We start from the raw sequence: 114750 nt of genomic DNA on the forward strand, positions 1-114750 counted from the left end.
GACGGCGCCGGTGGGCTGGACGTCGTGGTGCGCGTACAGCAGCACGGTGGGCCGCCCATCGGCGGCCGGGGTGCGGCCGATCACGGCGGGGCTGCCGCCCTGCACCGACTCGATCTCCACCTCTGCCATCCCGGCGCCGCGCAGGAGCTCGGCGACCGCCTCGGCGCTGCGGCGCACCGGCTCCTGGTCATAGCCCTCGAAGGCGACCGACGGGATGCGCACGAGGTCCTTGAGGTCCTCGACGGCCTGCGGGAGCAGCGGCTCGAGCCGCGCTCTCAGCACCTCGACCTCTGCGGCATCACCGGAGGGAACGGCTCGGGGGGACTGTTCAGGAGTGCTCATGGCCATCACGCTACCGGTGCGACGACCTCGCTGCGACGTCGGGGGCGTCCGCTCCGCCCGGGCCCGCGCCGAACGCTCGGCGAGGTCACAGTCGACGTCGCCTAGACTGCTGCGGTGATCTTCCGCAAGTCCGAGCCCCCGCAGGGCCCCGTCCCCGAGCCGCTGTCATCGCGCCCCGGGTCGAAGGGCCGTCCCACCCGTTCCCGCAAGGAGGCCGAGGCCGCCCGCCGTCGGCCCCTGGTGGTCGATGACCGCAAGGAGGCACGGCGTCGCGACCGCGAGACGGCGAACCGCGCGCGCGCCGAGGCCCAGCAGGCCCTGATGACCGGGGACGAGAAGCGGATGCCGCTCCAGCATCGCGGCGCCGAGCGGAGCTACGTGCGCGACGTCGTCGACTCCCGCTGGAACATCGCGGAGCTCTTCTTCCCCATCGCGCTGGTCTTCATGATCATCTCGCTCTTCCTCCCCCTGGTCCGCCCGGATCTCACCACGACGCTGAGCACCGGCATGATCCTCGTGCTCTGGGGCGGCATCGCCGTCTGCGTGGTCGACAGCCTCTTCCTGCGCCGTCGCCTGCGCCGACTGCTCACCGAGCGCTTCGGCGAGGTCCAGCGCGGCCTGGTGGGCTACGGCATCATGCGCGCGATCCAGATCCGGCGCTTCCGCCTCCCGCGCGCCCAGATCAAGCACGGCGAGGAGCCGCGCTGACAGCGCTGACGCACTGCATGAGAACGGCCGACGCGATCGCTCGCGTCGGCCGTTCGTCGTCCTGAGGGGTCTCCGCCCCGGCGCGGTCAGCCCTTGGGCGCCTCGGCGGAGCCGCCGTCGGCGGCAGCCGGCTTCTCGCCGCGCGGGGCCGGCTTGGTGTCCACGCCGGCCTCCTTGCGCTGCTGGGGGGTGATCGGGGCGGGCGCCGCGGTCAGCGGGTCGTAGCCGTTGCCGGTCTTGGGGAAAGCGATGACCTCGCGGATCGAGTCCTCCTTGGCCAGCAGGGCCACGATGCGGTCCCAGCCGAAGGCGATGCCGCCGTGCGGCGGGGCACCGAACTGGAAGGCGTCCAGGAGGAAACCGAACTTCTCCTGCGCGTCCTCGGCCCCGATGCCCATGACCTGGAAGACGCGCTGCTGCACGGCCTGGTCGTGGATGCGGATGGAGCCGCCGCCGATCTCGTTGCCGTTGCAGACGATGTCGTAGGCGTAGGCGAGCGCCGCACCGGGATCGGTGTCGAAGCTGTCCATGAACTCGGGCTTGGGCGAGGTGAAGGCGTGATGGACCGCGGTCCAAGCCCCCTCGCCGACGGCGACGTCACCCGAGGCGACCGCGTCGGCGGCCGGCTCGAACATGGGCGCGTCGACGACCCACACGAAGGCGAACGCGTCGTGGTCGATGAGGCCCAGGCGCTCGGCGATCTCGTTGCGGGCGGCGCCGAGGAGGGCGCGGGAGGCCTTCGCCTCGCCCGCCGCGAAGAAGATGCAGTCCCCGGTGGAGGCGCCGGTGGCCTCGAGCAGGCCCGCCTTCTCCGCCTCGGAGATGTTCTTGGAGACCGGACCGGTCAGGGTGCCGTCCTCCTGGACCAGCACATAGGCGAGGCCCTTGGCACCGCGCTGCTTCGCCCACTCCTGCCAGGCGTCGAGCTGACGACGGGGCTGGGACGCCCCGCCCGCCATGACGACCGCGCCCACGTACGGCGACTGGAAGACGCGGAAGGGCGTCTCGGCGAAGTACTCGGTCATCTCGACCAGCTCGAGGTCGAAGCGCAGGTCGGGCTTGTCCGAGCCGTAGCGGCGCATCGACTCCGCGTAGGTGATCCGCGGGAACGGACCGGCGATCTTATGGCCGCCCTTCGCCCACACCGCCGCGAGGATCTCCTCGGCCAGCGCGATCACGTCCTCCTGGTCCACGAAGCTCATCTCGACGTCGAGCTGGGTGAACTCGGGCTGACGGTCCGCACGGAAGTCCTCGTCGCGGTAGCAGCGGGCGAGCTGGAAGTACTTCTCGACACCGCCCACCATCAGCAGCTGCTTGAACAGCTGGGGGGACTGGGGCAGCGCGTACCAGGAGCCCGGGGCCAGGCGGGCCGGGACCAGGAAGTCGCGGGCCCCCTCCGGGGTGGAACGGGTCAGCGTCGGCGTCTCGACCTCGACGAAGCCCTGGTCCAGCAGGGTGTCGCGGGCGGCCCGGTTGACCTCGGAGCGCAGGCGCATCGCGGCGGCCGGTCCCTGGCGACGCAGGTCCAGGTAGCGGTAGCGCAGGCGCGCCTCCTCGCCCACCTCGGTGTGCGAGTCCAGCTGGAAGGGCAGGGGCGCCGAGGCGCTGAGCACCTCGACCTCGGAGGCGGTCACCTCGATGTCGCCGGTGGGCAGCTGCGGGTTCTCGTTGCCCTCGGGGCGCCGGCCCACGGTGCCGACGACCTTCAGCACATACTCGTTGCGCAGGTGCATCGCCTCGTCCTCGCGCACCACCACCTGGGTGACGCCGGCGGCGTCGCGCAGATCGAGGAACGTCACGCCGCCGTGGTCACGGCGACGGCCGATCCAGCCGGTGAGGGTGACGGTCTGTCCGATGTGCTCCTGGCGGAGCTCACCGGCGGTGTGGGTGCGCAGCACGAGGTGTCCTTCTGATGGGGGTCGACAGGTCATGGCCGGCCGGGGCGTCGGAGCGCTCGATGGCCGTCACGCGCGAGGGCGTGGAACGTCCACCTTACCGCCCAGAGTGAGCGATCTCGCCACCACGGCCCTGTTGCGAGGACCATCCCGCCCGTAGACTCGACCACGGTCCGACCTGCGAGATCGCAGATCTGTTTTCGCCCGAGTCCGCCGAGCTGCGCCATGCCACCGCATGGCCCCCATCGCGCGGAATGCATGGGCGCCCACGCCCCGTAGTACGGGCACTCACGCCCTTGCGACATGTTGGGGCCTGTTTCACACCCCTGACTGTCGAAGGACACCATGACTGACGTCTCCCCTGCCCCCGAGCCCTCCACCACGGACTCCGCACCGACCGAGCAGACCGTCGCCCCCGAGGCGCCGACCGACTCCGCGGCCGCGGCACCGGAGGCCCCGGCCGGTCCGAGCTTCGACGACATCGCCCTGCCGGCGCCCCTGCGCCGCGCTGTCGACGAGCTCGGCTTCACCACCCCCTCGGCCATCCAGGCCCAGGCCATCCCGCCGCTGCTCGAGGGCCGCGACGTGATCGGCGTCGCCCAGACCGGCACCGGCAAGACCGCCGCCTTCGGCCTCCCGCTGCTGGCCGCGATCGATCCCTCGCTGCGCGAGGTGCAGGCCCTGGTGCTCGCCCCGACCCGTGAGCTCGCGATGCAGGTGGCCGACGCCATCTCCTCGTTCGCGACCTCCATCGGCGGGCTCGACGTGGTCGCCCTCTACGGCGGCTCCCCCTACGGCCCGCAGGAGCGCGCCCTCGCCCGCGGCGCCCAGGTGGTCGTCGGCACCCCCGGCCGCGTCATGGATCACATGCGCCGCACGAACCTGCGCCTGGACACCATCCGCGTCGCCGTCCTCGACGAGGCCGACGAGATGCTGCGCATGGGCTTCGCGGAGGACGTCGAGGAGATCCTCTCCCACTCCCCCGCCGAGCGTCAGGTGGCGCTGTTCTCGGCCACGATGCCCTCCGCCATCCAGCGCGTCGCCCAGACCCATATGAAGGACCCGGTGCGCGTCAGCGTCAGCCCGCAGTCCTCCACCGTCAAGAGCGTGCGCCAGACCTACGCCGTGGTGCCCTTCCGCCACCGCACCGGCGCCCTCGCCCGCGTGCTCGCGACCTCCGACGCGGAGGCGGCGATCGTCTTCGTGCGCACCCGTGCCGCGGCCGAGGAGGTCGGCTCCTCGCTGATCGCCCGCGGCCTGATCGCCGCGTCCATCAGCGGTGACGTGCCGCAGAAGGACCGCGAGAAGATCGTCGAGCGGCTGCGCGACGGCTCCCTGCAGGTGCTGGTCGCGACCGACGTCGCCGCCCGCGGCCTGGACGTGGAGCGCATCGGCCTGGTCGTCAACTTCGATGTGCCCAAGGAGGCGGAGTCCTATGTGCACCGCATCGGGCGCACCGGCCGCGCCGGGCGCTCGGGCGAGGCCCTGACCTTCATCGGCCCCCATGAGCGCCGCCAGCTGAAGAACATCGAGCGCGCCACCAAGCAGACCCTCGCCGAGGCGGTCATCCCCTCCCCGCGCGACGTGTCCAAGCACCGCCTGGCCGCGCAGCTGACCCAGGTCCCCGAGCGCATCGAGCGCGGCCGCCTGGACCTGTACCGCGAGCTGATCGGCGAGTTCGTCGCCGAGAACGGCCTGGACCCGCTGGAGCTCGCCGCCGCACTGGGCGCGATGTCCGTCGGCGACGAGGGCCCCGGCGCCCCCTCCGAGGAGGAGGAGTTCACCAGCGCGAAGCTGGCCGGCGAGGACCGCCATGAGCGCGGGGACCGCGGTCACCGCGGCGACGCGCCCACCACCGAGCGCGGCTACACCTCCTACAAGGTCGGCGTGGGCCACACCCACGGTGCGCGGCCGCCGGGCATCGTCGGCGCGATCACCGGCGAGGGCGGCCTGCACGGCAAGGACATCGGCAAGATCCAGATCTTCCCGAACTTCGCGCTGGTGCAGATCCGCGGCTCGCTGTCCCCGGAGCAGATGGAGCGCATCTCGCGCGCCAAGGTGGGCGGCCGTGAGCTGCGCATCGGTCCGGACCAGGGTCCTCGCGGCGGCAAGGGGCCGCGCCGCGACGGCGATCGTCCGTTCCGTCGTGACGACCGCTCCTCGGATCGCGGGGGTCGCTACGACAGCAAGCGTCGTCCGTTCCGTCGCAACGAGGGCTGAGCCCGCTCGTCCACCGGACGCACACAGCGCCCCCGTCACCGGTCTTCCGGTGGCGGGGGCGCTGTTCGTGGTGCAGGGCGGACCGAGCGGCTGCGCCGAGGTCCGGGCCGGGATCAGTCCTGTGCGGCCTGGGCCTCGGCGTAGGCCTTCTTGACCTCGTCCATGTCCAGGTTCTTGACCTGGCCGATGAGGTCCTCGAGCGCGGACTGCGGGAGGGCGCCGGCCTGCGAGAACACCGGGATGCCCTCGCGGTAGGCGACCAGGGTCGGGATCGAGGTGACGCCGTAGCGCATCGCCAGGTCCTGCTGGTCCTCGGTGTCGACCTTCGCGAAGGTGACGTCCTCGTGGGACTCGGAGGACTCCTCGAAGATGGGGGCGAAGCGCTGGCACGGCACGCACCAGCCCGCCCAGAAGTCGATCAGGACGATGCCGTCCTCGACGGTCGTGTCGTGGTTCTCGGAGGTCAGAGTGAGCGTAGCCATGACCGGTGGAACGCCGCGGCGGCGGAGAACATTCCCGCACCGCCGCGGTGTGATCCACCTCATCCCGCCTGCGTCAGGCCGGGTCGGCGGGCCCCTCCGGCGCGGTCGCCCGGATCTGCACCGTCCGGTCCTCGACCGGCGGCTCCCAGATCTCGACGTCGGCGTCGGCCTGATCGCCGCTGCGGATGTCCTTGACCTGGTCCGCCGCTCCGTCCACGCCGGGGAACCAGAGGAAGGGGATCCCCCGGCGGTCGGCGTAGCGGATCTGCTTGCCGAACTTCGCGGCGGTGGGGGCCACCTCGCAGGAGATGCCGCGGCCGCGCAGCGCCCGGGCGGCCGCGTCGCTGAGGTGGCGGTGCTGCTCGTCCGCCACGGAGACCAGCACGCAGGTGGGCACCGGCCGGGAGGCGGTGGCCAGGCCGGCGGTCAGCAGGCGGGAGACCAGCCGGGACAGACCGATCGACAGTCCCACGCCGGGGTAGGTGTGGCGGTTGTCCGAGGCCAGGGCGTCGTAGCGGCCGCCCGAGCAGACCGATCCGAGGGACTCGTGACCGGTCACGAAGGTCTCGAACACGGTGCCGGTGTAGTAGTCCAGACCGCGCGCGATGGACAGATCGGCCATGATCACTCCGGGCACCGCGGCCTCGACGCGCTCGAGGACCGCGGTGAGCTCGGCGATGCCCTGCTCGACCATCTCCCCGCTGCCGCCGAGGTCCCGCACCTGCTGGGCGAAGGAGGCGTCGCGCGTGCGGATCGACGCGAAGTCCAGGCAGGCCTGCGCCTGCTCCGGGGTTGCACCGGCCTCGCCCAGCAGGAGCTCCCGCACCGCGTCCGGGCCGATCTTCGGCAGCTTGTCCAGGCTGCGCAGGACGGCGGACTGGTCCTCGAGCCCGAGGGAGCGGAAGAACCCCTCGGACAGCCGACGGGTGTTGGCGTGGATCGTGAACTCGGGGATCGGCAGACGGTCGAGGATCTCGGCCATCACCGTGGCGACCTCTGCCTCGATGTGCCCGGGCAGGGTGTCCTGTCCGATCACGTCGAGATCCGCCTGGTAGAACTCCCGGAAGCGCCCGTCCTGGGGGCGCTCGCCGCGCCACACCTTCTGGATCTGGAAACGACGCAGCGGGAAGACCAGGTCGTTCTGGTGCTCCAGCACGTAGCGGGCCAGCGGCACCGTCAGGTCGAAGTGGAGGCCCAGGGTGCGCGAACGATCCTCGCGCGCGGCGTCCGCGTCCTCCTCCTCGGCGTGGAGGCGTCGCAGGACGTACACCTCCTTGTCGATCTCGCCCTTGCGCAGCAGCTGATCGAGCGGCTCGACGGCGCGCGTCTCGATGCCCGAGAAGCCATGGAGCTCGGCCACCTCGCGGAACACGTCGATCACGTGCTGTTCGACGAGACGCTCCGCAGGGAGCCACTCCGGGAATCCTGACAGGGCGGCGATCTTCGCCATCTGGTGCACATCCTTCTCGATCATGGGCTGAGTGCCGGGGGCCATTATCCCCGATGGCGACGGCCGGGGTCCGCCGACGGGACGGGTCCTCCCCCGCGCGCGTGTCGCTGTAGAGTTCCGTGAGGTGGCTCGCCCCGACGACGGGACGACCGCCCGCCAGCCCGACCGCCGATCCCGGCGGCAGTGTCCCGCCCTGCAGCGGATCCCTTCGAAGGAGCTCAACCGTGAGCGAGTCCGAGACCCCTCTCCCCGCCTCCACCCCTGACGACCAGGCCCCGGAGTCGAGCACCGCTCCGGTGCCCGACCAGGACCCGTCGGTCGAGCCGAGCGACGCGGCGACCTCTGAGCCCTCCGCCCCGGCGGACCCGACGGAGGCGGCACAGCCGGACGCCGACCAGCCGCTCGAGCCGACCCCGTCGGACGAGCCCGCCGCCGCTGGAACGGCCGAGGAGCCGGGCGCCGACGCCTCCGCCTCCGAGATGGAGAGCTCCGCGGACGAGACGCCGGAGGCGGAGCCCGTCGAGCAGCAGACGCCCGCACCGGCCGCTCCCCGCCCCGCGGCGCCGCGTCCGGGAGCTCCCCGACCCACCGCCTCCGGGCCGCGTCCGGGCGTTCCCTCCCCGGCCGCCCTGGCCGCGAAGAAGCCGAGCGCCGCGCTCCTCCCCGTCGCCCCTCCGGTGACGGAGTACGACCCCGAGCAGGTCGCCGCCGCCGCGGCCTTCGGAACGGTCGCCGAGGACGGCACCGTCACGGTCCAGGACGGAACCCAGGTGCGCACCATCGGCAGCACCACCGAGACGGATCACCAGACCGCGCTGGAGCCCTTCGCGCGGGGCTATCTCGACCTGGTCGCCTTCCTCGATCTGACCCAGACCACGCTGAACGCTCCCGAGCACACGCAGAACGAGCTGAACCGGCTGCTCGAGAACCTGCGCAAGAACATGAAGGAGCCCCAGGTCGTCGGCGACATCCCGGCGCTCCGCACCCGTGCGAACGAGCTCCGCGAGCTGGCCAAGGAGAAGATCCGCGCCCTCGAGGCCAAGCGTGCCGAGGGTCGCGAGGAGTCGGTGCGGCGACGCACGGAGTTCGTGGAGTCCATCGAGGCCCTGGTCGCGACCGATCCCGAGCAGATCTCCTGGAAGAACGCCGGGGAGACCATGCGCCAGATGGTCCCGTCCTGGAAGCAGATGCAGTCCGAGGACGTCTCGCTGGATCGCCCCACTGAGGAGGCGCTGTGGAAGCGGCTCTCCGCGGCCCGCGCCACCTTCGACCGGATGCGCAAGCAGTTCTTCTCGCAGCTGGATGCGAAGCATTCCGAGGCCGCGCAGGTCAAGGAGGAGCTCATCGCCCGCGCGGAGTCGATGCAGGAATCCACCGACTGGGGCCCCACCGTCCGCGCCTACAAGGACCTGATGGACGAGTGGCGTCAGGCGCCGCGCGGCAGCCGCAAGAAGGACGACGCGCAGTGGAAGCGCTTCAAGGCCGCGCAGGACACCTTCTTCCAGGCCCGCAACGCCGACCTCCACGAGACCGAGGCCGAGCAGCGTGAGAACCTCGCCGTCAAGGAATCCCTCCTGGTCGAGGCCGAGGCGATCGATCCGTCCGAGGATCTGGAGGGGGCGAAGAAGGCGCTGCGCACCGTCCAGGACCGCTGGGAGGAGGCCGGCAAGGTCCCCCGCGGTGACATGCGACGGATCGACGACCGGCTGCGCACGGTGGAGCGGGCGGTGAAGAATGCCGAGCAGGACGAGTGGCGGCGCACCGACCCCCGCACCAAGGCGCGCGTGGAGGGAGCCTCCTCGCAGCTGCACTCCGCGATCGCCTCCTACCAGGACGCGCTGGACAAGGCCGTCGCCGGCGGCGACCCCCAGAAGATCGCCGAGGCCGAGGCCGCGCTCGAGGCGCGCAAGGAGTGGCTCGCGGTCATCGAGCGCTCGGCGCGCGATCTGGGCTGACCGCCCGAGCACCAGGAGCGGGCACGACGCTCCGTTCCTCCACCGCCCCCGTCTGTCCACAGCGACAGGCGGGGGCGTTGCTCTGGGACCGCCGCTGGGCCAGAGTCGGTCCATGACGCAGCTCCTCCCGCCGGCCCCGCCCGGTCCCCGCGCTTCCGACGCGCGGTGCGACCCGACCCACGATCCGCCGCAGGACCTCACCCGGGCCAGCCCCTGCGTGGCGTGGTCCCGGCACGCGGCGGAGCTCGCGATCCCGATCGGCGCCTCGCTCCAGCACTGGGAGGAGACGCCGAGCACCCAGGTGCTCGTCGCCGAGGGGTACCTCGCTCGGCTGCTGCCCGGCCTGTTCCTCCCGCCCGATCTGCTGGGGACGGCCGTGCAGCGGGCCCTCGCGCTCGGCTGCGCCCTAGGTGCCCGTCTGCAGGCGCACCATGTCATCGCCGGCCCCTCAGCGGCCTGGGTGCTGCTGGGTGGGGCCCCGCCCGCGCCGGCCGAGCTCCACTCGCCCGCGCACCGTGGCGAGCTGGCCGGAGTGGTGCTGCGCACGGCGCGACTGCGGCCCGACGAGGTCGAGACGATCGGCGGCACCCCGGTCACCGTCCCGGTGCGGACGGCGATCGATCTGCTGAGGTTCACCCCGGCCCCGGTCGCGGCGCCGATGCTGCGCGGGCTGGTCGCGAGCGGGCATGTCGACGTCGACGCGATGCGCCGAGCTCTGCGGCAGATGCATCGCCATCCGCAGGTGCGCGCCGCCGGGGAGCGCCTCGAGAGCGTTCTGGGCGCTCAGGAGGAGGACAGAGGCGCCGCGGCGCCGACCGGCTTGCCGTCGGCGGTGACGCGGTAGACGTCGTACACGCCCTCGATCCGCCGGACGTGCGCGAGCACGGACTGCAGATGCGATGGGTCCGCCAGCTCGAAGGAGAAGAAGCTGGTGGCCAGCCGATCGCTGTTGGACTGCGCCGAGGCGGAGTGCAGGTTCACCTGCTGCTCGGAGATCACCAGGGCGATGTCCGTGAGCAGCTTCGGGCGATCCAGCGCCTCGATCTTGATGTGGACGAGATAGGCCGTGCCATGGCGCCCCGACCAGGCGACGTCGACCATCCGATCCGGCTGCTGCTCCTGCAGCTGGATGGCGTTCGTGCACGTCTCGTGGTGCACGGAGATGCCGGATCCACGGGTGATGAAGCCGACGATCGGATCACCGGGGACCGGGGCGCAGCACTTCGCGAGCTTGACCCAGAGATCGGCATGGCCGTCCACGATGACGCCCTGATCGGTCTCCGAGGTGTGCTGTTCCGCCCGTCCCGCGCGCGAGCGCACCTTGGACGGCATGGTGATCTCCGCGAGATCCTCCTCGGCACCGATCGAGCCGCCGAAGGAGGCCCTCAGCTTGTCCACGACGTGCTGTGCGCCGGTGTGGCCCTCACCGATCGAAGTGTAGAGGGCGTCCACGCTGGGGAGGTTCAGATCATCCGCGGCGGTGGCGAGGGTGTCGTGGGTCAGCAGGCGGCGCATGGGCAGGTCCTGGCGGCGCAGCGCCTTGGCGAGCTCCTCCTTGCCCTTCTCGAGGGCCTCCTCCCGCCGCTCCTTGGAGAACCAGTGACGGATCTTGCTGCGGGCGCGCGGCGACTGCACGAAGCCGAGCCAGTCGCGGCTGGGCCCGGCCTCCGGGGACTTCGAGGTGAACACCTCCACCACATCCCCGGTGGACAGGCTCGACTCGAGCGAGACCAGGCGGCCGTTGACGCGGGCGCCGATGGTGCGATGGCCCACCTCGGTGTGCACGGAGTAGGCGAAGTCGACGGGGGTCGCCCCCTGGGGCAGGGCGAGCACGTCCCCCTTCGGGGTGAAGACGTACACCTCCTGCGTGTTGATCTCGAAGCGGAGCGAGTCCAGGAACTCGCCCGAGTCCGTGGTCTCCTTCTGCCAGTCCATGAGCTGGCGCAGCCAGGCCGCGTCGTTCCCGCCGGGTGCCACCTCGCCGCCCGTGCTGCCGGCCATCGCCTTGTACTTCCAGTGCGCGGCCACGCCGTACTCGGCCCTGCGATGCATCTCGCGGGTGCGGATCTGGATCTCGACCGGTTTGCCGGTGGGTCCGATGACGGTGGTGTGCAGGGACTGGTAGAGGTTGAACTTCGGCAGGGCGATGTAGTCCTTGAACCGGCCCTGCACCGGGGACCAGCGGGCGTGCAGGGTGCCCAGCACCCCGTAGCAGTCGCGCACGGTGTCCACCAGCACGCGCACGCCGACCAGGTCGTAGATGTCGGAGAAGTCCCGGCCGCGCACGATCATCTTCTGGTAGATCGAGTAGTAGTGCTTGGGCCGGCCGGTGACCTCGGCCTTGATCCGGGCCTTGCGGAGGTCCTCGTTGATCTGCGAGGAGACGGTGGTGAGGTACTGCTCCCGCGCCGGTGCGTGCTGGGCGACCAGGGAGACGATCTCCTCGTACACCTTCGGGTACAGCACCTGGAAGGAGCGGTCCTCGAGCTCCCACTTCATGGTGTTCAGACCCAGACGATGCGCGAGCGGCGCGTAGATCTCGAGGGTCTCCTTCGCCTTCCGCTCCGCCGAGGCCGCCGGAACGTACTTCCAGGTCCGGGCGTTGTGCAGACGGTCGGCGAGCTTGATCAGGAGCACCCGCACGTCGCGGCTCATCGCCACGATCATCTTGCGGACGGTCTCCGCCTGCGCCGCCTCTCCGTAGGTGACCTTGTCCAGCTTCGTGACGCCGTCCACGAGCACGGCGATCACCTCGCCGAAGTCCCCGCGCAGCCGATCCAGCGAGTAGTCCGTGTCCTCGACCGTGTCATGCAGGAGGGCCGCCGCCACCACCTCGGCCGGGGAGCCCAGCTCCGCGAGGATCATCGCGACGGACACCGGGTGGGTGATGTACGGATCGCCGCTCTTGCGGGTCTGGCCGCGATGCGCCTGCTCGGCGACCGTGTAGGCCCGCACGACGAGGTCGGTGCTCTCCTTCGGGCTGACCGCAGCCATGGTCTCCAGCAGCGGAGCCAGCAGCGGGTCGACCGCGGATCCCGCGCGCGAGGAGAAGAAGGACAGCCGCGAGCGGGTCCTGCGCGGCGTCGAGGACGAGCCGCGGGGGGACGGCGAGGAGGGCACGGCGGACGGCGAGGACGGGCTGCGTCCAGCGCCCGACGGGGCCGAGGCCCTCGAGGGCTGGGATGCGGGCTCCTGCGGCATGCACACCTCCTGGCTGAGGCATCCAGTCTACGCGCGAGTCACCCAGGGTGCCGACGCGGCCGTCAGGTGGCGCGAGGGCGTGACCAGGAGGTCAGTCCTCGATCCGCCAGACGGTCGAGACCTCGACGCCGGGCAGCAGGTCGCGCCCGCCGAGAGCGGCGAGCTCGATGAGGAAGGAGGCGCCGAGCACCTCGACGTCGAAGCGGCGGGCCAGCTCGAGCGTGGCCGCCGCGGTGCCGCCGGTCGCCAGGAGATCGTCGACGAGCAGGACCCGGGACCCGGCGGGCAGCGAGCCCTCGGGGATCTCGATCCGCGCCGTGCCGTACTCCAGGTCATAGGTCAGCCCGGCAGGGCTGCCGGGCAGCTTCCCGGCCTTGCGCACCGGCACGAAGCCGGCCCCGATCTCGTAGGCCAGCGGAGCACCCACGACGAAGCCGCGCGCCTCGGTGCCGATCACATAGTCGACGCCCTCGGGCAGGAGGGTCCTCCAGTGCGCGATGACGGCGCGCAGCGCCGCGGCGTCCCGCAGGAGCGGCGTGATGTCCCGGAAGAGGACCCCGGGGATCGGGAAGTCCGGGAACTCCGCGATGTGGGTTCGGAAGAGCGCGTCGATCTGCTCCGAGGCGGAGGACGTCCCAGGACGGACGGCGTCGGTCATCGTGCTCCTCCCCCGGTTCCACGATCACGGCGGGTGGTGCGGCGCGGCTGCCGACCTCGACCGACGGAGTCCGGGGCCGTCGAGCCTCCCGGGTGCCCGTTCCGGGTCCCGGGCTCATCGGTGTCGAGGACATCCGCCGCGGCCTCGTCGCCGACCGTGCCGACGTCCGTGCGGGCGTCGGCGTCCTCGGAGGCGGACTCGGTGATGGCTGTGCGCGCCCCACGACGATCCTGTGCCGCACCGTCCTCGGCGACCGACGACTCCTCTCCACGACGGGTTCGCAGCACGCTCGCGGTGTGTGCGGCGATCGCGGGCTCGCGCCGACGCAGGTCCACGAGGAAGCCCGGCGCGAGGAAGACCGAGGAGTAGGTGCCGGCGATGATGCCGATGAACAGCGCCAGCGAGATGTCCTTGAGCGTTCCGGCCCCGAGCAGGAAGGCGCCGATGAACAGGATCGCGCCCACCGGCAGCAGCGCGACGACCGAGGTGTTGATCGAGCGCACCAGGGTCTGGTTCGCGGCGCGCTGCACCTGGTCGGCGAAGATGCTCGAGCGCTGCTCGACGAGATCGGCGGTGTTCTCGCGCACCTTGTCGAACACCACGATGGTGTCGTAGAGCGAGTAGCCCATGACCGTGAGGAAGCCGATCACCGTGCCGGGGGTGATCTCGAAGCCCACCACCAGATACACGCCCGCCGTGACGAGCATGTCGTGCACGAGTGCCGCCATGGCCGCCAGCGAGGACTTCAGGTTGCGGAAGTACAGCGCCATCATCGTCGCGACCAGCGCGAGGAAGACGACCACGCCGCGCATCATCTTCTGGGTGACGTCGCCGCTCCACACAGGGCCGATGTAGGAGGTCGAGACCGATTCGGCGGGGACGCCGTAGGCCTCGGCGAGATCCGATGCGACGGCGGCGGTCTGGGCCGAGTCCAGCTGCTCGGTCTGCACCCTCACGGCGCTCCCGCCCAGCACGGAGATCTTGGGCTCGTTGCCCGGGACGTGGTCGCGGATCACGTCACGGGCGGAGGTCTGCTCGGTGTCGGCGACGCCCGCGACCTGGAACTCCGATCCCCCGGTGAACTCGATGCCCAGGTTCGGGCCGCGCAGCACGGAGAAGATCACCAGCAGCACGACCAGCACCAGGCTGAAGAGGTACCAGGTGCGGCGCCGGGTGACGATCGGGACGGTGCGCCGACCGTCGTGCAGGTCGTTGCCGAAACGGGCGAAGGTCGCGGTCATCGACTCTGCTCCTCGGTGTCGTCGCCGGCGCCGTCGGTCGAGGTGCCGTCCTGTGCCGTGGTCCCGCCGTCGCCGTCACCGTCGGTGCCGGCTTCCGCGCGCTCCGCGGCCTCGCGCTCCAGGCGCGCGCGGCGCACGGCGAGGGGCTCGCGCACCTCGTCCTCGTCGTCGCCGCTCCGGCGTCCGCCGCGCTCCCCGACGGAGCGGACCCGGCCGCGGCCGGCGTAGGCGGGCACCTCGCGGCCCAGCCGTGCCGGATCCAGACCGCTCATCGGGTGCCCCTTGCCGAAGAAGCGGGTGCGCACCAGCACCTGCAGCAGGGGATGGGTGAAGAGGAAGACGATCACCAGGTCCAGGAGCGTGGTGAGCCCCAGCACGAAGGCGAAGCCGCGGACACCGCCGGTGGACAGCACGTACAGCACCACCGCGGCGATGATGTTGACCGCGTCGGAGGCGAGGATGGTGCGCTTGGCACGATCCCAGCCGTGGTCGACCGCGGCGGCGATGCCGCGTCCGTCGCGGATCTCGTCACGGACCCTCTCGAAGTACACGATGAACGAGTCGGCGGTGAAGGCGATCGCGACGATCAGGCCCACCACCCCGGCCAGCGAGAGCCGGTAGCCGATGTCCGGGATGTTCGAGAGCACCGTGAGCGTCGCGTAGGTGAGCGCGCCCATGATGAGCAGGCTCGAGGTGGTCACGAGCGCGAGCAGGCGGTACTGCGCGAAGGCGTAGAGCACCACCAGGGCGAGGCCGATCAGACCGGCGATGAGGCCGAGCTCGAGCTGGTCGGCTCCCAGGGTCGAGGAGACCTGCTGCTCGGAGGCCACCTCGAACTCGAGGGGGAGCGCTCCGAAGCGCAGCTGATCGGCGAGCTGACCCGCGTCGTCCTGCGAGAAGTTGCCCGAGATCTGGGCCTCGCCGCCGGTGGACGGCGCCTGGACCTGCGGCGCGGAGATGACCAGGCCGTCCAGCACGATGGCGAAGGCGTCGCTCGCGCCCTGGCCGCCGTACAGCGCGGTGGTCATGTCCCCGAAGGACTTCGAGCCCTGGTCGGAGAAGCTCATGTTCACGACGTAGTAGCCGGTGGCCTGGCCGGTCGGGGTGACGTCCGAGCCCACGGAGGCGTTCTTGATCGCCGATCCGGCCACGACCTCGGGGCCGAGCAGGTACTTGGCGCTGCCGTCCGGCGCGCACGAGACCACCGGCTCGTCGGCGGGTGCCTCGGAGACCTTCTCCTGCTGGGCGCGCGGATCCACGCAGTCGGCGCTCATGAGCTCCGACTGGACCTCCGGCGTCATCCACTCCATCGACCAGGCCGGGTAGGGCAGCTCGCCCTCGGCCGGCGGCGTGGGCGGCGCCATCGAGGGATCCGAGCCCGGGAGCCCGTCGAAGCGATGCTGCGACGGATCCGCGGCCGGAGCCTCCGAGGTCTCTCCGCCGCTGTCCGAGGCACCCCCGCTGTCAGACGCCGCACCGCCGCCGTCCGAGGCGCCGCCGCCGTCCGAGGCGGCGCCCTCCCCCGTCCCCTCCGGCGCGACGGCGCCGAGGACCGGACGGAAGGACATCGCCGCGGTCTGACGGATCGCGTCGGAGGTCTCCTGGTCGAGCTGACCGGGCACGTCGATGACGATGTTGGTGCCGCCCTGGACGGTGATCTCCGTCTCCGCGACGCCCATGGCGTTCACGCGCTGGCTCATGATCTGCCGCGCCTGCTCCATGGCGTCGGCGTCGATGGTCGAACCATCACGGGACTGGGCCTGCAGGATGATCTGCGTGCCGCCCTCGAGATCGAGTGCGAGCTTGGGGGCCGGCTGCCAGCCGCCCTTCCAGACCCCGGCACCGATCCCGCTGCCCAGCAGCAGGATCAGCACCGCGAGGGTCGCCAGTGCTATGCGACGTGCGGGCATGTTGCGTAGTTCCTCAGGACGGCGGATGGTGCGGAGAGGTGCGACTGCGGACGGCCGCTGCGGGGCACCGGGCCCCGGTGATCAGTCGCGATCGCGCCGGGCGGCCTCGTCGGCGGTAGCGGTCTCGGTGACCGTCACGCCGGGCACCTCGTCCTCGGAGGAGGGCTCCTGCTCGGTCTGCTCGCCCTCCTCCTCGGCGGCGTCCTCGGCGACGGCCTGCTGGGCGATCGCCTGACGGGCCCACTTGGACTGCGAGCCGTCCTCGCTCTCGAGGACCACGACATCGTCATAGGCCTCGACGATCAGGCCGAAGAACCCCGAGTGCGTGCGGACCTCGTCGCCGACGCCCAGCTGGCGCACCAGTTCGAGCTGCTTCTGCTGGGCCTTCTTCTGCCGGTTCGACATGAACAGCAGGGGCAGCATCATGACGGCGAAGATGAGCAGGAGAGGGAGGAGCGATTCCACGGAGTTCCTTTCGGCGGACAGCCCCTCGCGGTGCGTATGCACGGCTCAGGTCCTGCCGCGGACGAGTGACCGCCCTACTGTACCCGCCGAGTCCTGACGGGCCTCTCAGGGTGATGCGACGATCACGCTCCTCGCCCGAGCACGGGTCAGAGCCCAGGTCAGAAGCGGCCGAGCATGGGCGCGACCCCCTCGGGGCCCTCCGGCGGAGCCAGCCCCAGGTGCGTCCAAGCCGCCGGCGCTGCCGCCCGTCCCCGCGGGGTGCGGAGCAGGAAGCCCTCTCGCACCAGGTAGGGCTCGACCATCGTCTCGACCGTCTCGATCTCCTCCCCCACGGCGACGGCCAGGGTGGACAGGCCCACCGGTCCCCCGGAGAAGCGCCCGCACAGAGCGGAGAGCACGGCCCGATCCAGCCGGTCCAGTCCGCGATCGTCGACCTCGTAGACGCGCAGGGCCTCCTTCGCCGCGGCCAGATCGAGCGCCCCGCTGCCGCGCACCTGCGCCCAGTCCCGGACCCGTCGCAGCAGGCGGTTGGCGATGCGCGGCGTGCCGCGCGAGCGCGTGGAGATCTCGACCGCCGCGGACTCGTCCAGGTCGACGTCGAGCCGCTGCGCGGAGCGCTGGACGACCTCCCTCAGCTCGGCGGCGTCGTAGAAGTCGAGGTGGCCGATGAAGCCGAAGCGGTCCCGGAGCGGAGCGGGGAGCAGGCCCGCCCGGGTGGTCGCGCCGACGACGGTGAAGGGCGGCAGGTCCAGCGGGATGGACGTCGCCCCCACGCCCTTGCCGACCACCACATCGACGCGGAAGTCCTCCATCGCGATGTAGAGCATCTCCTCGGCGGGTCGCGCCAGGCGATGGATCTCGTCGATGAACAGGACCTCCCCCTCGTCGAGCGAGGAGAGGATCGCGGCCAGATCGCCCGCGTGCTGGATCGCCGGCCCGGAGGTGATGCGCAGCGGAGCGTTCAGCTCGGCGGCGATGATCATGGCGAGGGTGGTCTTGCCGAGGCCGGGCGGACCCGAGAGGAGCACGTGCTCCGGGGTGCGGCCGCGTGCGGAAGCGGCATCCAGCACCAGCGAGAGCTGGTCGCGCACGACCTGCTGGCCCACGAACTCGTCCAGCCGACGCGGGCGCAGCGCCGCCTCGGCCGTCCGCTCCGGCGGCACGGCCTCGGGACTGGTCAGCGATTCGGGCTCGGTCATCGATGGCCGCCGAGGTCTCGCAGGGCACGGCGCAGCAGCTCGGCGGCACCGAGATCCGCACCGTCACCGGTGCGGGCGGACTCCACGGCGCCGACCGCCGCCTTCTCCGCCCAGCCGAGGCCCACGAGGGCGTCGACCACGTCGGCATCGGGACCCGCGGGCCCGGCCGTCGAGGGCGAGGACTCCGTGCCGAGCGACCCCGAGGGGGCGGGCAGCTTGCCTCCGAGCTCGAGGAGCATGCGGCTGGCGACCTTCGGACCGATGCCGGGAGTGCGCGTGATCGCCTTGGCGTCCTGCTCGGCGACCGCGCGGCGGAGCTCCTCGGGGTCGAGCACCGCGAGCACCGCGAGGGCGGTGCGGGGGCCGATGCCGGAGACGGACTGGACGATGCGGAAGGTCTCCGCCTCCTCGGCGTGCGGGAAGCCGTAGAGGGTCAGGGAGTCCTCGCGCACCACCAGCTCGGTGTGCAGCGTCAGCTCGGACCCGTGGCGGGTGGCGGAGAGCGCCTGGGGCGTGGTGCGGACGAGGTAGCCGATGCCACCGACCTCGAGCACGAGGGAGTCCAGGTCGATGCGGGCTACCCGCCCGGTCAGGGATGCGATCACGCTCCCAGCCTAGAACACCTGTTCGATCAGTGTCGGGAGGTGGAGCGTTCCCGGGCGCGTCGGGCCTCGCGCTCCGCACGGGCCCAGACCGCCTGGGCGCTGGTGCGCGCGCCGCCGCTGGCATCGAGCGCCACGGGTCCCGGGCCGCGCCACAGCTGGGTCAGGGCGATCGCGACCGCATCGGAGGCGTCCGCGGGCTGCGGGGCGGCATCCAGGCCCAGCAGCCGGATCAGCATCGCCTGGATCTGCTTCTTGTCGGCCCGGCCGCTCCCGGTCACGGCGGCCTTGACCTCCGAGGGGGTGTGCAGCGCGGTGGGGATGCCCCGCTCCGCCGCCTCGAGCAGTGCGATGCCGGAGACCTGCGCGGTGCCCATCACCGTGGAGATGTTGTTCTGGCTGAACACCCGCTCGACGGCGACGGTGTCGGGAGCGAACTCCTCGAGGGCTGCGCGCAGCCCCCGGGCGATGGTGAGCAGGCGCTGGTCCAGGGGCTGATCGCCGTCGGAGACCAGCACACCGGCGTGGATCAGCCGGGCTCGCCGGCCGCCCAGCGCATCGACCACGCCGATGCCGCATCGGGTGAGGCCCGGGTCGACCCCGAGCACGCGCAGCGTGCTCATCGCCCGCACCTCAGGACGGACGGCGCGGAGCCGGCCGTGACCGCCGCGCCGTCCAGGGGGATCACTCCGCGTCCGCCAGCTGTGCCGCGACGTCCTCGGGGATGTCGAGGTTGGAGTAGACGTTCTGCACGTCGTCGCTGTCCTCGAGGGTCTCGATGAGGTTCAGGGCCTTGCGGGCTCCGTCCAGATCGACAGGGGTGCGCATGGTCGGCACGAACTGCGCCTCGGCGCTGTCGTAGTCGATGCCGGCCTCCTGCAGGGCGGTGCGCACGGCGACCACGTCGGTGGCCCCGGAGAGGATCTCGAAGGTCTCGCCCTCGTCGTTGATCTCCTCGGCACCGGCGTCGAGCACGACCTCGAGCAGGTCGTCCTCGGTGTGGTCGCCCTTGGGGACCACCACGATGCCCTTGCGCTCGAACAGGTAGGACACCGATCCGGAGTCGGCCATGTTGCCGCCGCCGCGGTTGAAGGCCAGACGCACCTCGGAGACCGCACGGTTCTTGTTGTCGGTCAGGCACTCGACGAGCACGGCGACGCCGCCGGGGGCATAGCCCTCGTACATGAGCGTCTCGTAGTCCACGCCGCCGCCGTCGAGCCCGCCGCCGCGCTTGACGGCGCGATCGATGTTGTCGTTGGGGACCGAGGTCTTCTTCGCCTTCTGGATGGCGTCGTAGAGGGTGGGGTTGCCGGCCGGATCGGGGCCGCCCATGCGGGCCGCGACCTCGATGTTCTTGACCAGCTTGGCGAACAGCTTGCCCCGCTTGGCATCGATGACGGCCTTCTTGTGCTTCGTGGTCGCCCACTTAGAGTGCCCGGACATCTTGCTCCTCCCTACTCTGCCGCCGTCTCGGCGGATTGCCGACCCATTCTAGAGGCAGGCGGAGGGTCGATCCGGACGACCGACGCATCGCGGGCAGGAGGACGGGGCCGCCAGAAGTCGCGCAGTCCCGCTCAGCCGCGGACGACGGGCTCGGTGAGCGCGCCGATCAGCCTCCGGTCCGAGGTGAGCTGCTCCAGCAGCTCGCGCTCGCGGGCCCGGGTCTTCGTCGTCGGCCGCGCGAACAGCACGCTGTGCCGCTCCATGCCGAGCGCGACCGCGGTGCGGATCAGATTCCGCATCCCCATCCTGGCCACGGCACCGTGCCGCGCCGCCCAGGCCTCGGTGCGACCGCGCCGGCGCATCGAGACCAGCAGCTCCACCTCGTCCGGGGAGAACCAGCCGGCGCGGCCGTACTCGGAGAGCTGACGGCGCAGGATCCGCTTCTCGCGCAGCCGCAGGAAGAGCACGATGCCCACCAGGAGCAGGAAGATCGGGACCTGCACGCTGGCGTAGTAGCGCAGGAAGCCGCCCAGCGGGGCCTCGGGATCCACGGGGAGGAAGAAGGTCGAGCCGTTCCACAGCGCGTGCAGCACCATGCCCAGCGAGAGGCCGCCGATGCCGAGCCCGAAGCTCAGCATCAGGCTGCGCCGCTCGGCGGCGATGCCCAGGCCCAGTCCGCACAGCGCGGTGAAGGAGACGTGGGCGAAGGGCGAGAGAACGCCGCGCAGGAAGAAGGTCTGCCAGAAGACGGCGACCTCTCCCCCGGCCTGGGCTTCGTGGAACGAGCGGGCGAAGTACAGGATGTTCTCGGTGAAGGCGAAGCCGCCGGCGATCAGCGCCGCATAGACCACGCCGTCGAGCGGACCGGCGATGTATCGGCGTCCCCAGATGAGCAGACCGATCAGCCCCGCGGACTTCATCGACTCCTCGATCACCGGTGCCTGCACCGCTGCGCCGAGGAAGGTGTCCACGACCTCCGTCTCCTTCGCCGGGGAGATCCAGGTGTCGAAGAACCCTCCGAAGAAGAAGGTCAGCAGCACGGAGCCGATGGCGCCCCAGGCGAAGGCGTAGACCAGCGTCATCCGGGGCTGCGGGGTGTAGCGGTCCAGCCACCAGACCGCCGTGAAGATCATCGCGACCGGGACCAGCGCGGTGGTGAAGGCGACCAGCGAGGTCCCGAAGCCGAGCGGGAGGATGATGAAGAAGTAGAGCGCGACCGCGGAGGCGGCCAGCATCAGGAAGGACAGGGCGAACAGCACCCAGCGCACCCAGGGCCTGCGCCGCCGGCGCGGAGCGCTGCTCCCGCCGATCCGACCCGGGGCCGAGGGGTCGACCCGCTCGACGTCGTAGCCGTACGGGTCCCCCGCGGGCCCGCGGGACCCGGCGGTGCGCCCTGCGGAGGCGGAGGAGCGGGACGGCGGCTGCTGTGCGGGGCGCGGCGGACTCCCGGTCGTGCTCGTCACGGACAGTCCTGCCTCTCCCCCGGTCGGTACGGCCCCCGTCGGCCCCCGCACCACCTGCGGGACCCGCCTCGGTCGGCCTCGGTCATGCTAGCTCAGGGCCACGCGTCGGCATACAGCGCCCGCGTATCGGCCAGGAGCATCGGGATGGCCTTGGTGCGGCCGACGACCGGCAGGAAGTTCGCGTCCCCCGGCCAGCGGGGCACCACGTGCTGGTGCAGATGCGCGGCGATCCCCGCACCGGCCACCTCGCCCTGGTTCATCCCGAGGTTGAAACCCGCCGGTCGGGAGACCTCCCGGACCACACGCATCGCGGTCCGGGTGAGCTCGGCGACCTCCAGGACCTCCACCTCGTCCAGCTCGGTGTAGTCCGAGACGTGACGGAAGGGGCACACCAGGAGATGGCCGGAGTTGTACGGGTACAGGTTCAGGATCACGTAGGCGGCGGTCCCGCGATGCACGATCAGCGCGTCCTCGTCGGAGCGCCGCGGTGCGGCGCAGAAGGGGCACTGCTCGTCGTCGTGCGGATCCTCCGGCTTGTTCTCCCCGCCGATGTACGCCATCCGGTGCGGGGTCCACAGGCGCTGGGTGTCGTCGGGGACGCCCGCGAGACCGCGGGCGTCCTCGACGACGGGCTCGGGATCCGAGCTCACACCTGCGCCTTGTCGCGGATCGCGGTGACGATCCGATCGACCGCCGCGTCGACGTCGATGCCGTTGTCCTGGCTGCCGTCGCGCATGCGGAAGGACACCGCGCCCTTCTCCTGGTCCTCGCCGCCGGCGATGAGCAGGAAGGGCACCTTCTCCTTGGTGTGGGTGCGGATCTTCTTCTGCATCCGGTCGTCGGAGGCGTCGACCTCGACCCGCACGCCGTGGGAACGCAGCTTCGCAGCGACCTCCTCGAGGTACGGCACGTACTCGGCGGCGACGGGGATGCCCACCACCTGCACGGGCGACAGCCACACCGGGAACGCTCCCGCATAGTGCTCGAGCAGCACGCCGAAGAACCGCTCGATCGAGCCGAACAGCGCACGGTGGATCATCACCGGGCGCTGGCGCGAGCCGTCGGAGGCGGTGTACTCCAGCTCGAACAGCTCCGGCTCGAAGAAGTCGAGCTGAATGGTGGAGAGCTGCCAGGTGCGGCCGATCGCGTCCTTCGCCTGGACGGAGATCTTCGGGCCGTAGAAGGCGGCACCGCCCGGATCCGGGACCAGCTCGAGACCGGAGGCGGTGGCGACCTCCTCGAGGGTGCGGGTCGCCTCCTCCCAGGTGGAGTCGTCCCCGACGGACTTCTCCGGGTCGCGGGTGGAGAGCTCGAGGTAGAAGTCCTCCAGGCCGTAGTCGCGCAGCAGGTCGAGCACGAAGCCGAGGAGGCCGGCGAGCTCCTCCTTCATCTGCTCACGGGTGGTGTAGATGTGCGCATCGTCCTGGGTGAACCCGCGGGCGCGGGTCAGGCCGTGCACCACGCCGGACTTCTCGTAGCGGTAGACGTGCCCGAACTCGAACAGCCGCAGCGGCAGCTCGCGGTACGACCGGCCGCGGGAGCTGTAGACGAGGTTGTGCATCGGGCAGTTCATGGGCTTGAGGTAGTAGTCCTGACCCTGCTTGGTGACGTTGCCGTCCGCGTCCACCTCCTCGTCCACGTGCATCGGGGGGTACATGCCCTCCGCGTACCACTCCAGGTGCTTGGAGGTCTCGAAGAGGTTCTTCTTGGTGATGTGGGGGGTGGAGACGAAGGAGTAGCCCGACTCGATGTGCCGACGGCGCGAGTACTCCTCCATCTCCATCTTGATCATGGCGCCCTTGGGATGGAACACCGGCAGGCCGGAGCCGATCTCGTCGGGGAAGGAGAACAGGTCCAGCTCGCTGCCCAGGCGTCGGTGATCGCGGCGCTCCGCCTCGGCGATGCGCTCCTGGTGGGCGCGCAGCTCCTCCTTGGAGGGCCAGGCGGTGCCGTAGACCCTCTGCAGCATCGGGTTCTTCTCGCTGCCGCGCCAGTAGGCCGCTGCCGAGCGGGTCAGCGCGAAGCCGTTGCCGATCAGCTTGGTGCTGGGCAGGTGCGGGCCGCGGCAGAGATCCGTCCAGACGGTCTCGCCCTTCTTGTCCACGTTGTCGTACATGGACAGGCCGCCCTCGCCGACCTCGACGCTCGCGCCCTCGGCAGCATCGCCCGCGGTGGACTTCAGACCGATGAGCTCGAGCTTGTACGGCTCCGCCGACTCCTCGGCGCGCGCGGCGTCATCGGTGATCTCCCGGCGCACGAAGCGCTGACCGGACTTGATGATCCGGTTCATCTCCTTCTCGAGGCCCTTGAGGGACTCGGGGGTGAACGGCTCGGCGACGTCGAAGTCGTAGTAGAAGCCGTCGGTGATCGGCGGGCCGATCCCGAGCTTCGCGTCCGGGTTCGTCTTCTGGACGGCCTGGGCGAGCACGTGGGCCGCGCTGTGGCGGAGGATCGAGAGCCCGTCGGGGCTCGAGATGTCGACGCCCTCGACGACCTGGTCGGCCGCGAGCACGGTGTCCAGGTCCCGCAGCTCGCCGTCGATGCGCAGGGCGATGGTCGAGGCGGTGCCGGCGAAGAGCTCGGTGCCCGTGGTCCCCTCGTCGATGTGCTGGGGTGATCCGTCGAGGGTGATGGCGATCTGTGCCACGGGGGTGCTCCTTGTGTTCGGGTCGAGCCGGCCGACGATGCCGGCTCCACGACAGATGGTATCCGCCGCCCGACGACGGGGCCGACCCGCGCCGTCGAGTTCCGTGCGTCACGATCCGGCGGTGAGTCCGTGCACATCGACGCCCGGGGCGGCTGGTCGGAGCACCGTCGCCGGACCTCCGGATTGTCGGATCGCTATCCTGATGCCGCACGACATCCCCTCCCCAGGAAGGAGTGCGCCCTCCTCCGTCCCGCAGCGGGCGGTCCCGGGCGTCTTCATGAGTCAGAACACACAGACGACCAAGGACCTCCTCGAGGACCTCCGCAGCGCGGAGCCTCGACGGCGCAAGCGTGACAAGCCGGGACTCGACATGGTGGTCTTCGGGACCGCCGGGATCCTCGCCATCGCCTTCGTGGTGTGGGGCCTGATCTCCCCGAACGGCCTCGGCGCCGTCGCGACCGGGGCCCTGAACGGCGTGATGGACAACTTCGGCTGGCTGTACGTGATCGCGGCGACGGTGTTCACCGTCTTCGTCATCGTCGTGGCCTTCTCCCGCTTCGGCCGCATCCCTCTGGGACGCGACGGCGAGGAGCCCCAGTTCAAGACCGCCTCGTGGATCTCGATGATGTTCGCGACCGGCATGGGCATCGGCCTCGTCTTCTACGGCGTGGGCGAGCCGCTCTTCTTCTACATGTCTCCCCCGCCGGGCACCGTCGAGGGCCAGACGCCCGAGGCGATGACCACCGCGATGGGCACCACCCTGTTCCACTGGACCCTGTACCCGTGGGCGATGTACGCGATCGTCGGCCTGGGCATGGCCTACGGCACCTTCCGCCTGGGCCGTTCGCAGCTGTTCTCCTCGATGTTCGCCTCCCTCTTCGGGGAGCGGGTCAACCAGAGCATAGGCGGCCGCGTCATCAACATCCTCGCGATCCTCGCGACCCTCTTCGGCTCGGCCTGCTCGCTGGGCCTGGGCGCCCTGCAGATCGGCGGCGGCATCGAGTCCGTCGGCATCATGGCCGATGTGACCTCCCCCGTGCTGGTCATCATCATCGCGATCCTCACCGCCTGCTTCGTCGCCTCGGCGGTCTCCGGCGTCGAGCGCGGCATCCAGTACCTCTCGAACATCAACATGGTGCTCGCGGTGGTCCTGGCCCTGATCGTCTTCATCGGCGGGCCGACGCTCTTCATCCTCAACGTGATCCCGAACGCCGTGGGCGGCTTCATCGGGGACCTGCCCGAGATGGCCTCGCGCACCGCCGCCGGCGGCGACGAGTCGCTGTCCGAGTGGATGAGCACCTGGACCATCTTCTACTGGGCCTGGTGGGTCTCGTGGTGCCCCTTCGTGGGCCTGTTCATCGGCCGCATCTCCCGCGGCCGCACCATCCGGCAGTTCGTCGTCGGCGTGCTGCTGGTGCCCTCCGTGGTCTCGCTGCTGTGGTTCGCCGTGTTCGGCGGCGGCGCGATCGGTCTGCAGGAGCGCGCCGAGCGCGCGGAGGACAGCTCGAAGATGCTCTCCCAGATCGTCGACGGCGCCCCCGACATCAACTTCGACCTGATCCTGTTCGACGCCCTGCGCGCCCTGCCCCTCCCGGGCTTCGTGCTCGCGGCGCTCATGGTCCTCACCGTGGTGCTCATCGCCATCTTCTTCGTGACCGGTGCCGACTCGGCATCGATCGTCATGGGCGGTCTGAGCGAGAAGGGCGCCGAGGAGCCGACCCGCAAGGTCGTCATCTTCTGGGGCGTGGCCACCGGCGCGGTCGCGGCGATCATGCTGCTGGCCGGCGGCAGCGACCCTGCCGCGGCGCTCAACGGCCTGAAGAACATCACGATCGTGGCCTCGCTGCCCTTCGTGATCGTCATGCTCCTGCTGTGCGTGGCGATCTGGAAGGATCTCTCCCGCGATCCGCTGATGATCCGCAACCGCCTCGCGCGGCACATCCTCGAGGACTCCGTGGAGACGGCGATCGACCGTCACGACGGCGAGCCCTTCGAGCTCCGCACGGTGGAGACGGTCGTCGAGGTCACCCCGGCCGATGCGAAGAAGCTGGATGACGAGAACGAGGCGCGCCAGCGCTCGCGCTCCGGCTCCGCCGCTTCGACGTCGACCGAGGACGTCCCGCCCGCGGGCGACGACACGCCTCGCAGCTGACACGCACCGCTGAGCCGGCACCGCCGGCTTCCACAGCGCTCGAGGGCCCCTGCCGCACGGCAGGGGCCCTCGTCGTTCTCCTCCATGGCCGCATCACGGCTCGAACAGCTCCCAGGTGCCCTCGGAGACGACCTCGACCTGGTGGTCGACGATCCGCAGTGCGGTGTCGTCGTCGATCGCAGAGGTCGGCACGGGGATCCCTGCCGCCCAGCGCCTGATCTCCTCGAGGGCGGCGTCGGGCATCGAGGGATGGCCCAGATGCGGGTACGGCGTGACGTCGACGAGGCCCAGGGCGCGGTCGGCGTCACGACCCCTGTCGTCCCCCTCGGGCACGAACTCCCGGTCGAACTCGGCATCGCAGTTGTACGGGGTCACAGCGATGCTGCCCGCACTGACCCCGAGGTACACCGTGCCGGTCAGCTCCGGCAGGAGGTCTGCGAGACCCGACTCCCTCATCCAGTGGCACAGGTGGAGGACGTCCCCTCCCCACACGATGAGCACGTCGGCCTCGCGGAGCGCAGGCACCCAGCTCTCCCGCCGGATGCTCGGCAGGGCCGTGAGCTCGAGGACCCCGACGGACTTCCATCCCAGGCCCGCCGCCCGGTCGCCGCCCGCTCCGGCGATCGCGTCCCAGGCGCTCCCGGCACCCCCGGGGAAGGGGTGGAGACCGGTCGGGACGAAGAGCGCGGCGGCCTCGGAGATCGGCTTGCCGAGCAGGTCCACGAGCGTGCTCTCGATTCTCGGGTTGGTGACCCCGGAGGAGGTGAGGAGGAATTTCATGACGACCTCGAGCGCGTCTGCGGGGTGCCGCACGGCGCCGTGCGGACCTGATCGCAGGCTCGACGTCGAGCCTGCCCATGATGATGGTGGCCGACATCGTACCGATCGGCGGCGGACCACCCCATGCAGAAGGGCCCCGATCGTGATGATCGGGGCCCTTCTACTGCTGGTGGGCGATACTGGGATCGAACCAGTGACCTCTTCCGTGTCAGGGAAGCGCGCTACCGCTGCGCCAATCGCCCGGGCGGCGCCCGTCAGGGGCCGTCGGAGGTGGGTACGGGATTCGAACCCGTGTACACGGCTTTGCAGGCCGTTGCCTCGCCTCTCGGCCAACCCACCACAGATGCCGGAGCATCTATGGGAAACGGCGCTCCCGACGAGTCGTCGAGCGCGCCGCTCCTCGGAGCGGACGACCGGATTCGAACCGGCGACCCTCACCTTGGCAAGGTGATGCTCTACCAACTGAGCTACGTCCGCAGGACAGGGATCCGAGGATCCTGCCGTGGGCGATACTGGGATCGAACCAGTGACCTCTTCCGTGTGAAGGAAGCGCGCTACCCCTGCGCCAATCGCCCGAAGATGAAGGACATCTCCGCCATCCGCCCTTCCGAGCGGACTCGAAGAAGCTTACACGCTGCCGAGGGGTGCTCGCGACGCGCCAGGTGTGACCTGCATCCCGTCACGCGAGAACAGAACCCGGCAGTGACCTCCCGCTGCACCTCTCGCACCCGCTCCCCCGGCACGCCCTCGACAGGCATGCGCCGGCCCCGCCGAACCGTCGGGCGGCCGGGCCGGCGAGATCGCCGGACGGCCGGATCCCGGCGAGCGCCGTCGATGTCTCGACCCCCGATGACCCTCGGCGGAGGACCTCTCGTCCGGGAGCCCTCCCCAGGGCCCGCTGCCCGGTCGGAGGGCCCGGCGGTGACCTCGGCCACTGCGGGCTCTCTGCATTTGCGCCGCAGGCCGGAGCCGCATATCGTATTCCTTCGTCGGCTCAGCCGATGTGCGGACGTAGCTCAGTTGGTAGAGCATCACCTTGCCAAGGTGAGGGTCGCCGGTTCGAATCCGGTCGTCCGCTCCAACACTCCCCGCGTCCTCGGACGCACCGGGCGATTGGCGCAGCGGTAGCGCGCTTCCCTGACACGGAAGAGGTCACTGGTTCGATCCCAGTATCGCCCACCACAGAAGGCCCCCTCGCAGCAGCGAGGGGGCCTTCGTCATGCCGGTGACGCGCCCCCGGCGTCCGATGCCTCGCCGTCCCCTGCGACGTCTACTCTGAGCACATGCAGATCTGGACCGGACAGTCCTACCCCCTGGGTGCCACCTTCGACGGCTCGGGCACCAACTTCGCCCTGTTCTCGGAGGTGGCCGAGCGCGTCGAGCTGTGCCTCATCGATGAGCAGGGCGCCGAGCGGCGGGTCGAGATCACCGAGGTGGACGCCTTCGTGTGGCACGTCTACCTGCCGGCGATCCAGCCCGGGCAGCGCTACGGGTACCGGGTGCACGGCCCGTACGACCCCGCCGCCGGTCACCGGTGCGACCCCTCCAAGCTGCTCCTGGACCCGTACGCGAAGGCGATCGCGGGCATGGCGAGCAACCATCCCTCGCTCTACAGCTACGACTTCGAGGACCCCGCGGAGCGCAACACCGACGACTCCGCCGAGCACACCATGCACTCCGTCGTGGTCTCCCCCTTCTTCGACTGGGGCAACGACCATCCGCCGGCGCACGAGTATCACGACACCGTGATCTACGAGGCCCATGTGAAGGGCCTGACGATGCTGCACCCGGACATCGACGAGAACATCCGCGGCACCTACGTCGCGATGGGGCACCCGGCGATCATCGAGCACCTCACCGAGCTGGGCATCACCGCGATCGAGCTGATGCCGGTGCACCAGTTCGTCCAGGACGGCCATCTGGTCGAGAAGGGGATGCGCAACTACTGGGGCTACAACACCATCGGCTTCTTCGCCCCGCACAACGAGTACTCCTACGCCGGGCAGCTGGGTCAGCAGGTCCAGGAGTTCAAGCAGATGGTGAAGAACCTCCACGAGGCCGGCATCGAGGTGATCCTCGACGTGGTCTACAACCACACCGCCGAGGGCAACCAGATGGGGCCCACCCTCTGCTTCCGCGGCATCGACAACGCGGCGTACTACCGCCTGGTGGAGGACGACCGGGCGCACTACTACGACACCACGGGCACCGGGAACTCCCTGCTGATGCGCACCCCGCACGTGCTGCAGCTGATCATGGACTCGCTGCGGTACTGGGTCACCGACATGCACGTGGACGGCTTCCGCTTCGACCTGGCCTCCACGCTCGCGCGGGAGCTGCACGAGGTGGATCGGCTCAGCGCCTTCTTCGACATCATCCAGCAGGATCCGGTGATCTCCCAGGTCAAGCTCATCGCCGAGCCCTGGGATCTCGGTGAGGGCGGCTATCAGGTGGGCGGTTTCCCGCCGCTGTGGTCGGAGTGGAACGGCAAGTACCGCGACACCGTGCGGGACTTCCACCGCTCCGAGCCCGGCAAGATCGGCGACTTCACCTCCCGCCTCGCCGGCAGCTCGGACCTGTACCAGCACACCGGCCGCACCCCGATCGCCTCGATCAACTTCGTCACCGCCCACGACGGGTTCACCCTGAAGGACCTGGTCTCCTACAACGATCGCCACAACGAGGCCAACGGCGAGGGCGGCACGGACGGCGAGAGCCACAACCGCTCCTGGAACTCCGGCGTCGAGGGCCCCACCGAGGACACCGCCGTGCGGGACCTGCGCCTGCGTCGGGCGAAGAACCTCATGGCCACGCTGCTGCTGAGCCAGGGCGTGCCGATGATCCTGCACGGCGACGAGATGGGCCGCACCCAGAACGGCAACAACAACACCTACTGCCAGGACGACGAGATCTCCTGGATGGATTGGGAGCTGGACGCCTACGAGATGGACATGCTCTGGTTCACCCAGAGCGTCATCTCCCTGCGTCGCGACCACCCGATCTTCCGGCGGCGACGCTTCCTGCAGGGTGCGGCGCAGGACACCGCGGACTCCTCCCTCCCGGACGTCGAGTGGCTCGGCACCGACGGCGCACCGATGACGGACGAGGACTGGAACGACGCCCAGAACAAGTGCCTGACCATGTTCCTCAACGGCTCCGCCATCCCCGAGCCCAACCTCCGCGGCGAGCGCATCGTGGACGACTCGGCGCTGGTCATGTTCAACGCGTCGGGCAACCCGGTCGACTTCGCGCTGCCCCCGGCCGATCACGGCCGCGAGTGGCGGGTCGAGCTCGGCACCGGGGACACCATCGACATCGGTCAGTCGCTCGAGGCCGGGACCACGCTGGAGCGCCCCGGCCATTCCCTGCTGATCCTGACCCGGCCGCCCATGACGGAGGGCGATGAACAGGCCACCGAGCAGGACGGGTCCCGGACCACCCGGGCCTGAGGCCCGCCTGGGAAGCTCCCCTCCAGGACCACCCGAGACAGCAAGAGACCGACTGAGACCGAGCGGCCCGCCCCGGACCACGATCGAGGCCCGTGGGTGCGACGAAGGAGAGCATCGCCCTGTGAGCACCGATACCGGCCACCGTCCCGTCCCGCGTCGCGAGAGCGCGACCACCACCGGCACCCTCCCCGTCCTGCGAGCGGTCCCGACCTCCACCTATCGCCTCCAGCTGCACGCCGGATTCACCGCCGACGACGCGGCGGGGATCGTCCCCTACCTCGCTCGTCTCGGGGTGGGCCACCTCTTCTGCTCCCCCGTGCTCCAGGCCGCACCGGGCTCCACCCACGGGTACGACGTCGTGGACCACACGCGCATCGGCGAGGAGATCGGCGGCGAGGAGGCACTGCGGCGACTGGCCGATGCCGCCCACGGGCACGGCATGGGCCTGATCGTCGACGTGGTCCCCAACCACATGGCGATCCCCACCCCGATCTGGCACAACCGCGCCCTGTGGTCGGTGCTGCGGGACGGGCCGGCCTCGGAGTACGCGGACTGGTTCGACGTGGAGCTCACCGGCGAGCTCTCCCTCCTCGTGCCGGTGCTCGGCCGCTCCGTCGGCGCGGTCCTCGCCGACGGCGAGATCACCGTGGGCCAGGAGCCGATCCCCCAGGCCGACGGCACCGTCCGCACCGAGACCGTGGTGCGCTACTACGACCACGTGCTCCCGGTCGCGGCCGGCACCGAGCACCTGGGCCTGGCCGACCTGCTGGACCGGCAGTGGTACCGCCTCGCCTCCTGGAAGGTCGCCGATGACGAGCTGAACTACCGACGCTTCTTCGACGTCGACACCCTCGCCGCGATCCGGGTGGAGCTGCCGGAGGTCTTCGAGGCGACCCATGCGACGCTGCTGCGCCTGCAGGGCGAAGGGATCATCGACGGCTACCGCATCGACCACCCGGACGGTCTGGCCGATCCGCGCGGCTACCTGCGGGACCTCGAGCGCGCGACCGGCGGGGCCTGGACCGTCGTGGAGAAGATCCTGCACGGCGACGAGCAGCTGCCGGGGGACTTCCCCTGCGCGGGGACCACCGGCTACGACGCGCTGTGGCGGGTGGGCGGACTGTTCCACGACCCGCACGGGGCGCTCGGCCTGACCCATCTGTGGCAGCGTCGCACCGGCGACCTCCGCCCCTTCGAGGAGGTCGCCGAGGAGTCCACGGACCTCGTCGTGCAGACCAGCCTCTGGGCCGAGATCGAACGCCTGACCACGCTGCTCCACCGCATCTGCCAGGCCGACATCCGCCTGCGCGACACCACGCGACGGAACATCCAGAAGGTGGTCGTCGCCCTGCTGGGCTCCATGGACCGCTATCGCGCGTACATCGTGCCGGGCGAGGCGGCACCCGGCTCCGAGCGGGCGGTCATCGAGCAGGCGGCCGATCGGGCCCGGTCGAGGCTCGGCGAGGACGAGGACGTCGCGGCGGCCCTCGGCACCGTGGTCGCCCTGGTCTGCGGCGACGAGGTGGGCAGCGCGGGCCGCACCCGCAGCGCCGATCGGGACGAGGTGGTGGTGCGCTTCGCCCAGACCTGCGGCCCCGTGCACGCCAAGGGCCTCGAGGACACCGCCTTCTACCGCTACGCGCGCTTCCTCGCCGTGAACGAGGTGGGCGCGGATCCGGACCGCATCGGCGTGGACCCTGACGAGCTGCACGATCACGCGCTGTCGATGGTCCGCACCCGGCCCGATGCGATGACCACCCTGTCCACCCACGACACCAAGCGCAGCGAGGACGTGCGCGCCCGGCTCGCCGTGCTCACCGAGCAGCCGCTCGAGTGGGCCGTGGTCGTCCAGGACCTCGAGCGGGCGACCGCCGACCACCGCGGAGACCAGGTGGACGGCGCCGTCGACCTGCTGCTGTGGCAGATCCTGGCCGCCTGCTGGACCCTGCCGGGCGCCCCGGTGGCGCCGCTGACCGCGGAGCGGCTGGACGGGTACCTGCTCAAGGCGATGCGGGAGGCGAAGAGCCGCACCACCTGGACCGAGCAGGACTCCGACTACGAGCAGCAGGTCCTGGACCTGGGCCGGGCCGCCCTCTGCTCCGCAGAGGTCGACGAGATCCTCTCCGACTGGACGCGCCGCACCCTCGCCGCCCAGCGCAGCGCGATCCTCGGCCAGAAGCTGGTGCAGCTGACCATGCCGGGGGTCCCGGACGTGTACCAGGGCAACGAGTCGGTGGACCTCTCCCTCGTGGACCCGGACAACCGCCGCGAGGTCGACCACGCCGCCCATGAGGAGCGGCTGACCCGGATGATCGAGGGCGCGGGCCCGGAGGGCATCGCCGACGAGAAGCTGTGGCTGACCCATCGTGCCCTGGTGCTCCGTCGCAACCGCCCCGAGCTCTTCCAGGGCCGGGACGCCGCCTACCATCCGCTGCCCACCACGACCGGCCACGCCCTCGCGTTCGGCCGTGCGGAGGGCGAGGGTCCGATCGAGGTGATCACGGTGGTCACCCGGCTCGCCCACGGCCTCGCCCAGCGGGGAGGCTGGGGCGACGCCTGGATCGCCCTGCCGCCGGGGCGCTGGCGGGACAGCCTCAGCGGCGCCGAGACCGAGGGCGGTCGCGCCTCCCTCCAGGACCTCCTCGGCGACGGGCCGGTCGCCCTGCTGGTGCGCATCCGGGACGAGGAGGACGCGCGATGAGCTCCCGCCCGGTCGACGCGCACGACGAGCGCGGCTACGAGCTCTGGGCTCCTGCGGCACAGCAGGTCACCCTGCGGATCGACGGGACCGAGCACGAGATGCGGGTGGTCGGGGACGGCTGGTTCATGCTGCCGGAGGTCCCCGCCGAGCCCGGCGCACGCTACGCCTTCCGCCTCGACGGCGGGGACCTCTGGCTGCCCGATCCCCGGTCGCTGTCGCAGCCCGACGGAGTCCATGCGGACAGCGAGGTCGTCGACCCCTCGCTGCTGCGGCCGACCGCGCCCTGGGACGGTCGCGACCTCCGGGGACGGGTCCTGTACGAGCTGCACGTGGGCACCTTCACGCCCGGGCCCGACGGCCGCGGCGGCACCTTCGACTCGGCGATCGAGCGGCTCGACGAGCTGGTCGACCTCGGGGTCGACGCCGTGGAGCTGATGCCGGTGGCCCCTTTCCCCGGGGATCGCGGGTGGGGATATGACGGCGTCGGCCTGTACGCGGTCCACGCCGCCTATGGCGGGCCGCAGGCGCTGGCCCGCTTCGTGGACGCCTCCCACCGGCACGGGATCGCCGTGGTGCTCGACGTGGTGCACAACCACCTCGGGCCCTCCGGCAACTACCTGGGCATGTTCGGTCCGTACTTCACCGAGCGGCATCAGACCCCCTGGGGGTCGGCGATCAACCTCGACCAGCCCGGCTCCCGCCAGGTGCGCGACTTCCTGCTGGGCAGCGCCCGCCACTGGCTGGTGGACATGGGGGTGGACGGGCTGCGCCTGGACGCGGTCCACGAGCTGCGCGACGACTCCGAGCGCCCCTTCCTCGCCGAGCTGGCCGATGCGGTGTCGAGCTGGGAGACGGAGACGGGCAGGCCGCTCGCGCTCATCGCGGAGTCCGATCGCAACCAGCCCGCCACGGTCACCCCCACCTCCCGCGGCGGGCTCGGCATGGACATGCAGTGGGCCGACGACGTCCACCACGGCGTCCATGCCTGGATCACCGGCGAGCGCGACGGGTACTACGGCGACTTCGGCAGCGCCGAGGCTCTCGCCGTCGTGCTCGAGCGGGTCTTCCTCCACGCCGGCACCTGGTCGAGCTTCCGGGGACGGGCCTGGGGAGCACCGGTGGATCCCGACTCCGCGGAGTACGACGCCCACTCCTTCGTCACCTTCCTCCAGGACCACGACCAGGTGGGCAACCGGGCCGCCGGCGACCGGATCCATCACGGGATCGATCCCGGCCGCCACGCCGCCGCGATCGCGCTGATCCTGCTGGGGCCCGGCACGCCGATGCTCTTCCAGGGCGAGGAATGGGCGGCGTCGACGCCGTACACGTACTTCACCGCGCACGACGAGGAGCTCGGAGCGCTGGTGAGCGCGGGCCGGGTGGAGGAGTTCGCGGCGATGGGCTGGGGCGATCAGGTCCCCGATCCGCAGCTGCGCTCCACCTTCGAGTCCTCGATCCTGCGCTGGGAGGAACGGGAGCAGGCGGGACATGCCTCGATGCTGCGCTGGTACCGGGAGCTGATCGCGCTGCGCCATGCCGAGGAGGACCTCCACGACCCCTCGCTGCGGCGCACCCGGGTGGAGGTGCTGGCCGAGGAGACGGTCCTGCTCCGGCGCGGCGCGCTCGCCGTGCTCGCACATCGCGGTCCCGGCCCGCTCGCGGCAGGGCCCCGCGCGGAGCAGGTGCTCGCCGCCTTCGGCGAGATGACGCTGGGGGCCGACGGGACGATCCACCTCGCCGGACCCGGCGCCGTGGTGCTCCGGCCGTCCCCGGGGACCGGCGGCTGAGACATCGGCAGGGAGCGGCCTGTCAGAGGGCGGCGCGTGAGGATGCGGCGTGTCAGGAGGCGGCGTGTCAGGAGGCGGCGTCGGCCGCTCCGGAGCTCAGCAGCGCTCCCCCGTCGCGGGCGAGCGAGGCGAGGCGGGAGAGGGCGCGGAAGTACTTCTTGCGGTACCCGCTGCGCAGCAGCTCCGCGGAGAACAGATCCTCGAGCGTCCCGGGGTCGGTTCCGCCCGCCAGGGAGATCAGCATCGGCACCTCCCGGTCGTAGAGACGGTCCACGAGCACCACGAAGCGCAGCGCGTCGTGGTGGTGGGTGAGCCCGTGCATCCCGGTGACGTGCGCGGCGGAGACCTCGTCGATCATGGCGCCGTAGCGGGAGGGATGGACCTTCGTGAGATGGGTCAGCAGCGCGTCGTACTCGTCGAGGGTCGCGCCCGGCATCGTCTCGGCGCTGCTGCGCACCTCATCCTCGGGGAGGGTCGCGATCTCGGTGACTCCGTTCCGGCGGCGGTAGTCCTCGCCGTCGATCCGCAGCACCTCGAAGCGCTCGGCCATCGCCTGGATCTCGCGCAGGAAGTCCTGGGCGGCGAACCGGCCTTCGCCGAGGGCGTCCGGCAGAGTGTTCGAGGTCGCCACGATCGCGACCCCTCGATCCGAGAGCTCGCGGATCAGCCGGGTCATCAGCAGGGTGTCGCCCGGGTCGTCGAGCTCGAACTCGTCGATGCACACCAGGACGGACTCGCCGAGCAGATCCACGGCGCGCTGGAAGCCGAGCGCTCCTACCAGATCGGTGTACTCGACGAAGGTGCCGTAGACGCGGTCGCCCTCGACGGCATGGAAGAGCGAGGTGAGGAGGTGGGTCTTGCCCACCCCGAACCCGCCGTCGAGATATATGCCGCGGGCGGCGGCGGGCTTCTTCTTCCGCAGCCGGGAGAGGAAGCCGGCACGCGGCGCGCCGAGTGCCGCGGCGAACTCGCCGACACGCTGCTTCGCCTGCTCCTGCGAGGGGAAGTCGGGGTCCGGGACGTAGTTGTCCAGCCGGGCCCGGGCGAATCGCGGCGGGGGCACCAGGTCCGCGAGCAGTCGCTCCAGGGACGGTTCCGGCCGGCGGTCGCAGAGTGCTTCGGTCACGGGGATCAGTCTAGGGGCCGTGCGCCGGGGCTCCGGACGACGCCGGAGCGCGTGCTCAGAGTCGCAGCCCGATCGAGCCCTCGAGCGCGGGGGCGGCAGGGTCCCGCACCGGCACCGCGATCTCGTCGGCCCGGATCTCCAGACCGAGCTCGCGGATCAGGTACTCGGCGAGCCGGCGCTCGTAGCGCGCCGGATCGGTGTTCCACTCGCGGGTGTGCGAGGCGCCGGCGACCGGGACGAACTCGATCAGGTCCGGGCGCAGCGCGGCCAGCTGCCGGCTGGGCTCGGGCGGGACGGTCTCGTCGTCCAGCGCGTGGAACAGCAGGGTCGGGTGGGTGAGGTGCTCCGCGTAGTACGCCGGGGTCATCTCCGCCAGGGCCAGCGGTTCGCGCAGGCGCACCATCCGGGCCCCGAAGCGGGAGGTCATCATCCACAGGGCGAGCTCGCGCATCCGCGCCGGCGCCTTGAGCGCGGTGGCGTGGTAGATGAGGATGTCCTGCCAATCCACCGCCGGCGAGTCGAGGACCAGCGCGGCGATCCGCTCGCGGTGGGCGGAGCGGACCGAGGCCCGCAGCGCGATCCCACCGCCCATGGACCAGCCCACCAGGACGATGCGTCGGGCGCCGTGGGCGATGGCGTAGTCGATCGCGGCCTCGGTGTCCTCCCACTCCGCGGAGCCGAGATGGTGCATGCGGTCCGCGGAGGCGGGCGCCCCGGCATCGTTGCGGTAGGTGATGGTGAGGCTGGTCAGCCCCAGGCGGTGCAGCAGCGGGATGATCCGCAGCGCCTCGCCCCGGGCCGAGCCGTGCCCGTGCACGAGGATCGCCCAGGTGTCCTCGTTCCCCGGCGCGGAGCCGGAGTCGGTGTCGGGCCGCACGAGCCAGGCCGGCATGTTGCCGACCGGCGACTCGACGGTGACCTCCTCCGTGGGCAGGCCGTGCGCGGTCTGCGGGGTCCCCGCCCAGTAGAAGCCGTTGCTCCGGGCCCGGTCCACCTGGAGCGGCTCGTCGGTGTCGACGGCGAGCACGGGCCGGGAGACCGTGGTCGGGGTGGGCCGTCCGTCGACCGGGCCCAGCCGCACGTGGACGGTGCCGCCGCCCTGGCGCAGCGCGAGCAGGCCGCCGCGCCCGGTGGTGCGGGTCTCGTCGAGGTGGACGCGGTCGGGGTGGACCGCCCGCACCGTCATGTCGGGCAGACCCCGCAGGGACTCCCGCGGCACCAGCGGCAGGCGGGCGATGATCCGGGCGCCGGCGGTGAGCACTCCTGCGCTGAGCGTGAACATCCCGGCCGCACCGATGGCGCCGTAGGCCGCCACCTCCACCCATCTTGCCTGGTCAGGCCAGTGCTGACGCAGCAGGGCGGGCCGTGCTGGACGGCGCTCGGAGGTGGTCCTGGCTGGGGTCCGGGATGGGTCGCGCGTCATACCGCGCATCCTATCGGCGGGCTAGGATCGAGGCTGTGAACGCGTTGTTCACCCCCACATCCACGTCGTGGTCCCCCGACTCGCCCGATGCTCCGCCGGCCGCCCCTCGAGCGGCCCCCGACCGGGCCCCGAGCCGCCGGACCGCGCGAGCGGCGCCCACCGGCGTCGCAGATCGGAGGCACCAGATGTCCACGGATCCCATCGGCTCCCGCCCGTACCCGATCTCGGTGAGCGACCTCGAGTGGCGCGAGCGCCTCTCCCCCGCCGAGTACCAGGTGCTCCGTCAGGGCGGCACCGAGCGCCCCGGCACCGGGGAGTACGAGGAGGTGCGGCCGGCCGGGACCTACGCCTGCCGAGGCTGCGGCGCCGAGCTGTTCACCGCCTCGACCCAGTTCGATGCGCACTGCGGCTGGCCCGCCTTCTACGCCCCGTCCGAGTCCGACGCCGTCGAGCTCCTCGAGGACACCTCGCTGGGGATGCGGCGCGTCGAGGTGCGCTGCGCCGCGTGCGGTTCGCACCTCGGCCATGTCTTCGAGGGCGAGGGCTTCGCCACCCCCACCGACCAGCGCTACTGCATCAACTCGATCAGCCTGGTCCACAGCGACGACACGGAGCCCGCCGGGGGCGGCGCCTCCCCCGCCTGACCCCCGGCGCGCCTGCCGGACTCGCCCGGTTCGCGGCGATAGCCTCACTGCGTGCCCGTCCATGAAATCCGCTCCGGCGACGACACCTTCCGTGCCGTCATCGACGCCATGACCTCCGCTCCGCAGCGCTCGGAGTTCACCTGGCGCACGATCCCGGCACCCTCCCGGATGGCGCCCTCCACCTGGGCGTGCACGGGCGAGATCCTCGTGCACGAGGACGAGCTGGCCTCCGGCCGCCTGGTCATCCTGCACGACCCCGCCGGTCAGGAGTCCTGGGACGGGACCTATCGCATGGTCGCCCTGGTGCAGGCGCAGCTGGAGCCGGAGTTCGCCGTCGAGGCGATGCTCGGCGACGTCGCCTGGTCCTGGGTGACCGAGTCCCTCGAGCTCCACGACGCGGACTCCCGCGAGCTCGGCTGCACCGCGACGCGCGTCGTCTCCCAGTCCTACGGCGCGCTGGCCTCGCGGCCCTCCACCGTGGACGTCGAGATGCGGGTGTCCTGGACTCCCGAGCCCCCGGCCGACGCCCCCTCCTCCGATCCCGCGATCGACCTGGCCCCGCACTTCGCGGCCTGGACGGCGATGCTCGCCGCCGCCGGGGGTCTGCCTCCCGCGCCGCCGCGCATCGCCCCGATCGCTCCCACCCACCACGCGAGGGCCCCGCGCCCCGAGGAAGCCGGTGACGCCCGGTGACAGATACCCCCGCCGTCACCGATCTCACGGCGCCGCGCGACGGCCTGGTGCCGGTCATCGATCGGATCCAGCCGCTGCTGGCCTGGTGCGAGCGCGCGGCCTCAGCTCCCGAGGAGGCCGTGGCCGTCGATGCCGAGCGCGCCTCGAGCTACCGCTACAGCTCCCGCGCCTACCTGGTGCAGCTGCGCACCGAGGCCGCCGGGACCGCCCTCATCGATCCGCTCGCCTTCACCCTGCCCGGCACGCTGAAGTCCCTGCTCGCGGAGCGCGAGTGGGTGCTGCACGCCGCCGGTCAGGACCTGCCCAGCCTCGCGGAGCTCGACCTGCGCCCCGGCACGCTGTTCGACACCGAGCTCGCCGCCCGGCTGCTGGGGATGGAGCGGGTGGGTCTCGGCGCGGTCGTCGAGGACACCCTCGGCCTGCACCTGGCCAAGGAGCACTCCGCCGCCGACTGGTCGAAGCGCCCCCTGCCAGAGGGGTGGCTGACCTACGCGGCGCTGGATGTCGAGGTCCTGGTCGAGGTCCGCGACGTGCTGCAGGAGCGGCTGCAGGAGGCCGGCAAGGAGGACTGGGCGCTCCAGGAGTTCGAGCACGAGCGCGCCCGCGAGCACGGCCCCACGAGGTCCTCGAGCTGGCGCGGCCTGCACGGCCTGGGCGCGCTGCGCTCGGTCCGCCAGCTCGCCGCGGCGCGCGAGATGTGGACCCGCCGCGACGAGATCGCCGGGAGCCAGGATCTCTCCCCGCACCGCGTGATCAAGGATCGCGACCTGGTGGCCGCCGCGAAGGAGGCTCCGCGGGGCCGTGAGGCGTTCGACCGGGCCCTCCCGTCGAAGCTCCGTCGGAAGGACGTGTGGTGGCAGGCCGCCCGCACCGGCCTGGATCTGCCGCCCGCGCATCTGCCCGAGCGCAACGAACGCTCCTATCCCCCGCCCCACAAGCTCTGGTCGAAGAAGTACCCCGAGGTCGCCGAGCGGTACCAGCTGGTGCGAGCCGCGGCCGGCCAGCGCGCCGAGGACCTCGAGATGCCGCCGGAGAACCTGCTGCAGCCGGCAGTGCTGCGCGAGTGGGTGTGGGAGCACGAGCAGGTCCCGGCGGAGTCCGAGATCGCCGACCAGCTGACCGCGCTCGGCGCCCGCCCCTGGCAGGTCGAGCAGGCCGCGCCGGTCATCCACCGGGCCCTGACCGAACAGGACTGAGCGGACCCCACCGCACGAGGGCCGAGCACGGGATGTCCGTGCTCGGCCCTCGTGCGGTTCTCGGCCCCGGTGGTCAGTCCCGGCCCGGACGCGCCATGAAGGGGGCGTCGGCCGGGCGCAGCTCGTCGACGCCCTGCCCGCGGTCACGCAGCACCTGCAGGGACAGCAGCGCCGAGACAGTGGTGGCGTTCGTGATCCGGCCCTCGAGCACGGCGGTGACCGCATCGGCGAACGGCACCCAGCGCTCGACCAGCTCGGCCTCCTCGTCGGTGCGCTCGAACTCCGCCTCGTCGACCTGGACCCCGGTGGCGAGGTAGACGCGGATGACCTCGTCGTTGCCACCCGGACTGGGCCGCAGGTCGACGAGCGTCCGCAGCCCCGTGGGCTCGTAGCCGGTCTCCTCGGAGAGCTCGCGGGCGGCGGCGACGTGCGGCGCCTCCCCGTCGAGATCGAGAAGGCCCGCCGGGATCTCCCACAGCGCATGGCCCACGGGATGGCGGTACTGCCGGATCATCAGCACCCGATCGGCGTCGTCGACGGCCAGGACCGCCACGGCACCGGTGTGCCGGACGTACTCGCGGTCGAAGCGGACGCCCTCGGCGAAGTCGACGGTGTCCCGCACCAGATCGAAGATCATGCCCTCGTGGACCTGCGCTCGCTCGACGACGGGTCGGAGGTCCGGCTCGTCCCGCAGCGGCAGAACCGCCTCTGCGGAGGGCACGGTGCCGGTGTGATCATCCGTGCCGGTGTGATCGTCCGTGTTCATGGGATCAGTCCTGGTCCGGTGTCTCGTCGGTGGACGCCGTCGCGGCGTCGAGCACCGAGTCCTCGCGGGGGGCCGGGTCGACCTCCAGCAGGCGGGTCGCCTTCTGCAGCTCGATGGCCGCGCCGATCAGACCGGCGAACAGAGGATGCGCCCGGGTGGGGCGGGACTTCAGCTCCGGGTGGGCCTGGGTGCCGATGTAGTACGGATGCACCTCGGGGTCGAGCTCCACGAACTCCACCAGGGAATGGCCGTCCTCGAGGGTCGAGGTGCCCGAGATGAGCAGACCCGCCTTCTCGAGGCGGTCGCGGTAGGCGTTGGCGACCTCGTAGCGGTGGCGGTGGCGCTCGGCGACCTCGGTGGTGCCGTAGGTGCGGGCCGCGAGCGAGTCCTCCACCAGCGTGTGCTGGTAGGAGCCCAGACGCATCGTGCCGCCCAGGTCTCCCTGGCCGGACAGGATGTCCTCCTGCTCGGCCATGGTGGCCACCACGGGGTGCTCGGTGTCGGGATCGAACTCGGTCGAGTGCGCGGTGGGCAGGCCCAGCTCGTGACGGGCGTACTCGATCACCATCGACTGCATGCCCAGGCACAGCCCGAGCGCGGGCAGGCCGTGGGTGCGGGCATGGTGCAGCGCACCGACCTTGCCGTCCACGCCACGCACACCGAAGCCTCCGGGCACGACGATCCCGTCGACGTCCCTGAGCTGCTCGGCGGCGCCCTCGGGGGTCGCGCAGCGATCGGACTCGATCCAGCGCAGCGACACCTTCGCGCGGTGGTGGAAGCCGCCGGCGCGCAGCGCCTCGGTCACGGAGAGGTATGCATCGGGCAGGTCCACGTACTTGCCCACCAGGGCGACGGTGACCTCGTAGGCGGGATCGTGCACCCGGTGCAGCAGGTCCTCCCACTGCGTCCAGTCCACGTCGTGGCTGAGGAGGTTCAGACGGCGGATGACGTAGGCGTCGAGCCCCTCGCCGTGCAGCACGAGCGGGATCTCATAGATCGAAGGGGCGTCGGCGCAGGTGACGACAGCGTCGAGGTCGACGTCGCACATCGCCGAGATCTTGGCCTTGACCGAGCTGGGCAGCTCGCGGTCCGCGCGCAGCACGATCGCGTCGGGCTGGATGCCGATGGAGCGCAGCGCGGCGACGGAGTGCTGGGTGGGCTTGGTCTTCAGCTCCTGGGAGGGGCCGATGAAGGGCACCAGCGAGACGTGCACGAAGAACACGTTCTCGCGGCCGAGATCCTGGCGCACCTGGCGCGCGGCCTCGATGAACGGCTGGGACTCGATGTCGCCGACGGTCCCGCCGATCTCGGTGATGATGACGTCCGCGCCGGACTCCGCCTGCGAGCGCATCGAGGCCTTGATGGCGTCGGTGATGTGCGGGATGACCTGGACCGTGTCGCCGAGATACTCGCCGCGCCGCTCCTTGGCGATCACCGTGGAGTACACCTGTCCGGTGGTGACGTTGGCGTTGGCGGTGAGGTCCTCGTCGAGGAAGCGCTCGTAGTGGCCGATGTCCAGATCGGTCTCGGCGCCGTCGTCGGTCACGAAGACCTCGCCGTGCTGGAACGGGTTCATGGTGCCCGGGTCCACGTTGAGGTAGGGATCGAGCTTCTGCATCGTCACGGCGAGCCCGCGGCTGCGGAGCAGCATGCCGAGCGAGGAGGCGGTGAGTCCCTTGCCGAGGCTGGAGACCACGCCACCGGTGACGAAGATGTGCTTGGTGACTCCCGGGTTCCGGAAGGGCTTCGCCGTGGTGGCCGCCCCGATCCTGGGAAGGGTGCCGGTGCCTGACTGGGGTGCGTTCGCGCTGGTATCTGCCACGGACTGTCAAGCTACCAGTCACGAGGGCTCGACGCGAGCACCTCCTCGAGCTGGGTGAGCAGATCCTCAGGGGTGGGCAGGTCCTGGGCACGCAGGAGGGACGCGGCCTCGGCCTCCCGGCGTGTCGCGGGATCCCGCATCGAGGAGATCGCGGCGGCGAGCCCCGCGGGGTCGCCGACGGGGACCAGGACGGCCGCGTCCCCGGTGACCCAGCGGGTCCCGCCGGCGTCGGTCGCGACGATCGCACGGCCCGCCCGCAGGGCCTCCTGGAGGGAGACCGGCTGCCCTTCCCAACGGGCGGCCGAGACCACGAGGTCGACCTCCGCGAGCAGGGCGGGGATGTCCTCGCGGCGCCCGAGCAGCTCCACCGGGAGGTGCTCGGCGCGGATCCTCGCGGCGAGGTCCGCGTGCAGCGGGCCGTCCCCGGCGATGCGGAACCGCACGGGGTCGGCGTCGCGGAGCAGGGCGGCGGCATCCAGCAGGTCGTCCAGGCCCTTCTGCGGCGCCAGACGGGCGATGACGAGGATCGCGAGACCCTCGGGATCCCGTTCCGCTTCTCCGGCGGCCGCGAGCCGTGCCGTCGTGGCATCGGCGCTGGGCGGGCCGCTCGCGACAGCCGTGGCCCTCTCCGCTGCGGGAGGAGCCTCGGGGGCGGGGATGAGGGCGTGGCGCACATCGCGGGCCCCTGCCCGGCGCGCGGAGTCGGCGAGGTCTGGCGAGACGGCGAGCACGATGTCGGCGCCGCGGGCGAGGATCCTCAGCAGCGCGGCGCCGACGGCCCGCGTCGGCCGGGATCCGACGGTGCGGTTGTGCAGGGTGACCACCAGGCGGTGGCCCGGGCGTCCCCGCCGCGAGGACGGACCGACGGCGAAGGCGCTGAGAGCGCCGGCGCGCAGCCCGTGGGCATGGAGCGTGGTCGCGTCGGTGGACCGCCGGAGCACCTCACGGAGGGCGCGCACCGTGCGCAGGTCCACCGCGGGGCGGGGGCGCTCGCGGATCCTCACCGGTGCCTCGCCGACGGCATGCCCCGCCGCTCGGAGCAGGGCCAGCTCCTGGTCGACGTGCGCGGCGAGGCCGCCGCTCGCCGCCGGTCGCACCAGCAGGATCCTCATGACCTGTCGCTCGGCGATCCGTGTCGGCCCGCGCGGAGGCGCTGCACGACCCGACGGGTCGCCTCCGGGTCCGCGGCGGCCATCACCGTGCCTGCCAGGACCGCGGCGACCAGCCCGCTGAGGATGCCGACCAGCACGGTCATCACCTCCCCGGTCTCCGTGGTCACCAGCTGCCGGCCGAGCAGCAGGCCCGGCACGCCGCCGCCGAGGACGGCGAGGGGCACCACGATCGCGGTGCGGCGCACCTGGGCGAGATGGCCGCCGTGCTCGAGCACGTCGGCGATCCGCGCCAGTCCCATCAGACCCGAGAGCGCCATGCCGCACGCCACCGACAACCCGAAGACGGTCGCGGCCTCCGCGGCGGAGCGCTGCGGGCTGGGCAGGACCAGCGCGAGCATCACGGCCCCCGCGATCAGCCACCCGATGGAGCCGACCAGGAGGGCGTCGCGGGCCCGCAGCGCGGCGGAGAGGATCCGGGTGCACTGGGTCGCGACGGCGAAGCCCACCAGTCCCAGGGCGAGGCCGCCGGTGGTCGCGCCGACGCCCGCCGCCCCGGCGCGGTCGATCAGGCGGAAGAACTGCTCGAGCGCGGGACCGGCGGCCAGCAGCATCGCGGCGCCGACCACCGAGACCGCCATCACCGTGCGGATCGAGGCCGCGGCGACCTTCGCGAAGCCGGCCCGGTCGCCGACCAGCCGCAGCTCCGAGAGGTGCGGGAAGACGGAGGTCACCAGCGGCACCACGAGAACCGCATAGGGCAGCAGGTACAGGGCCTGCCCGTACTGGAACACCGGGAGGGTGCCGACCCCGCCGGCCCGCATCGCCAGCAGCAGCACCAGGGCGAGGACCAGCTGCTGGGCGCCGACGGCGCCGAGGCCCGCCCCGCCCAGGGCGAGGGCGCGACGTCCGAAGCCGGGCGGCATCCTCAGGGACGGCCGCAGGCGGAGGCCCGAGCGCAGGGCCACCACGACGACGGGGACCGCCATGGTGGCGACCCCGGCGGTGGTCCCCCATCCGAGCCACCAGATCGCCCCCTGCCCGATCGTCGTCGAGGTCGCGACCGCCGGCACCAGATGGGCGTAGACGCGATAGGAGACCATCACCGTCACCGAGGACAGCAGCGGCATCATCGCGGGCCAGAAGAAGTGCTTGCGGGCCTGGAGGTAGGCCCCGAGGACCACGGAGATCCCGTACAGCGGGAGCTGCACGGCGAAGATCCTCAGCAGTGTCGTCCCCAGGGCCACCCCGGCCTCCCCCGGGGCCTCCGCCGCCAGCAGGAGCTGGGCGAGCGGGCCGGCGAGCAGGATCACGACCAGGGCCAGGGCACCGGTGCCCAGGAGCGTCCAGGTCAGCAGGGTGGAGACGATGCGGTCGGTGAGAGCGGCGCCGTCCGCGGGAGGGGTGTCCGCTGCGGCAGAGCTCTCGGCGGTCCCGGTGCGCGCGCCCGCCCGCTCCGGTCCGCGAGAAGGGTCGACGGCGGCCGACGGGGCGGCGCCCGCCGGTCGCGGCGTGTCATCGGCGACAGGTCGCGCCGTCCGCTCCGCGGCGAGCTGATCCGCGGACCCTCCCTCCGGGACGAGCCCCGCGATGAGCGGGACCACGACGGCGGCGAGCACGCCACCGGCGGCGACCTCGAACAGGACGTTGGGCAGCAGGTTCGCGGTCGCGTAGGCGGTGCCCACGTCCCCCGCGCCGACGCTCGCCCCGAAGACGAGGTAGCGGAGGAACCCGAGGATGCGGGCGAAGACGGTGACCACGAGGATCACACCGGCGCCGCGCAGCACGGAGCGGGTGATGCCGCCGCGTCGGCCCGGGGCGCTCACGCTCATCGAGGCGCCTCCTCATCCGAGGCGTCCGCCGACGGCGGGGCAGGGACCGGAAGCCGTCCCAGACGGTCCAGAGTCCGCAGCGGCGCGGTGCGATCGATGACGGCGCTGAAGCTGACCCGCTCGCTCGCCAGGGTGAGCGCGACGACGACGCCCAGCAGCGACAGCCGGGCCGGCGCGGGCAGGCTCCGGGTCATGGCGCTCCCGAGGGCGGCTCCGAGGACGTTCGCGCCGGCGTCGCCCAGCATCCCGAGCTCCCGCAGGTCCGCGGGAAGCGCGAGCGCTCCGGGCACGGCGGCGGCGAGCGCGAGACGGCGGCCGCTCATGGCCCGCGCGCCCTCCGCAGGGAGCAGGGACAGCAGCAGCGCCCCCGGCAGGACGGCCTTCAGGGCCCGGCCGGGACGCAGATCCAGGAGGTTGGCGAGGTTCGCGCAGCCTGCGACCAGGGCGGCATCGGCCGCGGCCATCGCCCCGCCGCGGGGCGCCGGCGCCATGAGGATCCCGCCGAGCGCGACCAGCGGGATGCCGAGGGCCTTGGCGGCACCGGTGGTCAGGTGTCCGGAGCGCAGCGCGCCGAGATGGCCGCGCAGCCCCTTGGAGACGGGCCGGCCCGCACGGCGCAGCCGCGGCTCGAGCAGGTCGTCGGCGAGGCCGAGCGCCCCGATGCCCGCCAGGACGCCGCCGTCGGCCCGTCGGCCGGCGAGGCCCGCCAGGGCGGAGACGCCCACGACGACCAGAGTCCCCTCGGCGAGGCTCAACTCGCGCCCGGCGAAGTTGGTGCGTCGCAGCTCATCGCGCAGGGCGCCGATCATCCCTCTCCCCCGCCGTCGGACGAAGCCGGCGGGGCGTCGCCGCCCTGGTCCGTCGCCTCTCCCTGGATCCCCTGCGTCTCCGGCAGGTTCGGCAGACGTTCCTCGGCGTCGCTGGTCGTGCCGTAGGAGCCGGTGCCGCCGCGGGTCTGCTCGACGAGCGCGAGCACCGACAGCAGCGGTCCGTCGGGCTCCTGCAGACGGTCGGTGGTGGAGAGGGCGTCGAAGGCCCGGTCCCCGCGCACCGTGCGGAGGATCCCGGTGGACGCATCGTTGCCGGGAGTCGTGGCGGAGACGACGGCGGGCAGTCCGGTCTGCCCGAGCACGGTCAGCAGATGCGTCTGGGAGGCGAGCAGCGCCTGGGCGCGCTCGGCGGCGACGGTCTCGTCCTCGTTCTCGTCGGTGAGCGCCGCCGGATCGGCCCCGGCGTAGATCACGGCGTCGGCGCGGCCGGGAGGCGTGCCGTCGACGACCACCATCTGGTGGTCGAGGAGCACCTGCCACAGCTGGGTGCGCAGCTCGGCGGGGAGATCGTCCCCGCCCCGCAGCAGCGCAGGGATCAGCCCCGAGAGCTGCGCGGAGTCGGTCAGCTCCGCATCCGGGTCGTCGGTGAGCACCGCCGGGGCGATGCTCCGGATCTCCTCGACGGTCGCCGCACGCTCCTGCCCGGCGTCGGGCTCCCACATCGCGGGCTGGAGGCTGATCTTCATCGGCGAGGCGACCCCGGCATCGTTCAGGAGCGACTCCATCCGCTCGACGACCGGACCGGTGGAGCTGTCGTCGGTGATCACCGCGACCTGCTTCCCGGAGAGGGTGCCCCGGACGAGCTCCGGGCCGATCTCCGAGACGAAGGTCGCCAGTTGATCGTTCTTGGTGGTGAGCTCCTCGGACTCGGAGCGCAGGCGCTCCTGCTCGGTGCGCAGCTGCTCGACCTGTCCGGCGAGCTGGTCGCCGAGGTTCTCGCGCAGCGGACCGGCGCCGAGGACGATGCCCACGGCCAGCGCCAGGAACACGGAGATCAGCGAGACGAGGTGATAGCGGAAGTCGATCACGGGGTCGGGTTCCTCCTACGCCCCGGTGGCCCGGGGAGAGAACAGCATGGTGAACCAGGACAGGATCCCGTCCAGGCGGGCGCCGAGGATCTGCACCAGCGCCTGCCCGCCGGGAGTCGCCCAGAGGGCGACGGCGAGCGCGGCGAGACCCGCCAGTGCGAGCAGCACCAGCTGGAAGGTCGAGATCCTCTGACGGTACAGGCGGGAGACGCCCTTGGCGTCGACGAGCTTGGAGCCGATCCTCAGCCGGGTGAGGAAGGTGGAGCTCATGCCGGCGCGGCCCTTGTCGAGGAACTCCTCGAGGGTGCCGTGGGTTCCGACGGCGACGATCACCGAGGCGCCCTTCTCGTCGGCGAGCAGCATGGCGATGTCCTCGCTGGTGCCGGAGGCGGGGAAGGAGATCGCGTCCTCGTCCAGCCCCAGCTCGGCCAGGCGCTCCATGCCCGGGGCGCGGCCGTCGCGATAGGCGTGCACCACGAGCTCGGAGCCGCCGCGCAGGGCGCGGTCGGAGACGGAGTCCATGTCTCCGATGATCATGTCGGGGTGGAAGCCCGCCTCGATCACCGCGTCCGCCCCGCCGTCGACGCCGATGATGATCGGACGGTTCTCACGCAGGAAGGGCTTCAGCGTCGCGAGGTCCTCCTTGTAGTGGTACCCCCGCACCACGATCAGCACCGAGCGCCCGTCCATGCGGGTGCGCACGTCCGGCGCGCCGATGCCGTCCAGCAGCAGGTCCCGCTCGCGGAGCATGTACTCCATGGTGTTCTCCGCGAACAGCTCGAGCTGCTCGGACAGACCTTCTCGCGCGATCTCGAGGGACGCGGTGACCGTAGCGTCGTCCTGCCGGATGCCGCTCGCGATCACCTCACCGTCCAGCAGCACCTCTCCCCCGCGCACGGTGATCGACTGTCCGTCGCGGACGTCCTCGAAGACCGAGGCGCCGAGCGCGTCGATCAGCACGATGCCCGCGTCGATCAGGATCCGCGGTCCGGCGTTGGGATAGCGGCCCGAGGTGGACGCCGAGACGTTCAGGACCGCGGCCGGCTCCCGCTCGAGGAGCGCCTCGGCGGCGACCCGGTCGATGTCCTCGTGGTCGATGATCGCGATGTCACCGGGCTGCAGGCGCTTGGTGAGGTCCTTGGTGCGCTTGCCGAGCCGGGCCGTGCCCTCGAGGGCGATGTCGGGGCTCATGCACTCCCCGACCGATCCGCACCCATGCCGGTGACCACGGCGCGGGCCTCGTCCAGCAGCTCCTCGGCGTGCGCGAGGGCGACATCGGAGGCGTCGTCGCCGGCGAGCATCCTCGCGAGCTCCCGGATCCGGGCGGGCCGGTCGAGGGTCTCGACGGTGGAGCTGGTGGTGCCCTCATGGGAGGACTTCACGATCTGCAGATGGGTGCTCGCATGGGCGGCGACCTGGGGCAGGTGGGTGACCACGATGACCTGTGCGTGGCGCGCCAGGCGTGCCAGGCGCTGCCCCACGGCGAGGGCGGCGCGGCCGCCGATGCCCGCATCGATCTCGTCGAAGACGAACACCGGGGCGGCGGAGCGATCCTGCCGGGAGGAGGACAGGGCGACCTCGAGGGCGAGCATGACGCGGGAGAGCTCACCGCCGGAGGCCGCCTGGCCCACCGGCAGGTGATCGGCCCCGGGGTGGGGTGCGAGCAGGATCGCGACCGCGTCCCGGCCGTGGGAGCGGTGGCTCTGCGCGGTGACGTCGACCCGGATGTCCGCATCGGGCATCTCGAGGTGGCGCAGCTCCTCCTGGACGGCCTCGGAGAGCGCGGCCGCGGCGGCGGTGCGGGCGTCGGTGAGGGCTTCGGCGGCGCCGACGAGCTCCTCCTCGAGCCGGGCGAGCCGCTCGGCGGCCTCGGTGCGCTCGTCGGCCGCGCCTTCGAAGCGATCCAGGTCGACCGCTGCGGTGCGGGAGGTGGCGAGCAGCGTGGTGATGTCCTCGGCAGGCCCGTCGGGACCGGGCAGCAGGGCTCCCAGGTCGCGCACCAGCAGGGTCAGCTCGTGCAGGCGCTCGTTGGCCTCCTCGATCCGGCCCGGAGAGCCGTCGATGTCCTCCGCGTAGCGGGAGATCTCCGCGGCGAGGTCGGACAGCTCGATGCGGACGGAGTCGAGGCGGTCCACCAGCGGTGCGAGCGTGGGATCGGTGCGCGCCGCCCGGCCCAGGGACTCGGCGGCGATGGCCAGCAGCGGCGCGGCGGCAGGGCCGTCGTCGTCCCCGACGAGCGCCAGCGCGGCCTGGCCGGCGGCGCCACGCAGCTCCTCGGCGTTGCCGAGGCGCTCGATCTCGGCGCGCAGGGAGGCGTCCTCGTCCTCCTGGGGATCGGCCTGCTCGAGCCGTTCGAGGGCGTCCTGCAGAGCGCTCCCGCGGCGATCCCGCTCGGCGAGCAGGGCATCGAGCTCGGTGAGCCGCTCCGAGAGGGCGCTGCGCTCCCGCCAGATCTCGCGGTGCCGGGTGAGCAGCGGGCCGATCTCGTCGACCGCGAAGCGATCCAGCGCCTCGCGCTGGGCGTCGGGGTCGCGCAGGCGCTGCTGGTCGGACTGGCCGTGCACGGTGACCGCGGTCCCGACCAGGCGGGAGAGGGTGCCGATCGGGACCGGGACGCCGCCGATCTGCGCCCGGGAGCGGCCGTCGCGGGTGACGCGGCGGACCACCAGGACCTCGCCGTCGTCCTCGTCCGCGCCGAGCTCGTCGAGCGCCTCGGCGAGCTCGGTGTGGCCGGTCAGCGAGAGGGTGCCGTCGACGGTGCTGGAGTCACGGGTGCGCCCGCGGTCGAGCCGACCGCCCAGGAGCATGGTCAGACCGGTGACGATCATCGTCTTGCCGGCGCCGGTCTCGCCCGTCAGTGCGGTGAAGCCGGGGCCGAAGTCGAGCATCGCATCGTCGATCACGCCGATGTGGCGGATGCGGAGGGTGGACAGCATGGGTCCCTTCCTGCTCAGCGGGTGCGGGGGCCGCGCCCCCGCCAGCCCACGACGGGCAGCTGGAACTTCTCGACCAGCCGGTCCGCGAAGGGGGTCGGTGCCAGGCGGGCCAGTCGCACGGACTGTGCGGACAGCCGGGCCTCGATGCGCATCCCGGCGGTGATCTCCGTGCTGCGACGCCCGTCGAGGATCAGGATGCCGCTGTCGCGGTTGTCGAGGGTCATCTCGATGGCCGCCTCGGAGGAGCGTCCGAGCACCAGGGGCCGGGCGAACAGCGCATGGGCGGCGAGCGGGATCAGCATCATCGCGTCGACCTCGGGCCAGATCACCGGTCCCCCGGCGCTGAAGGCGTAGGCGGTCGATCCGGTGGGGGTGGACAGCAGGACCCCGTCGGCGCCGAAGGAGGAGACCGGTCGGCCGTCGATCTCGATGGCGACGTTGATCATCTTCTTGCGGTCGGCCTTCTCGAGGGAGGCCTCGTTGAGCGCCCAGTGCTGGGCGACCGGCTCGTCCTCGTGGTCGAGCACGGTGATCTCGAGCGTCGACCGCTCCTCGACCTCGTAGTCGCCGTCCAGCAGGCGCGAGACCGTGATCGAGAGGTCCTCGACCTCGCTCTCGGCGAGGAAGCCCACGTGGCCGAGGTTCACGCCGTGGACGGGGACGTCGGCCTCCCGCACCGCCTCGAGAGCGCGCAGGATGGTGCCGTCGCCGCCGAGCACGATGCCGAGCTCGACGAGGTCGGCGGCGGAGACCGCGTCGAGGACGTCGACGCCTCCGTTGGTGAGGAAGGTGAGCAGGCGCGGCGGGGCGGTGCCCTCGGGAAGGTCGAGGATCTCGTCGACCTGATGGTCGACCACGACCCCGCGCACGTTCCGACGCCGCAGCTCCTCGAGGACGCTGAGCATCGCCTGCAGAGCCGCCTGCCGACCGGTGTGCACGTACAGGAGGAATCGTCGCATGGTGGTCATCCCTCCTCGGTGGTGTGCTGGTCACGGCGGTGCCGCGGGCCGTCCCCGCGCACGGCCGCCTCGATCATGTCACAGGCCTCCGCATCCAGTGCGGAGGTCCGGCCGTGGGGCCGCAGATGGAGGAAATACTCTCGATTCCCGTCCTGACCCGGCAGGGAGCTCGGGCCCACCGCAGCGGTGAGGAGTCCCGCCTCCGCGGCCGTCTCCGCCACGGCGCGCACGGCGCCGACCCGAGCCCGCGCGTCGGTGACCACACCGGACTTCGGCAGGGCCGTGCGCCCCACCTCGAACTGGGGCTTGACCATGATCAGGAGCTCGCCGTCGGCGCGGACCACTCCGGCCAGGGCTGCCACGACGGTGCGCAGGGAGATGAAGGAGAGGTCCGCGACCAGCAGGTCCACCTCGGTGCCCAGCAGCTCGGGGGTGAGGTCGCGCACGCTGGTGCCGTCGCGGACGGTGACCCGCGGGTCCTCGCGCACGTGCTCCGCGAGCTGGTCGTGGCCGATGTCCACGGCGATCACCGCGGCGGCGCCCCGGCGCAGCAGGACGTCGCTGAATCCTCCGGTGGAGGCACCGGCGTCCAGGCACAGCCGGCCGGTCGGATCGATGCCGAGCTCGTCGAGCGCACCGGCGAGCTTGTGGGCGGCCCGGGAGGCGAACTCGATACCGTCCGGCACGTCGACCACCTCGAGCAGGGCATCGGGGGCGACCGGCGCCGACGGCTTCGCGACAGCGCGGCCGTCGACGCGGGCGCGGCCCTCGTCGATGATGCGTCGGGCGTGGCTGCGGGACCGGGCGAGGCCGGCGGCGAGCAGCGCGACGTCGAGCCGGTCGACGGTCACCGCGCGGCGGAGGAGGCCACGGCGACGCGCTCGTCCCGCAGCTGCCCGGTCCAGGCGCTCTCCGCGCTGTGCACGCGCAGCAGGGCCAGAGCGGCGCGCAGCACGCGCGGATCGTCCGGCTCGCCGTTGACGACGATGTCGCCCTCGGTCCAGGTGGCGCTCACCGCGCCGCAGCGGGACCGGTCGCCGTCGACGACGGGCAGCGGGAACGGCGCGGCGATCTCGGCGAGGTCCGGGAGGATGTAGGTGGGCCGACGGACCGGCTCGGCGCGCAGCGCCGCCTCGGTGTCATCCACGCCGGTGAGCACGAGCAGGGAGTCCATCCCTGCGCGCACGGCACCCTCGATGTCGGTGTCGAGCCGGTCGCCGATGATCAGCGGACGGCGTGCCGAGTGCTCGCGCGCCGCGACCTCGAACATGCCGGGCTCCGGCTTGCCGGCCACAGCCGGCTCGACCCCGGTGGCGTGGCGCAGGGCAGCGACCATCGAACCGTTGCCGGGGGCCAGGCCGCGCTCGGTGGGCAGCGTGGCGTCCACGTTGGTCGCCATCCAGAGGGCACCGTGACGGATCGCGTACGCGCCCTCGGCCAGCTGCTTCCAGCCGAGGTCCGGGGTCCAGCCCTGGACGACGGCGACGACGTCCTCGGAGTCGACGTCCACGGGGGCCAGGCCGACCTCCTGGATCTGGGCGGCGAGACTCGGCCCGCCGACGACGAGCACCTTCGCCCCGGGGTCGAGACGGTCAGCCAGCAGCCGGGAGGCGACCTGCGGGGAGGTCACGAACTCCTCGGCCTGTGCCTCGATGCCGACGACGGCGAGATGGTCCGCGGCCTGCTGCGGAGTGCGGGAGGCGTTGTTCGTCGCGAACACGACGGCCCGTCCAGCCTTCCGAGCCGTCTCGACGGCCTCGGCCGCATGCGGGATCGGCTGGGAGCCGTGCATCAGCGTGCCGTCGAGGTCGAAGAGCAGCGCGTCGTGGAGGTCCAGGAGGGACATGTCCTGCTGGCGCTTCATGCGGACTCCCCACCCTGCTTCTCGGCAGACTCCTGGTCGAGCGGAGTCTCGTCGGCAGGGTGGACGTCTGCGGGCTGGTCGTCGGCAGGCTGGTCGTCGGCAGGCTGCTCGTCAGCGATGTCCTCGTCAGCATGCTGCTCGCCGGCGATGTCCTCGTCGGCAGGATCCTCGTCCACGGGCTCCTCATCGGCAGACTGCTCATCCGCCAGAACCTCGACGACGGTCTCCTCGAGCGTGCCGGCGCCAGCCGCTTCGTCCTGCTCGCCGACCACGGACTCAGCGTCATCAACGTCATCAACGTCATCAGCGTCATCAGCGTCATCAGCGTCAGGATCGTAGGCGTCCAGCACCGAGACCTGCTCGTCATCGGCCCAGGTCGGCTCCTCCGCCGGAGCGGGGGCAGGCCGGCCCAGACGCTCAGCGGCGTCGGTCAGGCCCTCGGTGTCGGCGTCGGCGGCAAGGGTGATCCACCGCTTCGCCTCCTCCTGACGCTCGGCGCGCTCAAGCAGATCGGCATAGGCGACCCACAGGCGCACCTGCCAGCGACCGTCGACCTTGTGGCGCAGCGCCGGGATCTCGAGCGTCCGCAGCGCGGTGCCGATGTCGCCGGTATCCGCGTAGGCGCCGGCGACGACGATCATCAGCTCGATGGCCGCATCGACGCCGAGGGAGGACGCATCCTCCGACGCCGCGATGTCGAGCGCCCGCTCGGGCCGCCCCAGTCCGCGCTCCGAGTCGGCGATCATCGGGAGCACGTCGGTGCGCCCCGTGATGCGGAGCGACGTGCGCAGCTCGCGGGACGCCGTCCGGAAGTCACCGGAACGGTAGGCGAGGATGCCGTACGTCTCGCGCACCGCACCGACGCGCCCGCCGAGCCTCGCGGCGAAGCGTGCATGCGCTAGGGCGACCTCGTTGTCCGAGTCCTCGAGGAGGTGCGCCGCGACCATATGGCGCGCAACCCTCTCGGCGGTCTCCTTGCTCAGGCCGAACAGCTCGGAACGGATCTCCTTGTCGAGCTCACGACCGGTGATGCTCGCCGGGATGTGCGGCTCGATGGGTCGATCGGCACGAGCTTCCTGACCGGGCCGGTTCTCACGCCGATCATCACGGACAGCACGGTCATCACGACGAGGACGATCGTCACGGCGGTAGCCGGACTGGCCCTGACGGTCATCACGCCGCGGGCGGTCCTGGTACGGACGGTCATCACGACGGGGACGGTCCTGAGAGGAACGGTCGTCCCGGCGATAGCTGGACTGGCCCTGACGATCATCACGACGGGGGCGATCCTGATACGGACGGTCATCACGACGGTAGCCGGTCTGGCCCTGGCGGTCATCACGACGAGGCCCGTCCTGGGACGAACGGTCATCACGGCGATAGCCGGACGGCCCCTGACGATCATCACGACGCGGACGCCCCTGGAACGAACGATCATCGCGACGCGATCCGGACTGACCCGGCCGCTCGTCACGGCGGTCGCGGCCCTGGTAAGGACGGTCATCGCGGCGGTAGCCGGACTGGCCCTGGCGATCGTCCCGACGCGGACGATCCTGGTACGGGCGGTCATCACGACGCGGTCCGGACTGCCCAGCACGATCGTCACGACGCGGACGATCCTGAGACGGACGGTCATCGCGACGAGGGCGATCCTTGGACCAGGGCCGGTCGTCGCGGCGCGAGCGGTCCTCCTGGCGGGGGTGGTCCTGGCGATCGCTGCTCGGACGACCATCACGCGAACGATCGTCCCGGCGGTCGCGGTTCTGCCACGGACGGTCGTCGCGCTGCGCGCGACGGTCCGGACGAGAACCATCGGGTCGACCATCAGCGCGCTCACCCCGAGGACGGGACGCATCCCGACCCCCGGCGTAGCCCTGGGAGCCGTCCTGACGCGGAGGACGCTGCGACCACGAGCTGCCTCGGTCATCTCGACGCGCGCCGCCGGTGCGCGGAGCACCGCCGCGCGATCGATCGGAGCGACCGCCGCGGGAGTTCCTGTCGTCCCAGCCTCCGCCGGAACGCGATCCTCCTCGCGGACCATCGGACGACGTGCGCGGAGGCCGCGTCGTGGGTCGGTCGTCTCGCCGCTGCCAGTTCCGGCTCTTGTCGCCGTGGCTGCGGTCGTCGTTGCTGTTGCTGTCCTCAGCCACTGTGGACCGTCCGTCTCTTCGTGTCGTGTACTCGCCCTATGTTGTTATCGCCTGAAAGCCTAAGCGATCCACGACCACGGACCATCGAGTAACAGCCCTGTCCGTGACTGCTTTCACCAGGCCGCCGCAGCCCGATCCGAGCTGATCGTCGCCGGCCGACGCCCGACCGACCGTGGGCACGACGACCACTGCGCAGGCCCCTGCGCCCCGTCGCATCCGAGCAGCCAGGACGGTGCGCCGCTTCGGCCGAGGCGCTACGAGAAAAGGTCCGGAGCCTCGAGCGGAATGTCGACCGGCGACGATCAGGACGCAGTCCGGTCAGAGCCAGCTCCTCCATCATCTCGCGTGCGGGCACTTCGCTGCAGCTCCGTGGACCGGTCCCCAATCCTGATTCTGGGCGCAAAAAAAGGGAGTGGAGGAGGCGAACACCCAGACAAGGGGTTCAAGCACTCCTCCACTCCCAGTGAAGATGTCCGGCGGCGACCTACTCTCCCACACCCTCCCGAGTGCAGTACCATCGGCGCAATCGAGCTTAGCTTCCGGGTTCGGAATGGAACCGGGCGTTTCCTCGACGCTATGACCGCCGTAACACGATGAGACAACCATCCCTCACACCCCACACCCTCACAGGCCTGGAACGTCAGGGGTTGTTTCCCGAGAACCGCACAGTGGACGCAAACACACACAGCAAACAATCAACACAAAGAAATGTTGTTGTAAGTCATCGGCCATTAGTACCAGTCAGCTCCACACATTGCTGTGCTTCCACATCTGGCCTATCAACCCAGTCATCTACTGGGGGCCTCACGCACCCGAAGGTGCACGGATATCTCATCTCGAAGCAGGCTTCCCGCTTAGATGCTTTCAGCGGTTATCCCTTCCCGACGTAGCCAACCAGCCATGCCCTTGGCAGAACAACTGGCACACCAGAGGTCAGTCCATCCCGGTCCTCTCGTACTAGGGACAGGACTTCTCAAATATCCAACGCGCGCAGCGGATAGGGACCGAACTGTCTCACGACGTTCTAAACCCAGCTCGCGTACCGCTTTAATGGGCGAACAGCCCAACCCTTGGGACCAACTCCAGCCCCAGGATGCGACGAGCCGACATCGAGGTGCCAAACCATGCCGTCGATATGAGCTCTTGGGCAAGATCAGCCTGTTATCCCCGGGGTACCTTTTATCCGTTGAGCGACACCCATTCCACAATGAGGTGCCGGATCACTAGTTCCTGCTTTCGCACCTGCCCGACATGTCTGTCTCGCAGTCAAGCTCCCTTGTGCACTTACACTCAACACCTGATTGCCAACCAGGCTGAGGGAACCTTTGAGCGCCTCCGTTACTCTTTAGGAGGCAACCGCCCCAGTTAAACTACCCATCAGACACTGTCCCTGATCCGGATCACGGACCGAGGTTAGGAATCCAGAACGACCAGAGTGGTATTTCAACAATGACTCCACACTCACTGGCGTGAATGCTTCCCAGTCTCCCACCTATCCTACACAAGCCGTCCCGAACACCAATATCAAACTATAGTAAAGGTCCCGGGGTCTTTCCGTCCTGCTGCGCGTAACGAGCATCTTTACTCGTAATGCAATTTCGCCGAGTTCGCGGTTGAGACAGTGGAGAAGTCGTTACGCCATTCGTGCAGGTCGGAACTTACCCGACAAGGAATTTCGCTACCTTAGGATGGTTATAGTTACCACCGCCGTTTACTGGGGCTTAAATTCTCAGCTTCGAACTCCGAAGAGCTCTAACCGGTCCTCTTAACCTTCCAGCACCGGGCAGGCGTCAGTCCGTATACAGCGTCTTACGACTTCGCACGGACCTGTGTTTTTAGTAAACAGTCGCTTCTCCCTGGTCTCTGCGGCCCTCAGAGCTCTCACTCCTTGGGCCCCCTTCTCCCGAAGTTACGGGGCATTTTGCCGAGTTCCTTAACCACGATTCTCTCGAACGCCTTGGTATTCTCTACCTGATCACCTGAGTCGGTTTAGGGTACGGGCGACCGTATTCGTCACGCCGGAACTTTTCTTGGCAGTACAGGATCACTCACCTACGCCCATACGGGATCCCCATCACGTCTGACCCTTGATGACCCCAGCATTACCCGGGGTCGGGCTGCACGCTTAGACGGACTATTCCATTAAGTCCGCGGAAGCTACCTCTCTGCGTCATCCCACGCGCTGACCTACTACAACCTTGGTTCCCAGCCTCACCACTCTCCACACCCCGAAGGGCATGGGAACAGCTCGGGTGGTTAGCATCGACTGCCTCGGTATGGGTCCTCCTACGATCGGTTCGGGAATATCAACCCGATGTCCATCGACTACGCCTGTCGGCCTCGCCTTAGGTCCCGACTAACCCAGGGCGGATAAACCTGGCCCTGGAACCCTTGATCAATCGGCGGACGGGTTTCTCACCCGTCTTTCGCTACTCATGCCTGCATTCTCACTCGTGCAGCCTCCACCACTGGGTTCCCCCGCGGCTTCGCTGGCTGCACGACGCTCCCCTACCCATCCCGGAAAAATCCGAAATGACACAGCTTCGGCGGTGTGCTTGAGCCCCGCTAAATTGTCGGCGCAGAATCACTTGACCAGTGAGCTATTACGCACTCTTTCAAGGGTGGCTGCTTCTAAGCCAACCTCCTGGTTGTCTCAGCAACTCCACATCCTTTTCCACTTAGCACACGCTTAGGGGCCTTAGCTGATGTTCTGGGCTGTTTCCCTCTCGACCATGAAGCTTATCCCCCACAGTCTCACTGCTGCGCTCTCACGTACCGGCATTCGGAGTTTGGCTAAGGTCAGTAACCCGGTGGGGCCCATCGCCTATCCAGTGCTCTACCTCCGGCACGAAACACGCAACGCTGCACCTAAATGCATTTCGGGGAGAACCAGCTATCACGAAGTTTGATTGGCCTTTCACCCCTATCCACAGGTCATCCCCTCCATTTTCAACTGAAGTGGGTTCGCGCCTCCACGCGGTCTTACCCGCGCTTCACACTGCCCATGGATAGATCACTTCGCTTCGGGTCTAGAGCCGGCGACTGAACGCCCCGTTCAGACTCGCTTTCGCTACGGCTACCCCACACGGGTTAACCTCGCCACCGACCACTAACTCGCAGGCTCATTCTTCAAAAGGCACGCCGTCACCCCTAAAGGCTCCGACGGATTGTAAGCGCACGGTTTCAGGTACTATTTCACTCCCCTCCCGGGGTGCTTTTCACCTTTCCCTCACGGTACTTGTCCGCTATCGGTCAAGAGGTAGTATTCAGGCTTACCAGGTGGTCCTGGCAGATTCACACCGGATTTCACGGGCCCGGTGCTACTCGGGAACAGCGTCACGCCATGCATTGGTTTCGTCTACGGGGGTCACACCCTCTACGCCGTCGCACTCAACACGACTTCGACTACCACTACACGTACACGTCGATGAGCCGGCAGACCCATCAGACACGTCCCACAACCCCCAACCTGCAACCCCTGCCGGGTATCACACAGACCAGGTTTAGCCTCTTCCGCTTTCGCTCGCCACTACTCACGGAATCACTGTTGTTTTCTCTTCCTGCGGGTACTGAGATGTTTCACTTCCCCGCGTTCCCTCCACACCGCCTATACATTCAGCGGCGGGTACCACGACATGACTCGTGGTGGGTTTCCCCATTCGGACATCCTCGGATCACAGTTTGGTTGTCAACTCCCCGAGGCTTAACGCAGACTCCCACGTCCTTCGTCGGCTCCTCTTGCCAAGGCATCCACCGTGCGCCCTTTAAAACTTACGGCAACACAAAGACTCTTTGCGCTTAAAAATTGCTTACAAGATGCTCGCGTCCACTATGCAGTTCTCAAAAAACAACCCCACACCAACACCACCCCGCATTCGCAGCAGTGACATCAGGGAGGAACAGCCACACACCCCACAACCCCCACCAGACTCCGAAAAGCCCGACAAGGATCATGAAGCCGCGTGCAGCCTCACAACCCAATAGCGTGTCTCCACCTCAAACCCCTCCAGCAATCCGTGTTCCAGACCATTCCGAAGAACAGCCGTACTGACGAACAACGCCGAGAAGCGAAGTGCCCATTCATTGATGTTCCACCCTTGAGCAACCACCCCCACCACACTCGGGCAGGCAGATGGCCACCATAATTGGTGATGCTCCTTAGAAAGGAGGTGATCCAGCCGCACCTTCCGGTACGGCTACCTTGTTACGACTTAGTCCCAATCACCGATCCCACCTTAGACAGCTCCCTCACGAGGATGGGCCACTGGCTTCGGGTGTTACCGACTTTCGTGACTTGACGGGCGGTGTGTACAAGGCCCGGGAACGTATTCACCGCAGCGTTGCTGATCTGCGATTACTAGCGACTCCGACTTCATGGGGTCGAGTTGCAGACCCCAATCCGAACTGAGGCCGGCTTTTTGGGATTCGCTCCACCTCACAGTTTCGCAACCCATTGTACCGACCATTGTAGCATGCTTGAAGCCCAAGACATAAGGGGCATGATGATTTGACGTCGTCCCCACCTTCCTCCGAGTTGACCCCGGCAGTCTCCTATGAGTCCCCACCATGACGTGCTGGCAACATAGAACAAGGGTTGCGCTCGTTGCGGGACTTAACCCAACATCTCACGACACGAGCTGACGACAACCATGCACCACCTGTGCACCAGTCCGAAGAAAACTCCATCTCTGGAGTCGTCCGGTGCATGTCAAGCCTTGGTAAGGTTCTTCGCGTTGCATCGAATTAATCAGCATGCTCCGCCGCTTGTGCGGGCCCCCGTCAATTCCTTTGAGTTTTAGCCTTGCGGCCGTACTCCCCAGGCGGGGCACTTAATGCGTTAGCTACGACGCGGAAAACGTGGAATGTCCCCCACATCTAGTGCCCAACGTTTACGGCATGGACTACCAGGGTATCTAATCCTGTTCGCTACCCATGCTTTCGCTCCTCAGTGTCAGTAATGGCCCAGAGACCTGCCTTCGCCATCGGTGTTCTTCCTGATATCTGCGCATTTCACCGCTACACCAGGAGTTCCAGTCTCCCCTACCACACTCTAGCCTGCCCGTACCCACCGCACGCCCGAGGTTGAGCCTCGGGTTTTCACGGCAGACGCGACAAGCCACCTACGAGCTCTTTACGCCCAATAATTCCGGACAACGCTTGCGCCCTACGTATTACCGCGGCTGCTGGCACGTAGTTAGCCGGCGCTTCTTCTGCAGGTACCGTCACTTTCGCTTCTTCCCTACTGAAAGGGGTTTACAACCCGAAGGCCGTCATCCCCCACGCGGCGTCGCTGCATCAGGCTTTCGCCCATTGTGCAATATTCCCCACTGCTGCCTCCCGTAGGAGTCTGGGCCGTGTCTCAGTCCCAGTGTGGCCGGTCGCCCTCTCAGGCCGGCTACCCGTCATCGCCTTGGTGAGCCATTACCTCACCAACAAACTGATAGGCCGCGAGTCCATCCTTCACCGATAAATCTTTCCAACCCCCGCCATGCGGAAGGAGCTCATATCCGGTATTAGCCACGATTTCCCGAGGTTATCCCGAAGTGAAGGGCAGGTTACTCACGTGTTACTCACCCGTTCGCCACTAATCAGGTGATGCAAGCACCACCGTCATCGTTCGACTTGCATGTGTTAAGCACGCCGCCAGCGTTCGTCCTGAGCCAGGATCAAACTCTCCATGAAAAAACATGAAAAACAATATCCTGACAAAATAAACAAACAACCAGCAAATTAAACTGCTGTATCATCCGTATAATATTGCCATTCAAACTAAATGGCATCAATAAACAGACACGCTATTGAGATATCAAGCAACACGCGCACTCAATGCTCCGTACCCTTTCGGGCCTTCGCTCTGAGGCAACTCCGCTAACTTACGCGGCCCAGTTCTCCGAGTCAAATCGGTGCGGTGTGATCCGCGCCGCGATCCTCTCTCGGAAGATCTGGCATGCCTGGCCAGTGCGGGATTCTCGGTCCGGATCGATGTCCGTTCTTCGTTCCCGTTGTCCGGGGCACGAGGAAGAACATTACGGGCCCTGCGCACCCCCGTCAAGCCAGAACGGCCTTTTCCGGAGTGGCCTCGGCCACAGCGGCCGATCTGGACCGTTCCTGCAGGTCACCGCCGCACGCCGGCAGCAGCATCCGCAGCGCCCCGGCAGACCTCCCGGACCTCAGGAGACAGGCACGACTCCACGATGCAGAGCCACGATCCCGCCGCTGAGGTTCCGGTACTGGGTGCGCTCCATCCCCGCCTCGAGGAACCAGCCCCTCAGCTCCTCCTGCCCCGGCCACTCGAGGATCGACTCGGCGAGGTACTCGTAGGCATCCACCGTCGTGGCGAAGGTGCCGGCGACAGCAGGAAGGGCCCGCAGCAGGTACCGCTCGTAGACCGTGCGGAAGGGACGCCACGTCGGGGTCGAGAACTCGCAGACCACCACGCGGCCGCCGGGCCGCACCACTCGGACCATCTCCGCCAGTGCGAGCTTCGGCTCGTGAACGTTCCGCAGGCCGAAGGAGATGACCGCTGCATCGAAGGAGTCCTCCGCGAAGGGCAGGTGCTGGCCGTCGGCCCCGACGAAGGGCACCGGGGCACCTCGGCGGCGCCCCTCGCTCATCATCCCCAGGGAGAAGTCGGCTGCCACGACGCGGGCTCCGGTCCTGGCGATCGCGGCGCTGGAGGTGCCGGTGCCGGCGGCGAGATCGAGGACCTGTCCCCCAGGTCCGATCTCGAGCGCTTCGACCATGAGGTCGCGCCACATCCCCACCTGTCCCATGGCGGCGACATCGTTCATCAGGTCGTAGCGCTTGGCGATGCCGTCGAACATCGTGGCGACGTCGTACGGCTGCTTCTCGAGATCGGCACGGCTCATGCCCCGATCCTGCCATGTCCGGTGACAGAGCACGGACGCGTGTCGGCCGATCTCCACTTCCCGGGGACAATGGTCGCGGGCGCCCGATCGGTCGGCGCCCTCGACCCACCCAGCATGAGGAGTCTCCGCATGACCGCTGCCAGCACCGCTCGCACCGACGCCCTCCGCGCCCTGACCATCCCCCGGCATCTGCTCCCGGCCGACGGTCGCTTCGGCTCCGGTCCCTCCCGCATCCGGGCAGAGCAGATGGAGTCCCTGCGATCGGTCTCGGCGACCGTGCTGGGCACCTCCCACCGTCAGGCACCGGTCAAGGACCTCGTGGCGCGCGTGCGCTCCGGCCTCTCCGAGCTCTTCGCGCTCCCGGAGGGCTATGAGGTCGTCCTCGGCAACGGCGGCTCCACCGCCTTCTGGGACGTGGCCGTCTTCGGCCTGATCGAGAAGCGCTCCCAGCACCTCGTGCTCGGCGAGTTCTCGCAGAAGTTCGCCTCCGAGTCCGCCGGAGCACCGCACCTGGCGGAGCCCGAGGTGCTGCGTGCGAACCCGGGCGAGGTCCCCCAGGCGGTGGCCTCCGCGGAGGTGGATGCCTACGCCTGGCCGCACAACGAGACCTCGACCGGCGTGATGATCCCGGTGGCCCGCCCGGATGGAGCGGGCGACGGACAGCTTGTTCTCGTGGACGCGACCTCCGTCGCCGGCGCCGCGAGCGTCGACATCACGCAGACCGACGCGTACTACTTCGCTCCGCAGAAGGCCTTCGCCTCCGACGGAGGACTCTGGCTCAGCGTCCTCTCCCCTGCGGCGATCGAGCGTGCCGAGCGCCTGGGCCAGGACTCCTCGCGGTGGATCCCGTCGTTCCTCTCGCTCACGAGCGCGATCGACAACTCGCGCAAGGACCAGACGCTGAACACGCCTGCGGTCGCCACCCTGGTGCTGCTGGCCGAGCAGATCGACTGGATCCTCGCCCAGGGCGGGCTGGCCTGGGCCGACGAGCGGACCCGCACCACCAGCGGCATGCTGCAGAGCTGGGCCGAGCGTCGGGAGGAGATCACGCCCTTCGTCGCGGACCCCGCCGCCCGTTCTCAGGTGGTGACCACCCTGGACGTCGACGAGTCGATCGACGCCACGGCCATCACCTCGCTGCTGCGCGCGCACGGCGTGGTCGACATCGAGCCCTACCGGAAGCTGGGACGCAACCAGCTGCGCATCGCGACCTTCCCCGCGGTCGACGTCGAGGACGTGGCCTCGCTGATCGAGGTCCTCGATCACGTGCTGGACAGCACCGCCGACGCCTGAGAGCACCCGCACCGCGAACGGCCGGACCGCCCCGAGGGGTGGTCCGGCCGTTCGTGCTCCCGCAGGAAGCGGGACGTGCATCTCTCCTCGGAGTCAGCGCCTCGGGGGGATGAGCAGCTCCCGCAGCATCGCCGAGGCCTCGCGCAGGGAGGCTCGCTGCTCGGACGTGGCCCCGTCGAGCCGCTCGCGGAGCCACGCGTGACGGCGCTCCCGCCCGGCGAGCACGAGCTGTGTGCCCTGGTCGGTGAGCGTCACCCGCACTTGTCGTCCGTCCCCGGGGTGGGCCGCGCGCGCCACCAGACCGGCCGCCTCGAGCCGGCCGAGGATACGCGTCATGACCGGAGGGCTCACGTGCTCGAACTCCGCGAGCGCGCCCGGGGTCGACTCCCCGGCCCGCTCGAGATAGGCGAGCACGGAGAACTGGGGAGCCGAGACCTCCTCCGAGGCGGCATGCGAGCGCAGGATCCGCGAGGAGACCAGGAGAACCCGCTCCAGCTCGCCGGCGAGCTCTGCGGCCTCGGCGAGCTCCGCCGCCTCACGGCCGCCCGTTCCCGGGTCCGCGGACCGCGGCGGACGCTCCGGAGAGGCTCCCCGGCTCACTGCAGGAGACCCTCGATCGAGCCGCGCAGGAAGTACACGACGAACAGGACGGCGATGAGGTACATGAGCCAGTGGATCTCGCGCGCCTTGCCGCGCACCACCCGGATGAGCACGTACATCACGAACCCGGCGCCCATGCCGACGGTGATCGAGTAGGCGAAGGGCATCAGGATGATGGTCAGGAACGACGGCAGCGCCACCTCGACGTCGGTGAAGTCGATGTCGGTGATCTGGGTCATCATCAGGAAGCCGACCATCACCAGGGCGGGTGTCGCGGCCTCGTACGGGACCATCGCCACCAGTGGCGAGAAGAAGGTCGAGAGCAGGAACAGCGCTCCGACCACGATGGCGGCCAGACCTGTCCGGGCGCCCTCGGCGACTCCGGAGGTGGACTCGACGAAGCTCGTGTTCGAGGAGACGCCGCCGACGCCGCCGGCGATCGCGGCCACGGAGTCGACCACGAGGATCCGCTGGGAGTTCGGGATGTCGCCGTCCTCCTGGACGAGACCGGCGCTCGAGGCCACGCCGACCATCGTGCCCATGGTGTCGAAGAAGTCCGCGAGCAGCAGCGAGAAGACGATGACGGTCGCGCCGATGACACCGGCGGCTGCGATGCCGCCGACAGGGTCGACGGTGAAGAGCGTGGCGAAGTCGGGCATCTGGATCAGGGAGCCGGTGACGGCCGGGACGTTCATCGCCCATCCCCCGGGGTTGCCGGCCTCCGCACCCTCGGCGGGGACGAAAGCACCGAGGTGGAGCACCTTCTCGATGACCAGGGAGAGCACCGTCGCGCTGACGATCGCGATGAGGATGGCGCCCGGGACCTTGCGGATCCACAGCACGAACATCAGCAGGAGCCCGACCACGAAGACGAAGGTGGGCCAGCCGGTCAGGGACCCGTCGTTGCCCAGCTGCACGGGCGTCCCGGCGGCGGTGGTCACGAACTTGGCGTTGAACAGGCCGAGGAAGGCGATGAACAGTCCGATGCCCACGCCGATGGCGGTCTTGAGGAACGGCGGGACGGCGTTGAAGACCGCCCGGCGGAAGCCGGTGAGCACGAGCACCAGGATGACGATGCCCTCGAGGAGCACCATGCCCATCGCTCCACCCCAGGTCATCCCCGGAAGGGGCACCACGGAGTAGGCGAGATAGGCGTTCAGCCCCAGCCCTGCCGCCAGCGCGAGGGGGAACTTCGCCCACGCGCCCATGAACAGGCTGAGCAGCCCGGCGATCAGCGCCGTGCCGGCGGCGACGGCGGGGAGGTTCGGCTCGGCGCCTCCACCGAGGTACATGCCGGTGGAGTCCGGAACCGTGCCGATGATCAGCGGGTTCAGCACCACGATGTAGCACATCGAGAAGAAGGTCACCAGGCCGCCGCGGAGCTCCCGCCCGACGGTCGACCCTCTCTCGGTGATGCCGAAGTATCGGTCCAGCCCGGAGCGCGGAGCTCGCAGTGCCTGGGAGGGGGGCGTGGGGGGTGGGGAGGGATGAGCCTGCTGCATGGTCAGATCGTATCGGCCCGCTGTGGCGCCCGAAGCCCCGCCTCCGCCGCTCAGACTTCCAGGGGGTGCTCGACCTCGAGCCGTCGCGAATACCGGTAATACTCCGCGAGCTCGAGCCGGGAGGCCGCCGCCTCGTCGACCACCACGACCACGTCCGGGTGCATCTGGAGAGCGGTGGCGGGCCAGCGGGCGCTGATGGCGCCCTCGGCGAGCTGCGCGACCGCCGCCGCCTTGCCGGCGCCGGACGCGGTGAGCACGATCCTGCGGGCCTCGAGGATGGTGCCCAGGCCTTGGCTGAGCGCCCTCACGGGGACCTCCGACGGGCTGGAGAAGTACCGCGCGTTGTCCTCGATCGTCGAGCGCGTGAGGCCCACCACCCGGGTGCGGGAGGCCAGCGAGCTGCCCGGCTCGTTGAAGGCGATGTGACCGTTGGAGCCGATGCCGAGGATCTGGAGGTCCACTCCCCCGGCCTCGCGGATCCGTCGATCGTAGGAGGCGGCCTCGGCGACCGGGTCGGAGGTCGCGCCGTCGGGCGAGAGGACCGCCGCGTCGTCGATGTCGATGTGCGCGGTGAAGTTCTCGCGGATGAAGCGGTGATAGCTCTGCTCGTGGTCGGCCGGGAGGCCCACGTACTCGTCGAGGAGGAAGGCCCGGCTCCCCGCGAAGGACAGCCCCTCCTCGCGATGGCGACGGATCAGCTCGGTGTACGCCGGGACCGGTGAGGATCCGGTGGCCAGGCCCAGGACGGCGCCCGAGTCCCCGGCCTCCTGCAGGGTGCGCGCGAAGACGTCCGCGACGACCTCCGCGCCCTCTGCGGCGTCCGCCACGATGTGGATCTGCATTCGGTCCCGCCCTTCCGTCCCGGTGCCGCGCGGCGCCGCACCTATGATCATTTCTGCGCGTTCTGGCTATGATCCGAGCATACCTGCTCATGCGTGCTAGATCGACGGGGCGGGAGGGTTGGTCCGCGCGTGACCCTGTGAGACGCATCGCGCCGACGATCCGGCCCTGGACGCACAAGAGCTGCCGCACACCAGGTGTGCGGCAGCTCTGGGGCCGACGGGTCGGGAGCTCCGGCTCAGGCCGGAGCTCCCGCCGGCGTCACTTCTTCTTGCCGGAGTTCGCAGCGAACTCGAATGCTGCGCGGGGGCTCTCGGACTGCGGGATGCCGATGATGTCGCGACGGGAGATCAGGTTGGTCGCCCAGCCCGCGATGACAGATGCCTTGCGGCCGAGGGTCGGCATCGCGTACACGTGGTACGCGCGCGCCATCGCCCAGGCCGGCAGACCGCGGATGTCGAGCTCCTTCTCGCCCAGCTGCAGCCGGCCGACGCCCTTGTACATGCCGAGGGTCGCCATGACGCCGAGGTTCTTGTGGTAGTAGTCCACCAGCGGACGGCCCTGGACGGACCGAGCGATGTTGTCTGCCACGCGCTTGGCCTGACGGACGGCGTGCTGGGCGTTGGGCGGGCAGAACTTGCCCTCGCCGGAGGCCAGATCCGGGACCGCGGCGCAGTCGCCGGCGGTGAAGACGTCGTCCAGCGGACCGTCGACGCCGTTGACGCGGAGATCCGCGAGCGCCTCGAGCTTGCCCATGAGCGGACCGCGCTCCGTGACGACCGGGAGATCGGAGATCTCCGAGTCGGAGAGCACCGGGGCAGGCTTGACGCCCGCGTTCCAGACCAGCAGATCCGTCTCGAACTCGTCGCCGTCGCTCGTCTTGATGACGCCGCCCTCGGCGGAGTTCAGGAAGGTCTCGAGCTTGACCTCGATGCCGCGCTCGCGCAGCTGGTTCAGCACGTAGGCGCGCTGATCCTCGTTGAGCTCCGGGAAGATGAACGGCGCACCGTCGACGAGCACGAAGCGGATGTCCGAAGCGTGCAGGTCGGGGTAGTAGCGCAGGGCGTCGCGGACCATGTCCTCGGCCTCGGAGACGGCCTCGCCGCCGGCGAAGCCTCCGCCGATGAAGGTGAAGGTGAGCAGACGCTTGCGAGCGGCCGGGTCCTTGGTGGTCGCAGCCTCGGCGAGGTTCGCCAGGATGCGGTCGCGCACGGCGGTCGCCTCCTCGACCTGCTTGAAGCCGATCGCGTTCTCCGCCAGGCCCGGGATGGGCAGCAGACGGGGGACGGCGCCGAGGCCGACGACCAGGTAGTCGTAGTTGATCTCGAGCTTCTCGTCGTCCTCGAGGTCGACCACGACGGTCTTCTCGGCGCTGCGGATCGCGGACACCGAGCCGGTGACCACCTTGGCGCCGGGCAGGACCTTGCGCAGGGGGGCCAGGACGTTGCGGGGGTCGATGCTGCCGGCACCGACCTCGGGCAGGAACGGTGCGTACGTCATGTACGGACGCGGATCGACGACCGTGATCGCAACCTCCGCGCCGAGGGTCTTGCGAAGCTCGGACGCGGTCGTCAGACCGACGGAACCGCCTCCGAGGATGAGAACGTGGGGCTTGCCGCCGAAGGTATTAGTCATACCTACAGACTAGAACCGCGGACGCCCGGATACAAAAGGGCCCGCCAGGTGAACAGATCGCGATCAGGGCACGCGGTCCAGGAGATCCAGCGCGATCCCGTCGAGGATGTCGTGCTCGCTGGTGCGCGCCGAGGTGATCGATCCGGCCGCCGCGACACGGTCGACGATGCGCGACCAGATCAGCGCCCCGGCCCCGATGACGTCGACGCGACCTGGGTGGATGACCTTTCGGCGGGCGCGCTCCTCGCGTGCCTCGGACAGCAGCGAGCGGCATGTGGCCCGCACCTCGTCCAGGCTGAGCGTGGCTCCGTGGGTGACGTCGGGACGATAGTCCTGGATCCCCGTGGCGACGGCAGTGACAGTCGTCACCGTCCCCGCCACGCCGACGAGCGCGTCGGCGCGGTCCAGCGGGACCTCGGCGGCCGCCCGGTCGAGGTGGGCGTCGATCTCCGCGGTGGCCGCGGCGATCTCGGCCGCGGTGGGCGGGTCCGACAGGAGGTGCCGCTCGGTCAGACGCACCGATCCCATGTCGGTGCTGATGCGGTGGGTCGGGGCCTCGACGCCGAGCACCAGCTCCGTGGAGCCGCCGCCGATGTCGACCACCAGGCGCGGCCCCGGCGGAAGATCCGACACGGTGCTGACGGCGCCGCGGAAAGAGAGCGCCGCCTCTTCCTGGCCGCTGATCACCTCAGGCACGATCCCGAGGATCTCCCGGATCCCCTGGATGAAAACGTCCCGGTTCGAGGCGTCGCGGGTGGCCGAGGTGGCGACGAAGCGGATGTCGTCCACGGCGACGCCGTGGTGCTCGATGAGCTCGCGGTAGCGACGGGCGGCGTCGAGCGTCCGCTCGACGGCGACCGGGTCGAAGCGGCCCGTGCGGTCCACCCCGAGGCCGAGGCGGACCATCTCCAGATGGCGCTCGAGATCCACGAGGGCTCCGGTCGCCTCGTCGCGGCGTGCGATGAGGAGTCGGATCGAGTTGGTGCCGCAGTCGATCGCGGCGACGGGGGCGCTCATCGGGCCACCTCGCCGGTGTCGATGTCGGCGTCGGTGTCCGTGTCCGTGCTCGTGCCGGTGCTCGTGTCGTCGTCCGTATCGGCGCCGGCGTCGCAGCGGCAGACGAGCTCGGGCAGGACGCCGTCGATCGTCGGCAGGACCTCGTCGGCGATCGGGTTGATGCCGGGCCCCTCGGCCAGCGCCTGGCCGGCGAGGGCGTGGAGGCACTTCACCCTGGTGGGCATGCCGCCGGCGCTGACGTGCCGGACCTCTTCGGCATCGCCGATCTCGGCGCGACGGGCGAGATAGCGCTCGTGGGCGCCGCGGTACGAGGCGGCGAGCTCGTCCTCCTGCTCCACCCTCTCGGTCAGCTCGGCCATCAGCCCGGTCGCCTCGAGGCGCGAGATCTCGAGCGTGAGCCAGGGCAGGGTCAGGTAGAGCGAGGTGGGGAAGGGGGTGCCGTCCTCGAGCCGCGGCGAGGTGCGGACCACGGCAGGGCGGCCGCAGCCGCAGCGACGGGCGATCGAGACGACGCCGCGCATCTCCCGTCCGAGCTGTTCGCGCATGACCTCGTGGTCCTCCGTGGTGGCCGGGGACTCGAAGGGAAGAGGGGGGAGGGTGCTCACTGGTCTGCGTCCTGATCGGTGGTGTCGTCGGCGGGGTCCTGCTCGGAGACGTCGTCGTCGGTCGACCCGGTCTCGTCCGGGATGTCCTCGGCGGTGAGGCGGCTGGAGCCCTCCACGCTCTGCCAGAGCACGGAGAACCATTCGCCCTCCTTCGCCGCCTCCTCGGCCTGCTGGGCCTCGGTGAGGGGCACGTCGCGCCCGGAGGTGTCGGTGAGGCGGTACTGGGTCTCCCCCGGCATCGCGAACAGCAGGCGCTCGCGCGCCCGGGCGGCGACATAGGTGGGGTCCTCCCAGCGGGCGACCTGCTGGCGCAGGCCCTCGACCTGCTGCTCCTGCTCGGAGACCTGGGTCTGCAGCTCGGAGAGCTTCTGTCGCTGGGCGACGTAGGTGTTGACCGTCGGGACCAGGGCCGCTAATGCGACCACCACCAGGGCCACCAGCGCGAGGGTGCGCCGGGTGATGGTGATGCCGGGGCCGTCCTCCTCCGGACCGCTCCGCGGGCTCGCCGCAGGTCGCGAGGCGGCCGCCGGCTTGCGGGAGCGCGACGTCGTGGAGGACCCGCCGCGCGTGGTCGCGGCTGCGGGCCCGGACGTGGTCCGTGCCCCGGAACGCCTGCCTCCGGATGCAGAGACCGGGCGCCTCGTCGATCGCGGGGCGCCCGGTCTTCTGCTGCTCATACGAGGAGGCTACAACGTCGAGCCTGAGGACTCTGTCAGGCAGAGAACCGCGGGAAGGCGGAGGCGCCGGCGTAGCGGGCGGCCTCTCCCAGCTCCTCCTCGATGCGGAGCAGCTGGTTGTACTTCGCCACGCGCTCGCCGCGCGCCGGGGCGCCCGACTTGATCTGGCCGCAGTTGGTGGCGACCGCGAGGTCGGCGATGGTGGTGTCCTCGGTCTCACCGGAGCGGTGGGACATCATCGCGGTGAAGCCCGCACGGTGGGCGAGGTCCACCGCGTCGAGGGTCTCGGAGAGCGAACCGATCTGGTTGACCTTCACCAGCAGCGCGTTCGCGGAGCCCTCGGCGATGCCGCGGGCGAGGCGCTCGGGGTTGGTGACGAACAGGTCGTCGCCCACGAGCTGGGTCTTGGCGCCGAGGCGGTCGGTGATGGTCTTCCATCCCTCCCAGTCGTCCTCGTCCAGCGGATCCTCGATGGAGACCAGCGGGTAGGCGTCGACCAGTTCGGCGTAGTACTCGACCATCTCGGCGGAGGTCTTCTTCGCGCCCTCGAAGGTGTACGCGCCGTCCTCGAAGAACTCCGAGGCCGCGACGTCCAGCGCGAGCGCGACGTCCTTGCCCGCCGTGAAGCCGGCCTTGCCGATGGCCTCGACGATGAGGTCGAGAGCCGCACGGTTCGAGTCGAGGTTCGGCGCGAAGCCGCCCTCGTCGCCCAGACCGGTGGCCAGGCCGCGCTCCTTGAGCACCGCCTTCAGCGCGTGGTAGACCTCGGCGCCGACGCGCATTGCCTCGCTGAAGGTCTCCGCACCCAGGGGAGCGATCATGAACTCCTGGATGTCGACGTTGGAGTCCGCGTGGGAGCCGCCGTTGAGGATGTTCATCATCGGGACCGGCAGGATGTGCGCGTTCGGGCCGCCCACGTACTGGTACAGCGGCACACCGGCGGAATCGGCGGCGGCGCGCGCCACGGCGAGGGACACGCCCAGGATCGCGTTGGCGCCGACGGTGCCCTTGTTCTCGGTGCCGTCGAGCTCGAGCATCGCGGCGTCGATCGCGCGCTGCTCCTGGACGTCCATGCCCAGGATCTTCGGCTGGATGTCGGCGATGACGGCGCTGACGGCGTCGAGGACACCCTTGCCCAGGTAACGGGCCTTGTCGCCGTCGCGACGCTCGACGGCCTCGAAGGCGCCGGTGGAGGCGCCGGAGGGGACCGCGGCACGGGCGAACGTGCCGTCATCGAGGAGGATCTCCACCTCGACGGTGGGGTTTCCTCGGGAGTCGAGGATCTCGCGGGCGTGCAGGGCATCGATCAGGGCTGCCATGGGCTGTTCCTTCCTTCGGGTGAAGTTCCGTCACGGCGGTCGGCGCTGACCGTCCGGGGGACAGTCTAGGCCGCGGCCCGCCCGGTTCGCCCCGGGTGCCCGCCGTTGCACGCCCGGACCCGCGCCCGATCCGCGCCCGGGAGGGCGGCCTCACCGCTCGGAAGGAGCCTGGTCCGCCGACGGCGGCTGCTCGGCGAGTCGGCTCCGGGTACGGGCCAGCAGGGTCCTCAGCGCCGTCTCGGGATCATCGTCGCGCGATTCGGCGGCCACCACGAGATCGAGCAGCGCCCGCCCCACATCGGCCCCCCAGTCCTGCGCGTCCTCGGCCCGGGCGGCGTCGTCGGCCGCTTCCAGCAGCTCCTCGAGCCGGCCGTCGGACCGCGCCCGGTGCACGGCCTTCGCCGCCGTCTGCAGGGCCGGTATCCCGGCGGGGATCCCGTCGAACCAGCCCTTGCGACGGGCGCCGGCCGATGCCTGCTCAGCCGCCTTGACCGCATGCCACTGCGCGATGATCTGCTCGACGTCGTCGGGATCCTCGAGGGCGTCGTCCGGACGCTCGCCGAACACGTGCGGGTTGCGCCGCTCCATCTTCGCGATGAACGAGCGGGCCACGTCGTCGATGTCCCAGGGCGGGTCCTCCTCCTCGGCCACCCGGGCGTGGAAGAGGATCTGGAACAGCAGGTCGCCGAGCTCGTCCGTGAGAGCGCCTGGGCCGTGCGCGGCGGGATCGTCGATGACCTCGAGGACCTCGTGGGACTCCTCGAGCAGGTACCGGGCCAGCGAGGCATGGGTCTGGCGGTGGGTCCAGGCATCGCCGTGCGGAGCCCGCAGCGCCTCCATCACCTCGACCGCGCGCAGCAGCGCGCCGCCCCGGACGGGCGGCGCGGCATCGGGTTCCGGGTCGTGCTGCGGGTCGCTCACAGGAGCGAGGCTACTTCGCCGAGCCCTTAACCGTGGGCGCCGCGATCTGCTCCGCCGCGCCGGGGACGAGCGTGCGCAGCACCTCACGGGCCCAGTCGAGCAGCTCGTGGTCCCGCAGCTCGGTGCCTCCGAAGCGCGAGGTCATCGGCCGAGGGACGAGGACCTGCCGCACGGCGGGCTTGAGCACCGTCCCCGGGTAGAGGCGCTTCATCCGCATCGCGACGGAATCCGCGACCTCCACGTGGGCGAAGCGGATCATCTTGCCCTGGGCCTGGATCTCGTCGACCCCGGCGGCCCGGGCATCGATCCGGAACCTCGCCACGTCCAGCAGCACCTCGACCGGGGCGGGCGGCGCGCCGTACCGGTCCGAGAGCTCCGCGCGGATCTGCTCGATCTCCGAGACCTCCCGCACCGCGGACAGCTTCGAGTAGGCCTCCAGGCGCAGGCGCTCGGAGCCGATGTAGTCGTGCGGGACATGGGCGTCCAGCGGCAGCTCGACCCGGATCTCCTTCTCCGGCGCCGCGGACTCGCCGCGGAAGGCCGCGACGGCCTCCCCCACCATCCGCACGTAGAGGTCGAAGCCCACCCCGGCGATGTGGCCGGACTGCTCCCCGCCCAGGAGGTTGCCGGCCCCGCGGATCTCGAGGTCCTTCATCGCCACCTGCATGCCGGCCCCGAGGTCGGTGTTGGTGGCGAGGGTGGTGAGGCGATCATGCGCGAGCTCCGTGAGCGGCTTGGTCGCGCCGTAGAGGAAGTAGGCGTAGGCGCGCTCGCTGGAGCGGCCGACGCGCCCGCGCAGCTGGTGCAGCTGCGAGAGGCCGAACTTGTCGGCGTTCTCGACGATCAGGGTGTTGGCGTTGGCGATGTCCAGCCCGGTCTCGACGATGGTGGTGCACACCAGCACGTCGAAGTCCCGCTCCCAGAAGTCGACGATGACGCGCTCGAGCTGGTGCTCGTTCATCTTGCCGTGGGCGACCTGGACCCGTGCATCGGGCACCAGCTCGCGCAGATGCGCGGCGACCCGATCGATGTCCTCGACCCGGTTGTGGATGTAGAAGACCTGGCCCTCACGCAGCAGCTCGCGCCGGATCGCGGCGGTGACCTGCTTGTCCTCCTGGGCGCCGACATAGGTCAGCACCGGGTGGCGCTCCTCGGGCGGGGTGGCCAGGATCGACATCTCGCGGATCCCGGTGACCGCCATCTCGAGGGTGCGCGGGATCGGCGTCGCGGACATCGAGAGCACGTCGACGTTCGTGCGCAGCGCCTTGAGCGTCTCCTTGTGCTCGACGCCGAAGCGCTGCTCCTCGTCGACGATCAGGAGACCGAGGTCCTTGAAGCGGACGCTGCCGGTGAGCAGGCGGTGGGTGCCGATCACCACGTCGACGCTGCCGTCGGCGAGGCCCTCGATGGTGGCCGTGGAGTCGCCCGGGTTCTGGAAGCGCGAGAGGCCCCGCACGGTGACCGGGAAACCGGTGTACCGCTCGGTGAAGGTGTCCAGGTGCTGCTGCGCGAGCAGGGTGGTGGGAGCGAGGACGGCGACCTGCTTGCCGTCCTGGACCGCCTTGAACGCGGCGCGCACCGCGATCTCGGTCTTGCCGTAGCCGACGTCGCCGAGGATCAGCCGGTCCATGGGGACCGTCTTCTCCATGTCGCCCTTGACGTCGTCGATGGTCGAGAGCTGATCCGGCGTCTCGACGAACTCGAAGGAGTCCTCGAGCTCCAGCTGCCAGGGGGTGTCGGGACCGAAGGCGTGGCCCGGAGCGGACTGCCGGGCGGAGTACAGGCGCACCAGCTCGTCGGCGATCTCGCGGATCGCCTTGCGCGCCCGGGACTTGGTCTTCGCCCAGTCGGCACCGCCCATCCGGTTGACGGAGGGCTCCTCGCCGCCGACGTACTTCGTGACCTGGTCGAGCTGGTCGCTGGGCACGTAGAGGCGATCGCCCGGCTGACCCTTCTTGGAGGCCGCGTACTCGATGACCAGGTACTCGCGGGTGGTGCGCTTGGCGCCGACGCCCACGGCGCGGCTGGTCATCTCCACGAAGCGTCCCACGCCGTGATGGGAGTGGACGACGTGGTCCCCGGGGCGCAGCTGCAGCGGGTCCACGACGTTGCGGCGCCGCGAGGGCATCTTGCGGTCCTCGCCGCGGCGCGCCCCGGACTTGCCGGTGAGGTCCCGCTCGGCGGCCAGGACGAGCTTGAGGTCGGCGTCGACCAGTCCCTCGACGAAGGGGCCGACGGTGACGACGGCCTCGCCGGGTCCGACGGGGTCGGAGAGCTCCGGGGCGAAGACCGCGGGCATCCCGTCGGCGCGGAGGTTCTCCGTCACGTGCCGGGCGCCGCCGGGCCCGACCATGGTGGCCACGACGGACCAGCCCTCGGTGCGGCGCTTCTCGAGATCCTTCGCGGCGTCCCCCGCGCGTCCGGAGTAGCCGGGGTGGGTGGTCGAGGAGGTGGTGAGGTCGACGTCGGTGTCCAGGCCGAAGGCCGCCAGGGTGAACCAGGGCCGCCCGCCCTCGCGGGCGTGCCCCTTCGCCTCGGACAGCGGCACGAAGCTCGCCGCGCCCACGTCGATCGGGAGCCCTCCCCCGGCGGCGGCGCTGGACCACGCCGCGGCGAGGAACTCCTCGGTGGTGGCGACCAGCTCGTCGGCCCGGGCGCGGGCCTTCTCCGGGTCCAGCACCAGGAAGCGCGCGCCGGCCGGGAGCACGTCGGCGACCTGCTCCATCTCGCCGACGAGGACCGGGCTGAGCGATTCCATGCCGTCGGCCGCGATCCCGTCGGCGATCCGCAGCAGCAGATCGCGCACGCCGGGCAGCTCCTCGGCGCGGGACCGGGCGCGCTCGCGCACCGCGGGGGTCAGGAGGATCTCGCGGCAGGGCGGGGCGTCCAGGCCCCGCGGCGCCGGGTCCAGGGAGCGCTGGTCCGCGACGGAGAAGTAGCGGACGTCGTCGATCTCGTCGCCGAAGAGGTCCACGCGCACCGGGTGCGGCTCGGTGGGCGGGAAGACGTCCAGGATCCCGCCGCGCACCGCGAACTCGCCGCGCTTCTCGACCATGTCGACCCGGACGTAGGCGGCGTCGACGAGATCGCGCTCGATGTCCTCGAGCGCGTAGGTGTCCCCTACCGCGGCGCGCACGGGGCGCAGGTCCCCGAGCCCCTTCGCGATGGGCTGCAGGAGGGAGCGCACCGGCATCAGGACCACGTGGGCGGGGTCCTCGGTCTCGGGGTGCGCGATGCGGCGGAGCGTCGAGAGCCGCTTGGCGACGGTGTCCGCGCGCGGGGAGAGCCGCTCGTGGGGCAGGGTCTCCCAGGCGGGCAGCTCGACCAGATGCTCGGTGCCGACGAGGGCGCTGAGGGCGGAGCGCAGATCGTCGGCCGCCCGTGTGGTCGGGGTGACGATGACCAGGGGCTCCTCGGCGGTGGCCTGCCGGGCGAGGTCGGCCACGAGGAAGGGGAACAGCCCGGTGGCGGCGACGATGCTGCCGCCCTCGCCCGACTCGGTGCCCTCGGCGACCAGCGACCGGACCGCGGTGAGGTCCCGGCCGGCCGCCAGCTGGTCCAGCAGCGGGCGCAGCGGCGGGTGCGCGGTCGTCGGGGTGGGGGCGGCGGTCTGCGCGGTCATCGGATCTCTCGGGAGTGGAAGCGCTGCTGGGCGGCGGTGAGGCCCTCGAGGACCACGGACTCGACGGCGTCCGCCGCATCGGACACGAGCAGGTCCAGGGACTTCCGCTCGGTGGTGCTGAAGGGGGCCAGCACATGGTCGGCGGTGTCGCGGCCGCCGGGAGGACGGCCGACGCCGACGCGGACCCGGAGGTAGTCCTTGGTGCCGAGAGCTCGGGTGATGTCCCGCAGCCCGTTGTGGCCGCCCTCGCCGCCGCCGAGCTTCAGCCGCACGGCGTCGAAGGGGATGTCCACCTCGTCGTGCACGGCGACCACCCGGTCCGGGGGGATGTCGTAGTAGGCCGCGAGCGCCTTCACCGGGCCGCCGGAGACGTTCATGTATGTGGTGGTCTTGGCGAGGATGACCCGCTCGCCGGCGCCGGGCGCTCCGAGCCTGCCCTCGAGCACGACGGCCTGGGCGCGGCGGGCGGCGGTGAAGCGGCCCCCGGAGGCGTCGGCGATGTGGTCCAGGACCATCTGACCGATGTTGTGCCGGGTCGCGGCGTACTTCGAGCCGGGGTTGCCGAGTCCCACCACCAGGTAGGGACCGGGCCGACGTTCGCTCACGGACATGGGCTGCTCCTCGCTGCTGGCTGGGTCACGGCCGATGGCTCCGCCCGCGCGGTCGGCACTCGGTCGGTGCCGCCGCCGGTCCCTCTCGGCACTGTGCTGTTCCGGGATGGCGCAGCTCCGGGAGGGGCGTTCTCTCGACCCCGGACACCGTACCGGGGCGCCGCGCTGAGCGCGACGCCCCGGTACGTGGGGTGTGAGCAACGGAGCGGGTGCGGCGGCGGACCCGCCGCTCCCCGCTCCGGAGGGATCACTCCTCGTCCGCGGACTCCTCGGCGGTCTCCTCGGAGCCCTCCGCGGTCTCGTCGTCCTCGGACTCGACGCGCGGGAGGGCGACGCTGGCCACGATGAGCTCGGCGTCGGAGACCAGCTCGCTGCCCTCGGGGAGGGTGACGTCGCCGGCGAAGACCTGGAAGCCGTCCTCGGCGCCCTCGACGTCGACCTCGACGTGCTCGGGCACGTTCAGGGCGTCGACCGAGAGGGAGAGGGTCTGCAGGTCCACGAAGGCCGCGGCCGGGGCGACGGGCTCACCGGTGAGGACGACCGGGATCTCGACCTCGACCTTCTCGCCCTTGCGGACGGTGATGAGGTCGAGGTGGCTCAGGGAGCGCTTCAGCGGGTGACGCTGGATCTCCTTGATCAGGGCCAGGTGGGAGGTGCCGTCGGCGAGCGAGAGCTCGAGCAGCGCGTTGGAGTTACGCGCCGCGAGGGCGGTCTCGTGGCCCGGCAGCGACAGGTGGATGGGGGCCTCGCCGTGTCCGTACAGGACGGCGGGGACGCGGCCCTCGACGCGCAGGCGGCGGGCTGCGCCCTTGCCGAAGTCCTCGCGGGTCTCGACGTTCAGCTTCTCAGCCATGGGTGTGCTCCTCGTGGATGCGGTGGCTCGACGGTGAGCGACGCCACGGGGCACTGGGGGCCGCTGGGCCTCCCGGTTCTCCGCACCGCGTCGATCACGGACGGGCTGATGCCCGCTCCCTCGCCGAAGTGACCCGGTGAGATTAGCACGGGCCCGCGGGTACGACGGAGCGGACGTGAGGGGCGCCGCACAGCGCTGTCGGCGTGCGTCCGGGGAACGAGGACGACCCCGCCTCCCAGAGGGGAGACGGGGTCGTTGGCGATCGGACGGTGAGAGCCCTCGGCTCAGACCTCGCCGTCGAAGAGGCTGGTGACCGAGCCGTCGTCGAAGACGGCGCGGATCGCCCGGGCGAGCAGCGGCGCGATCGACAGCTGGGTGAGCCGGTCGAACTGCTTCTCGGGCGGGACCGGAAGCGTGTTGGTGCAGACCACCTCGCGCACCTTGCTGTTCTTCAGCCGCTCGGTGGCGGGGTCGGAGAGGATCGGGTGGGTGGTCGCGATGACCACGGAGTCCGCGCCGTTGGCGACCAGGGCGTCGGCCGCCTGCACGATGGTCCCGGCGGTGTCGATCATGTCGTCGACGAGGATGCAGGTCTTCCCCTCGACGTCACCGATCACGCGCTTGGCCACGGCCTGGTTGGGCCGACGGGGGTCGCGGGACTTGTGGATGAAGGCGAGGTTCACCCCGCCGAGCTTCTTCGCCCACTGCTCCGCCACGCGGATCCGACCGGCATCCGGGGAGACGACGGCGATGTCCTCCTCGCCGTACTTCTCCTGGATGTACTCGGCCAGGATCGGCAGCGCCATCAGGTGGTCGACGGGACGCCCGAAGTAGCCCTGCACCTGCGGGGCGTGCAGGTCCACGGAGATCATGCGATCCGCACCGGCGGTCTCGTAGAGGTCCGCCATGAGCCGTGCAGAGATGGGCTCGCGGCCGCGGTGCTTCTTGTCCTGGCGCGCGTACGGGAAGCTCGGAGCGATCGCGGTGATGCGCTTGGCGGAGGCCCGCTTGAGCGCGTCGATCATGATCAGGTGCTCCATCACCCAGGTGTTGATCGGAGCCGGGTGGGACTGCAGCACGAAGACGTCGGTGCCGCGCACGGACTCCCCGTAGCGCACGTAGATCTCGCCGTTGGCGAAGTCCCAGGCGTCCATCGGCAGGACCTCGACGCCGAGCTCGTCGGCGACCTCCTGCGCGAGGACGGGGTGGGCCCGTCCGGAGGCGAGGACGAGGCGCTTCTCCCCGGTGGTGACGATTCCGCTCATCGCTGCTCGTGCTCCTTGTGCTCATCGGCGGCAGTGTCTGCAGGCGTCCTGGCAACGGACCCATCGTCGGCGCCGAGGGCTGCACGGGCAGCGGCCTCGGCCGCGGTCCCCGCACGGCGTCGCAGGGTCCATCCTTCCATGTTCCGCTGCGAGACGGCGTTGACGCCCAGCGCTCCGGCGGGGACGTCCTTGCGGACGGTGGTGCCGGCGCCCGTCGCGGCCCCGTCACCGATGGTGACCGGCGCCACCAGCACGTTGTCGGAGCCGACACGGACGTGGCGCCCGACCGTGGTGCGGTGCTTGTTCACGCCGTCGTAGTTCGCGACGATCGTGCCGGCGCCGATGTTGGTGCCCTCACCGATCTCGGCATCGCCCACGTAGCTCAGGTGCGGGACCTTCGCCCCCTCGCCGATGCGGGCGTTCTTGGTCTCGACGAAGCCGCCGATCTTGCCCTTGCTCCCGAGGTCCGTCCCGGCCCGCAGGTAGGAGAACGGGCCGACGGTCGCCCCGGCGCCGATCACGGCGAGCAGCGCATGGGAGCGGACCACCTCGGCGCCGGCGCCCACCTCGGTGTCGCGCAGGGTCGAGTCCGGGCCGATCACGGCCTCCGCGCCGACGTCGGTGGCGCCGTGGAGCTGGACGCCGGGGAGGATCACGGCGTCCTGCCCGATCGTGACGTCGGCGTCGATCCAGGTGGTGGCGGGATCCACGAGCGTGACCCCGGCGCGCATGTGGCGCTCCAGGATGCGGCGGTTCATCTCGGCGCCGAGCTGGGCGAGCTGGACGCGGTCGTTCACGCCCTCGACGATCATCACGTCCTCGGTGACCACGGCCCGCACGGAGCGGCCGTCGGCCCGGGCGATGGACAGGACATCGGTGAGGTACATCTCGCCCTGGGCGTTGTCCGTGCCGATCCGGCCGAGGGCGTCGCGCAGCACGGCGAGGTCGAAGGCGTAGATGCCGGAGTTGATCTCGTCGATCGCGAGCTGGGTCTCGTCGGCGTCCTTGTGCTCGACGATGCCGAGCACCTCGGAGCCGTCCTCGCTGCGCAGGATGCGGCCGTAGCCGGTGGGGTCGGGCACACGGGCGCTGAGCACGGTGGCGGCGGCACCTGCCGCTTCATGGGCCTGGACCAGCTCGCGCAGGGTGGCGGGGTCCAGCAGCGGCACGTCGCCGTAGGTGACGAGCACCGTGCCCTCGCTCGCGGTGACCTTCTCGAGGCCGCACTGCACGGCACGACCGGTCCCGGGGACCTCGTCCTGGTCGGCGACGACGACCTCGGAGGCATGCTCGGCGAGATGCTCGGCGACGCGCTCCCGCTCGTGGCGGAGCACGACCACCAGCTCGGCGGGGCCCGTGCCCTCGGCGGCCGTGACGGCGTGCACGAGGAGCGATCTGCCCCCGATCTCGTGGAGGACCTTGGGCCTCCTGGACTTCATCCGGGTCCCGGCTCCTGCGGCCAGCACGATCACGGCGGCAGGGGCTGCGGTCTCTTCGATTCCCACGTCAGCGGCTCCTCGAGGTCTTCGACGGGTGGGGCATGCGGCGGCGCCGCGGTCGTCCTGCGACATCGCCGGAACGGCGACGGGCGTTCCGCCATCAGGACTCGAACCTGAAACTTCAGAACCAAAATCTGAGGTGTTGCCGATTACACCATGGCGGAGCGCGCCCTCCGGTCCGCCGCCCGGCCGATCCGTCCGGGCGCCGACGGGCAGGTGGCGCCTCGGGCGCGGCCCGATCCTACCGTTCGACGGCAGGTCAGCGGACGCCGACGCCGGTCGGGGCCGCCCGTTCCCGGCGGGCGCCGCGCCGGGCGTGTGGGAGACTCCCGCCATGGTGGAGAAGGCAGCCTCTCGCGCGCGGACCACGCGCATGTCCGGCACGGAGCGCCGTGAGCAGCTGGTCGCGGTGGGGCGGAGCGTGTTCGCCGAGAAGGGCTTCGACATGGCCTCCGTCGAGGAGATCGCGGCCCGCGCGAAGGTCTCCAAGCCGATCGTCTACGAGCACTTCGGGGGCAAGGAAGGGCTGTACGCGGTGGTCGTCGACCGCGAGGTCTCCACCCTGCTGGGCGACCTCGAGACCTCTCTCCAGGATCAGCGCTCGCATCCTCGGGTGCTCATGGAGCGCGCCGCACTCGCCTTCCTCTCCTACATCGACGAGAACGAGGACGGCTTCCGGATCCTGGTGCGGGACTCCCCCGTCAGCCACGCCGTCGGCACCTTCTCCTCCCTCCTCACCGACGTGGCCCAGCGGGTCGAGGAGATCCTCGCCACTCAGCTGCGGCTGCACCGCTACCCCGCACGGGACGCCGCGCTGTACGCCCAGATGCTGGTGGGGATGGTGGCCTACACCGGTCAGTGGTGGCTGGAGACGCGCAGGCCCTCCAAGGAGATCGTCGCCGCCCGCATGGTGAACCTCTCCTGGTACGGGCTGAGCGCTCTGCAGAAGAAGCCCGAGCTGCGGGCGGGCACCTAGACTCGCCCCATGTCCACCACACCGAACGACGCCGCCGCCCCGCGCCTCGACGAGGTCGACCGCATCGTCGAGGGCTGGAGCACGGCGCGCCCGGACCTGGACGTCGCTCCGCTCGCGGTGTTCTCCCGCATCTCCCGGCTCTCGCGGTATCTCGAGGTGGCCCGTCGTGCCGCCTTCACCGATGCCGGTCTCGAGGGATGGGAGTTCGACATGCTCTCCGCCCTGCGCCGCAGCGGGGAGGACGCCCTCTCCCCCGGTGCTCTGATGCACGAGACGCTCGTGACCAGCGGGACCATGACCACGCGCATCGACAAGCTGGTCGCCCGCAGCCTGGTGAGCAAGAACCGCAGCCCGCGCGACGGCCGCGGGGTCGAGGTGCGGCTGCGGCCCGACGGCGTCGCCCGGGTCGACGCCGCGATGGAGAAGCTGCTCGAGGCGGAGCAGGGGCTGCTCGAGCCGCTGGCGCCCGACGGACGCTCCGCGCTCGCCGACACCCTGCGCTCGCTGCTGCTGACCTTCGAGGCGGACGACCCTCCCCAGCGGTGAGCCGCGGCGTCGAGCGACGCCGCACCCCGCTCCCTCCGCCTGCACCCCGCACATCCGCACGACGCACCGCACTGCTCAGCACCCGCACGGCTCAGCACTCGCTCTGCACCGCACCCCCTGAGGATTTCTCCGCATGGCTCATCTGCTCGGCACCCAGTCCCTGCACGTCGCACTGCCCGACCGCGTGCTGCTCGACGACATCACCGTCGGCATCGACGAGGGCGATCGCATCGGCGTGGTCGGACGCAACGGCGACGGCAAGTCGACGCTGCTGCGCCTGCTCGCCCGCACCCGCACCCCCGACGAGGGCCGGGTCACCGTGCGCGGCGGAGTCCGGGTGGGCGTGCTGAGCCAGCAGGACGAGGCCACCGCCGACACCACCGTGCGGCATCGCGTGGTGGGTGATCGGCCGGAGTACGAGTGGGCCTCGGACCCTCGCATCCGGGACGTGCTCTCCGGCCTGCTCGACGAGATCGACCTCGAGTCGCCGCTCACCTCGCTGTCCGGCGGGCAGCTGCGCCGTGTGCATCTGGCGGAGCTGCTGGTGGGCGACTGGGACGTGCTGCTGCTGGACGAGCCCACCAACCACCTCGACGTCGAGGGGATCGCCTGGCTCGCGGAGCATCTGCGCCGCCGCTGGAGCCCGAAGGACGGCGGCCTCGTGGTGATCACGCACGACCGCTGGTTCCTCGACGCGGTGTGCACCCGGATGTGGGAGGTGCACGACGGGCTCGTCGAGCCGTTCGAGGGCGGCTATGCGGCCTACGTGCTCCAGCGCGTCGAGCGCGACCGTCAGGCCGCCGCGATCGAGTCGAAGCGCCAGAACCTGATGCGCAAGGAGCTGGCCTGGCTGCGTCGCGGCGCCCCTGCCCGGACCTCCAAGCCGAAGTTCCGGATCGATGCGGCCAACGAGCTGATCGCCGAGGAGCCGCCCGTGCGGGACACGGTGGCGCTGTCGCAGCTGGCGACCTCGCGGCTGGGCCGGGACATCATCGACGTGCTCGACGTGGATGCCGGCTACGGGGACACCACGGTGCTGCGTGACGTCACCGTGCACATCGGTCCCGCGGACCGCATCGGCGTGCTGGGCCCCAACGGCGCCGGGAAGTCGACGCTGCTGGCTCTGATCACCGGTGAGCTCGAGCCGCAGGCCGGCCGGGTCAAGAAGGGCAAGACGGTCACGGTGCGGCAGGTGTCCCAGCAGCTGGAGGGCCTGCAGGACCACCTCGACTCGCGCGTCAGCGATGTCGTGGGCCGGTACCGGACCACCTTCCGCTCCGGGAAGGACGAGGTCACCCCGGGCCAGCTGCTCGAGCGCCTCGGCTTCACCACCGCGCACCAGAAGGTCAAGGTCGGTGCGCTCTCGGGCGGCCAGCAGCGCCGCCTGGATCTCCTGCTGACCCTGCTCGAGGAGCCCAACGTGCTGGTGCTCGACGAGCCGACGAACGACATGGACACCGACATGCTCGCGGCGATGGAGGACCTGCTGGACACCTGGCCGGGCCCGCTTCTGGTGGTCTCCCACGACCGCTACCTGCTGGAGCGCGTCACAGACATCCAGTACGCGGTGCTCGACGGGCAGGTCCGGCACGTGCCGGGCGGCGTCGAGCAGTACCTGGCTCTGCGGGCCGAGGGCGCTGAGGCGTCGGGGTCCTCGGGGACCGCGGGGGCCGGTGCGTCGGGCGGTGCTGCGTCGTCGGGCGGTGCAGGGTCGTCGGCCTCCACCGGATCCGCGAAGACGTCCGGCGGAGCCGCGGGGGCCGGCGGAGCCACCGGTGCTGCCGCCGCTGCGGGCTCGGGGGCGGGCGACCCCGGGCTCTCGGGGGCAGAGGCGCATGCGGCGCAGAAGGAGCTGGGCGCCGTGGAGCGCCGGATGCAGAAGCTCGAGCGCCAGACCGCGACCCTGCACACCACCCTGGCCGATCACGATCAGTCCGACTACGTGGGTCTGTCGGAGATCACGGGACGCCTCCGGGCGGTAGAGGGTGAGATCGAGAGCCTCGAGGAGCGGTGGCTGGAGCTGTCCGAGCTGCTGGGCTGAGCTGAGACGGCGGCGCTGCGCCTGATCGGGATGCCGCGTCCGATCAGGCGGCGCCGTTCCGAACTGAGGATCCGCCGACGGGGTCGTCGCCGCTCCGGCTGGGCTCCGGTCCGCGCCAGGGAGTGTCGACGACCAGGGTGAGGTGGGGGAAGAAGACGTGGTCGTTCCGCTGCGGCGGGCGGTGTCGATGCTCCGCCCCGCCGACGGGCGCGGCGGAGTACGAGCCGACGAGCTCGAGAACCCGATCTCTGGTGCGAGGCCGTTCCTCGGATGGGGGTTTCTGTTCCGGGGTCCGGGGCGAACCGGTCGCCGAGGACACCGCGGAGGATGCCGGCCCGAGTTCATCGATCTCGACGCCGAGTCCGTCGGCCATGGCCCCGGTCCTCGCCGCACGATCCAGGATCCCGGCCGCCGTGCCGATCGGGTCGAAGTTGATGCCGCGGCGGCGCGCGGTCTGCCCGTAGCGGCTCATCCACTCGACGGAGCGGCGAACCCCGTTCTCATCGTGGAGGACCCGGACGCTCTCGCCCGCCTGCTCCTTCTGGTTGTCCGCGGCGCACAGGCCGTTGCCGTTGTCGAGAGCGGTGGGACCACCTTCGGACCAGGGCACGATGTGATCGCTCTGGCGGATGTTCGCCTCGCAGTACGGTGCCCGGCAGGTCTGGTGGGCGAGCCGGAGGAAGCGGGCGAGCGCCGGAGGGAAGCTGCGCGCTGCGGAACCCGCGGCGACGAGCTGACCGTCGGTCGCATCGGTGTAGAGGGTGCGAAGCGTCATCGCGAGCTCCGGATCCTCCTCAGCGGGAGACATCGCCTCGAGCATCTCCTGACGGATGTGCTCGTAGGGCACCGGGCCGTAGCCCTCGATGGTGGCGGCATCGGCGTGATCCGGGGCGAGCAGCGAACGGTCGGTGATGATCACGCCGATCTCGAGCGTGGAGGGGTCGATCCCCTCGCCTCGGCCGATGAGCGCATCGGCGAGGAGATCCGCCATGATCTGCTGGTGGCCGCGACGGTCTCCCTGCGCACGAGATCGCTCCGCGGCGAGGGAGAGCCCTTTGCGGATCCGCGCGCCGTCGAGCCCGCTCAGACGCGCGGTGAGCGTGCACATCCCGTGCTCGCCGCGGCGCACGGTGACGCAGCGGTCCTTCGTCGCCGTGCGGTGACGATCGGCGGCGCCCCGCGGATCCAGGCCGTGCAGCACCTTCTCCGCCTCCCCGGCCCACTCCTGCGGACCGCAGCCCTCGAGGTGCGGGAGGTGGGCGGTGAGGACCTGATCCACCAGGGTGCGCTGCTCGGGAGTCGCCGGTCCGAGCGTGCGGGCCACCTGATGCGCTGAAGTGGACAAGACCTTGCCCTCAGCGAGAGCGCCGAGCATCCCGGGCATGGATCGGACCAGTCGACGGCACGAGGACAGGGAGCGCCCGGCGCAGGCGGTCGACTGCTTCATCGCCTTCGAGGCCTCGGAACGAGCGATCCTCCGTGCCTGCTCCGGGGTCTCCTCGCGCCGCCGACAGTCCTCCACGACCGCGGACTCCAAGCGGACCAGCGCGCGGGCCTGGACCGCGGCGATCGCCCCGGAGAGATCCTGGAGCTGGGCGAGCAGAGCGATGGCCTCGGTGGGCGTCTGATGATCCAGCGCCGTCGCACCATGGGCACCGAGCTCGGCGAGCACCGCGCGGGTCGCGGAGACATCCGACTCCCCGATCCGGAGCGCACCGTCACCGGCCTCGATCCGGAGAGGAGTCGATCGACGCGGGCCGGACATCGCGGCCCCGGCACCGTCACGGGCGCCGCCCGCTTCACCGGATCCGGCCTCCCGCGGCGCAGAGCCGGGCGAGCGCTGGGATGCTTCCCAGCGCTCTGCGCGCTCGCTGTGCGGATCGTGTGCCATGGATCCAGTTTCGCACGACTGTTCGACTCGAGGAAGATCTGCAGCCCTCTTACTTCTTAGTAGTTTTCCATTGTGGATAACTTGGCGTGGGGAGGAATGAAGGTCGACCCGACAGCGGGAATCGTTGTGGATAAACAGCTTCTGTGGAGGAAAGCCGGCGAGGCGCCCTCGCAACCCTCGTCAGCGAAGCCTGCTGAAGCCGGCGTCGGGCCGACGTGGACAGTCATCGAACCAGGCAGAGAGCATGCTTCGAGCCGAAAGAGCGCGACTCTGCAGTCACCGTGACGGACGACGGCCGTCTGCGCAGGTTCGCCCGCCGGAACGCACGACGACCTCACGCGACGACGACATGATGGAGGCGCGGACAGAACCGCCGAGAAGAGGCAGAATGATGGATGACGCCGACGGAGATGTCACGAAAGGACGGCACATCCCTTGACGACAGTGGAAATCGACTGGCGCGGTAACGCCATGCCCGAACGGCACTGCCGGATGCCCGCGAAGCGAGGGGCGACCTCACTCCTCCTCGAGCACGCTCGCTCCAGGGGCGGACCCCCTGGCCACCAGGCACGACTCGACCAGCCCATCGCGCATCAGCCCAGCGGCGATCGACCGCGCCTGGGACTCGTCCTCCACCAGCACGGCGACCGTCGGCCCGGACCCGCTGACCAGCGCCGCCGATGCGCCGAGCTGCTCAGCGGCCTCGACCACGGGCTCCAGCCCGGGATGCAGCGCGAAGGCCGCAGCCTGGAGATCGTTGTGCAGCGTATCGGCGAGCAGCTCGATGTTCCCGCTGCTGAGCGCCTGCAGCTGGCGATCATCGACGGACGGCTGCGCCGGTGGCACCCTGCCTCCGCGGGCGGCGATCTCGTCGAACCGACGGAACACCGCCGGGGTGGAGAGATGCCCGCCGGGGACGGCCAGCAGCCAGGTCCACTCCCCGTGGGTGAGCACCGTGGTGAGGTCCGCTCCGTTGCCGCGGCCGAGCGCGGTATGGCCGAGCATCGCGAAGGGGACGTCGGCGCCGAGCCGACCCCCGAGGGCCCGCAGCCGTTCGCCGCTGAGGCCGAGCCCCCACAGGCGGTCCAGGGCGACCAGGGCGGCGGCGGCATCGGCCGATCCGCCCCCCATTCCTCCCGCGACCGGTACCTGCTTGTGGATGTGGAGCGCGGCCCCGTCCTGCACCTCGTGCTCGGTGCGCAGCAGCTCCGCCGCACGCAGCGCGAGGTTGGACCCGTCGAGCGGGATGTCGCCCGGCACCTCCGAGGTGACCTCGAGGCTCAGGCCCTCGGCGCGGGTCGCGGTGATCGTCTCGTAGAGGTCCACGGCCTGGAAGACCGTGGCCAGAGCGTGATAGCCCCGATCGTCGACCGCGCCGACGCCCAGGGAGAGGTTGATCTTCCCCGGCGCACGCACCACCACCCGGTGGCGGGACGGCGGCATCAGTCGACGCCCTTCTCCGCGCGAGCGATGGCGCGGAAGCCCTCGATGCCCAGCGTCTCGCCCCGGGCACCGGGATCGATGCCGGCCGCGCGCAGGATCTGCTCGGACCGGGGCGGACTGCCGGCCCAGCCGGCGAGCGCGGCGCGCAGGGTCTTGCGGCGCTGGGCGAAGGCGGCGTCGATGACGGCGAACACCGTCTCCCGCTCCGCGTCGGTGCCGAGCGGCTCCTCATGCCGCACCAGCTCCACGAGCGCCGAGTCGACGTTGGGGACCGGCCAGAAGATCTGCCGGGAGATCCGGCCCGCGTGCACAGCCGTGCCGTACCAGGCGGTCTTCACGCTGGGTCCCCCGTAGGTGCGAGAACCCGGACCCGCGGTCAGGCGGTCCACCACCTCGGACTGGACCATCACCAGGGCGGAGCGGAGGGAGGGGAAGCGCTCGAGCATGGTCAGCAGGATCGGCGTGGCCACGTTGTACGGCAGGTTCGCGACCAGAGCCGTCGGCTCCCCGGCGCGCGGGAGAGCAGGCAGCTCGGGCACCTGCAGGGCGTCGGCGTGCACGAGGCGGAAGCGCTCCTCCTCGACGCCGCGGGCACGCAGCGTGAGCGGGAGCAGCTCGGCCAGACCCCGGTCCAGCTCGACGGCCACCACATCGGCACCCGCCTCGAGCAGCCCGAGGGTCAGGGATCCGAGGCCGGGTCCGACCTCGAGCACGGCCTGCCCGGGCTCCACCCCGGCACGCCCCACGATGGTGCGCACCGTGTTGGGGTCCATGACGAAGTTCTGGCCCCGCTGCTTGGAGGGACGGATCCCGGCGGCATCGGCGAGCTCGCGGATGTCACGCGCGGTCAGCAGGATCCCCGCGCTCGTGGCGTCGGCGTCGGTCATGCGGCCACCGCCTCGGGCCAGCGGTACACGGACTCGGTGGTCTCGCGGATCCGGCGACAGGCCGTCTCCAGATCGGTGCCGGTCACCTCGGCGATCGTCGCCATCGTGATCGGGATCAGGTAGGAGGAGTTCGGTCGGCCCCGGTAGGGCACCGGCGTGAGGAAGGGGGCGTCGGTCTCGACCATGACCTGGCCGAGGCCCACCTCGGCGAGCGCGCCGCGCAGACCGTCGGCGTTCTTGAAGGTGACGGTGCCGGCGAAGGAGAGGAACCATCCGCGATCCGCGCAGGCGCGGGCGAACTCAGCGTCCCCCGAGAAGCAGTGGAAGACGGTCCGCTCGGGAGCGCCGTCGGCCTCGAGCACCTCGAGCACGTCGCGATGGGCGTCCCGGTCGTGGATCTGCAGCGGCAGGTCCAGCTCCTTGGCGAGCGCGATGTGAGCGCGGAAGGACTCGATCTGCGCCTCCCGGGCCCGGTCGTCGTCACGAGAGGTGCGGAACCAGTCCAGGCCCGACTCCCCCACGACGATCATGCCGGGGCCGCGGAGCAGCTCGGAGACCTCGGTGATCGCGGCGTCCAGCCCCACCAGCTCACGGCCCTCGTGGTCGTGTCCGCGGGCGTGCAGGGCCGCTTCGTTCGGGTGCACCGCCACTCCGCCGCGCAGCGACGGCGGGCAGTCCTCCGAGGCGAGCAGTGCGGCGGTCCAGCGCACCGCCTCGAGGTCCGAGCCGATGGTGATCTGCGCATCGATGCCCGCGGCCGCAGCGCGTGCGACGTGGTCGTGGACGCTGAGCTGCTCGTCGCCGTCGGCGAAGTCCAGATGGCAGTGGTTGTCGATCACCGGGACGGGGAGCGGCTCAGGAGCCGGCGGCCAGGAGCGGTCGCGCTTCTTCCCTCGGGGGTCGATGTCCTCCCGGTCGCGCACCGGTGGCGGTGCGGCGGGCCCGGACGGGGTCTCGTGCGGTGACGACATGCGACCATGGTAGAAGGACCGGCGACGCCGACGGACCACCGCGGCCCTCGGAGACGAGGTCGTGACCGGACCGTGCTCCCCGCCCCGGAGCAGGCATCACGGCCGACGCGGTGTGATAGCTCACGGGCCGCAGGGAGGCGGAGCGGGGCCCGATATGGCAAGATGGGGCGTCGTTGCGCGTCCCTTCGTGCACCCGAGCGCCCCGATTCCGTTGGACCGGGTTCGGGTCGCTGCTCGGGCGGATGCCAACGCTGTTCATCCTCCGGACCGTCAAGGAGCGTCCCATGGCAGTGCCCAAGTTCAAGATGTCCCGTGCGCGCACGCACTCCCGTCGTTCGCAGTGGAAGGCCAACAACGCCGACCTCGTGCAGGTGACGGTCCGCGGCCGCACCGCCTCCGTGCCGCGTCGCCTCGCGAAGGCGTACCAGCGCGGTCTCCTCCAGATCGAGGACTGATCGCCGCGGGCCCTGCCCGCACCGCGAATCTTCAGCGACGCCCCCGGCACTCGGTGCCGGGGGCGTCGTGCTGTGCGGGATGCGTCGGGCCGGCCGACGGGCGCTGAGCGCCCGACGGTCCGCGCCGGCTCACTCCCTCTGCGACGCCAGGCTCACTTCCTCAGCAGCGCCAGGTCGTAGAGCTCGCTCGCCCCGACCCCGGCGTGGCCGCGGGCGACCTCCTTCGCCGCATCCTTGAGCCGCGCTCCGTCCGCGGCGCGGGCGAGCACCAGCTCGACCAGGTCCTCGGCGCTCGCCGCCGCCGGCTCGGCTCCTGCCACCACGATGACGACCTCGCCGAGCACCTCGTCGGCCTCGGCCCAGGCGACCAGCTCGTCGAGGGTGCCGCGACGGATCTCCTCGTAGGTCTTGGTCAGCTCACGGGCCACGGCGGCGGACCGGTCCCCGCCGAAGGCCTCCGCCATCGCCGCCAGGGTCGCGGCGGTGCGCCGCGGCGACTCGAAGAAGACCATGGTCCGCTCCTCCGCGGCGAGCGGCTCGAGCGCTCCGGCCCGTCGGCCCTCCCGCCGCGGCGGGAAGCCCTCGAAGGTGAAGCGGTCCGGCGCGATGCCGGAGGCGGCGAGCGCGGTCAGCACGGCGGAGGGCCCGGGGATCACGGTGACCCGGTGCCCGGCGTCGGTCGCCGCGCGCACCGCACGGAACCCCGGGTCGGAGACCACGGGCATGCCGGCGTCGGTGACGATGAGGACCCGCTGCCCGGCCGCGAGCGCCTCGAGCAGGGTGCCGGTCCGTTCGGCCTCGTTGTGCTCGTGGTACGAGAGGATCGTTCCGGTCGTCTCGACCTCCAGCTCCCGCACCAGACGGTGGAGCCGACGGGTGTCCTCGGCGGCGATCAGATCGGCCTCGCCGAGCGCCCGCATCAGACGCACCGAGGCGTCCAGCGGGTTCCCGATCGGGGTGGCGGCGAGGGTGAGGACTCCGGGCTCGAGCATCCCGCCATGCTAGCCATCTCCGCTCCCCCGGCGCCCCCTCGCACCGCGCGCTGCGCCGCAGGTCTCCTCAGCGGATGTCCCGGATGACCTAGCATGTGCGGGTGCCCACGGAGGAGGAAGCGACTGTCCCAGCCCACCGCGCCGCCGTCGAGGACGAGCCGCGCGCCGTGCTCGCCTCCTACCGTCGGCGCCTGAGGACCTTCGACCTTCCCGTCTCGCGGATCGCCTGGGCCGGGGCGATGGCGCTGTTCGGGCTCGCCCTGGTGCTGCGGCTGTGGGGCCTGGGGTCCATCGGAGAGCTGATCTTCGACGAGACCTACTACGTCAAGGACGGCTACACCCTCACGCAGCAGGGGGTGGAGATGGACTGGCCCGACGAGCCGGACGCCGCCTTCGAGGCCGGGGACGTGGACACCTACGAGCCGCAGGGCTCGTACGTGGTCCATCCGCCGCTGGGCAAATGGCTGATCGGCGGCGGCATGCTGCTGCTGGGTGCCGACAACCCCTGGGGGTGGCGGATCTCCTCCGCCGTGATGGGCTCCCTCGCCGTGCTGATGCTCGCCCGCATCGGCAGGCGCCTGTTCCGATCGACCACCGCCGGTCTGATCGCCGCCCTGCTCTTCGCGATCGACGGCGTCTCGCTCGTGCACGCGCGCACCAGCCTGCTCGATCCCTTCCTGATGTTCTTCGCCCTCGCCGCCTTCGGAGCGCTCCTGCTGGACCGGGACGCCTTCCGCGAACGGCTCGCCGCGGCGAGCGCCCGCCTGCACACGAGCGGAGGGTCGCTGCCCCCGCTCGGGATCTCCGGCGGTCTGCGCCCCTGGCGGCTGACCGCGGGCGTGCTGCTGGGCATGGCCTGCTCGGTGAAGTGGTCCGGGCTGTACTTCGTGGCGGTCTTCGGGATCATGACCGTGCTGTGGGACTGGTGGGCCCGGCGCACCGTCGCCCAGCGCGACTGGCTGGTGGGCGGGCTGGTGCGGGATGCGATCCCCGCCTTCTTCGCGACGGTCGGCACGGCCCTGGTCACCTATCTGGCCTCGTGGTCCGGCTGGTTCGCCTCCGGGGTCGGCTACAACCGTCATCTCGCCCAGGAGAAGGGGGTGGACACCGGCATCGGGGTGCTCGACTCCCTGCACTCGCTGTGGCTGTACCACGTCCAGGCGTACACCTTCCACGTCGGCCTGGACACCGAGCACCCCTACCAGGCGAACCCGTGGGGCTGGCTGCTGCAGCTGCGGCCCACGAACTTCTACTACCGCTCCTACGAGTACGGGGAGAACGGCTGCGAGGTCGCCAAGTGCGGCGCCCACATCCTCTCGGTCGGCAATCCGCTCATCTGGTGGCTGGGCACCCTCGCCCTGCTGGTGACGCTGGTGCTGGCCGTGGTCCGGCACGACGGCCGCGCCTGGGCGGCGCTGTCCGGCATCATCGCCGGCTATGTGCCCTGGCTGTTCTACTCCGAGCGGACGATCTTCACCTTCTACACGATCGCCTTCTCGCCCTGGCTGATGCTGTGCCTGGCGTATGTGCTGACGCTGCTGATCGGCTCCCCCCGGGCGGACGGCGAGCGACGGCTCGCCGGCGGGCTGTTCGTGGGATCGCTGCTGGTGCTGATCGTGCTCGTCTCCGCCTTCTTCTGGCCCATCTGGACCGGGCAGGTGCTGGACCTCGAGCAGTGGCGCTACCGGATGTGGCTGCCCTCCTGGACCTGAGCCGGTCCGGAGCTGTCCGAGCGGATCAGCTCCCCGTTCGCCCAGCGCCGGAGACCAGCAGATCGCCGATCAGGGAACGGAGCTCCGTCCGGGAGAGCTCCCGCACCTCCGCCTCGGTCTCAGCCTGCTCGGGCGTGTCCATCGCATGGACGGCTCCGGTGCTCGCGAAGAGCGTCGCCTGACCCGCCTCCGCCGCGCTGAGGGCGGTGAGGGCCGACAGGGTGCGCGCATCGGCGAGGGTCGCCCCGAGCACCCCCTCCCCCGAGTCCAGCTCGGCGATGGTCGCCGTCACGGCACCTCCCTCAAGCTCGACGGCATCAACCCGGCGGAGGGTCGCGAGTTCGACGACGCGTTCAACACGCTGCTGTCCACGGGGTCGCACCCCCGGGAGCTGCTCCCCTTCCGCTGAGCACGGGCGTCGACACGACGGCGGGGCCACTACCATGACGCCATGGACCCGGATTCCTCAGCGTTGCGTGATCTCGCCCGCGACCTCGGCGTCAGCACCCGGTACTGGGGCTGGGACGGCGCACAGAAGGATGTCGCCGATGACACCCTCCATGCGATCCTCGCCGCCCTCGGCACCCCGGTGCAGGGCGAGGAGGACATCACCGCGGTCCGTCTCGAGCGCGAGCGCTCCCCGTGGTCCCGCACCCTGCCGCCGGTCACCGTGATGCGGGAGGACGTCGCGACCACCGTGCCGGTCCACGTCGACCACGGCACGGCTGTGCAGCTGCACCTGCTGCTCGAGGACGGCGGACGGCGGGACCTCGAGCAGGCGGAGGACAACACCCCGCCCTTCGACCTCGACGGGACGCTGCGCGGGCGCGCCCGCTTCCATCTCCCCGCCGCTCTCCCGCTGGGATGGCACCGGCTGGTGGCCGAGAGCGAGCAGGGCCCGGCCGAGGCAGACCTGGTGGTGACCCCCTCCCGCCTCACCGTCCACGAGCAGTACGCCGCGAAGCGGGCCTTCGGGCTCCAGGCGCAGCTCTACTCGGTCCGCTCCGAGCGCTCCTGGGGCCTCGGCGATCTCGCCGACCTGCGCGATCTCGCCGCGATCGGCGGCGCCCGCCACGGCGCGGACTTCCTCCTGGTCAACCCGTTGCACGCCTCCTACCCGACCCCTCCGGTCGAGCCCTCCCCCTATCTTCCGGTCACGCGCCGGTTCACCGGTGCGCTGTACCTGCGCATCGAGGACGTCCCCGAGCATCGCGAGCTCACCGACTTCGCCCGCCAGCGCGTCGCGCTCCTGCGCGAGCGGGTCGCCGGCTGGAACGACCGGGTGGACCGCCTGGAGCGGGACGAGGTGCTGGCGGCCAAGCTGGAGGCGCTCGAGGAGCTGTACGCGGTGCCGCTGACGGCAGGGCGCCGCGCCCTGCTGGACGCCTATCGCACCCGGGAGGGGCAGGGGCTCGAGGACTTCGCGCTGTGGTGCGCGATCGCGGAGTCTGTGCGGGGCACGGCCGACGAGCCCCGGCTGCGGGATCTCGACGAGACCTTCCTCGAACAGGCGCGCCAGGAGCTGGCGGACCGGGTGGACTTCCATGTCCGGACCCAGTGGCTGCTGGACGAGCAGCTGGCCGCCGCCCAGGCCGCGGCGCTGTCGGCCGGGATGCGGATCGGGATCATGCACGACCTCGCCGTGGGCGTGGAGCAGGTCGGCGCGGACGCCTGGCGACTGCGCGAGGTGCTCGCGGAGGGTGTGGGGGTCGGAGCTCCGGCCGACCAGTACAACCAGCAGGGCCAGAACTGGCACCAGCCGCCGTGGCACCCCGAGCGGCTGCGCGAGGCCTCCTACCGGCCGTGGCGGGACATGCTGCGCACGCTCATGCGCCATGCCGGCGCGCTGCGGATCGATCACGTGCTGGGGCTGTTCCGGCTCTGGTGGATCCCGGAGGGCCATGAGGCGTCCGACGGCGCCTACGTCTCCTACGACCACGAGGCGATGATCGGGATCCTGGCCCTCGAGGCGCAGCGTTCGGGCACCCTGGTGATCGGCGAGGACCTCGGCACCTTCGAGCCGTGGGTGCGCGACCACCTGGTGGACCGCGGGATCCTCGGCACCTCGATCCTGTGGTTCGAGGCCGACAGGGAGGGCGCTCCGCTGGTACCGGAGGACTACCGCACCCTGTGCATGGCCTCGGTGAACACCCACGACCTCCCGCCGACGGCCGGATACCTCGCGGGCGACCACGTGGCCCTCCGCCACGAGCTGGGCCTGCTCGAGCGGGATCTGACCGAGGAGCTCGCCGCCGACGCCGCCGGACGCGAGAGCGTGCTCGACCTGCTGCGCGCGGAAGGGCTGCTCGAGGCGGGGGCGGACATCGAGCAGACCGTGCTCGCCCTGCACCGCCATCTGGCGCGGACCCCGTCGCTGCTGCTGGGGGTCTCGCTCGTGGACTGCGTGGGCGAGCGGCGGATCCAGAACCAGCCGGGGACCGACGAGGAATACCCCAACTGGCGGATCCCGCTCGCTGACGCCGCCGGCGCTCCGGTGTCGATCGACGACATCGCGACCGACCAGCGCACCGCGCGCCTGCTGGCGGCGGTGCGCGAGGGGATCAGCTCGCGGTGACCTGACCCCAGGCGTCCCGCTGGTCGAGGAACTCGCGTGCGGCGGCCTGCGCTCCCTCGAGGGTGTGGTGGGCTCCCCAGCCGCACTGGACCTCGTTGGCCGCGGGGACCTCGTCGGCCGCGATCAGGTCGCGCAGGGTCGCCTCGAGGACCGGGGCGAAGCTCTCCGCGGTGTGGTCGCCGACCAGCAGCACATAGAAGCCCGTGCGGCAGCCCATCGGCGAGACGTCCAGGACGTCCTCGGAGTGGTTCCGCATGTGCTCGGCCATCATGTGCTCGAGCGAGTGGACCGTCTCGGACTCCAGGTGCGCGACGTTGGGCTGGGTGAAGCGCACGTCGAACTTCGTGAGCACGTCGCCGCCGGGCAGCTCCTTGCGGTCGGCGATGCGCACGTAGGGCGCGGCGACGGTGCGGTGGTCGAGGTTGAAGCTCTCGACGTTCATGCGGGGCTGCTCGGTCATCGGTGATGCTCCTTCGGAGGTGTCAGGGGGTGAGGGCGGGCGGGACGGTCTGCGCCCGTCGGCGGGCGGGTCGACGGGTCGGGCGGTCAGCGGCTGGAACGGGAGGTGCGGCCGCGCACGACACCGACGAACTCCTGGCGCACCGGGTCATCGGCCGCCCGGGGCCAGGCCAGGGCGATGCGGGTGGGCTCGGCGTCACGGAGGATCCGGGAGGCGGCGTCCTTGCGATGGTGCAGGCGCGCCAGGGAGAGCGGGACGCGGGTGTAGCCGACCCCGCTGGCCGCGACGGCGATGCGCTCCGCGGCGTCGTCCGGGTGGGCGGCGGGGATCTCCGTCTCGCCCTCGAGATCCTCCGCGGAGACCTCGTCGAGCAGGCTGAGCACGTCGTCCCCGCTCACCACGATCGCGGCCCGCTCCTCCCACAGCGGCACCATGTGCAGCTCCTCGGCGGTCAGCGGCAGGCGCACGAAGCACATGTCGACCTCGCCGGCGGCGAGCGCCTCGTGCTGGCGCGAGAGCGGAATCGGGACCAGCTCGAGCCAGGCCTCCCGTCGGCCCGACTTCCAACGGCGCATGAAACGGTCGGGCTCTACGCCGGGGACGAAGCCGACGCGCAGGGTGGTGGGGTCCATGGGCCCAGCCTACGGCCCGACGGGCGCTGTGCCCTGCTCCCTCTCGGCGCGGGCGAGGACCCGCAGCAGGTCGGTCGCGAAGCGGCCGGGCCGCTTGAGGTTCACCATGTGGTCCCCGTACTCCAGCAGTTCCACCCGACCTCGCGGCGCGGCGGCGGCGAAGCTCCGCTCGTGCAGGCGCAGCTGATCGCGACGGCCGTGCAGGAAGGTGACCGGCACGGGGATCCGGCGCAGGTCGGCGCGCAGGTCCAGGGAGGCGACCGCGGCGAAGGCCGGGGCGATGACGGAGGGGTCGGCGCGGCCCCCGCGCAGGTAGGCCCTGGCGCCGTCGGGCCCGAGGATCCGGAGGAAGAGGTCGCCGTCACCGCCCGAGCCCATCCGGGGATCGAGGTCGGTGGCCCGCATGAGCCGTCCGTACCAGCGTGCGACGCGCGGCGCGGGCTGGAGCGCCGCTCCGCAGGCGGTCAGCGAGCCGAGCACGCGCGGGCCGGCGCCGGATCCGTCGCCGAGTCGGGTGGCGGAGTGGACCGCGAGCATGCCGCCGAGCGAGCTGCCCACCAGGTGCACCGGCATGCCCGTGTGCTCATGCGCGCGGCGGACGGCCGACTCGATCGCCTCCTCCGCCGCGTCGAGGGTGAACGCTTCACCGCGCCGCGCGCCGTGGCCCGGGAGGTCAGGGGTGTGCACGCGGTGGCCGGCAGCGCGCAGGGCCGGGAGCTGGAGGTCCCACTGGCTGTGCGAGGTGCGCGTGCCGTGGACCAGGACCACGGGCCAGGGGCCGGCCTGACCGAGGGGTCCCCGGGCAGCGCTCACACCGCCACACCCGCCCGCGCGCGCTGGTGCAGCAGCTTCGCGAAGCGCTTGGGCCGGGAGAGGTTCGCGATGTGGCCGGCGTCGGCCAGGATCACCAGCTCGCCGTCGCGGGCGGCCTCCACGAACAGTGCCTCGTGGCGGCGGAACGGGTCGTGCTCGCCGTTGACGAAGGTGATCGGGACGTCGATCGCTGCGACATCGGCGAGCAGGTCCAGGCTGCCGATCAGGCTCACCACCGCGCGCACCACGCCATGGGCGCGACCGCCTCCGTAGTACCGCTTGGCGGCCTTGCGGGTGTGCTGACGAGCGAAGGCACGGGCGACGCGCGCGTCGGAGTCCCCGGGCAGCCAGTCCTTCATGGAGATCCACAGCCCGTACAGCCGGGCCTTCGCCGGCCCCGGGACGATCGTGCAGTCCGCGGCGACGACGCCCGCGAGCCGGCCCGGCCGGGTGCCCGCCCAGTGGAGGGTCAGGTAGCCGCCGAGCGAGAGGCCCACCAGCAGCGGCGGCTCGGCGCAGCTCGAGACGGCCTCGTCGAGGGTGGCGAGCGCCCCGTCGAGGGTGAACTCCTCGTCGCGGCGGTGGCCGTGGCCGGGCAGGTCCGGGGCGATCACCTCGTAGCCGCGCTCGCGCAGTCGGCGGATCTGTCCCTTCCACATGGTCCGCGAGGAGCGGACGGCGTGGACGAGGACGATGCTGCGGGTCATCGGTCCGTCTCACGGGCAGCTGGCATGGCTCGATCCTAGCCACATCCTCGGCCCCGACCCGGATAGCCTTCGGCCATGCCCAGCTACCGCCTGCACGTGCCCATCGGCACGCTCCACCCCGGCTCCTCCCCCGCCGACGTCATGGAGCAGGCGACCGCCGCTCTCGGCACGCTGCACGTCATCGAGCAGCAGGAGGTCGAGGCGCCGCTGGTGGCCGGCAGGCGGGTGGGCAGGGTCGCGCTGCGCTTCGCGGTCGAGGCGAGCACTCGCGCCGACGAGGACGCGGCGGCCCGACATGCCCTCGCCGTGGTCATCGAGCATCTGGAGGACACGGGCGCCCAGGTGGGGCCGCCGAGCGCGGTGGTGCTCACCCGTGGGGCGGGAGGCCGCTTCCATCCGATCCCGACCGGCAGCACCCGCTGAGCGGCCTGTTCAGAGCGCGGTGAGACGGGACCGGGTCCGACCGGTCGCGATCACCTCGTCGGCGTCCCCCGGCTCCGCCGGATCCTCGTGCGTCGCCCGGTCCCAGAGCGTGTCGAGCGAGATCCCGAGGACCTGCGCGAGCGCTGCGATCGTGGGGAACGCCGGGGTGGCGATGCGCCCGGTCTCGATCTTGCGCAGCGTCTCCGGGGACATCCCGGCCTCGAGCGCGGTCTCGAGGATCGATCGGTCGCCGCGTGCACGGCGCAGCAGTGCGCCAAGGCGGCGTCCTCGGGCGATCTCCTCGGGGCTGAGCGGAAGTCTGACCATGGAGCCGATACTAGTACCGGTACTTCATGGCCGGTATTATCATCCGCATGATCGAGATCCTCACCCCCGCCCAGCTGGACCGCGCCCGCGACACCGGCCATCTCGTCGGCACCATCCTGCACACGCTCCGCGCACGGACCGGGGTCGGGACGAATCTGCTGGAGATCGACCGCTGGGCGAAGGAGATGATCCTCGAGGCCGGCGCCGACTCCTGCTACGTCGACTACGCACCCTCCTTCGGCCGCGGACCCTTCGGCCATCACATCTGCACCGCGGTCAACGACGCCGTGCTCCACGGCAAGCCGCACGATCGGCGTCTCGCCGACGGAGACCTGCTCACCCTCGACCTCGCGGTGTCGCTGCGAGGGGTGGCGGCCGATGCCGCGATCAGCTTCGTGGTCGGCGGAGAACGCGACGCGGAGGACGAGCGGATGATCTCGACCACCGAGCGGGCGCTGGCCGCAGGGATCGCCGCCGCGGAGCCGGGCGCCCGGATCGGCGACCTCTCGCACGCGATCGGTTCGGTGCTCGCCGAGGCGGGCTATCCCATCAACCTCGAGTTCGGCGGGCACGGGATCGGCTCCACGATGCACCAGGATCCGCACATCGCGAACAGCGGGCGCCCCGGCCGCGGCTACCGGCTGCGCCCCGGGCTGCTGCTCGCGCTCGAACCGTGGGTCATGGACGGCACCGACCGGCTCGTCACCGACGCCGACGGATGGACCCTGCGCAGCGCCAACGGAGCACGGACCGCGCACAGCGAGCACACGATCGTGATCACGGCCGACGGCGCCGAGATCCTCACGCTGACGCCGGGGCGCTGACCGCTCCGGGATTCACCGAGACCCAGAGGCCGCCGCGCCTCGCTGCTCCTCGACGGAGGGATCCCAGCGGCGGGCGTAGTGCGCGATGGGCTGGAGGGAGCGGAGGAGATCCATGCCGCGCTCGGAGAGGCGGTAGGTGATGCTGACCGGCGTGGTCGGGGCGACGATGCGGAGCACGAGGCCTCCTTCTTCGAGCTCGCGGAGCCGGACGCTGAGCATGCGCCCGGAGAGTCCGTCGACGCGATGCTGGATCTCCGTGAACCGCTCCGCACCCATGGCCATCGCGAGCAGGATCCCGCTGGACCAGCGCCTGCCGACGATCTCCATGACACCGGAGAGCCTGCCGCACTCCTCGTCCTTGATCCGCAGGGGCGGGGCGGGGGCTGGGGCTCGGTCCGTGGTCACTGACGAAAGGTAAGTAGGTTACGTGGAGTTTGTCAAGGAGTCCGCTCCGCTCGATCCTGGGAAGCGTGCCCGATCACCACCATCGGCCGGGCCGCTCAGCGCATGACCATCACAGGAGTTGACCACCTTGTCCCTGCTTCGCCTCGACGCTTCCATCCGCCACGACGGCTCCGCCAGCCGTGCCCTCGCCGACGTCGCCGAATCCTCCTGGCGCGAGAACGCCGACGACACCCGCAGGGCGCACCGTGAGATCGGCACGGCCCCGCTCCCCGGCGACGCCTGGGCGCTGGCCCTGGCCGCCGGAGCGACTCCGGAGGAGGACCGCACCCGGGCGCAGCAGGACGCGCTCGGCCTCGCCGGGGCGCTCGTCGACGAGCTGGTGGAGGCGGACGCCTACCTGTTCGCGGCACCGCTGTACAACTACGGCGTCTCCCAGCACTTCAAGGCCTATGCCGATCTGGTGATCGCCGATCCCCGCATGGCCCCGGGGCTCACCCCGGTCACCGCGGGCAGGCCCGGCGTCCTCGTCACGGTGCAGGGCGGGAACTACTCACCCGGCAGCCCGAAGGAGGGGTGGGACCACGCGACCGCCTGGATGCGTCGCCTCCTCGAGGACGTGTGGCAGATCGACCTGGAGGTCGTGAGCCGCGAGTTCACCCTCGTGGGCGTCAACCCCGCGCTGGACGCTTTCACCGAGGCAGCCGAGGAGATCCGGACCACCGCCGAGGACCTCGCGCGCCGCTCCGGACGTCGGCTCGCGGAGCGACAGCTCGAGACCGTGGGCCGCTGACCGGCCCTCGGAGCCCGGACCTGCTGTCCCGACACGGGGCCGCATGACGAAGGAACCCTGCACCGCGGAGATGCGGTGCAGGGTTCCTTCGTGCTTCCTGCGGTGGAGCTAGGGGGATTCGAACCCCCGACCTTCTCATTGCGAACGAGACGCGCTACCAACTGCGCCATAGCCCCATGTCGCTGTGCGACCTCGACAGATTAGCATCGCCCCGGTGGTGCTGTCGCATCGAGCTCGACGCCTTGACGAAGGTCACAGGCGCGATCAGCTCCGCGGGACGCGCAGCTCCTGCAGTTCGTCCTGCAGGGCGTCCAGCACCTCGATCCGCTCCTGGCCGGTGCACGCGACGTACGCGGGCTGCAGGTGATCGGGCCCCTCCACGCCCTCGACGCCGGGCCAGGTGCGCAGCGATCCGCCGGCGCGGCGCAGGATGTGGAATCCGGCGGCCACGTCCCAGGCGTTGATCATGGTCAGCGCGGTCGCGTCCGCCCAGCCGGCGGCGACGTAGGCGAGCTCGATGGCCGCCGAGCCGAGGTGGCGCACCGCGGAGACCTGCTCCTCGAGCGCTCCGAGGCCGCGCGCCGCATACTCGGGGAACTCGGCGCGGGTGCGCTGGCCCGGGTAGCCGGAGAGCACGAGGGCGTCGGCCGCGGGACGGGTCGAGCGAGGGCGCAGCACCGTGCCGTTGAGGGTGGCGTCGCCGTCGGCGGCGGCGAAGACCTGGCCGAGGATCGGTGCGTCGATCACTCCGGCGACCAGCTCGTCGTCGATCGCCACACCGATCGAGATGCAGAAGATGGGAAGCCCCGCGGCGAAGTTGCTGGTGCCGTCGATCGGGTCCACGTAGAAGCTCACCACCTGCCCGTCGCCTCCGTCGGCCTCCTGCTCGGCGGGACGCTCCCCTCCCTCCTCGCCGATGATGCGCGCGGTGGGCAGGAGCCGCCGCAGCTCGCCGACGATGATCTCCTCGCTGGCCTGGTCGTGCTCGGTGACGATGTCATGGCTGGAGGTCTTATACTCGCGCTCGAGCGCGTCGCGGTCCAGTCCGCGGATGTATTCCGCGGCGGCGTGCGCGGCGGTGAGCGCGATGTCCAGCAGCTGCGAGGGCGTGGGGATGTCGGCGGGCGAGGTGCGGGGCGCGGTGGTGTTCATCTCGATCAGGCTAGCCCGGCCCGCTCGACGGCGGGCGGGCGGACACGGTGCGGACCGGGACCGGCCATGGACGAGCTGCGGGCGGCCGGGCCGCCCGGCTCAGCCGAGCAGATGCCGGAGGCAGGGGCTCATCAGGAGCCCGTCCGGATCCGCCGCGGCGCGCACGGCGCGGAAGTCCTCGAAGCGCGGGAGCAGCGCGGCGAGCTCGCGCCGGCCGAGCCAGTGCAGCTTGCCCCGGTGCGGTCGAGCACGGCCAAGGGCCGCTCGTCACAGCCCTCGCGGGCCAGCAGCGCCGCCAGGGCGCCGATGTCCCCGAGCGCCCTCATCTCAGGCTCGGCGGCGGGCGAGGATGTCGTCGAGGTGGAGGTCCTGTGCCGGGGCGAAGGCCTCGTCCACGGCCTCGAGCTCCTCGACCCGCTCGTTCTCGAGCGGGACGGAGGTGGCGAGCATGCTCTGGCGGTGCGCCGCATGGCGGGTCGCGAGGTCGTCGACCTCGCCGCGCAGTGCGTAGGAGGGGCGCGGCACGGGACGCGGGGTCCACTCGCCGGGTCGCGCGACCTGCTCAGCCGCACGCTGCTCGGCCACCTCGAGGTCGGCACGCGGCGCGGTGGGGGCCGCCGGGCCCTGATCCGCCGGAGCCTGCGTGCCCTGCGGCGCCGCCGCGACCGCGGGCTGCTCGACGGCCTCACGCCGACGGGCGGTCTCTGCGCGTGCCCGCTGCTCGCGGGCGCGGGTCGCCGCACGGGTCAGCCGGGCGCGCCTCTGCAGCTCGGCGCGGCGCAGACCCAGGAGGTAGACGCCGAGTCCCGCGATGCCGAGCAGCGGAATCCACCAGCTCACGATCTGAAGCACGGCGAGGAGCACGAGGGCGGCCGTGACCGCCAGCAGGCCGCCGAGGACCAGTCCGAGCGCCCGTCGCGAGCGCGAGCGCTCCTCGACGGGATCCATGCGGTTGCCGGGATCCGCGTCGAAGCGCGGGCGGCGTGTGGGATCGGCGGGACGCAGGAGCAGGCGGTCCTGGGACATGGGCGGGTTCACCTCGGAGGACGTGCGGCGGGCGTGGACGGCCGCGGAGAGGTCCCGCGCCTGGGAGGACATCTCGGCCTCGTCGGCGGCGCGGGCTCGGCCCATCACCTCACGGCGACGTGCGGTGCGCGGCAGGGCGTAGCCCAGCCACAGCAGCAGCAGGATGCCGAAGAGGACGGCTCCGAGATTGATCGACTCCACACCGACACCTTAATGACACCGCTGTGATTCCCCAGGTCATGTCCTGGGCGTGTCGGAAGGAAACTCATCACGGAGCCGGCGCAGCACGCCGCGGCCGTCGTCCCCGGTGGCGACCTCCTCGGCGGTGAGGGCGAAGACGAGATGGTCGCGCCAGGCCCCGTCGACGTGGATCGCCGCACGGCGCAGCCCCTCCTCGCGCAGATGCAGCTTCCGGACGACGCGCAGGCTCGCCTCGTTCTCGGGTCGGACGGTGACCTCGATGCGATGCATCCCGAGCTCCGCGAAGAGGTGGTCGATCAGCAGCGCCGCCGCGCGCGGCACCACGCCGCGCCCCGCCTCGTCGCGGTCGATCCAGTACCCCAGCACCGCGGTGCGCAGCGCACCATACTGGAGGGGTCCTGCGGTGATCTGCCCGACCAGCCGGCCGTGGACCGTGATCACCATCGGCAGCGCGAGCCCCAGCCGGGCCTGCTCCTGGTTCCACCGGCGCAGGACGCGGAAGTCGACCCGGCGGGGACCATGCTCCGGGTCCGTCGCGTCCCAGGGGCGCAGCCAGCCGGCGTTGCACTCCCGCAGCCGATCGAAGGCCGCGCGATCACGACGGCGCAGCGGACGCAGCGTCAGCTCTCCGTCGTGAAGGGCCACCGGCCACACATGAACCATCGCGTCATCGTAGACGGCTCCGGCCCTGGTCCCGGGGCACTGCGGCCCGGACGCGCCGTGCCGTGCGACCCTGAGGTCATGGACGAGCAGGCGATGAGAACTCGCAAGCAGGAGCAGCGGCGACAGCTGCGTGCCCGCCGTGCCGCCACCTACGCCGGCCCGGGCGGCGCCGCTCGCCGAGAGGCGGAGGGCAGACGCCTCATGGAGCACGCGGCGCCGGTGATCGCCGCCGTCGAGGACTCGGCCGCCGCCGCCCGGGCCGTGGGCGCCCCGCCACCGCTCGTGGCCGTGTACCACCCCACGGCGACCGAGGCCGACGTGCTGCCGCTCGCCCGTCGCCTCGCCGCCGCCGGGGCTCGCCTGGTCTTCCCCGCCGCGGCCGGGGAGGAGCTGGAGTGGATCCTCTGGGACGGCGCCGCGGACTTCCACGACTCGCCCGGTCGGGGCTTCGGCCGGGAGCCCGCGGGAACACGGCTCGGCACCCGCGCGCTGGAGGCGGCGGCGCTGGTGCTCGCACCTGCCGTCGCGGTGGACCGCTCGGGGACGCGGATCGGGCACGGCGCCGGCTACTACGACAGGGCGCTCCGGATGCTCCCCGTCGGGGCGCGCGTGGTGGCGGTCATCCACCCCGATGAGCTGCTGCCGACCAACTCCCTGCCCCGCGACCGGCACGACGTGCCGATCCCGGAGGTGCTCACCGCCGACGGGCTCGTCTCACTGATCACGTCCGCGGGCATGTGAGCGCCTCGCGGTCGTAGACTCTCCTCCGGTCGCCCGCGCGCGACCCATACTTCGAGAATCCCGGAGGATCCCGCGTGCCCACGTACGTCTACGCCTGCAAGAACTGCGGCCACCGCTTCGAGCAGTACCAGAGCTTCAGCGAGGACTCCCTGCTGACCTGCCCCGAGTGCACGCAGGACACGCTGCGCAAGGTATTCGACTCGGTGGGCATCGTGTTCAAGGGTCCGGGCTTCTACTCCACCGACTCCGCGACCTCCGGCGCCTCGACCTCGTCGTCGAGCAGCTCGTCGAGCCAGGCCGGCTCGTCCTCCGAGTCCGCCGCCCCCGCGAGCACCGGAGCGGGCGCCTCCGACTCCTCCTCGTCCTCCACCGCGTCCTCGAGCTCCCAGCCCGCCGCCGCGGCCTCCTGAGCGACGCCGGGGAGCCGGTCACCGTTCCTCCCCAGGGACCCGCCGTCCACCACGGATCCGCGCCGTGAGCGGTGCGTCCCAGCACGTGCCTAGCGTGAGCGCATGCTCTCCCGCCTTCGCTCCCACCTCCCCCTCTGGCGTCGCGCCCTGCGTCGCCGCCGCCGCCTCCTCGCCGTCCTGGCCGCCGCAGCGCTGGTCGCGGCCGTGGTCCCCGGCCTCCTGCCGCCGTCCGCCCGTGGGGTCGAGATCGTCGTCGCCGGCACCCCGATCCCGGCGGGCACCGTGCTGGCCGCGAAGGACCTGAGCACCGCGCGGGTCGCGCCGTCGCTGGTCCCCGAGGGCGCCCCGCGCGCGATCGACGAGGTGATCGGCCGCACCGCCCGCCTTCCCCTGGAGCCCGGCACTCCCCTCCTGGCCGGGACCCTCGAGGGCGAGGGCGGGGTGCACATCCCCGACGGGTCGGTCCTGATGGTCGTCCCGGTGCCCGCCGCGCTCGCCCCGCATCTGGGAGCGGGGAGCGAGGTCCTGCTCCTCCCTCTGGACCCCACAGCGACTCCCGGCGCGGAGATCCCCGCCCGCGTCGTCGAGATCGTCGCCCCGGAGCCCGGAGCACCCGCCCTCGGTGGGACGACCGGGACGACAGAAGCCCTGGTCGTGGTGGAGGAGTCGAGGTCGCGAGAAGTGGCTCACGGCGCGGCGTCGGCCGGGTTGCTTGTGTCTGTGATCGGTTCGTGATCCGCTAGAGTCCTCACGGGCCGTCCGCGCGGCTCTCCCCACATCCCCGACCCCAGTAAGGAACACCCATGAAGGGTTTCAAGGACTTCGTCATGCAGGGCAACGTCATCGACCTCGCGGTCGGTGTCGTCATCGGCGGTGCGTTCACCGCACTGATCGGCGCCTTCGTCGACAACCTGATCCAGCCGGTCATCAACGTCTTCGGCGGCGGCAACGTCAACGGGCTCGCCTTCAAGATCACCAATGACTCGACCCTGGTCGACATCGGCGCGATCCTCTCGGCCGTCATCGCGTTCCTGATCACCGCCGCGGTCGTGTACTTCGTCTTCGTGCTGCCGATCTCCCACGCGCGCAAGCTCGACCGCAAGCGTCGTGGCCTGCCCGAGGAGGAGGAGACCGCGGTCTCCGAGGACATCGTCCTGCTCACCGAGATCCGTGACGCGCTCACCGCGCAGCGCGGCGGGAACACCCCCCAGGTCTGAACATCGTGAACGGTGCTGCGGCACCCTCTTCCACCGGCGCGGGCCGGAGCCGCATGGCTCCGGCCCGCGCCGTCGTCGTGCCCGCCGACAGGACCGCCCGTGCGGAGGACCGCGAGATCGACGCGGTGATCGCCTGGTTCGCCGACGAGGGCAGGGACCTGCCCTGGCGGCACGAGGGGGTCTCCGCCTGGGCGATCCTCGTCTCCGAGGTCATGCTCCAGCAGACCCCTGTGGTGCGGGTGCTCCCCCGCTGGCGGGAGTGGATGGAGCGGTGGCCCGAGCCGGCCGATCTCGCCGACGCCCCCACCGCCGAGGTGCTGCGCTGCTGGGACCGCCTCGGCTATCCGCGCCGGGCCCTGCGCCTGCAGGAGTGCGCTCGGGCCATCGTCCGCGAGCACGGCGGGCGGGTGCCCCACGGCGAGGAGGCGCTGCGCGCACTGCCCGGGATCGGCGAGTACACGGCCGCCGCGGTCACGGCCTTCGCCCACCACGGACGGGCGGTGGTGGTCGACACCAACATCCGCCGGGTCCTCGCCCGGAGCGTGCTCGGTCGGCCGGTGCCCGATCGCTCCTACAGCGCGGCGGAGCGGGCCCTGGCCACGCGCAGCCTCCCGGCCGAGCAGGGTCGGTCGGTCGCCTGGAACCAGGCCGTGATGGAGCTCGGCGCCCTGGTCTGCACCGCCCGCTCGCCCCGCTGCGAGCTGTGCCCGCTGAAGGCCCAGTGCGCCTGGGTCGCGGCCGGCCGGCCCGCCGCGGAGGAGGGCTCGAGGCCGCGCCAGGCCTTCGAGGGGACGGACCGCCAGATGCGCGGGAAGATCATGGCCGTGCTGCGTCAGGACGGCTCCTCGCGCGAGGCGCCGCTGTTCGCCCTCGATGCCGAGGATCCCGCGCGGGTGCGGCGCTGTCTGGAATCGCTGATCACCGACGGGCTCGCCGTGCGGAATGGTGCCGAGGTGCGGCTTCCGTGAGGGCCCGAGGTGCCCGCGCGCCGACGGTCAGCCGGCGTCGTGCAGGGACCGGATCATGCGCGTGTTGCCGAGGGTGTTGGGCTTGACCCGTGCCAGGTCGAGGAACTCCGCGATGCCCTCGTCGGGCGAGCGCAGGAGCTGGTTGTAGATGTCGGGGGCGACCGTCTCGCTCATGACCTCGAAGCCGTGCCGGGAGAAGAACTCCACCTCGAAGGTCAGGCAGAAGACGCGGTCCAGGCCGAGGCCGAGCGCCCGCTCCAGGAGGGCGTCGAGCAGTCGGTGGCCGAGGCCGGTGCCGCGCTGCCCCTCGTGCACGGCCAGGGTGCGCACCTCGGCGAGGTCCTCCCACATCACGTGGAGCGCACCGCAGCCCACCACCTCCCCGGACTCGTCGATCGCGACCAGGAACTCCTGGACCGACTCGTAGTAGGACACGAGGTCCTTGCCCAGCAGGATCCCGGTGTGGGTCATCGGCTCGACGAGGCGGTTGATCCCGCGCACGTCCGCCGGCAGGGCGGGACGGATGGTGATGCTCATGCGGGGGTGTCCTCTCCTCGGGCGGGGCTGAGGGGCGATTCGGCACGGGCCTCGGACACGTGCTCGCCCACGGGCTCCGTCACATGCTCCGTCTCCGTGCGCGCCGCCGGCTCGTCGTCGGGCGCCACGTGGGATGCGGCCGCCGCCTCACGGCGCTCGGCCCGTCGGTCCAGCGCCCGGTGCAGGACCGCGATCAGCCTCTCGGCCACGAGAGCCATGACGACGGCGGCGACCAGGGCCACGCTGATCGCGAGCAGGTGGTGGTCGGCGAACCAGGCCCCGGCGATCGCCCCGATCGCACAGGAGTACGCGGCCCACACGAAGGTGGACAGCAGCGAGCGGGGCCAGAAGTTCTTGTGGGGGTAGTGCACGGCGCCCGCCACGAGGTTGACCGCCGTGCGGCCGAAGGGGATGTAGCGCGCCGTCATGAGGAACACCAGCGCGCGCTTCTCCAGTCCGCGCTCGGCCGCCTCGACCGCGGCTCGGCCCTTGCCCTCGCGCAGGAAGCGGAACCGGTTCACGCCGACCTTGCTGCCCAAGAGGTAGCCGAGGTTGTCCCCGGTCCACGCGCCCATCCAGGCGGCGAGCCCCAGGAAGATGATCGAGGGCCGCCCGGAGCTGGACCACAGCGAGGACAGGGTCACGATCGTCGACTCGCTGGGCACCGTCGGGAAGAACCCGTCGAAGGCGGCGAAGAGGTACACCATGATGTGGACCCACCAGGCGTCGGCGACGCCGAGGATCCAGTCCTCCATCTGTCCCGTCAGGGACAGCAGCCAGTCGATGGTGTCGCCCATGCGTCCTCTCCGTCGAAGGCCCGCCGCGCCGCCGGGATCCCGGGGCGCGTCATGGCAGATGTCCTGGTCGCGTGGACCCGGAGCGGTGGAGCTCGCCGTCCGACGGAGGTGTCGGGGCGAGCAGCGGTGCCGGCCCCGCTTTCAGGCGGGACCGGCACCGGCGATCAGGAGGCGCTGGCCTCCGCGCTGCTCGACTCCGGGGAGCCGGTTCCATCGGCATGGGTGAGATCCTCGGCGCGGGCCTGGGTCATCGACTCGACGTCGACGACCTCGGAGATCGCCTGGAGCTCGCCGTCCGCCGAGCGGCGGGCGAAGGTCAGCTCGCCGAGCAGGCCCTCCCCCTCCGCGTCGACGACGATCTCGTCGCCGACCTGGATCTGGCCGAACAGGATCCGCTCGGAGAGCGAGTCCTCGATGTCGCGCTGGATCGTGCGACGCAGCGGCCGTGCACCGAGCACCGGGTCGTAGCCCTTCTCCGCCAGGAGGTCCTTCGCCCCGGCCGTGAGGGTGAGCGCCATGTCCCGGTCGCGCAGCCGGCTCTCGAGCTTGGCGATCTCCAGATCGACGATCTGGACGATCTCCGTCTTGGAGAGCTGCGGGAAGACCACCACGTCGTCGACGCGGTTGAGGAACTCGGGCTTGAAGTGCTGCTTGAGCTCCTCGTGGACCTTCGACTTCATCCGCTCGTAGTCGGTGGAGAGGTCGCCGCCCGCGGTGAAGCCCATGGACACGCCCTTGGCGATGTCACGGGTGCCGAGGTTGGTGGTCATGATGATGATGGTGTTCTTGAAGTCCACCACCCGTCCCTGTGAGTCGGTGAGACGACCGTCCTCGAGGATCTGCAGCAGCGAGTTGAAGATGTCCACATGGGCCTTCTCCACCTCGTCGAAGAGCACCACGGAGAACGGCTTGCGGCGCACCTTCTCGGTGAGCTGGCCGCCCTCGTCGTAGCCGACGTATCCGGGAGGCGAGCCGAACAGGCGCGAGGCCGTGTGCTTCTCGCCGAACTCGGACATGTCGAGCTGGATCAGGGCTTCCTCGTCGCCGAACAGGAACTCCGCCAGCGCCTTGGCCAGCTCGGTCTTGCCGACGCCCGTGGGGCCGGCGAAGATGAACGATCCACCCGGACGCTTGGGGTCCTTGAGACCGGCGCGGGTGCGACGGATCGCGCGGGAGATGGCCTTGATGGCCTCGTTCTGCCCGATGACGCGCTTGTGCAGCTCGTCCTCCATGTGGAGCAGCCGCGAGGACTCCTCCTCGGTGAGCTTCACGATCGGGATGCCGGTGGAGGCGGCCAGCACCTCGGCGATGACCTCCTCGCTGACGGTGGTCACCGCGTCGGACTCGCCGTGGCGCCAGGCGGTCTCCTTCTCGTCGCGCTCGGACTTGAGCTTCTGCTCCTCGTCGCGCAGGGAGGCGGCGAGCTCGAAGTCCTGTCCGTCGATCGCCTCCTCCTTCTTCTTCCGCGACTCCTCGATGCGGGCGTCGAACTCCTTGAGCTCGGGCGGCGCGGTGAGGCGGCGGATGCGCAGGCGGGCACCTGCCTCGTCGATCAGGTCGATCGCCTTGTCCGGGAGGAAGCGGTCGTTGACGTAGCGGTCGGCGAGGTTCGCCGCGGCCACCAGCGCCGCATCGGTGATGGTCACCTTGTGGTGCGCCTCGTAGCGGTCGCGCAGGCCCTTGAGGATCTCCACGGTGTGGGCCACCGAGGGCTGATCCACCTGGATCGGCTGGAAGCGGCGCTCGAGCGCGGCGTCCTTCTCGATGTGCTTGCGGTACTCCTCGAGGGTGGTCGCCCCGATGGTCTGCAGCTCGCCACGAGCCAGCATGGGCTTGAGGATGCTGGCGGCGTCGATCGCGCCCTCGGCGGCACCCGCACCCACGAGGGTGTGGATCTCGTCGATGAACAGGATGATGTCGCCGCGGGTGCGGATCTCCTTGAGCACCTTCTTCAGGCGCTCCTCGAAGTCACCGCGGTAGCGGGAGCCGGCGACCAGGGAGCCGAGGTCGAGCGTGTAGAGCTGCTTGTCCTTGAGGGTCTCCGGCACGTCGCCGGCGACGATCGACTGGGCCAGTCCCTCGACCACGGCGCTCTTGCCGACGCCGGGCTCGCCGATCAGCACCGGGTTGTTCTTGGTGCGGCGCGAGAGCACCTGCATCACGCGCTCGGCCTCCATCTCGCGCCCGATGACCGGGTCGAGCTTGCCGTCGCGGGCGGCCTGGGTGAGGTTGCGACCGAACTGGTCCAGCACGAGCGAGCCCGCGGGCTGCCCCTCGGCGGGGCCGCCGGCGTTGGCCGGCTCCTTGCCCTGGTAGCCGGAGAGGCGCTCGATGACCTCCTGGCGCACGGCCGACGGCTCCGCCTTCAGGCGTGAGAGCACCTTGACCGCGGTGCCCTCACCCTCGCGGAGCAGGCCGAGCAGGATGTGCTCGGTGCCGATGTAGTTGTGGCCCAGCTGCAGCGCCTCGCGCAGGCTCAGCTCGAGCACCTTCTTCGCACGGGGCGTGAAGGGGATGTGGCCCGAAGGGGTCTGGTTGCCCTCGCCGATGATGTCGCGCACCTGCTCGCGCACGGCGTCGAGGGTGACGCCGAGGGCCTCGAGGGCCTTGGCGCCCACGCCCTCGTTCTCGTGGATCAGGCCGAGCAGGATGTGCTCGGTGCCGATGTAGTTGTGGTTCAGCAGGCGTGCCTCGTCCTGCGCCAGGACGACGACGCGGCGGGCGCGATCGGTGAAGCGTTCGAACATGAGTCCTCCCCCGTCAGGTGGTGGTGATGGATCGAGAGTACGCGGATCCGGAGAGGATGCGCCCCCTGTTCGCCGCTGGCGTGACGGCTGTTCGCCGTCGGCATGACGGCCGGGGCCTCCACCTTCGGTCCGTCCCGCCCTCCATGACGCCTCAGGGACGGCACGCCCGCGACCGGACGTCGTCCGATGTCGGCCGCAGCCGGGCGAGCGCCGGCCGGACGACCGAGGAAGGTGGTCACCATTCCTAGGATGTCTGGCGTCCCGATCGCAGCGATCGGCCCTCCAACAGCACGTCGACGCCCACGTTACGCCCTCGTGATCGCCGAACTGTTGACACACCTCGGATCTTTCCTCAGTATGAGCCTGTTCACCTCGACGTAGAGGCTCTCGGAAGGAACCGAATGGCGACCATCGCACCCGTGGGACCGTCGGCAGCCCCCGCTGCCGAGACCCGACCATCGCGCCGGATCAGGGAACCGCGCTCGGACCGCATCCTCAACGTGGTGCTCCTGGTCGTCCTCAGCCTGTTCACCCTGACGATCATCTACCCCTTCGTCTACATCGTCAGCGCCTCCCTCTCCTCCCCGCAGGCGGTGTCCTCGGGAGAGATGTGGCTGTGGCCGATCGACTTCAGCCTCGACGCCTATCAGGCCGTGCTGGACTACCCCGCGATCCCCCGCGGGTTCCTCAACTCGCTCCTGTACTCCGGTGCCTCCATGCTCTTCGGCACCGCGATCACCATCGCCGGCGGCTACGCGCTCTCGCGCCGCGACCTGGTGGGACGCAACGCCATCACCTTCGCCTTCATCCTCACCATGATGTTCTCCGGCGGCATGATCCCGACCTACCTCGTCGTGAACTCCCTGGGCCTGCTGAACACGATCTGGGCGATGATCATCCCCACCGCCGTGAGCGTCTGGCAGCTGATCGTGACGCGCACCTTCTACCAGACCACGATCCCGCTGGAGCTCCTCGAGTGCTCCCGGATCGACGGCGCGAGCGATCTGCGCTTCTTCCTGCAGATCGCGATCCCGCTGTCGAAGCCGATCATCGCGGTGAACCTGCTGCTGTACGGCGTGGCGACCTGGAACTCGTACTTCAATGCGCTGATCTACCTCACCGACGAGGACCTCTACCCGCTGCAGCTGGTCATGCGGAACATCCTGCTGGAGAACTCCTTCGACCCCTCGAAGATGGCCAATGCCGATCCCGAGCGGATCCTGGCCATGCAGCAGCTCGCCGACAAGCTCAAGTACGCCCTGATCATCATCGCCTCGATCCCGCCCCTCATCGCCTACCCGTTCGTGCAGAAGCACTTCGTCAAGGGCATGATGATCGGCTCCCTGAAAGGTTGAGCGACCATGAGCTCACAGCAGACCGACTTCGTCGACCAGCTCCGCGTCGATGACACCGAGCGATCGAAGCGCACCGTGGCCCTCGAGGGCCAGCGGAAGGTTCCGCTGCGCACCCGCATGAAGCACTCCTGGCAGCTCTACCTGCTGGTGGCGCCGGCGATCATCTGGGTCGTGATCTTCGCGTACTGGCCGATGTACGGGATCCAGATCGCCTTCCGCAACTACACCCCCGTCGGCGGGATCACGGGCTCGGAATGGGTGGGCCTGGACCACTTCACGCGCTTCGTCACCAGCCACAACTTCGGGCTCCTCCTGAAGAACACCCTCGTGCTGGCCGTGTACGAGCTCGTCGCCGGCTTCCCGATCCCGATCATCCTGGCGCTGGCCCTGAACGGCGTCCGTCAGAAGTACTTCAGCCGGGTCGTCCAGCTCATCACCTACGCCCCGAACTTCATCTCGGTGGTGGTCGTCGTCGGCATCCTGGTGATGCTCCTGGATCCGCAGACGGGCATCGTGCAGCACATGCTCGGCCTGCTGGGGATCGAGGCGCCCGCGTTCCTCACGGATCCCTCCTGGTTCCGGCACACCTACGTCTGGTCCGGGGTCTGGCAGACGGCCGGGTTTAGCGCGATCATCTACCTCGCCGCGCTCAGCTCCGTGCCGCCCGAGCTCCACGAGGCCGCGAAGGTGGACGGCGCCTCGCATCTGCGCCGCATGTGGCACATCGACGTGCCCGCCATCATGCCGATCGCCGTGGTGCTCATGATCCTCAGCGTCGGCTCGATCATGAGCGTCGGCTTCGAGAAGGTCCTGCTGATGCAGAACCCCCTGAACCTCACCGTCTCGCAGGTCATCGACACCTACGTGTACGAGGTCGGCCTGAAGAGCCCGATCCCCCAGTACAGCTACGCGACGGCCATCGGCCTCTTCCGCAGCGTCATCGGGCTGATCCTGCTCGTCGCCGTCAACGCCTTCGCACGCCGGACCGCCAAGGCCGGCCTCTTCTGAGCCCTCCCGGTGGGGCGGCTCCGGCCACCCCGCCCTCCCCGCGCCCCGTCGATCGCCAACGCGGCGCCCTTCGAACGAGCCCTCCCCCCTCCCCGCCCGGGATCGCACACCAGGAGCACACCATGAACACCACCCCCCGCACCTCCGTGAGCCGGCGCGGCTTCCTCGGACGGGCCGGCGCCGGCGTCGCCGCCGCCGCCGTCGTCCCGACCGCCCTCGCCGCCTGCGGCAAGAAGTCCGACGCCGCCGACGAGGAGGTCGTCGGCGGAGCCGACTACGAGCAGGGCAGCGCCGAGCTCACGGTGCAGCTCGGCGAGGAGATCGAGGGCATCAACTATCCGCCCGAGTACAAGGGCCCGAAGGCGCGCAAGCTCGAGCCCTTCGGCGACGGCACGACCGAGTTCACGATGCTCGGGCGCACCATCCCGGACCTCGACTACTCCTCGAACTACTACGCCCAGCACCTCGAGGAGACGACCGGCGTCAAGGTCTCCTACCAGCCGGTCCCGCTGGGCGAGGACGGCACCACCAAGGTCAACGCCATGCTCTCCGGCGGCGACCTCCCCCACGCGCTGATGACCGGCATGAGCCTGTTCTCCGTCTCGCAGGTCTCGGTCTACGGCCAGCAGGGACTGTTCCTGCCGCTGGACAAGCTGATCGACGAGAACGCCCCGCACATCCGCGAGATGTTCGACCTCTTCCCGGAGATGCGCTCCCAGTTCACCGCGCCCGATGGCCGCATGTACGCCGTGCCGTCGATGAACGACTGCTATCACTGCAAGTCCTCGAACGTGCGCACCTGGTACAACACGCGCTGGGCGAAGGCGGTGGGCGCCTCGGCCCCGCAGTCGCTCACGGAGTACGAGGCCCTCATGGAGGAGTGGAAGTCCTCGGACGAGGTCCCCTCCGACGCTGCGCTGACCGTGACGGACTCGTCCACGATGATGAACCTGTTCAACTTCTTCCTGGGGTCGTTCACCGAGGTGAGCTCGACCAACATGCTCCTGCGCGACGGGAAGGTCAGCTGGGTCCCCTCGGAGGACGCCTACCGAGAGGGCATGATCTGGATCCAGGAGCAGTTCACGAAGGGCCACTTCGCCCCCGGGATCCTCTCGCTCACCCCGGAGCAGTACCAGAAGCTCGGCGACTCGCCGGACGGGCCGCAGTTCGGCGTGATCAGCGGTGCGTCGCAGGGCTCCTTCACCGCCGCGGCGGACATGACCGATCCCGAGTCGGTGGCCCGGATCATGCAGCCCCTGGCCCCGCTCGAGGGGCCCGGCGGGGTCCGCACCTGCGACTGGGACTGGTACCAGATCGGGTCCCCGAACTTCGTCATCACCAGTTCCTGCCCCGACCCTGTGCAGATGATCCGCTGGGCGGACTACCAGTTCGAGCTCGGGCTGACCACCTCGATGGGCCGCGGCGAGCAGGGCAAGGGCTGGGACTACGCCGACAAGGGCCTCGTCGGCATCGACGGCGAGCAGGCCGTCTACGAGGTGCTGCCCGACGGCGCGGAGCTGAAGAACCAGAGCTGGTGGGAGTGGGGCCCCTTCTTCAAGTCGATGTCCCAGCGCCACAGCGAGGCCGTAGAGGAGGGCTCGACCTCGATCGAGCCGTCCCTGTACGAGGCCGGCAAGGCCTATGAGCCCTACCGGATCGACAAGGAGCTCAAGGTCCCCACCCTCGCCTTCGACATGGAGCAGTCCGCACAGGTCGGCGAGGTCGAGGCGAACCTGACCCAGCAGCTCACGCAGAGCTTCGCGTCGATCGCCACCGGCAAGGCGGACATGACCGAGGACGCC

General features: G+C 70.7%; 94 protein-coding genes, 8 tRNA genes, 3 rRNA genes and 1 pseudogene (2 of these 106 cut by a window edge). 32 read left to right on the forward strand and 74 right to left on the reverse strand.

Translation table 11 applies throughout. The features are described from left to right. Positions 1 to 342: the beginning of a dipeptidase gene (locus tag CFK41_RS09895; protein WP_096801030.1), read on the reverse strand. 1071 nt of this gene lie to the left of the window's left edge; the window shows 342 of its 1413 coding nt (coding positions 1-342); its start codon is at positions 340 to 342; its stop codon lies beyond the left edge, outside the window. Positions 343 to 456: 114 nt separating this feature from the next. On the opposite strand from CFK41_RS09895, the gene CFK41_RS09900 reads away from it, so the two are divergent. Beyond that, entirely contained in the window at positions 457 to 1050 is a 594-nt protein-coding gene (locus tag CFK41_RS09900) for a DUF3043 domain-containing protein (RefSeq protein WP_096799510.1), read from the forward strand. Positions 1051 to 1136: 86 nt separating this feature from the next. On the opposite strand, the gene aspS is transcribed toward CFK41_RS09900, so the two are convergent. After that, positions 1137 to 2948: an aspartate--tRNA ligase gene (aspS, locus tag CFK41_RS09905; RefSeq protein WP_096799511.1), complete on the reverse strand. Its 1812-nt coding sequence runs from the start codon at positions 2946 to 2948 to the stop codon at positions 1137 to 1139. Between the two features lie 342 nt (positions 2949 to 3290). On the opposite strand from aspS, the gene CFK41_RS09910 reads away from it, so the two are divergent. Continuing rightward, on the forward strand, positions 3291 to 5165 hold the full coding sequence (locus CFK41_RS09910; protein ID WP_096799512.1) for a DEAD/DEAH box helicase: 1875 nt from the start codon (positions 3291 to 3293) through the stop codon (positions 5163 to 5165). A gap of 113 nt (positions 5166 to 5278) precedes the next feature. Here CFK41_RS09910 and trxA read toward each other — a convergent pair whose 3' ends face one another. Both trxA and hisS read right to left on the reverse strand, forming a co-directional pair. Then, the gene (gene trxA / locus CFK41_RS09915; RefSeq protein WP_096799513.1) at positions 5279 to 5647 is read right to left on the reverse strand and encodes a thioredoxin; all 369 of its coding nucleotides are present in this window, start codon (positions 5645 to 5647) and stop codon (positions 5279 to 5281) included. 73 nt (positions 5648 to 5720) lie between these two features. Further along, positions 5721 to 7097, reverse strand: a complete 1377-nt coding sequence (gene hisS / locus CFK41_RS09920; RefSeq protein ID WP_096801031.1) for a histidine--tRNA ligase — start codon at positions 7095 to 7097, stop codon at positions 5721 to 5723. Between the two features lie 224 nt (positions 7098 to 7321). Here hisS and CFK41_RS09925 point away from each other — a divergent pair, with 224 nt between their 5' ends. After that, positions 7322 to 9052, forward strand: coding sequence for a DUF349 domain-containing protein (locus CFK41_RS09925; protein ID WP_227873030.1), 1731 nt, complete (start codon positions 7322 to 7324; stop codon positions 9050 to 9052). Between the two features lie 112 nt (positions 9053 to 9164). Continuing rightward, positions 9165 to 9896, forward strand: a complete 732-nt coding sequence (locus CFK41_RS09930; protein ID WP_227873031.1) for a hypothetical protein — start codon at positions 9165 to 9167, stop codon at positions 9894 to 9896. On the opposite strand, the gene CFK41_RS09935 is transcribed toward CFK41_RS09930, so the two are convergent. The 12 genes from CFK41_RS09935 to thrS all read right to left on the reverse strand — a co-directional run bounded on the left by CFK41_RS09935 (position 9836) and on the right by thrS (position 23881). Next, complete coding sequence (locus CFK41_RS09935) at positions 9836 to 12253, reverse strand: RelA/SpoT family protein (protein ID WP_096799514.1); 2418 nt, start codon at positions 12251 to 12253, stop codon at positions 9836 to 9838. The two genes, CFK41_RS09930 and CFK41_RS09935, sit on opposite strands and share 61 nt — an antisense overlap. Positions 12254 to 12344: 91 nt before the next feature. Then, a complete protein-coding gene (locus CFK41_RS09940; RefSeq protein WP_096799515.1) occupies positions 12345 to 12911 on the reverse strand; it encodes an adenine phosphoribosyltransferase in 567 nt (188 codons plus the stop codon). Then, a complete protein-coding gene (secF, locus tag CFK41_RS09945; protein ID WP_227873032.1) occupies positions 12908 to 14152 on the reverse strand; it encodes a protein translocase subunit SecF in 1245 nt (414 codons plus the stop codon). Before secF ends, CFK41_RS09940 begins: the two co-directional genes overlap by 4 nt. Beyond that, positions 14149 to 16062, reverse strand: coding sequence for a protein translocase subunit SecD (gene secD, locus CFK41_RS09950; protein ID WP_096799516.1), 1914 nt, complete (start codon positions 16060 to 16062; stop codon positions 14149 to 14151). The genes secF and secD overlap by 4 nt, the downstream gene beginning before the upstream one ends. A gap of 81 nt (positions 16063 to 16143) precedes the next feature. Continuing rightward, positions 16144 to 16527, reverse strand: a complete 384-nt coding sequence (gene yajC / locus CFK41_RS09955) for a preprotein translocase subunit YajC (protein WP_227873033.1) — start codon at positions 16525 to 16527, stop codon at positions 16144 to 16146. A 158-nt stretch (positions 16528 to 16685) separates the two neighbouring features. Then, on the reverse strand, positions 16686 to 17726 hold the full coding sequence (ruvB, locus tag CFK41_RS09960; protein WP_096799517.1) for a Holliday junction branch migration DNA helicase RuvB: 1041 nt from the start codon (positions 17724 to 17726) through the stop codon (positions 16686 to 16688). Beyond that, positions 17723 to 18331 carry a Holliday junction branch migration protein RuvA gene (ruvA, locus tag CFK41_RS09965; protein WP_096799518.1) on the reverse strand — a complete coding sequence of 203 codons (609 nt, stop codon included), beginning with the start codon at positions 18329 to 18331 and terminating at the stop codon, positions 17723 to 17725. Before ruvA ends, ruvB begins: the two co-directional genes overlap by 4 nt. Before the next feature lie 26 nt (positions 18332 to 18357). Continuing rightward, the gene (gene ruvC, locus CFK41_RS09970; RefSeq protein ID WP_096799519.1) at positions 18358 to 18951 is read right to left on the reverse strand and encodes a crossover junction endodeoxyribonuclease RuvC; all 594 of its coding nucleotides are present in this window, start codon (positions 18949 to 18951) and stop codon (positions 18358 to 18360) included. Between the two features lie 61 nt (positions 18952 to 19012). After that, positions 19013 to 19771 (reverse strand): YebC/PmpR family DNA-binding transcriptional regulator, encoded by a 759-nt coding sequence (locus CFK41_RS09975; RefSeq protein WP_096799520.1) that lies wholly within the window; start codon positions 19769 to 19771, stop codon positions 19013 to 19015. Between the two features lie 131 nt (positions 19772 to 19902). Further along, positions 19903 to 21234 carry a PrsW family intramembrane metalloprotease gene (locus tag CFK41_RS09980; RefSeq protein ID WP_096799521.1) on the reverse strand — a complete coding sequence of 444 codons (1332 nt, stop codon included), beginning with the start codon at positions 21232 to 21234 and terminating at the stop codon, positions 19903 to 19905. 92 nt (positions 21235 to 21326) lie between these two features. Further along, positions 21327 to 21884, reverse strand: a complete 558-nt coding sequence (locus CFK41_RS09985; protein WP_096799522.1) for an HIT family protein — start codon at positions 21882 to 21884, stop codon at positions 21327 to 21329. Next, positions 21881 to 23881, reverse strand: a complete 2001-nt coding sequence (thrS, locus tag CFK41_RS09990) for a threonine--tRNA ligase (protein ID WP_096799523.1) — start codon at positions 23879 to 23881, stop codon at positions 21881 to 21883. The genes CFK41_RS09985 and thrS overlap by 4 nt, the downstream gene beginning before the upstream one ends. 277 nt (positions 23882 to 24158) lie before the next feature. Here thrS and CFK41_RS09995 point away from each other — a divergent pair, with 277 nt between their 5' ends. Continuing rightward, a complete protein-coding gene (locus CFK41_RS09995; protein ID WP_096799524.1) occupies positions 24159 to 26033 on the forward strand; it encodes a BCCT family transporter in 1875 nt (624 codons plus the stop codon). 93 nt (positions 26034 to 26126) lie between these two features. Here CFK41_RS09995 and CFK41_RS10000 read toward each other — a convergent pair whose 3' ends face one another. From CFK41_RS10000 to CFK41_RS10020, 5 genes are all read right to left on the reverse strand, one after another. After that, the gene (locus CFK41_RS10000; RefSeq protein WP_151904726.1) at positions 26127 to 26813 is read right to left on the reverse strand and encodes a Type 1 glutamine amidotransferase-like domain-containing protein; all 687 of its coding nucleotides are present in this window, start codon (positions 26811 to 26813) and stop codon (positions 26127 to 26129) included. Between the two features lie 167 nt (positions 26814 to 26980). Continuing rightward, a tRNA-Val gene (locus tag CFK41_RS10005) sits at positions 26981 to 27055 on the reverse strand. 26 nt (positions 27056 to 27081) lie between these two features. Next, positions 27082 to 27152: transfer RNA gene (locus CFK41_RS10010), tRNA-Cys, on the reverse strand. A 65-nt stretch (positions 27153 to 27217) separates the two neighbouring features. Then, positions 27218 to 27290: transfer RNA gene (locus tag CFK41_RS10015), tRNA-Gly, on the reverse strand. 26 nt (positions 27291 to 27316) lie between these two features. Beyond that, positions 27317 to 27388 (reverse strand) — tRNA-Val (locus tag CFK41_RS10020). A 430-nt stretch (positions 27389 to 27818) separates the two neighbouring features. Here CFK41_RS10020 and CFK41_RS10025 point away from each other — a divergent pair. From CFK41_RS10025 to treZ, 5 genes are all read left to right on the forward strand, one after another. Further along, a tRNA-Gly gene (locus tag CFK41_RS10025) sits at positions 27819 to 27894 on the forward strand. A 26-nt stretch (positions 27895 to 27920) separates the two neighbouring features. Continuing rightward, a tRNA-Val gene (locus CFK41_RS10030) sits at positions 27921 to 27995 on the forward strand. A 101-nt stretch (positions 27996 to 28096) separates the two neighbouring features. Then, positions 28097 to 30262, forward strand: coding sequence for a glycogen debranching protein GlgX (gene glgX / locus CFK41_RS10035; protein WP_096799526.1), 2166 nt, complete (start codon positions 28097 to 28099; stop codon positions 30260 to 30262). A 121-nt stretch (positions 30263 to 30383) separates the two neighbouring features. Then, positions 30384 to 32963: a malto-oligosyltrehalose synthase gene (gene treY, locus CFK41_RS10040; protein WP_096799527.1), complete on the forward strand. Its 2580-nt coding sequence runs from the start codon at positions 30384 to 30386 to the stop codon at positions 32961 to 32963. Next, positions 32960 to 34750 (forward strand): malto-oligosyltrehalose trehalohydrolase, encoded by a 1791-nt coding sequence (treZ, locus tag CFK41_RS10045; RefSeq protein WP_096799528.1) that lies wholly within the window; start codon positions 32960 to 32962, stop codon positions 34748 to 34750. Before treY ends, treZ begins: the two co-directional genes overlap by 4 nt. Positions 34751 to 34817: 67 nt before the next feature. Here treZ and zapE read toward each other — a convergent pair whose 3' ends face one another. Together zapE and CFK41_RS10055 are read right to left on the reverse strand one after the other, a co-directional pair. Beyond that, complete coding sequence (gene zapE, locus CFK41_RS10050) at positions 34818 to 35876, reverse strand: cell division protein ZapE (RefSeq protein WP_096799529.1); 1059 nt, start codon at positions 35874 to 35876, stop codon at positions 34818 to 34820. 55 nt (positions 35877 to 35931) lie between these two features. Further along, positions 35932 to 37191 (reverse strand): alpha/beta hydrolase family protein, encoded by a 1260-nt coding sequence (locus CFK41_RS10055; protein ID WP_227873034.1) that lies wholly within the window; start codon positions 37189 to 37191, stop codon positions 35932 to 35934. 293 nt (positions 37192 to 37484) lie between these two features. Between CFK41_RS10055 and msrB the strand changes: the two genes are divergently transcribed. The 3 genes from msrB to CFK41_RS10070 are packed head-to-tail and all read left to right on the forward strand — an operon-like array spanning position 37485 to position 39832. Beyond that, positions 37485 to 37943, forward strand: a complete 459-nt coding sequence (msrB, locus tag CFK41_RS10060) for a peptide-methionine (R)-S-oxide reductase MsrB (RefSeq protein WP_096799531.1) — start codon at positions 37485 to 37487, stop codon at positions 37941 to 37943. Between the two features lie 51 nt (positions 37944 to 37994). Further along, positions 37995 to 38636 (forward strand): DUF3000 domain-containing protein, encoded by a 642-nt coding sequence (locus tag CFK41_RS10065; protein WP_096799532.1) that lies wholly within the window; start codon positions 37995 to 37997, stop codon positions 38634 to 38636. Beyond that, positions 38633 to 39832, forward strand: coding sequence for a ribonuclease D (locus tag CFK41_RS10070; protein WP_096799533.1), 1200 nt, complete (start codon positions 38633 to 38635; stop codon positions 39830 to 39832). The genes CFK41_RS10065 and CFK41_RS10070 overlap by 4 nt, the downstream gene beginning before the upstream one ends. Positions 39833 to 39905: 73 nt before the next feature. On the opposite strand, the gene CFK41_RS10075 is transcribed toward CFK41_RS10070, so the two are convergent. The 12 genes from CFK41_RS10075 to CFK41_RS10130 are packed head-to-tail and all read right to left on the reverse strand — an operon-like array spanning position 39906 to position 53925. Continuing rightward, on the reverse strand, positions 39906 to 40598 hold the full coding sequence (locus CFK41_RS10075) for an NUDIX domain-containing protein (protein ID WP_096799534.1): 693 nt from the start codon (positions 40596 to 40598) through the stop codon (positions 39906 to 39908). 4 nt (positions 40599 to 40602) lie between these two features. Beyond that, positions 40603 to 42420: a CTP synthase gene (locus CFK41_RS10080; protein WP_096799535.1), complete on the reverse strand. Its 1818-nt coding sequence runs from the start codon at positions 42418 to 42420 to the stop codon at positions 40603 to 40605. Positions 42421 to 42431: 11 nt separating this feature from the next. Next, positions 42432 to 43532, reverse strand: coding sequence for a glycosyltransferase (locus CFK41_RS10085; protein WP_096799536.1), 1101 nt, complete (start codon positions 43530 to 43532; stop codon positions 42432 to 42434). Further along, positions 43529 to 45361 (reverse strand): lipid II flippase MurJ, encoded by a 1833-nt coding sequence (locus CFK41_RS10090; RefSeq protein WP_096799537.1) that lies wholly within the window; start codon positions 45359 to 45361, stop codon positions 43529 to 43531. The genes CFK41_RS10085 and CFK41_RS10090 overlap by 4 nt, the downstream gene beginning before the upstream one ends. Then, positions 45358 to 46170, reverse strand: coding sequence for a hypothetical protein (locus tag CFK41_RS10095; RefSeq protein WP_096799538.1), 813 nt, complete (start codon positions 46168 to 46170; stop codon positions 45358 to 45360). The genes CFK41_RS10090 and CFK41_RS10095 overlap by 4 nt, the downstream gene beginning before the upstream one ends. Next, complete coding sequence (locus CFK41_RS10100; protein WP_096799539.1) at positions 46167 to 47219, reverse strand: copper transporter; 1053 nt, start codon at positions 47217 to 47219, stop codon at positions 46167 to 46169. Before CFK41_RS10100 ends, CFK41_RS10095 begins: the two co-directional genes overlap by 4 nt. A 15-nt stretch (positions 47220 to 47234) precedes the next feature. Then, complete coding sequence (gene steA, locus CFK41_RS10105; protein WP_096799540.1) at positions 47235 to 48410, reverse strand: putative cytokinetic ring protein SteA; 1176 nt, start codon at positions 48408 to 48410, stop codon at positions 47235 to 47237. Next, on the reverse strand, positions 48407 to 50155 hold the full coding sequence (recN, locus tag CFK41_RS10110) for a DNA repair protein RecN (protein ID WP_096799541.1): 1749 nt from the start codon (positions 50153 to 50155) through the stop codon (positions 48407 to 48409). Before recN ends, steA begins: the two co-directional genes overlap by 4 nt. 14 nt (positions 50156 to 50169) lie before the next feature. After that, on the reverse strand, positions 50170 to 51114 hold the full coding sequence (locus CFK41_RS10115) for an NAD kinase (RefSeq protein ID WP_096801035.1): 945 nt from the start codon (positions 51112 to 51114) through the stop codon (positions 50170 to 50172). 5 nt (positions 51115 to 51119) lie between these two features. Next, positions 51120 to 51965, reverse strand: coding sequence for a TlyA family RNA methyltransferase (locus CFK41_RS10120; RefSeq protein WP_096799542.1), 846 nt, complete (start codon positions 51963 to 51965; stop codon positions 51120 to 51122). Then, positions 51962 to 52978, reverse strand: coding sequence for an HAD-IIA family hydrolase (locus tag CFK41_RS10125; RefSeq protein ID WP_096799543.1), 1017 nt, complete (start codon positions 52976 to 52978; stop codon positions 51962 to 51964). Before CFK41_RS10125 ends, CFK41_RS10120 begins: the two co-directional genes overlap by 4 nt. Beyond that, on the reverse strand, positions 52975 to 53925 hold the full coding sequence (locus CFK41_RS10130) for a hypothetical protein (protein WP_227873035.1): 951 nt from the start codon (positions 53923 to 53925) through the stop codon (positions 52975 to 52977). Before CFK41_RS10130 ends, CFK41_RS10125 begins: the two co-directional genes overlap by 4 nt. On the opposite strand from CFK41_RS10130, the gene CFK41_RS17930 reads away from it, so the two are divergent. After that, entirely contained in the window at positions 53926 to 55191 is a 1266-nt protein-coding gene (locus CFK41_RS17930; protein ID WP_169928753.1) for a hypothetical protein, read from the forward strand. Positions 55192 to 55599: 408 nt separating this feature from the next. Here CFK41_RS17930 and rrf read toward each other — a convergent pair. From rrf to CFK41_RS10150, 4 genes are all read right to left on the reverse strand, one after another. Beyond that, positions 55600 to 55716, reverse strand: a 5S ribosomal RNA gene (gene rrf / locus CFK41_RS10135). A gap of 124 nt (positions 55717 to 55840) precedes the next feature. Continuing rightward, a 23S ribosomal RNA gene (locus tag CFK41_RS10140) occupies positions 55841 to 58905 on the reverse strand. 385 nt (positions 58906 to 59290) lie between these two features. Further along, positions 59291 to 60810, reverse strand: a 16S ribosomal RNA gene (locus CFK41_RS10145). Together the 16S, 23S and 5S rRNA genes form the textbook arrangement of a ribosomal RNA operon. A 488-nt stretch (positions 60811 to 61298) precedes the next feature. Then, a complete protein-coding gene (locus CFK41_RS10150; RefSeq protein WP_096799544.1) occupies positions 61299 to 61997 on the reverse strand; it encodes a demethylmenaquinone methyltransferase in 699 nt (232 codons plus the stop codon). Positions 61998 to 62126: 129 nt separating this feature from the next. Here CFK41_RS10150 and serC point away from each other — a divergent pair, with 129 nt between their 5' ends. Further along, entirely contained in the window at positions 62127 to 63290 is a 1164-nt protein-coding gene (gene serC / locus CFK41_RS10155) for a phosphoserine transaminase (RefSeq protein ID WP_096799545.1), read from the forward strand. Positions 63291 to 63383: 93 nt separating this feature from the next. Here serC and CFK41_RS10160 read toward each other — a convergent pair whose 3' ends face one another. From CFK41_RS10160 to CFK41_RS10230, 15 genes are all read right to left on the reverse strand, one after another. Next, positions 63384 to 63890 (reverse strand): MarR family winged helix-turn-helix transcriptional regulator, encoded by a 507-nt coding sequence (locus tag CFK41_RS10160; RefSeq protein ID WP_096799546.1) that lies wholly within the window; start codon positions 63888 to 63890, stop codon positions 63384 to 63386. Then, positions 63887 to 65392 carry an NCS2 family permease gene (locus CFK41_RS10165; RefSeq protein ID WP_096799547.1) on the reverse strand — a complete coding sequence of 502 codons (1506 nt, stop codon included), beginning with the start codon at positions 65390 to 65392 and terminating at the stop codon, positions 63887 to 63889. Before CFK41_RS10165 ends, CFK41_RS10160 begins: the two co-directional genes overlap by 4 nt. A gap of 50 nt (positions 65393 to 65442) precedes the next feature. Continuing rightward, positions 65443 to 66234, reverse strand: a complete 792-nt coding sequence (nagB, locus tag CFK41_RS10170) for a glucosamine-6-phosphate deaminase (RefSeq protein WP_096799548.1) — start codon at positions 66232 to 66234, stop codon at positions 65443 to 65445. A 259-nt stretch (positions 66235 to 66493) separates the two neighbouring features. Beyond that, positions 66494 to 67867 (reverse strand): NAD(P)/FAD-dependent oxidoreductase, encoded by a 1374-nt coding sequence (locus tag CFK41_RS10175; RefSeq protein ID WP_096799549.1) that lies wholly within the window; start codon positions 67865 to 67867, stop codon positions 66494 to 66496. A 63-nt stretch (positions 67868 to 67930) separates the two neighbouring features. Beyond that, the gene (locus CFK41_RS10180) at positions 67931 to 68884 is read right to left on the reverse strand and encodes a Ppx/GppA phosphatase family protein (RefSeq protein ID WP_096799550.1); all 954 of its coding nucleotides are present in this window, start codon (positions 68882 to 68884) and stop codon (positions 67931 to 67933) included. After that, the gene (locus tag CFK41_RS10185; RefSeq protein WP_151904844.1) at positions 68881 to 69429 is read right to left on the reverse strand and encodes a DUF501 domain-containing protein; all 549 of its coding nucleotides are present in this window, start codon (positions 69427 to 69429) and stop codon (positions 68881 to 68883) included. Before CFK41_RS10185 ends, CFK41_RS10180 begins: the two co-directional genes overlap by 4 nt. Before the next feature lie 56 nt (positions 69430 to 69485). Beyond that, positions 69486 to 70166 carry an FtsB family cell division protein gene (locus tag CFK41_RS10190; RefSeq protein WP_151904727.1) on the reverse strand — a complete coding sequence of 227 codons (681 nt, stop codon included), beginning with the start codon at positions 70164 to 70166 and terminating at the stop codon, positions 69486 to 69488. Positions 70167 to 70201: 35 nt separating this feature from the next. Then, positions 70202 to 71485 (reverse strand): phosphopyruvate hydratase, encoded by a 1284-nt coding sequence (gene eno / locus CFK41_RS10195; protein ID WP_096799552.1) that lies wholly within the window; start codon positions 71483 to 71485, stop codon positions 70202 to 70204. Between the two features lie 150 nt (positions 71486 to 71635). After that, positions 71636 to 72406 (reverse strand): MazG nucleotide pyrophosphohydrolase domain-containing protein, encoded by a 771-nt coding sequence (locus CFK41_RS10200; RefSeq protein ID WP_227873036.1) that lies wholly within the window; start codon positions 72404 to 72406, stop codon positions 71636 to 71638. 10 nt (positions 72407 to 72416) lie between these two features. Continuing rightward, a complete protein-coding gene (gene mfd / locus CFK41_RS10205) occupies positions 72417 to 76028 on the reverse strand; it encodes a transcription-repair coupling factor (RefSeq protein ID WP_096799553.1) in 3612 nt (1203 codons plus the stop codon). Further along, positions 76025 to 76639 (reverse strand): aminoacyl-tRNA hydrolase, encoded by a 615-nt coding sequence (pth, locus tag CFK41_RS10210; protein WP_096799554.1) that lies wholly within the window; start codon positions 76637 to 76639, stop codon positions 76025 to 76027. The genes mfd and pth overlap by 4 nt, the downstream gene beginning before the upstream one ends. Before the next feature lie 247 nt (positions 76640 to 76886). Next, positions 76887 to 77492, reverse strand: coding sequence for a 50S ribosomal protein L25/general stress protein Ctc (locus CFK41_RS10215; protein WP_096799555.1), 606 nt, complete (start codon positions 77490 to 77492; stop codon positions 76887 to 76889). Positions 77493 to 77776: 284 nt separating this feature from the next. Beyond that, the gene (locus tag CFK41_RS10220; protein WP_096799556.1) at positions 77777 to 78757 is read right to left on the reverse strand and encodes a ribose-phosphate diphosphokinase; all 981 of its coding nucleotides are present in this window, start codon (positions 78755 to 78757) and stop codon (positions 77777 to 77779) included. Next, on the reverse strand, positions 78754 to 80262 hold the full coding sequence (gene glmU / locus CFK41_RS10225) for a bifunctional UDP-N-acetylglucosamine diphosphorylase/glucosamine-1-phosphate N-acetyltransferase GlmU (RefSeq protein ID WP_096799557.1): 1509 nt from the start codon (positions 80260 to 80262) through the stop codon (positions 78754 to 78756). The genes CFK41_RS10220 and glmU overlap by 4 nt, the downstream gene beginning before the upstream one ends. Before the next feature lie 86 nt (positions 80263 to 80348). Continuing rightward, positions 80349 to 80420, reverse strand: a tRNA-Gln gene (locus CFK41_RS10230). Between the two features lie 170 nt (positions 80421 to 80590). Here CFK41_RS10230 and CFK41_RS10235 point away from each other — a divergent pair. From CFK41_RS10235 to CFK41_RS10245, 3 genes are all read left to right on the forward strand, one after another. Beyond that, on the forward strand, positions 80591 to 81232 hold the full coding sequence (locus CFK41_RS10235) for a TetR/AcrR family transcriptional regulator (RefSeq protein ID WP_096799558.1): 642 nt from the start codon (positions 80591 to 80593) through the stop codon (positions 81230 to 81232). A 9-nt stretch (positions 81233 to 81241) separates the two neighbouring features. After that, positions 81242 to 81778: a MarR family winged helix-turn-helix transcriptional regulator gene (locus tag CFK41_RS10240; protein WP_096799559.1), complete on the forward strand. Its 537-nt coding sequence runs from the start codon at positions 81242 to 81244 to the stop codon at positions 81776 to 81778. A 133-nt stretch (positions 81779 to 81911) separates the two neighbouring features. Then, a complete protein-coding gene (locus CFK41_RS10245; RefSeq protein WP_096799560.1) occupies positions 81912 to 83819 on the forward strand; it encodes an ABC-F family ATP-binding cassette domain-containing protein in 1908 nt (635 codons plus the stop codon). A gap of 43 nt (positions 83820 to 83862) precedes the next feature. Here the strand turns inward: CFK41_RS10245 and CFK41_RS10250 are convergent, their stop codons facing one another. The 4 genes from CFK41_RS10250 to CFK41_RS10265 all read right to left on the reverse strand — a co-directional run bounded on the left by CFK41_RS10250 (position 83863) and on the right by CFK41_RS10265 (position 89011). After that, positions 83863 to 85710 (reverse strand): DUF222 domain-containing protein, encoded by a 1848-nt coding sequence (locus CFK41_RS10250; protein WP_227873037.1) that lies wholly within the window; start codon positions 85708 to 85710, stop codon positions 83863 to 83865. 516 nt (positions 85711 to 86226) lie between these two features. Beyond that, positions 86227 to 87153, reverse strand: a complete 927-nt coding sequence (locus CFK41_RS10255; RefSeq protein WP_096799561.1) for a 4-(cytidine 5'-diphospho)-2-C-methyl-D-erythritol kinase — start codon at positions 87151 to 87153, stop codon at positions 86227 to 86229. Beyond that, complete coding sequence (rsmA, locus tag CFK41_RS10260) at positions 87153 to 88040, reverse strand: 16S rRNA (adenine(1518)-N(6)/adenine(1519)-N(6))-dimethyltransferase RsmA (protein WP_096799562.1); 888 nt, start codon at positions 88038 to 88040, stop codon at positions 87153 to 87155. Before rsmA ends, CFK41_RS10255 begins: the two co-directional genes overlap by 1 nt. After that, on the reverse strand, positions 88037 to 89011 hold the full coding sequence (locus tag CFK41_RS10265) for a TatD family hydrolase (protein WP_151904728.1): 975 nt from the start codon (positions 89009 to 89011) through the stop codon (positions 88037 to 88039). The genes rsmA and CFK41_RS10265 overlap by 4 nt, the downstream gene beginning before the upstream one ends. A gap of 284 nt (positions 89012 to 89295) precedes the next feature. Here CFK41_RS10265 and rpmF point away from each other — a divergent pair, with 284 nt between their 5' ends. After that, positions 89296 to 89466, forward strand: coding sequence for a 50S ribosomal protein L32 (gene rpmF, locus CFK41_RS10270; RefSeq protein ID WP_096799564.1), 171 nt, complete (start codon positions 89296 to 89298; stop codon positions 89464 to 89466). 152 nt (positions 89467 to 89618) lie between these two features. Here rpmF and rsmI read toward each other — a convergent pair whose 3' ends face one another. Next, positions 89619 to 90458 carry a 16S rRNA (cytidine(1402)-2'-O)-methyltransferase gene (gene rsmI / locus CFK41_RS10275; RefSeq protein ID WP_096799565.1) on the reverse strand — a complete coding sequence of 280 codons (840 nt, stop codon included), beginning with the start codon at positions 90456 to 90458 and terminating at the stop codon, positions 89619 to 89621. Positions 90459 to 90553: 95 nt separating this feature from the next. Here rsmI and CFK41_RS10280 point away from each other — a divergent pair, with 95 nt between their 5' ends. Next, entirely contained in the window at positions 90554 to 92170 is a 1617-nt protein-coding gene (locus CFK41_RS10280; RefSeq protein ID WP_096799566.1) for a dolichyl-phosphate-mannose--protein mannosyltransferase, read from the forward strand. A 25-nt stretch (positions 92171 to 92195) separates the two neighbouring features. On the opposite strand, the gene CFK41_RS10285 is transcribed toward CFK41_RS10280, so the two are convergent. Then, positions 92196 to 92462 (reverse strand): hypothetical protein, encoded by a 267-nt coding sequence (locus CFK41_RS10285; RefSeq protein WP_151904729.1) that lies wholly within the window; start codon positions 92460 to 92462, stop codon positions 92196 to 92198. Positions 92463 to 92621: 159 nt separating this feature from the next. On the opposite strand from CFK41_RS10285, the gene malQ reads away from it, so the two are divergent. Further along, complete coding sequence (gene malQ / locus CFK41_RS10290; RefSeq protein ID WP_096799567.1) at positions 92622 to 94745, forward strand: 4-alpha-glucanotransferase; 2124 nt, start codon at positions 92622 to 92624, stop codon at positions 94743 to 94745. On the opposite strand, the gene CFK41_RS10295 is transcribed toward malQ, so the two are convergent. The 4 genes from CFK41_RS10295 to CFK41_RS10310 all read right to left on the reverse strand — a co-directional run bounded on the left by CFK41_RS10295 (position 94732) and on the right by CFK41_RS10310 (position 97357). Further along, complete coding sequence (locus CFK41_RS10295; protein WP_096799568.1) at positions 94732 to 95205, reverse strand: S-ribosylhomocysteine lyase; 474 nt, start codon at positions 95203 to 95205, stop codon at positions 94732 to 94734. The two genes, malQ and CFK41_RS10295, sit on opposite strands and share 14 nt — an antisense overlap. A gap of 86 nt (positions 95206 to 95291) precedes the next feature. Beyond that, complete coding sequence (locus tag CFK41_RS10300; RefSeq protein ID WP_096799569.1) at positions 95292 to 95837, reverse strand: LysR substrate-binding domain-containing protein; 546 nt, start codon at positions 95835 to 95837, stop codon at positions 95292 to 95294. A gap of 9 nt (positions 95838 to 95846) precedes the next feature. Next, positions 95847 to 96650 (reverse strand): alpha/beta fold hydrolase, encoded by an 804-nt coding sequence (locus CFK41_RS10305; RefSeq protein WP_096799570.1) that lies wholly within the window; start codon positions 96648 to 96650, stop codon positions 95847 to 95849. Beyond that, positions 96647 to 97357: an alpha/beta fold hydrolase gene (locus CFK41_RS10310; RefSeq protein ID WP_096799571.1), complete on the reverse strand. Its 711-nt coding sequence runs from the start codon at positions 97355 to 97357 to the stop codon at positions 96647 to 96649. Before CFK41_RS10310 ends, CFK41_RS10305 begins: the two co-directional genes overlap by 4 nt. 75 nt (positions 97358 to 97432) lie before the next feature. Here CFK41_RS10310 and CFK41_RS10315 point away from each other — a divergent pair, with 75 nt between their 5' ends. Further along, complete coding sequence (locus CFK41_RS10315) at positions 97433 to 97780, forward strand: hypothetical protein (RefSeq protein WP_096799572.1); 348 nt, start codon at positions 97433 to 97435, stop codon at positions 97778 to 97780. Between the two features lie 9 nt (positions 97781 to 97789). On the opposite strand, the gene CFK41_RS10320 is transcribed toward CFK41_RS10315, so the two are convergent. Further along, on the reverse strand, positions 97790 to 98107 hold the full coding sequence (locus tag CFK41_RS10320) for a helix-turn-helix domain-containing protein (RefSeq protein WP_096799573.1): 318 nt from the start codon (positions 98105 to 98107) through the stop codon (positions 97790 to 97792). Between the two features lie 47 nt (positions 98108 to 98154). Here CFK41_RS10320 and map point away from each other — a divergent pair, with 47 nt between their 5' ends. Then, positions 98155 to 98931 carry a type I methionyl aminopeptidase gene (gene map / locus CFK41_RS10325; RefSeq protein WP_096799574.1) on the forward strand — a complete coding sequence of 259 codons (777 nt, stop codon included), beginning with the start codon at positions 98155 to 98157 and terminating at the stop codon, positions 98929 to 98931. A 12-nt stretch (positions 98932 to 98943) separates the two neighbouring features. On the opposite strand, the gene CFK41_RS10330 is transcribed toward map, so the two are convergent. Then, on the reverse strand, positions 98944 to 99336 hold the full coding sequence (locus CFK41_RS10330; protein ID WP_227873039.1) for a winged helix-turn-helix transcriptional regulator: 393 nt from the start codon (positions 99334 to 99336) through the stop codon (positions 98944 to 98946). Between the two features lie 118 nt (positions 99337 to 99454). On the opposite strand from CFK41_RS10330, the gene CFK41_RS10335 reads away from it, so the two are divergent. Then, positions 99455 to 100126, forward strand: coding sequence for an FMN-dependent NADH-azoreductase (locus tag CFK41_RS10335; protein WP_227873040.1), 672 nt, complete (start codon positions 99455 to 99457; stop codon positions 100124 to 100126). 103 nt (positions 100127 to 100229) lie between these two features. Here CFK41_RS10335 and CFK41_RS10340 read toward each other — a convergent pair. The 5 genes and pseudogenes from CFK41_RS10340 to CFK41_RS10360 form a co-directional block, all read right to left on the reverse strand. Then, a tRNA-Ala gene (locus CFK41_RS10340) sits at positions 100230 to 100302 on the reverse strand. Between the two features lie 88 nt (positions 100303 to 100390). Beyond that, positions 100391 to 101278: an inositol monophosphatase family protein gene (locus CFK41_RS10345; RefSeq protein WP_096799577.1), complete on the reverse strand. Its 888-nt coding sequence runs from the start codon at positions 101276 to 101278 to the stop codon at positions 100391 to 100393. A gap of 99 nt (positions 101279 to 101377) precedes the next feature. Continuing rightward, positions 101378 to 101515: pseudogene (locus CFK41_RS10350) on the reverse strand (D-arabinono-1,4-lactone oxidase); the annotation flags it as partial. Positions 101516 to 101605: 90 nt separating this feature from the next. Further along, positions 101606 to 102505: a hypothetical protein gene (locus tag CFK41_RS10355; protein WP_096799578.1), complete on the reverse strand. Its 900-nt coding sequence runs from the start codon at positions 102503 to 102505 to the stop codon at positions 101606 to 101608. A 36-nt stretch (positions 102506 to 102541) separates the two neighbouring features. Continuing rightward, positions 102542 to 103168, reverse strand: coding sequence for a GNAT family N-acetyltransferase (locus CFK41_RS10360; protein ID WP_096799579.1), 627 nt, complete (start codon positions 103166 to 103168; stop codon positions 102542 to 102544). A gap of 93 nt (positions 103169 to 103261) precedes the next feature. On the opposite strand from CFK41_RS10360, the gene CFK41_RS10365 reads away from it, so the two are divergent. From CFK41_RS10365 to CFK41_RS10385, 5 genes are all read left to right on the forward strand, one after another. After that, entirely contained in the window at positions 103262 to 103909 is a 648-nt protein-coding gene (locus tag CFK41_RS10365) for a 5-formyltetrahydrofolate cyclo-ligase (RefSeq protein WP_227873041.1), read from the forward strand. Between the two features lie 74 nt (positions 103910 to 103983). Next, the gene (locus CFK41_RS10370; RefSeq protein WP_096799581.1) at positions 103984 to 104319 is read left to right on the forward strand and encodes an FmdB family zinc ribbon protein; all 336 of its coding nucleotides are present in this window, start codon (positions 103984 to 103986) and stop codon (positions 104317 to 104319) included. Positions 104320 to 104421: 102 nt separating this feature from the next. Beyond that, positions 104422 to 105054 (forward strand): SAF domain-containing protein, encoded by a 633-nt coding sequence (locus CFK41_RS10375; RefSeq protein ID WP_096799582.1) that lies wholly within the window; start codon positions 104422 to 104424, stop codon positions 105052 to 105054. Between the two features lie 68 nt (positions 105055 to 105122). After that, complete coding sequence (mscL, locus tag CFK41_RS10380) at positions 105123 to 105536, forward strand: large conductance mechanosensitive channel protein MscL (RefSeq protein ID WP_096799583.1); 414 nt, start codon at positions 105123 to 105125, stop codon at positions 105534 to 105536. 53 nt (positions 105537 to 105589) lie between these two features. Next, positions 105590 to 106504 (forward strand): HhH-GPD family protein, encoded by a 915-nt coding sequence (locus CFK41_RS10385; protein WP_096799584.1) that lies wholly within the window; start codon positions 105590 to 105592, stop codon positions 106502 to 106504. A gap of 27 nt (positions 106505 to 106531) precedes the next feature. On the opposite strand, the gene CFK41_RS10390 is transcribed toward CFK41_RS10385, so the two are convergent. From CFK41_RS10390 to CFK41_RS10400, 3 genes are all read right to left on the reverse strand, one after another. After that, a complete protein-coding gene (locus CFK41_RS10390) occupies positions 106532 to 107041 on the reverse strand; it encodes an amino-acid N-acetyltransferase (protein WP_096799585.1) in 510 nt (169 codons plus the stop codon). Continuing rightward, positions 107038 to 107838, reverse strand: a complete 801-nt coding sequence (locus CFK41_RS10395; RefSeq protein WP_096799586.1) for a DedA family protein — start codon at positions 107836 to 107838, stop codon at positions 107038 to 107040. Before CFK41_RS10395 ends, CFK41_RS10390 begins: the two co-directional genes overlap by 4 nt. Positions 107839 to 108002: 164 nt before the next feature. Continuing rightward, on the reverse strand, positions 108003 to 110585 hold the full coding sequence (locus tag CFK41_RS10400) for an ATP-dependent Clp protease ATP-binding subunit (protein ID WP_096799587.1): 2583 nt from the start codon (positions 110583 to 110585) through the stop codon (positions 108003 to 108005). Between the two features lie 401 nt (positions 110586 to 110986). Between CFK41_RS10400 and CFK41_RS10405 the strand changes: the two genes are divergently transcribed. The 3 genes from CFK41_RS10405 to CFK41_RS17750 form a co-directional block, all read left to right on the forward strand. Next, positions 110987 to 111940, forward strand: a complete 954-nt coding sequence (locus CFK41_RS10405; protein ID WP_096799588.1) for a carbohydrate ABC transporter permease — start codon at positions 110987 to 110989, stop codon at positions 111938 to 111940. Between the two features lie 6 nt (positions 111941 to 111946). Beyond that, positions 111947 to 112948 (forward strand): ABC transporter permease, encoded by a 1002-nt coding sequence (locus CFK41_RS10410; protein WP_096799589.1) that lies wholly within the window; start codon positions 111947 to 111949, stop codon positions 112946 to 112948. Positions 112949 to 113070: 122 nt separating this feature from the next. Beyond that, positions 113071 to 114750, forward strand: the 5' portion of a protein-coding gene (locus CFK41_RS17750; RefSeq protein ID WP_151904730.1) for a type 2 periplasmic-binding domain-containing protein. It continues 96 nt past the right edge of the window; 1680 of the gene's 1776 nt are visible here — the first part of the coding sequence; the start codon lies at positions 113071 to 113073; its stop codon lies off the right edge, out of view.

The organism is Brachybacterium ginsengisoli (genome assembly GCF_002407065.1).
Lineage (GTDB): Bacteria > Actinomycetota > Actinomycetes > Actinomycetales > Dermabacteraceae > Brachybacterium > Brachybacterium ginsengisoli.

What these genes read in the sequence shown, in the direction of transcription:
- CFK41_RS09910 (WP_096799512.1), top strand. Translation starts at nt 3,291, where the DNA reads ATGACTGACGTCTCCCCTGCCCCCGAGCCCTCCACCACGGACTCCGCA.
- trxA (WP_096799513.1), bottom strand. Translation starts at nt 5,647, where the DNA reads ATGGCTACGCTCACTCTGACCTCCGAGAACCACGACACGACCGTCGAG.
- hisS (WP_096801031.1), bottom strand. Translation starts at nt 7,097, where the DNA reads ATGGCGAAGATCGCCGCCCTGTCAGGATTCCCGGAGTGGCTCCCTGCG.
- CFK41_RS09930 (WP_227873031.1), top strand. Translation starts at nt 9,165, where the DNA reads ATGACGCAGCTCCTCCCGCCGGCCCCGCCCGGTCCCCGCGCTTCCGAC.
- CFK41_RS09935 (WP_096799514.1), bottom strand. Translation starts at nt 12,253, where the DNA reads ATGCCGCAGGAGCCCGCATCCCAGCCCTCGAGGGCCTCGGCCCCGTCG.
- CFK41_RS09940 (WP_096799515.1), bottom strand. Translation starts at nt 12,911, where the DNA reads ATGACCGACGCCGTCCGTCCTGGGACGTCCTCCGCCTCGGAGCAGATC.
- secF (WP_227873032.1), bottom strand. Translation starts at nt 14,152, where the DNA reads ATGACCGCGACCTTCGCCCGTTTCGGCAACGACCTGCACGACGGTCGG.
- secD (WP_096799516.1), bottom strand. Translation starts at nt 16,062, where the DNA reads ATGCCCGCACGTCGCATAGCACTGGCGACCCTCGCGGTGCTGATCCTG.
- ruvB (WP_096799517.1), bottom strand. Translation starts at nt 17,726, where the DNA reads ATGACCGAGCCCGAATCGCTGACCAGTCCCGAGGCCGTGCCGCCGGAG.
- ruvC (WP_096799519.1), bottom strand. Translation starts at nt 18,951, where the DNA reads ATGAGCACGCTGCGCGTGCTCGGGGTCGACCCGGGCCTCACCCGATGC.
- CFK41_RS09975 (WP_096799520.1), bottom strand. Translation starts at nt 19,771, where the DNA reads ATGTCCGGGCACTCTAAGTGGGCGACCACGAAGCACAAGAAGGCCGTC.
- CFK41_RS09995 (WP_096799524.1), top strand. Translation starts at nt 24,159, where the DNA reads ATGAGTCAGAACACACAGACGACCAAGGACCTCCTCGAGGACCTCCGC.
- CFK41_RS10000 (WP_151904726.1), bottom strand. Translation starts at nt 26,813, where the DNA reads ATGAAATTCCTCCTCACCTCCTCCGGGGTCACCAACCCGAGAATCGAG.
- glgX (WP_096799526.1), top strand. Translation starts at nt 28,097, where the DNA reads ATGCAGATCTGGACCGGACAGTCCTACCCCCTGGGTGCCACCTTCGAC.
- treZ (WP_096799528.1), top strand. Translation starts at nt 32,960, where the DNA reads ATGAGCTCCCGCCCGGTCGACGCGCACGACGAGCGCGGCTACGAGCTC.
- msrB (WP_096799531.1), top strand. Translation starts at nt 37,485, where the DNA reads ATGTCCACGGATCCCATCGGCTCCCGCCCGTACCCGATCTCGGTGAGC.
- CFK41_RS10075 (WP_096799534.1), bottom strand. Translation starts at nt 40,598, where the DNA reads ATGAACACGGACGATCACACCGGCACGGATGATCACACCGGCACCGTG.
- CFK41_RS10085 (WP_096799536.1), bottom strand. Translation starts at nt 43,532, where the DNA reads ATGAGGATCCTGCTGGTGCGACCGGCGGCGAGCGGCGGCCTCGCCGCG.
- CFK41_RS10090 (WP_096799537.1), bottom strand. Translation starts at nt 45,361, where the DNA reads ATGAGCGTGAGCGCCCCGGGCCGACGCGGCGGCATCACCCGCTCCGTG.
- CFK41_RS10095 (WP_096799538.1), bottom strand. Translation starts at nt 46,170, where the DNA reads ATGATCGGCGCCCTGCGCGATGAGCTGCGACGCACCAACTTCGCCGGG.
- steA (WP_096799540.1), bottom strand. Translation starts at nt 48,410, where the DNA reads ATGAGCCCCGACATCGCCCTCGAGGGCACGGCCCGGCTCGGCAAGCGC.
- recN (WP_096799541.1), bottom strand. Translation starts at nt 50,155, where the DNA reads ATGCTGTCCACCCTCCGCATCCGCCACATCGGCGTGATCGACGATGCG.
- CFK41_RS10115 (WP_096801035.1), bottom strand. Translation starts at nt 51,114, where the DNA reads ATGCGACGATTCCTCCTGTACGTGCACACCGGTCGGCAGGCGGCTCTG.
- CFK41_RS10125 (WP_096799543.1), bottom strand. Translation starts at nt 52,978, where the DNA reads ATGAAGCGCCAGCAGGACATGTCCCTCCTGGACCTCCACGACGCGCTG.
- CFK41_RS10130 (WP_227873035.1), bottom strand. Translation starts at nt 53,925, where the DNA reads ATGGTCGCGGCGCACCTCCTCGAGGACTCGGACAACGAGGTCGCCCTA.
- CFK41_RS17930 (WP_169928753.1), top strand. Translation starts at nt 53,926, where the DNA reads ATGGCGCGCAACCCTCTCGGCGGTCTCCTTGCTCAGGCCGAACAGCTC.
- CFK41_RS10150 (WP_096799544.1), bottom strand. Translation starts at nt 61,997, where the DNA reads ATGAGCCGTGCCGATCTCGAGAAGCAGCCGTACGACGTCGCCACGATG.
- serC (WP_096799545.1), top strand. Translation starts at nt 62,127, where the DNA reads ATGACCGCTGCCAGCACCGCTCGCACCGACGCCCTCCGCGCCCTGACC.
- CFK41_RS10165 (WP_096799547.1), bottom strand. Translation starts at nt 65,392, where the DNA reads ATGCAGCAGGCTCATCCCTCCCCACCCCCCACGCCCCCCTCCCAGGCA.
- nagB (WP_096799548.1), bottom strand. Translation starts at nt 66,234, where the DNA reads ATGCAGATCCACATCGTGGCGGACGCCGCAGAGGGCGCGGAGGTCGTC.
- CFK41_RS10175 (WP_096799549.1), bottom strand. Translation starts at nt 67,867, where the DNA reads ATGACTAATACCTTCGGCGGCAAGCCCCACGTTCTCATCCTCGGAGGC.
- CFK41_RS10180 (WP_096799550.1), bottom strand. Translation starts at nt 68,884, where the DNA reads ATGAGCGCCCCCGTCGCCGCGATCGACTGCGGCACCAACTCGATCCGA.
- CFK41_RS10185 (WP_151904844.1), bottom strand. Translation starts at nt 69,429, where the DNA reads ATGCGCGAACAGCTCGGACGGGAGATGCGCGGCGTCGTCTCGATCGCC.
- CFK41_RS10190 (WP_151904727.1), bottom strand. Translation starts at nt 70,166, where the DNA reads ATGAGCAGCAGAAGACCGGGCGCCCCGCGATCGACGAGGCGCCCGGTC.
- eno (WP_096799552.1), bottom strand. Translation starts at nt 71,485, where the DNA reads ATGGCAGCCCTGATCGATGCCCTGCACGCCCGCGAGATCCTCGACTCC.
- mfd (WP_096799553.1), bottom strand. Translation starts at nt 76,028, where the DNA reads ATGACCGCGCAGACCGCCGCCCCCACCCCGACGACCGCGCACCCGCCG.
- pth (WP_096799554.1), bottom strand. Translation starts at nt 76,639, where the DNA reads ATGTCCGTGAGCGAACGTCGGCCCGGTCCCTACCTGGTGGTGGGACTC.
- CFK41_RS10215 (WP_096799555.1), bottom strand. Translation starts at nt 77,492, where the DNA reads ATGGCTGAGAAGCTGAACGTCGAGACCCGCGAGGACTTCGGCAAGGGC.
- CFK41_RS10220 (WP_096799556.1), bottom strand. Translation starts at nt 78,757, where the DNA reads ATGAGCGGAATCGTCACCACCGGGGAGAAGCGCCTCGTCCTCGCCTCC.
- CFK41_RS10235 (WP_096799558.1), top strand. Translation starts at nt 80,591, where the DNA reads ATGGTGGAGAAGGCAGCCTCTCGCGCGCGGACCACGCGCATGTCCGGC.
- CFK41_RS10240 (WP_096799559.1), top strand. Translation starts at nt 81,242, where the DNA reads ATGTCCACCACACCGAACGACGCCGCCGCCCCGCGCCTCGACGAGGTC.
- CFK41_RS10245 (WP_096799560.1), top strand. Translation starts at nt 81,912, where the DNA reads ATGGCTCATCTGCTCGGCACCCAGTCCCTGCACGTCGCACTGCCCGAC.
- CFK41_RS10250 (WP_227873037.1), bottom strand. Translation starts at nt 85,710, where the DNA reads ATGGCACACGATCCGCACAGCGAGCGCGCAGAGCGCTGGGAAGCATCC.
- CFK41_RS10255 (WP_096799561.1), bottom strand. Translation starts at nt 87,153, where the DNA reads ATGCCGCCGTCCCGCCACCGGGTGGTGGTGCGTGCGCCGGGGAAGATC.
- rsmA (WP_096799562.1), bottom strand. Translation starts at nt 88,040, where the DNA reads ATGACCGACGCCGACGCCACGAGCGCGGGGATCCTGCTGACCGCGCGT.
- CFK41_RS10265 (WP_151904728.1), bottom strand. Translation starts at nt 89,011, where the DNA reads ATGTCGTCACCGCACGAGACCCCGTCCGGGCCCGCCGCACCGCCACCG.
- rpmF (WP_096799564.1), top strand. Translation starts at nt 89,296, where the DNA reads ATGGCAGTGCCCAAGTTCAAGATGTCCCGTGCGCGCACGCACTCCCGT.
- rsmI (WP_096799565.1), bottom strand. Translation starts at nt 90,458, where the DNA reads ATGCTCGAGCCCGGAGTCCTCACCCTCGCCGCCACCCCGATCGGGAAC.
- malQ (WP_096799567.1), top strand. Translation starts at nt 92,622, where the DNA reads ATGGACCCGGATTCCTCAGCGTTGCGTGATCTCGCCCGCGACCTCGGC.
- CFK41_RS10295 (WP_096799568.1), bottom strand. Translation starts at nt 95,205, where the DNA reads ATGACCGAGCAGCCCCGCATGAACGTCGAGAGCTTCAACCTCGACCAC.
- CFK41_RS10300 (WP_096799569.1), bottom strand. Translation starts at nt 95,837, where the DNA reads ATGGACCCCACCACCCTGCGCGTCGGCTTCGTCCCCGGCGTAGAGCCC.
- CFK41_RS10310 (WP_096799571.1), bottom strand. Translation starts at nt 97,357, where the DNA reads ATGACCCGCAGCATCGTCCTCGTCCACGCCGTCCGCTCCTCGCGGACC.
- CFK41_RS10315 (WP_096799572.1), top strand. Translation starts at nt 97,433, where the DNA reads ATGCCCAGCTACCGCCTGCACGTGCCCATCGGCACGCTCCACCCCGGC.
- CFK41_RS10320 (WP_096799573.1), bottom strand. Translation starts at nt 98,107, where the DNA reads ATGGTCAGACTTCCGCTCAGCCCCGAGGAGATCGCCCGAGGACGCCGC.
- map (WP_096799574.1), top strand. Translation starts at nt 98,155, where the DNA reads ATGATCGAGATCCTCACCCCCGCCCAGCTGGACCGCGCCCGCGACACC.
- CFK41_RS10345 (WP_096799577.1), bottom strand. Translation starts at nt 101,278, where the DNA reads ATGAACACCACCGCGCCCCGCACCTCGCCCGCCGACATCCCCACGCCC.
- CFK41_RS10360 (WP_096799579.1), bottom strand. Translation starts at nt 103,168, where the DNA reads ATGGTTCATGTGTGGCCGGTGGCCCTTCACGACGGAGAGCTGACGCTG.
- CFK41_RS10365 (WP_227873041.1), top strand. Translation starts at nt 103,262, where the DNA reads ATGAGAACTCGCAAGCAGGAGCAGCGGCGACAGCTGCGTGCCCGCCGT.
- CFK41_RS10375 (WP_096799582.1), top strand. Translation starts at nt 104,422, where the DNA reads ATGCTCTCCCGCCTTCGCTCCCACCTCCCCCTCTGGCGTCGCGCCCTG.
- mscL (WP_096799583.1), top strand. Translation starts at nt 105,123, where the DNA reads ATGAAGGGTTTCAAGGACTTCGTCATGCAGGGCAACGTCATCGACCTC.
- CFK41_RS10385 (WP_096799584.1), top strand. Translation starts at nt 105,590, where the DNA reads ATGGCTCCGGCCCGCGCCGTCGTCGTGCCCGCCGACAGGACCGCCCGT.
- CFK41_RS10390 (WP_096799585.1), bottom strand. Translation starts at nt 107,041, where the DNA reads ATGAGCATCACCATCCGTCCCGCCCTGCCGGCGGACGTGCGCGGGATC.
- CFK41_RS10395 (WP_096799586.1), bottom strand. Translation starts at nt 107,838, where the DNA reads ATGGGCGACACCATCGACTGGCTGCTGTCCCTGACGGGACAGATGGAG.
- CFK41_RS10400 (WP_096799587.1), bottom strand. Translation starts at nt 110,585, where the DNA reads ATGTTCGAACGCTTCACCGATCGCGCCCGCCGCGTCGTCGTCCTGGCG.
- CFK41_RS10405 (WP_096799588.1), top strand. Translation starts at nt 110,987, where the DNA reads ATGGCGACCATCGCACCCGTGGGACCGTCGGCAGCCCCCGCTGCCGAG.
- CFK41_RS10410 (WP_096799589.1), top strand. Translation starts at nt 111,947, where the DNA reads ATGAGCTCACAGCAGACCGACTTCGTCGACCAGCTCCGCGTCGATGAC.